Annotated in this window: 106 protein-coding genes and 1 tRNA gene (1 of these 107 running past the window's edge); 64 read left to right on the top strand and 43 right to left on the bottom strand. The window is 49.5% G+C overall.

From position 1 onward, the window contains the following. Positions 1-1,659, top strand: the 3' portion of a protein-coding gene (locus NNX04_RS09800; RefSeq protein ID WP_261948305.1) for an amylosucrase. 297 nt of this gene lie to the left of the window's left edge; the window shows 1,659 of its 1,956 coding nt (coding positions 298-1,956); its start codon lies beyond the left edge, outside the window; it ends in the stop codon at positions 1,657-1,659. Positions 1,660-1,713: 54 nt separating this feature from the next. On the opposite strand, the gene NNX04_RS09795 is transcribed toward NNX04_RS09800, so the two are convergent. Together NNX04_RS09795 and NNX04_RS09790 are read right to left on the bottom strand one after the other, a co-directional pair. Beyond that, positions 1,714-1,977: a hypothetical protein gene (locus tag NNX04_RS09795; protein WP_007646171.1), complete on the bottom strand. Its 264-nt coding sequence runs from the start codon at positions 1,975-1,977 to the stop codon at positions 1,714-1,716. A gap of 224 nt (positions 1,978-2,201) precedes the next feature. Then, a complete protein-coding gene (locus tag NNX04_RS09790) occupies positions 2,202-3,269 on the bottom strand; it encodes an arabinan endo-1,5-alpha-L-arabinosidase (protein ID WP_261948304.1) in 1,068 nt (355 codons plus the stop codon). Between the two features lie 103 nt (positions 3,270-3,372). Here NNX04_RS09790 and NNX04_RS09785 point away from each other — a divergent pair, with 103 nt between their 5' ends. Both NNX04_RS09785 and NNX04_RS09780 read left to right on the top strand, forming a co-directional pair. Further along, positions 3,373-4,524: a glycoside hydrolase family 43 protein gene (locus NNX04_RS09785; protein ID WP_261948303.1), complete on the top strand. Its 1,152-nt coding sequence runs from the start codon at positions 3,373-3,375 to the stop codon at positions 4,522-4,524. 72 nt (positions 4,525-4,596) lie between these two features. Next, complete coding sequence (locus tag NNX04_RS09780; protein WP_261948302.1) at positions 4,597-5,706, top strand: aldose epimerase family protein; 1,110 nt, start codon at positions 4,597-4,599, stop codon at positions 5,704-5,706. A 103-nt stretch (positions 5,707-5,809) separates the two neighbouring features. Here NNX04_RS09780 and NNX04_RS09775 read toward each other — a convergent pair whose 3' ends face one another. The 4 genes from NNX04_RS09775 to NNX04_RS09760 form a co-directional block, all read right to left on the bottom strand. Next, positions 5,810-6,631: a serine protease gene (locus NNX04_RS09775; protein WP_261948301.1), complete on the bottom strand. Its 822-nt coding sequence runs from the start codon at positions 6,629-6,631 to the stop codon at positions 5,810-5,812. Between the two features lie 64 nt (positions 6,632-6,695). After that, entirely contained in the window at positions 6,696-7,037 is a 342-nt protein-coding gene (locus NNX04_RS09770) for a type II toxin-antitoxin system ChpB family toxin (protein WP_261948300.1), read from the bottom strand. Next, positions 7,037-7,291: an AbrB/MazE/SpoVT family DNA-binding domain-containing protein gene (locus NNX04_RS09765; RefSeq protein WP_261948299.1), complete on the bottom strand. Its 255-nt coding sequence runs from the start codon at positions 7,289-7,291 to the stop codon at positions 7,037-7,039. The genes NNX04_RS09770 and NNX04_RS09765 overlap by 1 nt, the downstream gene beginning before the upstream one ends. A 135-nt stretch (positions 7,292-7,426) precedes the next feature. Then, the gene (locus NNX04_RS09760) at positions 7,427-7,618 is read right to left on the bottom strand and encodes a Thivi_2564 family membrane protein (protein WP_007646178.1); all 192 of its coding nucleotides are present in this window, start codon (positions 7,616-7,618) and stop codon (positions 7,427-7,429) included. A 279-nt stretch (positions 7,619-7,897) separates the two neighbouring features. On the opposite strand from NNX04_RS09760, the gene NNX04_RS09755 reads away from it, so the two are divergent. The 6 genes from NNX04_RS09755 to NNX04_RS09730 all read left to right on the top strand — a co-directional run bounded on the left by NNX04_RS09755 (position 7,898) and on the right by NNX04_RS09730 (position 15,852). Then, positions 7,898-9,262 carry a family 43 glycosylhydrolase gene (locus NNX04_RS09755; RefSeq protein WP_007646180.1) on the top strand — a complete coding sequence of 455 codons (1,365 nt, stop codon included), beginning with the start codon at positions 7,898-7,900 and terminating at the stop codon, positions 9,260-9,262. 97 nt (positions 9,263-9,359) lie between these two features. Next, positions 9,360-11,309: a glycoside hydrolase family 97 protein gene (locus tag NNX04_RS09750; RefSeq protein WP_261948298.1), complete on the top strand. Its 1,950-nt coding sequence runs from the start codon at positions 9,360-9,362 to the stop codon at positions 11,307-11,309. A gap of 140 nt (positions 11,310-11,449) precedes the next feature. Next, entirely contained in the window at positions 11,450-13,426 is a 1,977-nt protein-coding gene (locus tag NNX04_RS09745; protein ID WP_261948297.1) for a family 43 glycosylhydrolase, read from the top strand. Positions 13,427-13,697: 271 nt separating this feature from the next. Continuing rightward, positions 13,698-14,036, top strand: a complete 339-nt coding sequence (locus tag NNX04_RS09740; RefSeq protein WP_261948296.1) for a hypothetical protein — start codon at positions 13,698-13,700, stop codon at positions 14,034-14,036. A gap of 292 nt (positions 14,037-14,328) precedes the next feature. Continuing rightward, complete coding sequence (locus NNX04_RS09735) at positions 14,329-14,781, top strand: GNAT family N-acetyltransferase (RefSeq protein ID WP_261948295.1); 453 nt, start codon at positions 14,329-14,331, stop codon at positions 14,779-14,781. A gap of 168 nt (positions 14,782-14,949) precedes the next feature. Then, a complete protein-coding gene (locus NNX04_RS09730) occupies positions 14,950-15,852 on the top strand; it encodes an alpha/beta hydrolase family esterase (protein ID WP_261948294.1) in 903 nt (300 codons plus the stop codon). A gap of 79 nt (positions 15,853-15,931) precedes the next feature. Here the strand turns inward: NNX04_RS09730 and NNX04_RS09725 are convergent, their stop codons facing one another. The 6 genes from NNX04_RS09725 to NNX04_RS09700 all read right to left on the bottom strand — a co-directional run bounded on the left by NNX04_RS09725 (position 15,932) and on the right by NNX04_RS09700 (position 28,250). Next, the gene (locus NNX04_RS09725; RefSeq protein WP_261948293.1) at positions 15,932-16,828 is read right to left on the bottom strand and encodes a poly(ethylene terephthalate) hydrolase family protein; all 897 of its coding nucleotides are present in this window, start codon (positions 16,826-16,828) and stop codon (positions 15,932-15,934) included. Positions 16,829-17,097: 269 nt separating this feature from the next. Next, positions 17,098-17,817 (bottom strand): FadR/GntR family transcriptional regulator, encoded by a 720-nt coding sequence (locus tag NNX04_RS09720; protein WP_007646210.1) that lies wholly within the window; start codon positions 17,815-17,817, stop codon positions 17,098-17,100. A gap of 170 nt (positions 17,818-17,987) precedes the next feature. Beyond that, on the bottom strand, positions 17,988-20,783 hold the full coding sequence (locus NNX04_RS09715) for a sensor domain-containing protein (protein WP_261948292.1): 2,796 nt from the start codon (positions 20,781-20,783) through the stop codon (positions 17,988-17,990). A gap of 102 nt (positions 20,784-20,885) precedes the next feature. Beyond that, positions 20,886-24,008, bottom strand: coding sequence for an efflux RND transporter permease subunit (locus NNX04_RS09710; protein ID WP_261948291.1), 3,123 nt, complete (start codon positions 24,006-24,008; stop codon positions 20,886-20,888). Positions 24,009-24,015: 7 nt separating this feature from the next. Continuing rightward, on the bottom strand, positions 24,016-27,096 hold the full coding sequence (locus NNX04_RS09705; RefSeq protein ID WP_261948290.1) for a multidrug efflux RND transporter permease subunit: 3,081 nt from the start codon (positions 27,094-27,096) through the stop codon (positions 24,016-24,018). Beyond that, positions 27,093-28,250, bottom strand: a complete 1,158-nt coding sequence (locus tag NNX04_RS09700) for an MdtA/MuxA family multidrug efflux RND transporter periplasmic adaptor subunit (protein ID WP_261948289.1) — start codon at positions 28,248-28,250, stop codon at positions 27,093-27,095. The genes NNX04_RS09705 and NNX04_RS09700 overlap by 4 nt, the downstream gene beginning before the upstream one ends. 265 nt (positions 28,251-28,515) lie before the next feature. Between NNX04_RS09700 and NNX04_RS09695 the strand changes: the two genes are divergently transcribed. Next, positions 28,516-30,030 carry a sensor domain-containing diguanylate cyclase gene (locus tag NNX04_RS09695; RefSeq protein ID WP_261948288.1) on the top strand — a complete coding sequence of 505 codons (1,515 nt, stop codon included), beginning with the start codon at positions 28,516-28,518 and terminating at the stop codon, positions 30,028-30,030. Positions 30,031-30,034: 4 nt separating this feature from the next. Here the strand turns inward: NNX04_RS09695 and NNX04_RS09690 are convergent, their stop codons facing one another. After that, positions 30,035-30,190: a hypothetical protein gene (locus tag NNX04_RS09690; RefSeq protein WP_157152680.1), complete on the bottom strand. Its 156-nt coding sequence runs from the start codon at positions 30,188-30,190 to the stop codon at positions 30,035-30,037. 141 nt (positions 30,191-30,331) lie between these two features. Between NNX04_RS09690 and NNX04_RS09685 the strand changes: the two genes are divergently transcribed. Then, complete coding sequence (locus NNX04_RS09685) at positions 30,332-31,126, top strand: Crp/Fnr family transcriptional regulator (protein WP_261948287.1); 795 nt, start codon at positions 30,332-30,334, stop codon at positions 31,124-31,126. Between the two features lie 57 nt (positions 31,127-31,183). Here NNX04_RS09685 and NNX04_RS09680 read toward each other — a convergent pair whose 3' ends face one another. Next, positions 31,184-31,402 (bottom strand): hypothetical protein, encoded by a 219-nt coding sequence (locus tag NNX04_RS09680; protein WP_007646228.1) that lies wholly within the window; start codon positions 31,400-31,402, stop codon positions 31,184-31,186. A 193-nt stretch (positions 31,403-31,595) separates the two neighbouring features. On the opposite strand from NNX04_RS09680, the gene NNX04_RS09675 reads away from it, so the two are divergent. From NNX04_RS09675 to NNX04_RS09595, 17 genes are all read left to right on the top strand, one after another. Then, entirely contained in the window at positions 31,596-31,973 is a 378-nt protein-coding gene (locus tag NNX04_RS09675; RefSeq protein WP_007646230.1) for a BON domain-containing protein, read from the top strand. A 33-nt stretch (positions 31,974-32,006) separates the two neighbouring features. After that, entirely contained in the window at positions 32,007-32,723 is a 717-nt protein-coding gene (locus NNX04_RS09670; protein WP_261948286.1) for an alpha/beta fold hydrolase, read from the top strand. 368 nt (positions 32,724-33,091) lie between these two features. Beyond that, positions 33,092-34,591 carry an OmpA family protein gene (locus tag NNX04_RS09665; RefSeq protein ID WP_261948285.1) on the top strand — a complete coding sequence of 500 codons (1,500 nt, stop codon included), beginning with the start codon at positions 33,092-33,094 and terminating at the stop codon, positions 34,589-34,591. Positions 34,592-34,873: 282 nt separating this feature from the next. Beyond that, positions 34,874-36,520, top strand: coding sequence for a PAS domain-containing hybrid sensor histidine kinase/response regulator (locus NNX04_RS09660; RefSeq protein WP_261948284.1), 1,647 nt, complete (start codon positions 34,874-34,876; stop codon positions 36,518-36,520). Further along, positions 36,517-37,377, top strand: a complete 861-nt coding sequence (locus NNX04_RS09655) for a response regulator (protein WP_040393832.1) — start codon at positions 36,517-36,519, stop codon at positions 37,375-37,377. The genes NNX04_RS09660 and NNX04_RS09655 overlap by 4 nt, the downstream gene beginning before the upstream one ends. Before the next feature lie 31 nt (positions 37,378-37,408). After that, positions 37,409-38,134, top strand: coding sequence for a Crp/Fnr family transcriptional regulator (locus tag NNX04_RS09650; RefSeq protein WP_261948283.1), 726 nt, complete (start codon positions 37,409-37,411; stop codon positions 38,132-38,134). A gap of 366 nt (positions 38,135-38,500) precedes the next feature. After that, positions 38,501-39,388, top strand: a complete 888-nt coding sequence (locus NNX04_RS09645) for a hypothetical protein (protein ID WP_261948282.1) — start codon at positions 38,501-38,503, stop codon at positions 39,386-39,388. Continuing rightward, positions 39,389-39,538, top strand: a complete 150-nt coding sequence (locus tag NNX04_RS09640; RefSeq protein ID WP_261948281.1) for a hypothetical protein — start codon at positions 39,389-39,391, stop codon at positions 39,536-39,538. It abuts the gene before it with no gap. A gap of 516 nt (positions 39,539-40,054) precedes the next feature. Continuing rightward, a complete protein-coding gene (locus tag NNX04_RS09635) occupies positions 40,055-40,573 on the top strand; it encodes a hypothetical protein (protein WP_261948280.1) in 519 nt (172 codons plus the stop codon). 97 nt (positions 40,574-40,670) lie between these two features. Next, positions 40,671-40,916 carry a hypothetical protein gene (locus tag NNX04_RS09630; protein WP_261948279.1) on the top strand — a complete coding sequence of 82 codons (246 nt, stop codon included), beginning with the start codon at positions 40,671-40,673 and terminating at the stop codon, positions 40,914-40,916. A 65-nt stretch (positions 40,917-40,981) separates the two neighbouring features. After that, positions 40,982-41,194 carry a hypothetical protein gene (locus NNX04_RS09625; protein ID WP_410004084.1) on the top strand — a complete coding sequence of 71 codons (213 nt, stop codon included), beginning with the start codon at positions 40,982-40,984 and terminating at the stop codon, positions 41,192-41,194. 230 nt (positions 41,195-41,424) lie between these two features. Then, positions 41,425-41,943 carry a hypothetical protein gene (locus tag NNX04_RS09620; protein WP_261948278.1) on the top strand — a complete coding sequence of 173 codons (519 nt, stop codon included), beginning with the start codon at positions 41,425-41,427 and terminating at the stop codon, positions 41,941-41,943. Between the two features lie 80 nt (positions 41,944-42,023). After that, positions 42,024-42,554: a hypothetical protein gene (locus NNX04_RS09615; RefSeq protein WP_261948277.1), complete on the top strand. Its 531-nt coding sequence runs from the start codon at positions 42,024-42,026 to the stop codon at positions 42,552-42,554. A 1,138-nt stretch (positions 42,555-43,692) separates the two neighbouring features. Beyond that, a complete protein-coding gene (locus NNX04_RS09610) occupies positions 43,693-43,959 on the top strand; it encodes a hypothetical protein (protein WP_261948276.1) in 267 nt (88 codons plus the stop codon). A gap of 155 nt (positions 43,960-44,114) precedes the next feature. Beyond that, the gene (locus NNX04_RS09605; RefSeq protein WP_261948275.1) at positions 44,115-44,363 is read left to right on the top strand and encodes a hypothetical protein; all 249 of its coding nucleotides are present in this window, start codon (positions 44,115-44,117) and stop codon (positions 44,361-44,363) included. Further along, complete coding sequence (locus NNX04_RS09600; RefSeq protein WP_261948274.1) at positions 44,364-44,882, top strand: hypothetical protein; 519 nt, start codon at positions 44,364-44,366, stop codon at positions 44,880-44,882. A 79-nt stretch (positions 44,883-44,961) separates the two neighbouring features. Then, positions 44,962-45,492: a hypothetical protein gene (locus NNX04_RS09595; protein ID WP_261948273.1), complete on the top strand. Its 531-nt coding sequence runs from the start codon at positions 44,962-44,964 to the stop codon at positions 45,490-45,492. 205 nt (positions 45,493-45,697) lie between these two features. On the opposite strand, the gene NNX04_RS09590 is transcribed toward NNX04_RS09595, so the two are convergent. From NNX04_RS09590 to NNX04_RS09575, 4 genes are all read right to left on the bottom strand, one after another. Further along, positions 45,698-45,871 (bottom strand): hypothetical protein, encoded by a 174-nt coding sequence (locus NNX04_RS09590; RefSeq protein WP_261948272.1) that lies wholly within the window; start codon positions 45,869-45,871, stop codon positions 45,698-45,700. A 4-nt stretch (positions 45,872-45,875) separates the two neighbouring features. Further along, complete coding sequence (locus NNX04_RS09585) at positions 45,876-46,031, bottom strand: hypothetical protein (protein ID WP_261948271.1); 156 nt, start codon at positions 46,029-46,031, stop codon at positions 45,876-45,878. A gap of 161 nt (positions 46,032-46,192) precedes the next feature. Then, a complete protein-coding gene (locus tag NNX04_RS09580) occupies positions 46,193-46,726 on the bottom strand; it encodes a hypothetical protein (RefSeq protein ID WP_261948270.1) in 534 nt (177 codons plus the stop codon). 668 nt (positions 46,727-47,394) lie between these two features. Further along, positions 47,395-48,447, bottom strand: a complete 1,053-nt coding sequence (locus tag NNX04_RS09575; protein WP_261948269.1) for a hypothetical protein — start codon at positions 48,445-48,447, stop codon at positions 47,395-47,397. A 312-nt stretch (positions 48,448-48,759) separates the two neighbouring features. On the opposite strand from NNX04_RS09575, the gene NNX04_RS09570 reads away from it, so the two are divergent. From NNX04_RS09570 to NNX04_RS09555, 4 genes are all read left to right on the top strand, one after another. Then, a complete protein-coding gene (locus tag NNX04_RS09570; RefSeq protein WP_261948268.1) occupies positions 48,760-48,999 on the top strand; it encodes a hypothetical protein in 240 nt (79 codons plus the stop codon). Between the two features lie 174 nt (positions 49,000-49,173). After that, positions 49,174-58,083, top strand: coding sequence for a GH36-type glycosyl hydrolase domain-containing protein (locus tag NNX04_RS09565; protein ID WP_261948267.1), 8,910 nt, complete (start codon positions 49,174-49,176; stop codon positions 58,081-58,083). 186 nt (positions 58,084-58,269) lie between these two features. Then, positions 58,270-59,430 (top strand): Fic family protein, encoded by a 1,161-nt coding sequence (locus tag NNX04_RS09560; protein WP_151058946.1) that lies wholly within the window; start codon positions 58,270-58,272, stop codon positions 59,428-59,430. A gap of 156 nt (positions 59,431-59,586) precedes the next feature. Next, positions 59,587-61,350, top strand: coding sequence for a GGDEF domain-containing response regulator (locus NNX04_RS09555; RefSeq protein ID WP_261948266.1), 1,764 nt, complete (start codon positions 59,587-59,589; stop codon positions 61,348-61,350). Here the strand turns inward: NNX04_RS09555 and NNX04_RS09550 are convergent. Further along, positions 61,329-62,057 (bottom strand): Crp/Fnr family transcriptional regulator, encoded by a 729-nt coding sequence (locus tag NNX04_RS09550; RefSeq protein WP_007643538.1) that lies wholly within the window; start codon positions 62,055-62,057, stop codon positions 61,329-61,331. The genes NNX04_RS09555 and NNX04_RS09550 overlap by 22 nt on opposite strands. 282 nt (positions 62,058-62,339) lie before the next feature. On the opposite strand from NNX04_RS09550, the gene NNX04_RS09545 reads away from it, so the two are divergent. Continuing rightward, complete coding sequence (locus tag NNX04_RS09545; protein ID WP_007643536.1) at positions 62,340-62,765, top strand: PRC-barrel domain-containing protein; 426 nt, start codon at positions 62,340-62,342, stop codon at positions 62,763-62,765. Positions 62,766-62,821: 56 nt separating this feature from the next. Continuing rightward, the gene (locus tag NNX04_RS09540; RefSeq protein WP_261948265.1) at positions 62,822-63,187 is read left to right on the top strand and encodes a BON domain-containing protein; all 366 of its coding nucleotides are present in this window, start codon (positions 62,822-62,824) and stop codon (positions 63,185-63,187) included. Between the two features lie 273 nt (positions 63,188-63,460). Here NNX04_RS09540 and NNX04_RS09535 read toward each other — a convergent pair whose 3' ends face one another. The 4 genes from NNX04_RS09535 to NNX04_RS09520 all read right to left on the bottom strand — a co-directional run bounded on the left by NNX04_RS09535 (position 63,461) and on the right by NNX04_RS09520 (position 65,787). Next, positions 63,461-63,580, bottom strand: a complete 120-nt coding sequence (locus tag NNX04_RS09535; RefSeq protein WP_441303068.1) for a DUF3309 family protein — start codon at positions 63,578-63,580, stop codon at positions 63,461-63,463. A 75-nt stretch (positions 63,581-63,655) separates the two neighbouring features. After that, on the bottom strand, positions 63,656-64,522 hold the full coding sequence (locus tag NNX04_RS09530) for an OmpA family protein (protein ID WP_198284794.1): 867 nt from the start codon (positions 64,520-64,522) through the stop codon (positions 63,656-63,658). Beyond that, the gene (locus tag NNX04_RS09525) at positions 64,519-64,932 is read right to left on the bottom strand and encodes a DUF4398 domain-containing protein (RefSeq protein ID WP_261948264.1); all 414 of its coding nucleotides are present in this window, start codon (positions 64,930-64,932) and stop codon (positions 64,519-64,521) included. The genes NNX04_RS09530 and NNX04_RS09525 overlap by 4 nt, the downstream gene beginning before the upstream one ends. Before the next feature lie 30 nt (positions 64,933-64,962). Beyond that, a complete protein-coding gene (locus NNX04_RS09520; protein ID WP_261948263.1) occupies positions 64,963-65,787 on the bottom strand; it encodes a BON domain-containing protein in 825 nt (274 codons plus the stop codon). 257 nt (positions 65,788-66,044) lie between these two features. Here NNX04_RS09520 and NNX04_RS09515 point away from each other — a divergent pair, with 257 nt between their 5' ends. From NNX04_RS09515 to NNX04_RS09475, 9 genes are all read left to right on the top strand, one after another. Next, positions 66,045-66,422 carry a DUF883 family protein gene (locus tag NNX04_RS09515; protein WP_007643524.1) on the top strand — a complete coding sequence of 126 codons (378 nt, stop codon included), beginning with the start codon at positions 66,045-66,047 and terminating at the stop codon, positions 66,420-66,422. Between the two features lie 51 nt (positions 66,423-66,473). After that, on the top strand, positions 66,474-66,842 hold the full coding sequence (locus tag NNX04_RS09510; RefSeq protein WP_151058936.1) for a phage holin family protein: 369 nt from the start codon (positions 66,474-66,476) through the stop codon (positions 66,840-66,842). Continuing rightward, positions 66,839-67,114, top strand: coding sequence for a hypothetical protein (locus NNX04_RS09505; protein WP_151058934.1), 276 nt, complete (start codon positions 66,839-66,841; stop codon positions 67,112-67,114). The genes NNX04_RS09510 and NNX04_RS09505 overlap by 4 nt, the downstream gene beginning before the upstream one ends. A 526-nt stretch (positions 67,115-67,640) precedes the next feature. Next, positions 67,641-70,289, top strand: coding sequence for a TonB-dependent receptor (locus tag NNX04_RS09500; RefSeq protein ID WP_261948262.1), 2,649 nt, complete (start codon positions 67,641-67,643; stop codon positions 70,287-70,289). A gap of 190 nt (positions 70,290-70,479) precedes the next feature. Further along, a complete protein-coding gene (locus NNX04_RS09495; protein WP_261948261.1) occupies positions 70,480-70,944 on the top strand; it encodes a hypothetical protein in 465 nt (154 codons plus the stop codon). 296 nt (positions 70,945-71,240) lie between these two features. Beyond that, complete coding sequence (locus NNX04_RS09490) at positions 71,241-72,002, top strand: hypothetical protein (protein ID WP_261948260.1); 762 nt, start codon at positions 71,241-71,243, stop codon at positions 72,000-72,002. Between the two features lie 259 nt (positions 72,003-72,261). Beyond that, the gene (locus tag NNX04_RS09485; protein WP_261948259.1) at positions 72,262-72,861 is read left to right on the top strand and encodes a hypothetical protein; all 600 of its coding nucleotides are present in this window, start codon (positions 72,262-72,264) and stop codon (positions 72,859-72,861) included. 28 nt (positions 72,862-72,889) lie between these two features. After that, positions 72,890-74,986 (top strand): glycoside hydrolase family 53 protein, encoded by a 2,097-nt coding sequence (locus NNX04_RS09480; RefSeq protein WP_261948258.1) that lies wholly within the window; start codon positions 72,890-72,892, stop codon positions 74,984-74,986. Between the two features lie 168 nt (positions 74,987-75,154). Beyond that, positions 75,155-75,604: a hypothetical protein gene (locus NNX04_RS09475; protein ID WP_261948257.1), complete on the top strand. Its 450-nt coding sequence runs from the start codon at positions 75,155-75,157 to the stop codon at positions 75,602-75,604. Positions 75,605-75,639: 35 nt separating this feature from the next. Here NNX04_RS09475 and yghU read toward each other — a convergent pair whose 3' ends face one another. Next, positions 75,640-76,497, bottom strand: a complete 858-nt coding sequence (gene yghU, locus NNX04_RS09470; protein ID WP_261948256.1) for a glutathione-dependent disulfide-bond oxidoreductase — start codon at positions 76,495-76,497, stop codon at positions 75,640-75,642. A gap of 102 nt (positions 76,498-76,599) precedes the next feature. Between yghU and NNX04_RS09465 the strand changes: the two genes are divergently transcribed. Further along, positions 76,600-76,842, top strand: coding sequence for a hypothetical protein (locus tag NNX04_RS09465; RefSeq protein ID WP_040392375.1), 243 nt, complete (start codon positions 76,600-76,602; stop codon positions 76,840-76,842). A gap of 26 nt (positions 76,843-76,868) precedes the next feature. Here NNX04_RS09465 and NNX04_RS09460 read toward each other — a convergent pair whose 3' ends face one another. The 5 genes from NNX04_RS09460 to NNX04_RS09440 all read right to left on the bottom strand — a co-directional run bounded on the left by NNX04_RS09460 (position 76,869) and on the right by NNX04_RS09440 (position 83,510). Then, positions 76,869-77,798 (bottom strand): alpha/beta hydrolase, encoded by a 930-nt coding sequence (locus NNX04_RS09460; protein WP_261948255.1) that lies wholly within the window; start codon positions 77,796-77,798, stop codon positions 76,869-76,871. A gap of 425 nt (positions 77,799-78,223) precedes the next feature. Then, positions 78,224-78,709 carry a hemerythrin domain-containing protein gene (locus tag NNX04_RS09455; RefSeq protein WP_261948254.1) on the bottom strand — a complete coding sequence of 162 codons (486 nt, stop codon included), beginning with the start codon at positions 78,707-78,709 and terminating at the stop codon, positions 78,224-78,226. A 158-nt stretch (positions 78,710-78,867) separates the two neighbouring features. Next, positions 78,868-80,034: a zinc-dependent alcohol dehydrogenase gene (locus NNX04_RS09450; protein WP_151058906.1), complete on the bottom strand. Its 1,167-nt coding sequence runs from the start codon at positions 80,032-80,034 to the stop codon at positions 78,868-78,870. 63 nt (positions 80,035-80,097) lie between these two features. Continuing rightward, entirely contained in the window at positions 80,098-82,542 is a 2,445-nt protein-coding gene (locus tag NNX04_RS09445) for a catalase (protein ID WP_261948253.1), read from the bottom strand. Positions 82,543-82,601: 59 nt separating this feature from the next. Further along, on the bottom strand, positions 82,602-83,510 hold the full coding sequence (locus tag NNX04_RS09440) for a glucose 1-dehydrogenase (RefSeq protein WP_315973086.1): 909 nt from the start codon (positions 83,508-83,510) through the stop codon (positions 82,602-82,604). 382 nt (positions 83,511-83,892) lie between these two features. On the opposite strand from NNX04_RS09440, the gene NNX04_RS09435 reads away from it, so the two are divergent. Continuing rightward, positions 83,893-84,813: an iron-containing redox enzyme family protein gene (locus NNX04_RS09435; RefSeq protein ID WP_261948252.1), complete on the top strand. Its 921-nt coding sequence runs from the start codon at positions 83,893-83,895 to the stop codon at positions 84,811-84,813. After that, the gene (locus NNX04_RS09430) at positions 84,806-85,831 is read left to right on the top strand and encodes a methyltransferase (RefSeq protein ID WP_261948251.1); all 1,026 of its coding nucleotides are present in this window, start codon (positions 84,806-84,808) and stop codon (positions 85,829-85,831) included. The genes NNX04_RS09435 and NNX04_RS09430 overlap by 8 nt, the downstream gene beginning before the upstream one ends. Before the next feature lie 30 nt (positions 85,832-85,861). Here the strand turns inward: NNX04_RS09430 and djlA are convergent, their stop codons facing one another. Next, complete coding sequence (gene djlA / locus NNX04_RS09425; protein WP_261948250.1) at positions 85,862-86,608, bottom strand: co-chaperone DjlA; 747 nt, start codon at positions 86,606-86,608, stop codon at positions 85,862-85,864. Positions 86,609-86,815: 207 nt separating this feature from the next. Continuing rightward, positions 86,816-86,902 (bottom strand) — tRNA-Leu (locus tag NNX04_RS09420). 161 nt (positions 86,903-87,063) lie between these two features. Between NNX04_RS09420 and rnr the strand changes: the two genes are divergently transcribed. The 4 genes from rnr to NNX04_RS09400 all read left to right on the top strand — a co-directional run bounded on the left by rnr (position 87,064) and on the right by NNX04_RS09400 (position 92,312). After that, on the top strand, positions 87,064-89,943 hold the full coding sequence (rnr, locus tag NNX04_RS09415; protein WP_261948249.1) for a ribonuclease R: 2,880 nt from the start codon (positions 87,064-87,066) through the stop codon (positions 89,941-89,943). Positions 89,944-90,105: 162 nt separating this feature from the next. After that, entirely contained in the window at positions 90,106-90,846 is a 741-nt protein-coding gene (rlmB, locus tag NNX04_RS09410; RefSeq protein ID WP_007643472.1) for a 23S rRNA (guanosine(2251)-2'-O)-methyltransferase RlmB, read from the top strand. Between the two features lie 39 nt (positions 90,847-90,885). Next, complete coding sequence (locus tag NNX04_RS09405) at positions 90,886-91,062, top strand: DUF3012 domain-containing protein (RefSeq protein WP_007643471.1); 177 nt, start codon at positions 90,886-90,888, stop codon at positions 91,060-91,062. Between the two features lie 128 nt (positions 91,063-91,190). Continuing rightward, on the top strand, positions 91,191-92,312 hold the full coding sequence (locus NNX04_RS09400; RefSeq protein ID WP_261948248.1) for a helix-turn-helix domain-containing protein: 1,122 nt from the start codon (positions 91,191-91,193) through the stop codon (positions 92,310-92,312). 24 nt (positions 92,313-92,336) lie between these two features. On the opposite strand, the gene NNX04_RS09395 is transcribed toward NNX04_RS09400, so the two are convergent. Both NNX04_RS09395 and NNX04_RS09390 read right to left on the bottom strand, forming a co-directional pair. Further along, the gene (locus NNX04_RS09395; protein WP_261948247.1) at positions 92,337-92,762 is read right to left on the bottom strand and encodes an META domain-containing protein; all 426 of its coding nucleotides are present in this window, start codon (positions 92,760-92,762) and stop codon (positions 92,337-92,339) included. Between the two features lie 78 nt (positions 92,763-92,840). Beyond that, positions 92,841-93,293, bottom strand: coding sequence for a hypothetical protein (locus NNX04_RS09390; protein ID WP_151058896.1), 453 nt, complete (start codon positions 93,291-93,293; stop codon positions 92,841-92,843). A 120-nt stretch (positions 93,294-93,413) separates the two neighbouring features. Between NNX04_RS09390 and NNX04_RS09385 the strand changes: the two genes are divergently transcribed. Beyond that, on the top strand, positions 93,414-93,608 hold the full coding sequence (locus NNX04_RS09385) for a hypothetical protein (protein ID WP_261948246.1): 195 nt from the start codon (positions 93,414-93,416) through the stop codon (positions 93,606-93,608). A gap of 89 nt (positions 93,609-93,697) precedes the next feature. On the opposite strand, the gene NNX04_RS09380 is transcribed toward NNX04_RS09385, so the two are convergent. The 3 genes from NNX04_RS09380 to NNX04_RS09370 are packed head-to-tail and all read right to left on the bottom strand — an operon-like array spanning position 93,698 to position 95,975. Then, positions 93,698-94,075, bottom strand: a complete 378-nt coding sequence (locus tag NNX04_RS09380) for a GFA family protein (RefSeq protein WP_261948245.1) — start codon at positions 94,073-94,075, stop codon at positions 93,698-93,700. A 2-nt stretch (positions 94,076-94,077) separates the two neighbouring features. Beyond that, entirely contained in the window at positions 94,078-94,773 is a 696-nt protein-coding gene (locus tag NNX04_RS09375; protein WP_261948244.1) for a hypothetical protein, read from the bottom strand. Between the two features lie 53 nt (positions 94,774-94,826). Then, positions 94,827-95,975 carry a DmpA family aminopeptidase gene (locus NNX04_RS09370; RefSeq protein WP_261948243.1) on the bottom strand — a complete coding sequence of 383 codons (1,149 nt, stop codon included), beginning with the start codon at positions 95,973-95,975 and terminating at the stop codon, positions 94,827-94,829. A 290-nt stretch (positions 95,976-96,265) separates the two neighbouring features. Here NNX04_RS09370 and NNX04_RS09365 point away from each other — a divergent pair, with 290 nt between their 5' ends. Next, entirely contained in the window at positions 96,266-96,658 is a 393-nt protein-coding gene (locus NNX04_RS09365; protein ID WP_261948242.1) for a hypothetical protein, read from the top strand. Positions 96,659-96,740: 82 nt separating this feature from the next. On the opposite strand, the gene NNX04_RS09360 is transcribed toward NNX04_RS09365, so the two are convergent. After that, the gene (locus NNX04_RS09360; RefSeq protein WP_261948241.1) at positions 96,741-97,367 is read right to left on the bottom strand and encodes a PEP-CTERM sorting domain-containing protein; all 627 of its coding nucleotides are present in this window, start codon (positions 97,365-97,367) and stop codon (positions 96,741-96,743) included. 80 nt (positions 97,368-97,447) lie between these two features. Further along, on the bottom strand, positions 97,448-100,600 hold the full coding sequence (locus NNX04_RS09355) for a discoidin domain-containing protein (protein WP_261948240.1): 3,153 nt from the start codon (positions 100,598-100,600) through the stop codon (positions 97,448-97,450). A 339-nt stretch (positions 100,601-100,939) separates the two neighbouring features. Between NNX04_RS09355 and NNX04_RS09350 the strand changes: the two genes are divergently transcribed. Beyond that, a complete protein-coding gene (locus NNX04_RS09350) occupies positions 100,940-102,118 on the top strand; it encodes an AraC family transcriptional regulator (protein ID WP_261948239.1) in 1,179 nt (392 codons plus the stop codon). 55 nt (positions 102,119-102,173) lie between these two features. Here the strand turns inward: NNX04_RS09350 and NNX04_RS09345 are convergent, their stop codons facing one another. Beyond that, the gene (locus tag NNX04_RS09345; protein WP_261948238.1) at positions 102,174-104,030 is read right to left on the bottom strand and encodes a carbohydrate-binding protein; all 1,857 of its coding nucleotides are present in this window, start codon (positions 104,028-104,030) and stop codon (positions 102,174-102,176) included. Positions 104,031-104,374: 344 nt separating this feature from the next. Between NNX04_RS09345 and rpsF the strand changes: the two genes are divergently transcribed. The 11 genes from rpsF to NNX04_RS09290 all read left to right on the top strand — a co-directional run bounded on the left by rpsF (position 104,375) and on the right by NNX04_RS09290 (position 113,078). Then, positions 104,375-104,812 carry a 30S ribosomal protein S6 gene (gene rpsF, locus NNX04_RS09340; protein WP_007643441.1) on the top strand — a complete coding sequence of 146 codons (438 nt, stop codon included), beginning with the start codon at positions 104,375-104,377 and terminating at the stop codon, positions 104,810-104,812. Between the two features lie 2 nt (positions 104,813-104,814). Then, positions 104,815-105,042: a 30S ribosomal protein S18 gene (gene rpsR, locus NNX04_RS09335; RefSeq protein WP_007643439.1), complete on the top strand. Its 228-nt coding sequence runs from the start codon at positions 104,815-104,817 to the stop codon at positions 105,040-105,042. Between the two features lie 11 nt (positions 105,043-105,053). Then, positions 105,054-105,500 carry a 50S ribosomal protein L9 gene (gene rplI / locus NNX04_RS09330; RefSeq protein WP_007643438.1) on the top strand — a complete coding sequence of 149 codons (447 nt, stop codon included), beginning with the start codon at positions 105,054-105,056 and terminating at the stop codon, positions 105,498-105,500. 161 nt (positions 105,501-105,661) lie between these two features. Then, positions 105,662-107,068 (top strand): replicative DNA helicase, encoded by a 1,407-nt coding sequence (gene dnaB, locus NNX04_RS09325; protein WP_007643436.1) that lies wholly within the window; start codon positions 105,662-105,664, stop codon positions 107,066-107,068. Positions 107,069-107,103: 35 nt separating this feature from the next. After that, a complete protein-coding gene (locus NNX04_RS09320) occupies positions 107,104-107,628 on the top strand; it encodes an MOSC domain-containing protein (protein WP_261948237.1) in 525 nt (174 codons plus the stop codon). A gap of 127 nt (positions 107,629-107,755) precedes the next feature. Continuing rightward, on the top strand, positions 107,756-108,607 hold the full coding sequence (gene panC, locus NNX04_RS09315; RefSeq protein WP_007643432.1) for a pantoate--beta-alanine ligase: 852 nt from the start codon (positions 107,756-107,758) through the stop codon (positions 108,605-108,607). Positions 108,608-108,644: 37 nt separating this feature from the next. Further along, the gene (gene panD, locus NNX04_RS09310) at positions 108,645-109,025 is read left to right on the top strand and encodes an aspartate 1-decarboxylase (RefSeq protein WP_151058876.1); all 381 of its coding nucleotides are present in this window, start codon (positions 108,645-108,647) and stop codon (positions 109,023-109,025) included. Between the two features lie 111 nt (positions 109,026-109,136). Further along, positions 109,137-109,346, top strand: a complete 210-nt coding sequence (locus NNX04_RS09305; protein WP_151058874.1) for a hypothetical protein — start codon at positions 109,137-109,139, stop codon at positions 109,344-109,346. Positions 109,347-109,537: 191 nt separating this feature from the next. After that, on the top strand, positions 109,538-111,475 hold the full coding sequence (gene acs / locus NNX04_RS09300) for an acetate--CoA ligase (protein ID WP_261948236.1): 1,938 nt from the start codon (positions 109,538-109,540) through the stop codon (positions 111,473-111,475). Between the two features lie 115 nt (positions 111,476-111,590). Further along, positions 111,591-112,172, top strand: a complete 582-nt coding sequence (gene smrA, locus NNX04_RS09295) for a DNA endonuclease SmrA (RefSeq protein ID WP_151058870.1) — start codon at positions 111,591-111,593, stop codon at positions 112,170-112,172. A gap of 30 nt (positions 112,173-112,202) precedes the next feature. Further along, on the top strand, positions 112,203-113,078 hold the full coding sequence (locus NNX04_RS09290) for an alpha/beta hydrolase (RefSeq protein WP_261948235.1): 876 nt from the start codon (positions 112,203-112,205) through the stop codon (positions 113,076-113,078). A gap of 78 nt (positions 113,079-113,156) precedes the next feature. Here the strand turns inward: NNX04_RS09290 and NNX04_RS09285 are convergent, their stop codons facing one another. From NNX04_RS09285 to NNX04_RS09270, 4 genes are all read right to left on the bottom strand, one after another. Further along, positions 113,157-113,570 carry a DUF6524 family protein gene (locus NNX04_RS09285; RefSeq protein WP_007643420.1) on the bottom strand — a complete coding sequence of 138 codons (414 nt, stop codon included), beginning with the start codon at positions 113,568-113,570 and terminating at the stop codon, positions 113,157-113,159. Positions 113,571-113,636: 66 nt separating this feature from the next. After that, positions 113,637-114,170 carry a GNAT family N-acetyltransferase gene (locus tag NNX04_RS09280; protein WP_261948234.1) on the bottom strand — a complete coding sequence of 178 codons (534 nt, stop codon included), beginning with the start codon at positions 114,168-114,170 and terminating at the stop codon, positions 113,637-113,639. Then, on the bottom strand, positions 114,098-114,388 hold the full coding sequence (locus NNX04_RS09275) for a DUF2288 domain-containing protein (protein ID WP_261948233.1): 291 nt from the start codon (positions 114,386-114,388) through the stop codon (positions 114,098-114,100). The genes NNX04_RS09280 and NNX04_RS09275 overlap by 73 nt, the downstream gene beginning before the upstream one ends. A gap of 51 nt (positions 114,389-114,439) precedes the next feature. Then, positions 114,440-115,342 (bottom strand): hydroxymethylglutaryl-CoA lyase, encoded by a 903-nt coding sequence (locus tag NNX04_RS09270; RefSeq protein WP_261948232.1) that lies wholly within the window; start codon positions 115,340-115,342, stop codon positions 114,440-114,442. Position 115,343: the final 1 nt, after the last annotated feature.

Raw genomic sequence — 115,343 nt, 5'->3', positions numbered from 1 at the left:
TCGGAACAGATGCTGGGCATGGCCTGTTACGTGGATTTAATGGCCGGTGATTTAAACGGGCTGCTGGCAAAAATCCCCTATTTCACCGAGTTAGGGCTGACCTATTTGCATTTGATGCCGCTCTATAAATCCCCCGAGGGCGATAGTGACGGGGGTTATGCCGTGTCGGACTATCGCTGCGTGAACCCGGCGCTGGGTACCACCAAAGACTTGCAGGTATTGGCGGAAGCGCTGAACGATGCGGGCATCAGCCTGGTTTTGGATTTTGTGTTTAATCACACGGCGGATGATCATGCCTGGGCCAAAGCGGCGCGCGCTGGTGATGCGGAATTTCAGGATTATTATTTAATGTTTGATGATCGGCGTATTCCCGATCAATACGATGCGACCCTGCGCGAAATTTTCCCCAGTGTGCGCCGTGGCAGTTTCAGTTATTTGCCGGATATTGATAAATGGGTGTGGACGACTTTTAACAATTTCCAGTGGGATTTAAATTACGGCAATCCTGCCGTGTTCCGCGCGATTGTGGATGAAATGTTATTCCTCGCCAACCTCGGCTGCGATTCCCTGCGGCTGGATGCTTTGGCGTTTATTTGGAAAGACATGGGTACAGTGTGTGAGAATCGTCCCAAGGCCCATGCGCTAATCAAAGCCTTTAACTGCTGTTTGCAAATTGTCGCACCGGCGGTGGTATTTAAATCTGAAGCGATTGTGCACCCGGATGAGGTGGTGAAATATATCGCGCCCACGGAATGCCAGCTCTCCTACAACCCGCTGCTAATGGCGCTATTGTGGAATAGTTTAGCCACGCAAAAAACGCGGTTAATCACCCAAAGTTTAAGTCACCGCTTTGAAATAAATCCACACTGCAGTTGGGTCAATTATGTGCGCTGCCACGACGATATCGGCTGGACGTTTGACGATGGCGATGCGGCGCATTTGGGCATTAATGGTTACAATCACCGGCTGTTTTTGAATCAGTTTTACACGGGTCGTTTTGAAAATTCGTTTGCGGTGGGCTTGGGTTTTCAAGAAAATCCGGAAAACGGTGATTGTCGTGTGTGCGGTTCACTGGCATCACTCGCTGGGCTGCAACAGGCATTGGAACGCAATTCCCCGGCATTAATTGAGCTGGCAATTAAACGCATCTTGTTATTGAACAGTGTCATTTTAAGTATCGGCGGCGTACCGCTGCTGTACGCGGGCGATGAATTGGCCATGCTTAATGATTACAGTTTCCAGTCTGACCCTCACAAATTGCACGACGCACGCTGGGTGAATCGTCCGCGTATTGATGAACCAGCGCTTGCACTCGCGCACAAACCCGGCACACCGCAATACACCGTTAATGTGGGTTTGCGCAAAATGATTGCGGCGCGTAAAAAACATGCGGTATTTGGCAACGCCAGTACCCATATTTTGCGTACCGGTAATGACCATTGTTTTGCTTATTTACGGCAAGCGGATAATGGTGAGCGGTTATTAGCGATATGTAATTTCAGTGCGGCTGAGCGCGAGATAAATGCAGACATATTGCACAATTTATTGCCCGCGCGTGAGGTGATTAACCTGATTGATCACAAACCCTTGGTCATGGATTTTAGCAAGCCGCTGGTGCTTAGGGCGTATCAGGTAATGTGGTTGTATTTTCCAGGTTAACTATTTTCAATAGATACCCGCGTTTGCGGGTATCGAAATTTTTTGACCTGAAAATTACTGGCGCGATTGGCGGCGCTGCAATAAATCGGCGATGGGATCGGCAGAGTTTAATTGTGCATCAATTAAATCGGCTTGGGCGCGAGTTTGGTGTAGCAGTGACATTAACAGCCGCACCTCATCGTACATTTCGCCGTGGGTTTCATTGCACAGGCGGCGCCCCATTTCCTGCGCCAGGCGCATCACTTCAGCCAACTCACGTGCAGTTTCACCCTGTTCTTCACGCAGCCACTTGGCGTGGTTGATGTTGTCGTGTTTCATGGCGCTTCTCCTAATTGATCCTGTTCCTTTATCAAGGTTGTGGCGGGTAAACAACTATCTACCCGCCACAGCTATATCCTCGTTAAAGCCTAGACCTTTCAGGAGTGTTAAACAAAGAGTTAAAACTAATAACCCCGCGGAATTCCAATCAAAAAGTTATGAGCTATTTAGTTAAACTCGCACAAAAGGTTTAACGCGCCACACCACACAAGCTTACTTTTTTCTTATTTAACTCGTTTACTTTGGTATGTATCCAACTCTTTCGGGTCAACCATGGGCCAGCCTTCTTTGTCCCAGCTGATGTTCATGATCTTGAGTTTTTGTAAATATTTATCAGCGGTTTCATAGGCGTGTAGCACCAAATAATCTTTACCGTCCCATGAATAGGCGCTGTTGTGGCCGAGGCCGACCCAGTTTTTATTGCCGAGTAGTAACAAGCTGCCGCCGCCTTGGTTCATGTCGCGGCCAGCGCGGTCAAGGTAGGGGCCGGTGACATTTTTGGAGCGGCCTACGGCGAGGTGATAAGTGGATTCACCGCGTTTACAGCAGAGGCCCCAGCTTACGAATAAATAGTAGTAGTCACCTTTGCGCAGAATAAATGGCGCTTCAATTTCACCGGGGCCGGCGTTAACGTCGGTGCCGGTAGGAACCTGATCACGGCGCGCTATGCTGTGCCACTCTTGTGGTTCGGCAGGGCGGGTGAGGTCGCTGTTTAATTTAAAAATTTTTAAACCACTCCAGAAAGAGCCAAAACTCATCCAGGCTTGGCCTTGTTCATCAAAAATTACTGCGGGGTCGATTGCGTTCCAGTTGTCGCGGTTGGGCACCGATTCAATCACTATGCCTTTATCTTCCCAGCGGTAGTCGGGCGATTTGGGATCCAGCGTTTTATTGACTGTCACACCAATTGCTGAGGTATTTTTGCCAAAGGCGGATACCGAGTAATACAAATAAAACTGGTTGTTATGTTCGATCACATCGGGCGCCCAGAGGTGACCATCAAAGCTTGGCGACACCGATTTGGCCCAAGTGGGTTGGTCGGCAAAGGCGCGGTCAGAGAAAGTCCAGTTCACTTTGTCTTTGGAGCTGTAAATAGTGATGCCGGGGCCGGTGCTGAACAGATACCAGGTGTCGCCTTCGCGTGCCATCACGGGGTCGTGCACATCCACTTGTTTGGCTTGGGCAACCGATGCTCCAAATAACAGGGCGACGGCGTTGAGGAGCAGCGCAGCGGTATAACCAACGCGGGCAGCAGCTTGGCGGAAACGGGTGAGGGGGGCTGTATTTACCATAGTTAACTCTCTTATAGGTCGATTTCTCTCAATATGTAATATAATATTATTCCATTAAAAATAACAGTTAACCGGTGTAAAGCCGGGCACAGGAGAATCATCCATGAAGTTTATTGCTATTCAATCGCACACCTTCCACTTGTTATCCCTGAGCAGTTTGCGCATCGCCGCCGTGGCGTTGGGTAGTTTTTTATTGGCGGCTTGTGGGGAATCTCGCGCACCGGTCGGTTCAGCTGAGTCAGCCGCTACCAGTGAATCTGTTGCGGCCAGTGCATCGTCAGTAGTTGGTGATATCAAACCGGAAACCGCGAGTGATGTACCGGTGGCCTTGGTGCCGCAGCGTGCTGACCCGCAAATTTATCGCACCGAATCGGGCCATTACTATTTTATTGCGACAGCGCCCAAGTTTGATCGTATTCAGTTGCGCAGCTCACCTAGCTTGTTGGGTATTGGCAGTGCAGAAGAAGTGACCATTTGGGAAAAGCATGAATCCGGCCCGATGAGTGAAAATATTTGGGCGCCGGAATTACATCGCTTTAACGATACCTGGTACATCTATTTTGCCGCTGGTGAAAAAGGTGTGGGGGGCAGTATTCGCATGTATGTGTTGGCCAATGAATCGGCCGACCCCATGCAGGGTGAATGGAAAGAATTGGGTCTGGTAAAAACCGCGCGCGATTCCTTCTCGCTCGATGCCACCGTGTTTGAGCACAAAGACCAGCGCTATTTGGTGTGGGCGCAACGTGACCCGGAAGGTACCATGAATTCCGCGCTCTATATTGCCACACTGGATTCGCCTACTCAGGTTGGTGCACTGGAAGTGGAAATTACCCGCCCGACATTGGATTGGGAAATTCAAGGTTATAAAGTGAATGAAGGTGCAGCGGTGATTATTCGCAACGGTAAAATTTTTATCAGCTACTCGGCGAGTGCTACTGACCATCGCTATGCGGTAGGGTTGGTCTGGGCCGATGTGGATGCAAATTTGCTCGATAAAAATTCGTGGAATAAATCGCCTGAGCCGATTTTTTTCACCAACGAAAAACTCAAGCGTTTTGGCCCTGGCCACAATAGTTTTACCCTGGCGGATGATGGTAAAACCGATGTGCTGGTATATCATGCGCGCGATTACGCCGAGCTACAGGGCACACCGCTTACTGATCCCAATCGCCACACCTATATTCGTGAACTGGGTTGGACAGCCGAGGGGTTCCCCGACTTCGGACAAGACCAACCCGATGCCCTTGCTCCCTGAGCGCATGGGTTTGAAGCCCGGCGCACCGAGCGCCACGCCTCTACTAATACTTCAACTACTATGACAGCAGCTATGACAACAACTACAGCACCACTATCGGCAACAACATCTACAACAATGATTGCGCAAAAATTATTTGGCACTACTCCTGCGGGCGAAGCGGTAAACGAATTTACCCTCACCAATAAACTGGGTAGCCGGGTAAGTATTATTACCCTCGGCGGTATTATTACCGAGTGGCACATGCGCGATAAAAACGGCGCGCTCGGTGATGTAGTGTTGGGGTTTGACACCCTTGAACCCTACCTTGAGGTAGGCCCTTATTTTGGTGCACTGATTGGCCGCGTGGGCAACCGCATTGCCAATGCGCAATTTACGCTGGATGGCACGACCTATAAATTAACTGCTAACAATGGCAGCAATAATTTACACGGCGGCCCTCAGGGGTTTGATAAAAAAGTCTGGAGCGCTACCACCGCTGAAGATGCAAATGGCCCGATATTAAAATTGCATTTGCTCAGTGAAGATGGCGACCAGGGCTTCCCCGGTAATTTGAGCGTGACTGTCACTTATCAATTCACCCATAGCGATGAATTGATCGTGGGTTATTTCGCTACTACCGATAAAGCCACGCCGGTAAACCTCACCCAGCACAGTTATTTTAATTTGGCTGGTATTGGTACTGACTCAGGTGCGACTATTCTCAATCACAAAGCGCAGATATTTGCCGATCACATTAACGCGGTAAACCAAGCGGCAATTCCGGTAGGTGAACCAATGCCGGTTGCCGGAACACCGTTTGATTTTCGCGAGCCGACGTTAATTGGCAGTCGCATTAATGATGAGCACGAGCAGATAAAAAATGGTTTTGGTTACGATCACAATTTTTTGATCAATCAAAAAACCTACAAAGAATTAACTCTGGCTGCGCGTGTTCAAGAAGAAACTTCTGGCCGAGTACTGGAAGTATTCACTGAAGAACCGGGCGTACAATTTTATTCCGGTAACTTTTTGGATGGCACTCTCACGGGTAAAGGTGTCACCTATAAAAAGCGCAGCGGTTTTTGTTTGGAGCCACAACACGCTCCCGATTCGATTAACCAAGCACAATTTCCATCGATAGTGTTGCGCCCTGGTGATGAATATAAAACCCGCACCATTTTTAAGTTATCAGTTAAGTAATTATTCGGAGTGGGGCGGAGTCGCGCAGCACTCCGCCGCACTTTGCTGTAGACAACAAAAAAAGCCCTGCACTGAAAAGTGCAGGGCGTTTTTATCAATGTTCTTATATTGTAAACGATGATGCACCTTTTTTATTTCCATTAATTATTTCTATAATCGCACTTTCTTTCCACACTATACCTAACTGAGCTTGAAAGTTGTCATCTCCAACCCTGCCCGAATAAATCCCTGCAAATCTTCTTGCCTCACCGATTATTGCATCTTCAGGCCCTGATCCTCCTTCTGGAATTATATAGCCACTTTGTTGCGCATAGACCGGCGAACCAGACATGCCTTGTCTAGTAGCAGTGTCTATGAAAAACTTTGGGAGCTTATCTAAATCAATATCTGGTTCCGAGGCAATACTGCCTCGCTTCCAGATTGGAAGCTTGGCGCCACCAGTCAGACCAAGTGGATAACCTAGAACATATACATCCAAACTCGGTCTTAAAGTTATTTTTTCTAGATCAAGTTCTTTTGCGTTGGCGGGTTTTAACATGCTTGCACTAATGCCTAGTGGAATTGCAACAGCATCAACCTTGTGGCCATGCTCAGGATGCTCATACCATACTGGTTCACTATCTTGATATAAATTCAATTCAAAAGAATGCCATCCAACTTTAGATTCGCCATTAGGAAAGCTTTTATCTTTATTGAAGTCAACTGGATAATGCAAAATAAATTTATTAGGAATTGCCGCAGCAGTATTTATAACCTTCAATGTTTCGGGGTGCCTTCCTGATGCATTGTGCCAATTTGTGATTAGGTAAGTTTTTTCATTATGTAAATATGAGAATGCTGTTCCGATCCCTAACTTTTGATTTTCATACATTATTTCTATTTGAAAAGGAACCCAGCTCATTTTTTCTTTTATTGCAATTGCCACAATGTTTCCTCAAATCTAACTATCGATTAAGTTAAGGGACTACGTTTTTATACGAGGTAAAGCCTTACTCAATAATCGCCATCAAAATCGCCGTAACCTCATCAATAATCATCTGTGGTGCCTTCTCAATTTTTACCGCTTTGCGTGCAACAAGATCGAGTGACTTGACTCCATTAACTAAAACTACACCTTGTGTTTCTGTGCCGCTACCAATTAATGGCACAGCAAAGCCTTCTGTGCGGGCGAAGTTTCCACCTTGGGTTATTGGAGCGATTAGAGTTAAACCGAGTTTGTTGAAGGCTTTGGGGGAAAGAACAAGGCAGGGGCGGAAATCACCTTGTGTTTCTTTGCCTTCTGTCGGGTTTAAACAAACGCGGACGATATCTCCTTTATCAAATATAGCCATCAGATTTCATTCCCTATTGGTTTGATTTTTTCCCAAGCATCCAATTCCTTATTTTTGGGCGCGTTTGGATTGCATTTATTCAATAGCTCGTCGAGTGTGTATTTGGGTTTTGTGCTGGTTGGTTTAATGATAATGCAATTATCCACCACAGAGACATCTACACTATCACCCTCGCGAAGTTTCAATTCTTTGAGTAGGCTGGAAGGAATAATGGTGCCTGCGGAATTGCCGATTTTTCTGACTTGGGTAAGCATAGCTGCCTCCGTTATTACAGTGTTGTAACAGTTTTCCATGGGGAAGTAGGGAGTGTCAACATAGTTGTAACATGGCTAAACGAAAAAGCCCCACATTTCATCTGAAAGGCGGGGCTTTTTGTTACAGCGTCTGAGCTAGATGGTCAGTCGCGGTAAATAGTTGCCCGGGATAATGCCGAAGACTGAAAGCACTATCAGAATCAGCATGATAATGAATAAGACCCGCACCACTTGCGCCACCGGTGACGGCAGCGGCAAGAGTGATACCAGCCACCAGATAAGCCCGAATACAACCAGGTAGACGATAAGGTTAATAATGGAGTCCATGATCTTTTCCTTTGCGATTTGCTAACGATGGTGCGCAGGGCATTACTATTTGCCCTAACGCTTAAGTGATATTGATCATAACGAAGCGGGAGGGTTTTGGCGGTGCGCTGGCGTACACAGGAGTGTGGTGGCGCTGTTACCCATCTACACCACTAGTGTAAAGACCACCTAAATCCCTTGGCCTGAAAGTAGATTTATGAGTAAAATCAATTTGTCTTATAATATTAAGACAATATCAATCACAACCTACCGTCTAACAATAATCTACAGGTAACCATTATGTTTAAATCAATTCTGGCGGGACTTGGCCTTTTGCTGTGCAGCGTTAGCGCATCGGCGATTACGCTTTCGGGTTTGACTAATTCCCATGACCCGGGCGCCCTTATTAAGGATGGTAATACCTACTTTCACTTCACCACTGGTACTGGTATTTGGTACTCCACATCGACCAATTTAACCACCTGGACGGGTGGCCCAGCGCCGGTATTTACCACTTACCCCAGCTGGATTTACAGCAAGATCCCCAATTTCAGCGGCTCTTTCTGGGCGCCTGAAGCGATTCATATGAATGGCTACTACTACCTTTATTACTCCGTATCCACCTTTGGCACCTCGGTGTCGGCAATTGGGGTCGCGCGTTCAGCATCGCTGACCTCACCCAGCTGGCAGGATTTGGGGGTAGTGGTGGAGTCCTGGGGCGGTAGTAGCGAAATTAACGCGATTGACCCGGCGCTGTACCGCGACCATGACGGCAAGGTGTACATGAGCTACGGTTCGTTTTTTGGTGGGATTGGCGTGGCTGAAATTAACCAGAGTACCGGCAAGCTCAATGGCAGTGTGACCAAGGTATATGGTGGCAACCACGCGGATATTGAAGCGCCTTACATTTCACGCAATGGCGATTATTACTACTTATTTATTAATCGCGGCGCCTGCTGCCAAGGTGCTAACAGTACCTATTACGTGCAGGTCGCACGCTCAACTTCCGTCTACGGCCCTTATACCGATGTGCGCACCTTGCTGCCTAATGTGGATGGCAACTACAAAGGCCCAGGTCACATAGGTTTGTTAAAACAAGATGGCTGCAATTACACCTCTATTCATTATTACGACTTGAACGATAACGGCAATGCCAAGTTAGACCTGTTAAAAATGACCTATAGCAATGGCTGGCCGACGCTCACGCGTAATTTTTCTGTCGCCAGTTGTGGTGGTGTGAGTGATGGTTTGTATCGCATTACTGCGCGTCACAGTAATAAAGATCTGCTTCCCGCTGCAAAATCCTCCGCCAATGGCGCGATGATTCAACAGGAAACCTGGAACTCTTATCGCGCCCAACAGTGGTATGTGATTAACCAGGGCACGGGTTATTACAGCCTGATTAACGCGGCGAGTTTGAAAAGTTTGGACGTGTACAACAATTCCACCGCTGCGGGCGCCAATATCGCGCAGTGGGATTATTGGGGTGGTGCAGGGCAGAAGTGGAGCCTGACGAATAGCAGCGGCTATTACACCATTCGTTCGCAACTGAGTAATTTACCGCTCGACGTTTTGAATTTAAGCACGGCAAATGGTGCACAAATCATTCAGTGGAATGCGACTGGCGCCACCAATCAACAATTCAGTTTAACCCGCTTGAAATAAAACCCGGGTTTGACGCGCGGCGCCTTTCGGTGGTTGATAAAAACTGTCGGAAGGCGCTGCGCTTTTCCAACCGACAAAATATAAATGGAGAGTTTTGATGAAAAAAATAGCCAGCGTTTTGCTTGTGATGGGCGTGAGTGTGTTGGGTACTGCCTGCAGTCAAAAAGCGCCAGAACCCCTTACCAGTCCCGACACTAACCTTAGTGTTAAGGTATTTGTTACCGAGCAAAATACACTGGCTTATTCAGTGGATCGCGCGGCGCAGCCGGTGATTCTGCCATCAGATTTAGGTTTGCAATTAAGTACTGCCGATTTTACCCAGGGCGTCACTATTGAATCGCGTTCAGCTATTACTCCTGTGACTGATGATTACACCCTGCGTGTGGGTAAAAAAAATAAGATCGCCTATCGCGCCAATGAACAAACATTTTCTATTTTAAATGCGCAACAACAAAAACTCATACTGATCTTTCGCGTATCAGACGACGGTGTTGCGTTTCGTTATGCCGTGAAAGATTCCGCTATCGCCACCAAAGAATTTGTGAAAGAAACTACCAGCTTCCAATTGCCGGAAACGGCGCGCGCCTGGTTGCAACCTATGGCGGTGTCGCAAACCGGTTGGAGCAATACCAATCCATCCTATGAAGAACATTACCAAATGGATATTCCGGTGGGCACTGCTTCCACCCTCGGTGCGGGCTGGGCTTTTCCGGCGCTGTTTAACACCGGTAATACCTGGGTATTGGTATCGGAAGCGGGCGTGAATCGCGACTGGCATGCCTCGCGTTTGCATCATGAATCACCCAAGGGCGAATACACACTGGCAACACCACAAGCGCCGGAAATTTATATTGCACCTAACGGCGAAAAAGGTGCACTGCTTGCCAATAGCCGCGGCGATTTAATTTCCCCCTGGCGTATTCTCGCAATAGGTGATTTGCCGCGCATTATGGAATCCACCCTGGGCACCGATCTCGCCGAGCCTGCCATTGCGCTGGATAAAAATATTATCCAGCCCGGTCATTCCTCCTGGAGTTGGGCCATTTTAAAAGATGATTTCACTACCTTTGATGTGCAGAAAAAATTCATCGACTACGCCGCTGAAATGCACTGGGATTACACCCTGATTGATGCCGATTGGGATAAAAAAATCGGCATGGAAAAATTGAAAGAATTAGTTGAGTACGCTGCGCAAAAACATATTGGCATCCTTGTCTGGTACAACTCATCGGGCAGCTGGAATGAAACACCCTACAGCCCTAAAAGCGAATTGCTCACCCATGAGCAGCGCCAGGCTGTATTTGCGCAGTTGAAAGCCATTGGTGTAAAGGGTTTAAAAATCGATTTTTTTGCCGGTGATGGTCAATCCATGATGGCCTATTACCACGACATCATGGCCGATGCTGCTGCCCATGGTTTGTTGCTCAACTTTCACGGCGCCACTCTGCCGCGCGGTTGGCAGCGCACTTATCCCAACTTAATGACCATGGAATCCATTAAGGGTTTTGAGTTCACCACCTTTACCCAAGCCGACCAGGACCCGGTAGCGGCGCATGTGGTTATGTCGCTTTTCGCACGCAATGTGTTTGACCCAATGGATTACACGCCCATGGCGTTTGGTGATATCCCGAATATTAAACGTGTGACAGAGAATTCATTTGAGCTAGCCGAAGCGGTGCTCATGATTTCCGGTATTCAACACTTTGCAGAAATTCCCGAAGGTATGGCGACTGCACCGGACTATGTAAAAGCATTTTTGCAAGAATTACCGCGTGCATGGGATGAGGTGAAATTTATTGATGGCTACCCAGGAAAGTACGCCGTAATTGCCCGTCGCGCAGGCGATGTTTGGTATGTCGCGGGTATTAATGCGGAAAAAGAAAATAAAACCCTGAATCTGGATTTAGGTTTTATCGGCGACAAAAAAGGCACGCTGATTGCCAGTGGTGCAGGTGAGCGCGATTTTATACAGCAGGATGTTAATACCAAAACACCACACACTCTTAGCCTGCGCCCCAGTGCCGGTTTTGTGATGGTATTTAAATAAGCTTCAACGTAGGTTGGAAGAGCGTAGCGACTTCCGACAAATGAATGCAGATTGACATTACGTTTTTAAGTCGGAAGTCGCTGCGCTCTGCCAACCTACGATCAAAAAAATTAAAAATGTAAATGTAAGAGAGAGGTACCATGAAAAAATTATTATCCCTATTGTTATTGCCCGCGGTATTAATCGGCTGCGGTAAAGAGGCAGAGGTGCCCGCTGAAAAAAGCGCGGCACCCGGAGCGCAAACGTCGGTTGCAAGTCAACCGGCTAATGGCCCCACCGCCGAGCAAATGGTCAATAGCTTTATTAACCCGATTTTCCCCAACGGTGCCGACCCTTGGTTGGAATATTTTGAAGGCAATTATTATTTAACCACTACCACCTGGACATCGCAGTTGGTGATGCGCAAATCGCCCACACTCGCTGGCCTTGCTACAGCAACGCCGATTAATATCTGGTCAGAGAGTGATTTGGGCCGCTGCTGTAATTTTTGGGCGTTTGAATTTCATCGCCTGAATACACCCAAAGGGCCGCGCTGGTACGTTATGTACACCTCGGGCATTGCTGAAAATTTTGATCGCCAACATTTAAGTGTGATTGAAAGCCACGGCGATGACCCGCTCGGCCCCTATACCTATAAAGGTTCGCCCATGCCGGATATTTGGAATATCGACGGCAATTATTTTGAGCACAAGGGCCAGTTGTATTTGCTCTGGTCGCAGTGGGTGGGCGATGAGCAAACCATTTGGATTTCCAAAATGAGCAACCCCTGGACTGTAGAAGGCGAGCGCGTAAAAATTATTCGCCCCGAATACGACTGGGAATTTTCCGGCATGAAAGTCAATGAAGGCCCGGAAATGTTAAAGCGCAATGGCAAAACTTACATGGTGTATTCCGCGAGTTTTTGTAATACCCCGGATTACAAATTGGGCTTGGTGGAATTAGTGGGCGATGACCCGTTAAAAGTGGAGTCCTGGCATAAATTTGATAAGCCAGTATTTAGCAAAGCCAACGGTGTGTTTGGCCCCGGCCACAATGGTTTCTTCAAATCGCCCGATGGCACCGAGGACTGGATTATTTACCACGGTAACGCCAGCGAATTGGAAGGTTGCACCAGCACTCGCTCAGTGCGCGCACAAAAATTTACCTGGAATGAAGATGGCACCCCAAACTTTGGTGAGCCGGTCGCTGCCGGTGTGCCTGTAGCATCTCCCTCTGGTGAAAACGGCCCGCTCGTCACTAAAGTGCAAGGCACTCAAATATCCTTGGTAAGCAAAGCGGATAACACCTGTGTGGTTGCCGATAACAGCGGAAAAATTTCTGCCGCGAGCTGCGCAGATACCGCGAGCAACAATGCCAGCGCGACTTGGAATTTGGATTACACCACCAACGGCAATTATCGCTTGGTAACACCAAGCGGATTATTCCTCACCGCCGGCGGCGAGCAGTGCGCGATTACCGATGCAGGTTTGAGCAGTGCCCCTTGGCACAACCAACTCTGCCAGCAATGGCAAATTAAACCTTATATTAAAGGTTGGGTCGCACTGGTAAATGCACAAACCCAGCAGGAATTACGTTTCGCAGATTGCAAAGAGCCCGCGCCAAAAGAAGTACAAAAATCAGTGGAAGATATTCCACAATTTATCGAACCAAAATCTGCTTGTGCACAATGGGCATTGCAACCACAAGGTGAAAATGCCATCACCAGTATTCAAAGCGGTAAAGCAATTACCGTCGTGGAAAATACAGCCGTTAAAAATATTGCGCAGCAAGAGTGGCTAAACAAATCGAACCAGCGCTGGAAATTTGCAGCGGCCGATGAAGGTTACTTCTACATTCAGCCGAGTGCCGAGCAATCTAATAGCAATGCACAACAATGTATTGCGGTCGCAAAAAAGTCTATCGTGCCCGGTACTAATATCGAGCTGGCAAATTGCGGAGAGGATTACACCCAATGGCAAGTAGAGTTTTTAGCTGACGGCACCGTAAAACTCGCCAACCGTAAAAGTACGCTAGTAATCGATTTGGCCCACGGTGGCGTGGAAGACTTCACCAACTTCGCCCAAGCCCAATGGCTAAACAGCAACGGACAGCGTTTCCAAATCAAACCAGTGCAATAATATTTTCCGCATAGGGTGGGTGCCGCACAAACGGCATCCACCATTTTCCATCACCCCTGCGAGTGCATGTATCCTGCCCCCCGTTTTAATTAGCTGCACTAATCCTGATAGCCTGCTCGCGCCGGTTTTTTAATAAGTGATATATACAAGCCGATCGCTAAGTGATTGAATCAGCGGTATCTTTGTGAGTAAAAGGTACCCGCCATAAAAAGATATGCGGCTGGGTTATATACGGCTTGAGCCGTCTAATAAACTGTTATGGAAAAAAATTATGCGCACTAAAATTATATTATCGCTAATCGTTAGTTTTCTTTCCGCTCTTTCCTCCGCAGAATCTCAGAATTTGAATTGTGACGTTGGCCCTATAACCAAAAAATTCGGCGGTTCTGACTGGTTGGTTTACAGCTGCGGTGACGCACAAAATGTTATTTTTGTAACTGCTCCAGGCAGTCCTGCTATGCCGTTTGTTTTTATACGTGCAAATGGTAAGTTGCGTGGTGAAGGGAATGGCAAAAAAGCATACACTGATTTAGCATATTCTGAGCTAAAGCAATTATCGTCAACGCAAGTGGAAAAATTGATTGAAGAAACAAAAAGCTTGAAGCAGTAGGTTTTGAGTTATCAGCTTTGGCTTTCATTTGAAATGAACGCGTAGTTTAGAAAAATCCATAACAAGCGACTGTGGTAGAAAATCAACACCTGAAACGCAAATTAATTAGCCTGCTACTCGCAGTTATCACGCACCATAGCGTTTAAAATCGTCATAATTTTTGTATACAGGCCGTAAGTTCAACCTGCTTGTATTTACCCTGTTCGACTCACGCTAATGTGGTTTTCTGCGCAATTGTTACTATATGGGTTATTTAAATACTGCTGGTTAACCTGACATCAGGTACAAAAAAGTGCTCAATTTTATAGATGCCGAAGTAAAAGATACTGGTCTGCTTCGAGACACCTTAATCACATCGAAGGGGTATTGGGGCTATTCCCAAGAGCAACTTGAGGAATGGAGGGCTAATTTAAGGTTTGAAGAAGAGTATATTGCTCGCAATACAGTCAAACTAATTTTAAAAGATAAAGAAGTGATTGGATTCTTCGCCATAGTGAAAGGCGATAATGATGAGCTTGATCACCTTTGGCTATTGCCAAAAGCCATTGGCAAGGGCTATGGCAATCTAGTGTTTGAACAAATTCTTTCAGAGTGTAAAACGCTGAATATAACTGAGTTTCATATAATATCTGACCCAGATGCTGAAGGTTTCTACTTAAAGAAAGGAGCATTTAAAGTTGGGGAGGTATATAGCGAGCCCCAGAAAAGAATGCTGCCTAAACTAAAATTTACGGTGCGCCTTTAAATGGTGCGTCGACAATTCCAATAGAAAAATTATGCAAAAATAATCGAATATTTCTTTGAAAACACAGAAAGTTTTAGTAAACATTACTTCTCTGTTATTCCTGCATGTTGTTGACTTTCACTTGGCCTGATTAAATTCCTGCAAATTACTAATAAGCGGGATTAGTCCATGTTAAGAAAAAATTTCTGCGCTGCGTTGTTTGTCATTGCCCTTGTTTCTTGTGGAGGTGGTAAAAATTCTGGCTCTTCTGCAAGTGTTTCATCCACTCAAACACCCTCGTCTTCGATAGCGTCGTCTACTGCGCTGGCATCTTCGTCCGCCGTTTCATCTAATTCCAATAATGATTATGGTTGTGGTATTGCAGCGCAGTTTTCCACTGGGCTGCAAACAATCACCGTCGATAATTCATCGCGCAGTTATTGGATCGAAATGCCACCCAACTATGATCGTAATACCACCTATCCGGTGATTATTGGATTGCATTGGCGAGATGGCAGCGCTGCAGATATCTATGGGTGGAGTGGCTTTTTTGGGCTTAAAAACAAGTACAACGGCAATGCCATTTTCCTTGCCCCTCAGGGGTTGAATGCAGGCTGGGCGAATAATGGTGATCGTGATATTCGTTTTATGCGCGCCATGATTACCGAAGTACAGCAGGGTGTATGCACGGATACCAAACGCGTTTTTGCTACCGGCTTTAGTTTTGGCGGGATGATGTCTAACGCTATAGGTTGCCAAATGGGTGACCTGGTCAGAGCCATTGCGCCGATGGCCGGTTCGCTGTGGAGTGGTTGTGCTGATTCGCCTCACAACGTGGCGACATTATTTATTCATGCCAAAGACGACAATGTGGTTTCCTATTCAGCGGGAGAGGAGGCGCGCAATGTTTTCCTGGCGCGAAATGGCTGCAGCGCAACAACAAAACTGGTGGGTAATAATGGATGCGTGGAGTACGAGGGGTGCGCCAGTGATAAACCTGTAGTGTGGTGTGGCACTGAAACGGGCGGCCATTGGTATCCGGATTTTTCTGCCCAGGAAACCAAGGATTTTTTTGATCGGTTTAACGAGTAGGAAGCAAATTACATAGTTTTCAATTTAAAAAGGCAGGGGGTGAGTCCTGCCTTTTTTGTGCGTTGTTCTTTTTATTTAGTTATTTCATGTTCTTTTTATCAACAACCCAGCCTTTCCATGTTGATAATTTTGGGGTTTTTCCTTTAAAAAGCTTGCTGGAATTTTTATCGCCTTTTAATTGCCAGTTAAGCCACGCCGTGGCGACCTTGCCATATTCACCGCCAAACGCTTGTGCATAGGTGCCGCTGTGGCCTACATCCAGGTTGGCGACAAATACCGGTACATGATTGATTTTTTCGACATCATCCATGCCATTTTTATAAGCGATGTCCGATGAGCCGCCCAGCAAATAGAGGGTTGGTGTGTGAATTTTTTTCAGTTGGGTTTTGTCCAGTTGCGGCATCATCGGCATGGCATTGCCGCGCAGTGGTTCGATAAAAATACCGCTGTTGGCGACTATCAATGTAGTAATGCGCGGGTCGCCTGCTACTTCCAGTGCTTGTAATCCACCGCAGGACATACCGGCAAGGGCAATTTTGGTGGTGTTCAATTTCTTGAAGTAAACGCTGTTTTTATTGGTGTTTTGTGCAAAGGCCCAGTCTATAGCGGCGGTGAGTTTGGCTGAGGTTGATCTCTCTTTATTTTGTTCACCAGATGCCCTGGGCATTGTTCCTATAGCGATAACCATAAAACCCTGCGAGGCGATTTCATTTAAAAAATTGACGTGTTCAAACGGCGAGTCAAAACAGGCGCCGTTACCCCAGACAACAAGAGGTAAGGTTTTTTTACCGCTAAAATGCTGGATATCCTGCGGGCGGAAAATAGTGTGCGTTTGGAGTGAGTCCTCGCTTTTCATAATGGCAGGAAATTTTCCTGTCCCGCCACCTTCTACAATCCGGCTGTTGGTGTCTTCGGCAAATGCTGGTGTTGCAATACTGAATGTCAGCATCCATAAAAAGGGTAGTATTTTCTGCATGGGAAAGTTCCTTGTTAATTAGGGCTATTGTTTTATCGACTATATCAGTCGCGCCCAATTAACCTGGAATGCCTTAACAAAAAATTTCTGATGGCTTGTAAAAGCGGGTAAATATTTTGGTTTTTTTGCCTGGTTTTTTAGGGGTGAAAAATTTATCCCGATATGAAAAAAGGTGAAAATAAAAAATAAAAATGTAAAAAATAAATAGCGAAATAAAAAAGGCAGAACTCGCGTTCTGCCTTTTTGCGTTTCAGGATTTCGAGTAAAAATTATTTCACGCTTTCCTGTTTCACAATTTCATCTTCAATAAAATTCAGGGCTTCGTCGATAAGCGCGAGCATGGATTGTTTGGCGCGTTCGGGGTTGCGGTTTTTGATGGCGTTGAAGACTTTGGCGTGGTCTTCCACTATGCCGTCGTGGTTACCTTTTATGGGGCTGGTGTGGCTGATACTGACACGCAATGCGGTTGAAATGAAATCGCGCAGGCGGATGTAAAAGCGGTTGTTGCTGGCGTAGAGAATGCTGACGTGAAAGGCGATGTCGGCTTCCAGGTCTTCTTTGCTGTTTTCTTCGGCGTTGCGCATGCGCTCCAGCGCTTGTTCAATGGCGTCGATTTTTTTGTCGTCGGCGTAGCGTGCGGCAAGTGAGGCGGCTTCGGGTTCAATGGCGATGCGCACTTGCAGGAATTCTTTGAGCACTCTGAGGGTGGGGCGGCTTTCCAGGGTCCAGCGCAGTAAGTCCGGGTCAAAAATATTCCATTGGTCTTCCGGCAGAATGCGAATGCCCTGGCGTGGTTTGCTGGAGATTAACCCTTTGGCGGAAAGCATTTTTACCGCTTCACGTACCGCGCTGCGGCTTACGCCAAACTTCTCACACAGTTCGGCCTCGGTGGGCAGACTGTCGTCACTGAATTCGCCACAGATAATTGTGCGTCCCAGCTCTTGTACCATGCGTTGTGAAAGATTGAAGTTGCGGTCGAGAAGCGCCATTATTTTTGTCGTCCAGATAAGCAAAAAAGATCGCTGAAGATTAACGATTTATTATTCATAATACAATCTGAGAATAGCGTGGGTGGCCGCAACGGCGCGGGGCCTATTGTATTTTGTGCGAAGGGTAGGGATATTTTTTAACGCCGGGTCAGTTTTATCCAGCAGTGCAATCAGCCGGTGAATTTGCGCCACGCGGGGTCGGGTTGCCACTGCGCAGCCCAACGTGGCAGGTCACTGGCGGGCATGGGACGGGCAATACCGTAACCTTGCGCCAATTCACAGCCGAGAGGAATCAATAATTCACCGTGGGCGATAGTCTCTACACCTTCGGCAATTACGCGGCGGTGAAATGCGTTTGCCAAACCTATCACACCTTTTACGATGGCTAAATCGTCCGGATCATCGAGCATGTCGCGCACAAAAGTTTGATCGATTTTTAATAAATCGGCGGGCAGGCGTTTTAAATAGGTGAGCGATGAATAGCCGGTACCAAAATCATCCACCGCAAAATGCACCCCCAGGGCACAGCAGGCGCGCATTAAGTCGGCCACTTCGGCGATGTCTTTGAGCGCGCTGGTCTCCACAATTTCCAATTCCAAAAATGCCGGTGGCACTTGCGGGTGAGCGAGCAGTTGCTCGGCGAGGCGCGCGGCAAAATCACTGCGCTGTAATTGCAGCGCCCCCACATTCACACTCACTGGCATTTGCAGCCCCAGTGCTTGCCAGCGTTCAATTTGGCTCAGTGCTTCGTCGATCACCCAGTCGCCCAATTCAATGCTGAGTGGGTGATCTTCAATAACGGGTAAAAATTTGATGGGGGGTATTAACCCTTGTTGTGGATGTTGCCAGCGCACCAGCGCTTCTACGCCGATAATTTCGCCGCTGCGCATGTTTACCTTGGGTTGGTAAAACAATACAAATTCTCGTTTATCCAGTGCGCTACGAATGTGTTCCAGTGATTCGCGCTGGGTTTTTACCGCCATGTCTTTGGCAACATCAAACAGGTGGTAGCCGTTTTTACCCGCCTGTTTGGCGATGTACATGGCTTGGTCGGCGTGGCGCAATAATTGGTCGGCGTCGGCGGCATCCTGCGGGTAAAGGGTGGCGCCGATACTGGCCGAGACTTGCAATAACTGCTCGTTCAGCATCAGCGGGGTAGCGGCTTCGTGCAGCAGGCGCTCCAGTACCAATTCGTGGGTTTTGGGCCCTTCCAGCCCGGTCATAACCACCACAAATTCGTCGCCGCCAATACGAGCGATAGTGTCGCCCTCGCGCAGGGTGGCTTTTAAGCGGTGGGCAATATTGACCAGCAGTTGGTCGCCGGTATCGTGGCCGTATTGATCGTTGATCGCTTTAAAACCATCCAGGTCGATATAGAGCACTGCCAAGGCAGCATTCTGCCGATGGCTGTGGGAAATAGCCTGTTTCAGGCGATCCGCCAGCAGTACCCGGTTGGGTAAACCGGTGAGCGCATCGTAGTGGGCGATATATTCGAGTTGGCGCTGGTGCTCTTTGATGGGCGTGATGTCGGTGAATAGGTTGACGTAACTTTGGGTGTGGCCAAGGCCGTCCTGCACGGCGCTGATGGTCATCATGGTGGCGTATAACTTGCCATTTTTATGGCGATTCCACAGCTCGCCGTGCCAGTAACCTTTTTGTTCCAAATCGTGCCAAAGGGAGGCGTAAAACTCTTGTCCGTGCAGGCCGGATTTGAGCAGGCGCGGGTTTTTGCCAATCACTTCCTCGCGCGTGTAGCCGGTGATATCGCTGAATATCTGGTTGACCTCGATGATATTGCCCAGCAGGTCGGTGATAAAAATCCCCTCCCGTGCATGGGTAAATACACTGGCCGCCAGCTGCAGGCGAGTCTCTACATGAGACTGTTCAATGGCCAGTGCCGAGAGCCGCGCTTCACTTTCGATCAGGCGCAGGTCTTCCACTTGGGGGCTGCTGGGTTCGCGATGGTAGATGGCGAAAGTGCCCAGCACCTTGCCCTGGGCAGAAAATATCGGCTGCGACCAGCAGGCGCGCAGCCCGGCTTGGGCAGCCAGTTCGCGATAGTCGCGCCAGTAGGGGTGGGTGTCTATGTCCTCCACTATGACGCGCTCACCCAAAAAGGCGGCGGTACCACAGGAGCCGGTGGCAGGGCCTATGCTGGCGCCGTTGATTGCCTTTACATAAAACTCGGGCAGATGGGGAGCGGCGCCGTGAGTGAGGTGAGTGCCGCTCTCGTCGGTCAGCAGGATGCTGCAAATGGCGCCGGGTACCAGCTCCTCTACATCGCACACAATACTGCGCAGCACCTCATCCAATGGGATTTTGGTGAGCAGTATTTCCAGTATGTGGTTGTGATGCTGGTAGCGGCGCTCGGCTTGTTTGCGCTCGGTAATGTCCTGGTAAATGCCGGTCAGGCGCACGAGCGTGCCATTTTCATAGTGGGCGGTACAGGTTGTGCGCAGGTCGATTTTGCGCCCTTTGAAGGTGTATTTTTCCACCTCAATATCAAACACTTCGCCGGTTTCTATGGCGTGGCGCATGGCCTGGGCGATACGCTCGCGGGAGCCAGGCAAGTACATGGAAAAGCCCTCGTCGAGTGAGGGGGTGAATTCTTCGGGGGTGGTGTCGTGGATGCGATAGGTTTCGGCAGTCCAGTAGAGGCTGCGGGTGGGTACGTGCATCTCTACGCCGCCGACTTTGGCGATGGACTGGGAAGCTTCGAGGATACGCGCGTTAGTGCGCAGCGCCTCTAACTGTTCGCGCTCGTGGCTGGCAAATTCGGTCAGTTTCTGCTCTAGCTGATCCAGCTCTTGCTGTTGCAATTGCAGGGCTAGGCGGTAGATATCCAGTTCGCGTGCAAGCTGTTCGGATTCGTCCAAGTCAGGTAAGCGGCCAGACCGCAGTGTTTGCTGCAGCTGGCGCGAGGCGCGCTGGTAGAACTCGCTTTGGTTGGCGGAGGATGCACTCATTGGTCTTCCATTCCTTCAGATACGTTCCTCAAAACCTGTGAGGGTGTGCACAAAATATAGCAGTGCTCTGCCAGAGTGTCGAAGTGACACTCTGGCTTTTTTTTAATCGGTTTGTGTCTTGGTTGATCCAGAGGTGGTAGTGGAGGCAAGGGGAGAGACAAGGGTTTTGCGGTGTAAACCCCAGTTGCGCAGCTTTTCCATGTAGAGGTAGACCACCGGGGTCGTAAACAGGGTGAGCAACTGGCTGACCGCAAGACCGCCGATGATGGTAATACCGAGCGGTGTGCGCAGCTCCGAGCCTTCGTTACTGCCCAGAATTAGCGGCAGGGCGCCGAGCAGGCCAGCGAGGTTGGTCATCATAATCGGGCGCAGGCGCATCATCGCCGCTTGGAAGATGGAATCGCGGGAGGACAAGCCCTCTTTGCGCTCCAGCTCCAGCGCAAAGTCGATCATCAAAATCGCGTTTTTCATCACTATGCCAATTAACAAAAACAGCCCGAGCATGGCGATCAGGCTGAAGGGGGTGTCACTCAAGCGCAGCGCCAGCAGGGCACCAATGCCAGCCGAGGGTAGGGTGGAGAGAATGGTGAGCGGGTGGATAGTGCTCTCGTACAAAATGCCCAAAATCAGGTAGACCGCAAGCAATACACAGGCGATCAGCACCGCCGGTTCCTGCGCCATGCCGGGGGTGCTTGGTCCCCAGCCGGGGCGACTGGTGCCAGCGGTGGCCAGGTAGACTTCTTTGGGCACCATTAACTCGCCGATTTTTTGTTCAATGGCAATGCGCGCCTGCTCCTCGGTAAAACCTTCGGCGACACCGTAACCAATGCTCTCCGAGGCGAACTGGTTGGTGTGACGCACCCGATCTTCCGCCAAGCCATAGTCAAAGCTGGAAAAGGTGGAAAGCGGCACCCGCTCGCCGTCGCGGGTAATCACCTGTAACTGCTCCAATACTGCCGGTGTGGCGGTGTAACCCGGCTCCAGCTCCATCACCACCCGGTATTGGTTCATCCGGTCGTACATGGTGGAGACTTGCCGTTGCGAGAAGGAGTTATTGAGCAGGGTCGCTACGGTCGCCATATCCACACCCAGGCGCTGGGCGGTTTCGCGGTCGATGGTGAGTACCACCTGCTGGGTGCCTTCCTCTTTTACGCCGTCCACTTCGGTCACTTCCGGCATGTTTTCCATGGCGGTGGTGATTTTGGCGGCCCATTTGGACATCAGTTTTAAATCGTCGGAGAGCAACAGCAATTCCTGTTCGCTGCGGCTAAAGGGCGAAGAGAGGCGAATGTCCTGGTCCGGGCCGATCATCATCATGGCGCCGGGAATGCTGGGAATCTGGCGCCGGATGCGATCCACCACCTCATGCACACTTACGCCGCGCTCTGCCATGGGTTTGAGGCTGATACGCATCCACGCATTACTCACCCCATTACCGCCACCGCTGGCGCCAAATACATCTTCCACAGCGGGGTCGGTGAGCAGGACTTTGCGGAATTCCTGAATCTTGGGTTGCATCAATTGGAAGGAAAAACCATCGTCGCCGCGCACCCAGGCGGTCATCTGGCCGGTGTCCTGTTCGGGTAGCATGGTTTTGGGGATGGCGACATAGAGGTAGATATTGACTCCAATAACTGCCGCGAGCAGCAGCATCACAATCCGGCTGTGGCGCAGCGCCCAGCTGAGGGCGATGCCATAACCCTGTTTGATTTCATCGAAGGTACCGGGACGTTCGGATTTTTTCGGCGCTTTTTTCAGCAGTTGGGCGCAGAGCGCCGGGGTGAGGCTGAGCGACACCAGCAGTGAAATCAGCATGGCGGCGGCGAGGGTGATGGAGAATTCGCGGAACAATTTTTCCACTACTCCGCCCATCAGCAGGATGGAGACAAAAATCACCACCAGGGTGATGTTCATCGCCAGCAGGGTAAAGCCCACTTCGCGGGCGCCGAGTATCGCGGCTTCCATAGGGGGCAGGCCGCGTTCAATATGGCGTTTGATGTTTTCCAGCACCACAATCGCGTCGTCCACCACCAACCCTGCCGCCACAATCAATGCCATGAGCGAGAGGTTGTTGAGCGAAAATCCGTAAAGGTACATGACCACAAACGCGCCGATAATGGCCACCGGAATCGCAAGGCTCGGAATAAGTGCACTGCGCGCACTGCCCAGAAATACCCATACCACCGCCACCACTAACAGCACCGCCAGCACCAAAGTGACCTCTGCCTCTTTGAGGGTGGCGCGAATACCGGGGGAGCGATCCATCACCACTTTTAATTGGGTGTCGCCGGGCATCAGCGCGCGCAACGCCGGGAGTTGGGCGTTAATGGCGTCGATGGTTTCCACTATATTGGCCCCGGTTTGGCGGCTCACGGTGAGCGTCACCGCCGAACTGCGATTGTGGAAACCATCGGTATAGCGGTTTTCCACCGAGTCGTTCACTGTGGCCACATCCTGCAGCCGCACCGGCCCGGAATCGCCATAGCGGATCACCAGATTTTTGTAGTCGGCGGCACTGCGCAGGCTTTCGTTGGTGCGCACCTGCCAGCGAGTGTCATCCTCCTCCAGCAAACCCAGCGGGCGCAGCACATTGGCAGTGCTGATAGCGTTGCGCACTTCATCCAGCGCTATGCCGTAATTGGCTAGGGCATTGGGGTTGAGTTGGATGCGCACCGCAGGCAGCGAAGCCCCGTCGATACCCACTTGGCCCACGCCTTTAATTTGCGCCAGCTTTTGCGCGAGCACGGTGGAGGCTGCGTCGTAGAGTGCGCTGGGCGCAAGGTTGGGGGAGCTGAGTGCGAGCGCCATAATTGGCGCTTGCGATGGGCTGATTTTGCGATACCCCGGGTTGCCCGGCATACCGGCGGGCAGTTGACCGCGCGCAGCATTGAGCGCGGCTTGCACGTCGCGCGCGGCGGAATCCAGGTTGCGATCCAGGGTGAATTCTACCCAGATGTTAGTGAACCCCTGGGTGGAGTTGGAGTTGATGGCGGTTACGCCCGGAATACTGCCCAGCGCGCGCTCCAGCGGTGTCGCCACGGTAGATGCCATACTCTCCGGGCTGGCGCCGGGCAAGCTGGCGTACACCTGAATGGCGGGGAAATCCACCTGCGGCAAGGGTGCCACCGGCAACAAGCGCCAGGACAATAACCCGAGCAATACAATCGCCACCGCCAGCAAGCTGGCGGCGACGGGTCTTTTAATAAACGGCTCTGCGATATTCATATTTGTTTTACGCCTCCACCTCTTGTGGAACGGGATCGGCCGCGGGTTTTTTGTTTACCCAACGATCAAAAAACAAATACACCACCGGCGTGGTGAACAGGGTTAATACTTGGCTCACCAGCAAGCCGCCCACCATTACCAAGCCCAACGGCTGGCGCAATTCGGCGCCGGAGCCAGAGGCGAGCATCAGCGGCACTGCGCCAAACAGCGCGGCGAGGGTGGTCATGAGAATCGGGCGGAAACGCATCAGGGCGGCGCGATGAATCGCTTCGCGCGGCGACATGCCGAGGGTGCGTTGGGCGTCCAGCGCAAAGTCCACCATCATGATGCCGTTCTTTTTCACCAGCCCGATCAGCAGTACCACCCCGATCACCGCAATCAAATCCAGCGGTTGGCCGGTCAGTAATAGCGCCAAGAGTGCGCCCACCGTCGCCGAGGGCAGGGTGGAGAGAATGGTGACGGGGTGGATAAAGCTCTCGTACAAAATCCCCAGCACTATGTACATGGTGATAATCGCCGCGAGGATCAGCCACAGCGTATTGCTAAGCGAGGCTCGGAAGGCTTCGGCGGCGCCCTGAAAACGCAACTCCAGGGTGGCGGGCATGCCCATTTCCGCTTCCACAGCTTCAATCGCTTCAATCGCAGCGCCTAGCGATGCACCGGCACCGAGGTTGAAAGAGAAGGTGGAGGAGGGGAATTGCTCTTGATTGTTAATCAGCAATGGCGCCGGGCGCTGGGTGATTTTGGCGATAGTGGAAAGCAACACTGGCGTGCCGTTGCTGGTGGCCACATAGGTATTTTGCAGTGCGGCGATACCCTGGGCGTAATCCGGGTCTACTTCCAGTACCACCCGGTATTGGTTGGCCTGGGTAAACAGGGTCGCAATTTGGCGCTGGCCGTAAGCAGTTTGCAGGGCGCCGGCGATGTCGCTAATGCGCACCCCAAGGCGCGCGGCGGCGTCGCGGTCAATTTCCACATAGGCTTGCAGGCCACGGCTTTGCAGGTCGGCGGCGACATCCGCCAAGGCTGGCTCCATGCGCAAACGCTCCAATAAACGCGGCACCCAGGTATCCAATTCGGTGCCATCCGGGGTGGTTAAGCTGAACTGATATTGGGTGCGGCTCACCCGGTCCTCAATACTCAGTTCCTGCACCGGCTGGAACCAGGCGGTAATGCCGGTAACGTTTTTGATCTGCTCCCGCAACCGGTCAATCACCTGGCTGGCATGGGCGTCGCGCTCGTCATGGGATTTGAGGTTGATCAGCAAACGGCCGGAGTTGAGGGTAGTGTTGCTGCCATCTACTCCAATAAAGGACGACAGGCTTTCAACGTCCTCATCCTGCAAAATCTGCTCTGCCAATTGCTGTTGTTTTTCGGCCATGGCGCTGAAGGAAATGTCCTGCGGCGCCTCGGTCACGGCTTGAATTGCGCCGCTGTCCTGTACCGGGAAAAACCCCTTGGGCACGGCGAGGTAAAGCCCGGCGGTGAGCAGCACAGTGCCAATCATCACGGCCATGGCGGCGGTTTGGTGTTGCAGCACCACATCCAGCCCGCGCCCGTAGCGCACAATCACCCGCTCCATAAAATCCGGCTCACTGCCGTGGGTGGGCGCATTTTTGAGCATGCGCGCGCACATCATGGGGGTGAGGGTGAGGGATACCAGTAGCGAGATACCAATCGCCACCGCCAGCGTAATTGCAAACTCCTGAAATAATCGCCCGACAAGATCACCCATAAACAGTAGCGGAATCAGCACCGCAATCAACGACAGAGTGAGCGATACCAGCGTAAACCCGATTTCCCCCGCGCCCTTGAGCGCCGCTTGCATAGGCGATTCCCCCTGCTCGCGGTGGCGGGCGATGTTTTCCAACATGACGATGGCGTCATCCACCACAAAACCGGTGGCGATGGTGAGCGCCATGAGGGTGAGGTTATTGATGGAGAAATCCAGAAAGTACATCACCGCAAAAGTACCCACCAGTGACAGCGGTACGGCGAGGCTGGGAATAATGGTGGCGGGCACTGAGCGCAGGAACACCAGGGTCACGGCGACAACCAGGCAGATGGCAAAAATCAGTTCTTTTTGTACATCGCGAATCGAGGCGCGAATACTTTCGGTGCGGTCAGTCAGCACCGCCACATTCACTGCGGCGGGCAGGGTGGCGGTCAGTTTGGGCAGCAGCTCGGCAATGCTGTCGGCCACTTCAATCACGTTGGCGCCGGGTTGGCGCTGCACATTAATCAGCACGGCGGGTTGTTCATTGGCCCAAGCGGCGAGAAAGCGATCCTCAGCGCCGTTTTCCACGGTGGCGACATCACCCAAACGCAGCGGTGAACCGTCGCGCCAGCTGATCAGCAAATCGCGATATTCCTGCACCGAGCGCATTTGGTCATTGGCGTCGAGCATGGTGGAGCGGTATTCACCGTCGAAGCTGCCCTTGGGCTGGTTGGTATTGGCGGTAACAACCGCGTTGCGCACCTGCTCCAAACTCAACTGGGTACTGGCGAGGGCGTTGGGGTTGACCTTGATGCGAATCGCCGGGCGCTGGCCACCGGCCAAACTCACCATGCCTACCCCGGGCAATTGCGCGAGTTTCTGCGCCATACGCGTATTCACCAGGTCATACACCTCCGGTAGCGGCAAGCTGGCGGAGGTGACGGCGAGGGTGACAATGGGGGTGTCGGCGGGGTTGACCTTGCGGTAAATCGGCGGTGTGGGCAGGTCATTCGGCAGCAGGTTATTGGCGGAATTGAGTGCGGATTGCACTTCCTGCTCAGCCACACCCAAATCAATTTCCAGTGAAAACTGCAGGGTGATAATCGACGCGCCGGTGGAGCTGGTGGACGACATTTGTTTTAAGCCGGGAATCTGCCCTAGGCTGCGTTCCAGTGGGGCGGTGACGGTGCGCGCCATCACATCGGGGCTGGCACCGGGGTTAAAGGTGAATACCTGGATAATCGGGTAATCCACCTGCGGCAGCGCGGCCACCGGCAAGAGGCGATAGCCCAAAATACCCGCCAGCAACATCGCCAGCATCAGCAGCGAGGTCGCGACCGGGCGCAAAATAAACGGTTTGGATAAACTCATTCCATCACCTTGACGTCTTTACCTTCGTGTAACCGATCCAAGCCTTCCAGCACCACTTGCTCCCCCTCGACCAAACCATCCAGCACCGCGACTTTGGTGCCTTCACTCGCACCTAATTTCAGTAGGCGCATGGTCGCTTTGTTGTCCTTGATGGTGTAGACGTAAGTGCCTTTGGAGCCGTATTGCACCGCATCGGCGGGAATGGTGATGGCATCGTTCAGGGTTTGTACCTGCAAGCGCGCATTCACAAATTGATTGGGGAACAGGCTGTCATCGCTGTTATCAAACTGGGCTTTTAGTTTAAGGGTGCCGGTGGCGGTATCGATCTGGTTGTCCAGGGTGGTGAGCTGGCCGGTTGCCAATAAACTCTGCTCGCTGCGATCCCACGCCTCTACCGGCAGGGCGCGGTTATTTTTTTGCGCATCGCCATAGGCGCCACGCACGGCAATTAATTGGTTTTCGGGGATGGTAAACATCACCGCAATCGGCTGGGTTTGGGTGATGGTGACCAACCCTTCGGCATCGCCGGTTTTGATTAAATTGCCCACATCTACTTTGCGCAAACCGGTGCGGCCGGCAATGGGCGCGGTGATGCGGGTGTAAGAGAGTTGCAGGCGCGCATCATCCAATTGTGCGGTGTGATTTTTTAAGGTGCCGCGCAACTGTTCAACCAAGGCTTTTTGTTTATCAAACTGTTGTTTGGCGATGGAGTTTTTGCTCAGCAGGCTTTGATAGAGCGCCAAATCCTCCTCGGCATTTTTTAACTGCGCGCGGGTTTCCTGCAGCGTGCCTTCGGCCTGTGCCAGGCGCACTTGATAAGTGGCCGGGTCAATTTCGGCGAGTAAATCGCCCGCTTTTACCCGTTGCCCCTCTTTAAACAAAATACGCAACAACTGGCCATCCACCCGGCTGCGCACGGTCACGGTATTGAGCGGTGCAACGCTGCCAATCGCTTTTATATAGACGGTTAAATTTTCTTTGGTCGCCGTGACTACATTCACGGGTGTTGGGCCCATCCAGGGGTTAGGTGGCGGCGGGCGTTTTTCTTCTGCGTCGCGAAAGCCAAAAAACCAAACGGCAAGCAGCACAATAGGCAGGGCAATAATGGCCAACCAACGTTGGCCGGGTGATAAACGTGCGAGAAAGTCGGGCATGGAAAAATCCGTATTAGAAGATCAGTCGATTAGGTAGGTCTTTGTTTTTGTTTTAAAAAGTAAACTACAGAATTTGTATTACGAATAGACCTATACGAGAGCCTAAGCATCCGCTATCACACGGGCAACCGCATTTACATTTCTCGACGTTTAGTTACAAGTGTGCAGAAAAGTGTTTTTGTACTGGCACATCAATCTGCGCGATTTGTATTACCTCAGCAGCTGGGCTTTACTTGATCAATCGGGATTGAGCTGGAGCCATTGCATGTTGATTGAACCGCGACAACGAGTGTTGTTATTGGTCAGCGTGCTGGCGATGTTTTGCATCATTACCTGCACCGCCACGTTTGCCCGTCACTTGTGGAAATTAAAAGCGGAAGTGGAGACAACATTTAAAAGCCGCCACGAACTGACACGCCAATTTGTTGCACTGCAGCGCGACCGGGTGCTGGTCATGCACAATTTATTGGTCGGGCGTTATGAAGTGGGGGTAGAGCCAGGCTCCCGCCCCTTAACCCTGAAGCAACACCCTGAACTCGGGGTGTGGGAATTACAGCAACACAATGCTATTGCCGGGAGTTTGACGGGCATGGGTGAGTTGCCCCTGCCGCTGCAAGTAGAGCGGGAAATTCATGCCGCGCTGGCGCTGGATGCCCAAATTACCCCGGCGTTGGAACTCGCAGAGGAAGTCGCCTGGCTTTATTACCAATCGCGCCATAATTTTATTTACATCGCCCCCAAAATTTCCCCCGCCGAATTTCACTTTACGCCCGAACTTTACAACAGTGGTTATTGGCTGGAGGGGGGCGAACAAACTAACCCTTCGCGCCGTTTAGTTCTTAAAGGCCCCTACAAAGACATGGCCGGCAAAGGCTGGGTGATTACTTTTGCCCGGCCGGTCTACAGTGGCGATGAATTTCTGGGCATGGTGGCGCTGGATCTGAGCGTAAATACGCTGGAGCATTTGACCAATGTGGGAACGGCGACGGGCGAATCCATGTTGATCAGCGAGAATGATCGCCTTATCGCCCGCCAGAGTGGTTTTGCGCCGGGCGTATTGTTGCACCCGCCGTTGAGCACCAGCCTCACGGAGTGGGACAAGGGTAAAGACGGTGACCTGTGGCTCAGCAGTTGGGTGATTGATGACGAACTCTGGCTGGTGCATCGCTTGACCCGCGCGCAATTGTGGCGTGCGGCCGCGCGCGACAGTGTGGGTGTTTGGTTTGTGGTGGTGCTGATTACTATTCTCGCCATTATGTCGCTGCGCCTGCAGCGCACACTGGCAGAAGTCACGCGCTTAACGCGGGTTGATCCGCTCACCCAGGCATTTAACCGGCGCGGTTTTTTTGAATCGGCAGAAGTTGCCATGGCCGTTGCCAAGCGCCAACAGCTCAGCCTGGCGGTGTTGATGATGGATATAGATCACTTCAAAAAAATTAACGACACCTATGGTCACGCGGTGGGTGATGCGGTGCTGAAACAATTGGGCGCTAATTTGTTAAACGCCTGTCGCCCCTCGGATGTGTTTTGTCGCTGGGGCGGTGAAGAATTTATTATGTTGATTGCGCTGGATAAAGTGGAAAATGCGCGGGATGTGGCCGAGCGCATGCGCAGCGCCGCCCAGCGCACGCGAATTATTACCGACAACAGCCCCATCACCTTGAGTGGCGGTTTGGTTATCTTGGGCAGTGATGAACCGCTGGAAGAAGCCATTAACCGCGCCGATGCCTTGCTCTATCAATCCAAACAAGAGGGGCGCAATCGCATCACCTATGGTTAATGCATTACCTGCGCCGCAAGACAAAAGCGCGTTCGCCAATAACTACTGCTCCCAGCATCAACAAAAATAACAACAGCGCAACCCCGCCAAAAAGCGACGTAGTCGCGATTGCACTCATAAAAATAATTGCAAAAAAAACCGGCGTTATTCGATTGCTCATGATTTTCCCTCCAATAGCAAAATAATAAATTCTTCGGTGATGTTTAGGCGTAGTCTGTACGCTAACGTACATAGCTACCGCGATTGCTCGGCTAAGATGCTGACACCTGGATGTTCGATAGCACTTATTGGAGTAACGCCTATGCCACAAACAGCTAAATCCCCGTCATTAAAACCGCAACAAAATTATCTAATTGCCGCCTTGCCGGCCGAGGTACAAGCGCGCTTGCTCCCCAACCTTGAATTGATTGCACTGCCGTTAGGCAAAGTTTTGTATGAATCCGGCGACACCCTGTGCCATGTGTATTTCCCTATCGATTGCATAGTGTCGCTCCTATACGTGATGGAAAACGGTTCATCGGCAGAAATTTCAGTGGTGGGTAAAGAGGGCATTATCGGTATCGCGCTGTTTATGGGGGGCGAAAGTACACCGAGTCGCGCCATCATCCAAAGCGGTGGTTATGCCTACCGCTTGCTGGGGCAAAAATTCAAAGAAGAATTTAATCGCCACACTGAAATGCTGATGTTGCTCCTGCGCTACACCCAATCGCTCATTACCCAAATGGCACAAACCGCCGTGTGCAATCGCCATCACTCTATCGATCAACAACTGTGTCGCTGGCTGCTGTTGTCGTTGGATCGCTTGCCGAGTAATTGTTTAACCATGACGCAAGAATTAATTGCCAACATGCTTGGCGTAAGACGCGAAGGTGTCACCGAAGCGGCGGGTAAATTACAAAAACTGGGCGTGATTGAATATTCGCGCGGAAAAATTACTGTGCTGGATCGCCCGCAGTTGGAGCAATTAACCTGTGAATGTTATGCCGTTGTAAAAAAAGAAACTGATCGGCTTATGCCTTGTCCATTAACTATTGCGTCGGTTATTCGCCCTTGCGAATTGCCGCGTGTCTTACGTATGCCTCCATGCGCGCAGTAACACAATTCCTTGTCTTACTGCACAATTTCTCCTTCCTAACTAAACCCCAGTTCATGACTAGGGTTTAATGCGCACAGCGAGCAATACCCCGCCCAGAATAATAAAACCAATACCGAGCGATAAGGGAATGTTCACTCGCTGCTCTTCTTTTACGCTCAACTTCAGCGGGCCAATATTGGTTTCGTGTGTCTCCTTGGTGTAACTGAAACCGCCGTAAGCAAGACCGGCAATACCAATAATGATAAATGCCAGGGCGATAATTTTTTTCAGATCCATAAAGTTTGCTCTGTTATTAATAAAAGAAGCACATTCTGGAATTTGCGAGTGGCGGCTGTCGGTGCGCTAGCGTACATGCCGTGCGAACAAAAAAATTATCGATTTAGGTGGTTCTGTGCCCTGCCGTACGGAGTTGGTGTAGTTAAACCGGCATGCTCTTATGGTCGTTTATTCATTCCTAAAGAGGCTTCCTATGAATACTTTTCATTTACCTGTTTTTACTAACACCGCCACAGCGACTACTGCGCAACTTGGCGCACGTGCTGCCCATGTTTTTAGCATTGCGTTATTAATGGCATTTTTATTCGCCGTACTGGTGGGTTGCAGTTCTACCTCCACCCGCTCAAGCACCGGCGAATATATTGATGACAGTGTCATAACCACGAAAGTAAAAGCCGCCATCCTTGAGGACAAAGAACTCAAAGTGACAGAAATTAATGTTGAGACGTTTAAAGGTGTGGTGCAGCTCAGTGGTTTTGTAACTTCACAAAGCGATATCAACCGCGCGGTGAGTGTTGCTCGTGGTGTCGGTGGTGTTAAATCGGTAAAAAATGATATGCGCATTAAATAGTGTTTTAGTTGCTTCTTATTATTGGAGAGTCACATGTTAGCTGCTCAATATCCGCATCTCGTTTTATTGCCTGGTTTGGTGAATGATTCACGCTTGTGGCAACACCAGGTATCCGGGCTTGCGGAAATTGCGCAGGTGACTGTTGGCGATTTAACCAAAGGCCACACCATCGCCGAAATGGCGTCGGACATTTTAGCCAGCGCGCCAGCCGGGCCATTTGCCTTGGCTGGTTTGTCGATGGGTGGTTATGTTGCACTGGAAATTATGCGCGAGGCGCCGGAACGGATTGTGGCGCTTGCATTACTGGATACCAGTGCGCGGCCCGATTCGCTTATTGCGCGCGACATGCGCAACGAAGCAATTGAACAGGCAGAATCCAATTACCAAGCGGTTATTGCAGCACTAATGCCTAAACAGCTGCACCCCATGCATATGGAGGATGCAGATCTCATCAGTTTAATTACCGATATGGCAATGAGCCTGGGCAATAAAATTTTTATTCGCCAGCAGCGCGCCATCGCCGGTCGTATCGATAGTATTCCCTCGTTATCATTAATTAAATGTCCAACCTTGGTGTTGTGCGGTCGCGAGGATGCACTGACCCCTATAGGTCTGCATCAGGAAATGGTGGCGGCAATAGAAGGCGCAGGTTTGATGATGGTGAGTGACTGCGGGCACCTCTCTGCGCTTGAACAACCACAGCGTGTTAATGAAGCGCTAATCCAATGGCTTGCAAAAATTATTCATTAATAAAACTCGTTGATTGCTGAATAATTTGATTCAGCAATTATTCATCGGGTAAAGCGACACTCTGAAATATTCACCTTTTGTTAAACCTGCGCACGCGGGTATGCCTAACACCAACAGGTTAAATTAACGGCACTGGTCTTTAATTGCGGCTACAAAAAAATATTGCTGAAAAACTGAACAATAAAATTGAAAAACCAGCATAAAAATTGAAACTCTTTAAAAATAACACTGTCTCCGTTTGCCAGCGCACCGATCTCACTGCTAGAAAACCAGATACTGGCCACCGAAGAAGCCGCTCAGCTTATTGAGCCTAAGGTCTGGCTGCGCACTCCGCGCAATCACGGACGGCACATCTCCCGGAGCTACACATGAAACACACACCAACTAATTTACACACCCAAAATATTTCACGCACCCAATCACTCAAGCCTACCCGTCTTGCATTGGCAATCAGCCTTGCAGCCATGGTGAGCAGCCCGGTATTGTTTGCGCAAGCTGACAACAAATACGACCTTACTTCAAATTGGTACGGTGGTTTAAATATTGGCCAGACCCACGAAAGTATTAACGACGGCGCAATCGCCCAAAGCGAAATCGGTGGTGGTTTAACGTCACTGACTGATGATGATCGCGACAACGGCTACAAAGTATTTGCCGGTTACCAATTGAATGACAACTTCGCCATTGAAGGTGGTTATTTTGATTTGGGACAGTTTGGTTCGCGTGCCGTTAAAGGAAATGAAGGCGCACTAAAAACCCGCACCAAAACCCGCGGTTTTAATCTGGATTTGGTTGGCTCATTGCCAATGACTGAAAAATTATCGGCCTTTGCCCGTGCCGGTGCACATTACAGTGAATCGAAAGACCGCTTTCAAGGTAGCGATAACGTGATTGTTACCGATCGCCATCGCCGCGATCGCGATGTGAATTTTAAATGGGGTGGTGGTCTGCAATATGATTTCACTCAAAAATTCGGTATGCGCCTTGAAGCAGAGCGCTATGCCATTAATGATGTAATGGGCAATAACGGCAACATCAACATGTACTCACTCGGCGCGCTGTATCGCTTTGGTGAGCCAAATGCAGCACCGGCTGCAGCCTACGTAGAGCCAGTGACTCGCCGCGATCAAATGCGCGATGAATACTGCACCACGCTCGATGTGCAATTTGAAATTAACAATGCCGAAATCCAGCGCGAAGACTTAGAGCGCCTGGCGGTAGTTGGCACCTTCCTGAAAAAATACCCGGACACCAAAGCCGTTGTTGAAGGCCACACGGATAACGTCGGCACGCCTGAATCCAATATGGAATTGTCGCGTGATCGCGCTGAAAGTGTCATGAGTTATTTGGTGCGCGAACAACGTGTTGCCAGCTCGCGTGTTAGCGCCGTAGGTTATGGCGATACCCGCCCAATCGCCAGCAATGCAACGGAAGATGGTAAACGCGCTAACCGTCGCATCAACACCATGATCTCTTGCGCCAGTGATATTGAAGGCTTAACGCCTGCTGCAGCGCGGGTAACTATGGGCATGTTGGTTGAGTTTGATAACAACAGCGCTGCCGTTAAACCGCAGTACCACAATGAGTTGGGCAAGGTTGCCAAATTCTTGAAAGAAAACAAAACCGTGACCGCCACTATTGAAGGCCACACCGCTGATTTGCAAACCACGCCGGCACTTGCGCAGGAGATCTCACTCAAGCGCGCACAAAACGTAGTGGATTATCTAGTAACCAAGGAAGGTATTGAGCGCTCGCGCTTGACTGCAGAAGGCTTTGGTAAAACCCGTCGCTACTCCTACAACACCAGTGCTGCTGGTCAACAGGATAATCGCCGCGTAAACGTAATTTTTGCTTACCCGCAAAAATAATTGCACCGCAATAGCCGGATTGTGATCAAAAGGCCAGCAATTGCTGGCTTTTTGCATTTTTACCCATCATCTCTAGTTTGTATTTATGTTTCTGTATGTTCGGTAGCGTACAGACAACACCCTAAAACATCATGATTATTCTCGGTTGCCTCAGGGGGTGCGAAATTCGCACTGCTGTAGGCAGGTTGCACTTGAATAAGTGTTTATTTTTTAGGGTATTGGTACATGATTAATACAAAAGAGAATGCTGTTCCTCCAACCAATACATGCAGTGCAGAAAGTATGAGTGAAATAAGGCGGCAGCAGGCACTGTTAAAAACCGGCGCTTTGCAAAATGCAATTTTGAATAGCGCAAACTTCTCCATTATTGCGACTGACGAAAAAGGTATTATCCAATTATTTAATATCGGCGCAGAGCGTTCACTGGGCTACGCTGCCGCTGATGTAGTCAATAAAATTACCCCCAGCGATATTTATGATCCACACGAGGAGTTGGAGCGTGCGCAAGCCTTGAGTCTGGAATTGGGTACGCAGATTAATCCCGGTTTTGAAGCGCTCGCGTTCAAGGCATCGCGCGGTATTGAAGACATTTACGAGCTCACTTACATCTGCAAAGACGGCAGTCGTTTTCCGGCAATAGTCTCGATCACGCCACTGCGTGATGATGAAGATGGTTTGATTGGTTATTTATTAATTGGTACCGATAATTCCCAGCGCAAACAAGCCGAGTTGAAATTAACTCAGGCCATGGCGATTGCGGAAAAAGCCAACCTCGCCAAATCCGATTTTCTCTCCAGCATGAGCCATGAATTGCGCACACCCTTGAGTGCGATTCTAGGTTTTGCACAATTAATTGAATCGGGTAATCCACCACCAACCGACACACAAAAACGCAGCATCGATCAGATACTGCAAGCGGGATGGTATCTGCTGGAATTGATTAATGAAATTCTCGATTTGGCGTTAATTGAATCGGGCAAATTATCGCTCTCGCTTGAGCCTATGGGCTTGGCGGATGTGATGCTGGAATGCGCGGCGATGATTGAACCGCAAGCGCATAAACGCGGTATTCGTGTGACATTTCCGCCACTGGGCATGCGCTATTTTGTGAAGGCAGATCGCACCCGCGTTAAACAAGTGCTGATTAATTTGTTATCCAACGCCATTAAATACAACAGTGTGGGCGGCAGTGTCACTGTGACCTGTGAGGAGCGTGTGCCGGGGCGCATTCGTATTTCCGTGGAGGATACAGGCTCAGGTTTGGCGCCCGAACAAATCGAACAATTATTCCAGCCGTTTAATCGCCTTGGGCAGGAAGCCAATGCGGAAGAGGGCACTGGCATAGGTTTGGTTATGACCAAACGGCTGGTGGAATTAATGGGTGGCGCCATTGGTTTGGACAGTGTGGTAGGGCAGGGCTGCGTATTTTGGGTGGAAATGGATTTAACCAATACCCGTGTGCAGGATGTCGGTGAAGTCAGTGATGAGCCGACAAAAACCTATCGCCAAACGAATGCTGCACAACATTTGTTGTTGTATGTAGAGGACAATCCCGCCAATTTGATGTTGGTGGAAGACCTGATTGCGCGTCGCCCGGACATTAAATTAATTACCGCGCGCGACGGCCTGGAAGGTGTTGCACTGGCGCGCAGTGCACTGCCCGACATGATTTTGATGGATATTAATTTACCCGGCATCAGCGGTATTACGGCGCTGCTTATTCTCGCCAAAGACCCAAGCACCAAACATATTCCGATTGTGGCACTGAGCGCAAATGCAATGCCGCGCGATATTGCCAAGGGCTTGGAGGCCGGTTTTTTCCGCTACCTCACCAAGCCCATTAAAGTGAATGAATTTATGGATACGCTCGATCTCACACTCAAACATGCTGATGCGCACCCGGCGCCACACGCGGGGCAACCCCTATGACGCTGACGACGATGGATTTGCTAAACGCAAAAATTTTAATCGTGGATGATCAGCTCTCCAATGTGCAATTGCTGGAGCAATTACTCAGCGAGGCGGGCTATAAAAATCTCAGCGCTACCCTCAACCCCTTGGAGGTCTGCGCCCTGCATCGCCAGCACCAATACGATTTAATTTTGCTCGATTTACAAATGCCGGGCATGGATGGTTTTGAAGTGATGGCGGGTTTGCGTACCAATATTACCGACGCCTATTTGCCGGTTATTGTATTGACCGCCCAGCCCGCACATAAACTGCGTGCATTGCAGGCTGGCGCTAAAGATTTTATCAGCAAGCCGTTTGATTTAATTGAAGTGAAAACACGGATCAGCAATATGCTGGAAGTGCGTTTGCTGTATAAAAAATTGGAAGACTACAGCAAAGAACTGGAAGAAAAAGTGGCCGAGCGCACTGCAGAATTGCGCGAAAGTGAAGCGCGTTTTCGCAGCCTGACCGAGCTGGCCTCCGATTGGTATTGGGAACAGGATGAACGCGGTTATTTCACCAAAGTGTCTGGCCCGGTACTGGATATGCTCGGCATTCGCGTCGATACACTGGATGGCAGCACCAAGGGTGATGACCCGGACGGATGGGACGCCGCCGAGCGCGCGCAATTACACGCGGCTATTGAAGCGCGCCAACCTTTTATTGATTTTGCGTTCAGCCGCACTTATCCCGACGGTTCACAGCAGCATTATCGTGTGAGTGGTGAACCCATGTTTGATCAAGCCTGTCGCTTTATCGGCTATCGCGGCATAGGCGTGCAGTGTAAACAAATGGTGTACAGCAATGCCCTTATCAACAATACCGCCAGTAGTTAATTCTGCACTCACAAAACCAAAGGGCGCATCGATGATTTCCGCTGAAAAAATGCAGACCCCCCAACTGAATTTTTTACTGGGCGCACTACCTGCCGCCAATCTTGCGCCGCTTGAGGCGAATTTGGAATTAGTGCAATTGCGCCTGGGCGATATGCTTTACGAACCCAACACACAATTACAGCACGCTTATTTTCCCACGAGCGCCATAGTGTCATTGCACTATGTCACTACCTCGGGCGCCTCGGTGGAAATTTCCGGCGTGGGCAATGAAGGTATGGTGGGTATTTCGCTGTTTATGGGCGGCAATACCACACCCAGTTCGGCCATGGTGCATACCAGCGGTTACGCTTATCGCCTGGAACGGACGCTGTTAAATACAGAGTTTGCAAACAATATTGCCCTACAAAAAATGCTGCTGCGCTACACCCAGGCACTTATCACTCAAGTCTCCCAAACCGCCGCGTGCAATCGCCACCACTCAGTGGAACAACAACTCAGCCGCTGGTTACTACTCACCTTGGATCGCATCACCTCGGGTGAATTTGTACTCACGCAAGAATTAGTTGCCAACATGCTCGGCGTGCGCCGCGAAAGTGTTACGGCTGCTGCAGCGAGTTTGCAGGGAAATGGATGCATTAGTTACCGGCGCGGGCACATATCCGTACTCAATCGCAAAAGCCTTGAGGGTTATGCTTGCGAATGCTACGCCGTAGTGCGGAAGGAAATGCAGCGGTTGTTGGGAGCAGCCCAAACCTGAACCAATTTACATCCCCAGTGCAGTCAATGTTAAGTACAACATTCTGCACTGGGGTAGTTATTCTCTGCTTCACTTGGCACACATAGTGCGCCCGCTCTTACCCGACTGGCATCACAGTTTTAACTCACTGATTCCTTAACTCTGGACATACAGCGTTGAATCCTTACACTGCGCGTTTAAGTTTCTACGCGATCATCAACACAAGGATGCAATTTTGGTCAATCTCATTATTAAAAGCTTTACTGGTCAGTCCTATGAGCTGACCAGTCGCTCAAATCCATCCCGTTCATCTTCAGCAAAACGCTACTCCAGCGATTCCTATTCAACCTTTCGCTTCGTTGCAACGCTGCCGCTGGCACCAGCGCAATGGGTGCAAATTCTAAAAAGCACTCATCAACTAGACCGGTGCCTTTGGCGCCGGAGGCTAATAATTCTTCAGCGAGCAGTAATACTGAAAAGCCGCCAGCCAAAAAAGCACCGCCGCAAACCTTGGATGATTGTGCGCACTGCCTGAAAGATGCACGTGAACGATTGATAACAGCGGGCTACCAAGCTAAATACACAGATGAGCAGCAGTTGGCCAAAGTAAAAAATAACGAGGTGAGTCAGGAGCGGTTTCTGGTTAGTTTCCAAACTAAAAACATTGATCCAGATGCGAAGCTCGCTTATCAGCGCGATAGCAAGCTTGTACCAATATGGGCCACGAGTTTTGATCAGTTGGAAAATGCTGATACCGACCCAAAACTGATTGCCGATATCCTGGGTACTCCTTACGATCCTTCCAAGGACTATGTACTGCACATTATTGATCGAGGTGAAAAGGGTGATTTGTTTGGCCAAAATACGCTGATCCCTACATGGGATAATATGCAAGAGCCGACACAAAAATATTTAGGCGGTAAGCATGATTCTGCGGTTTTGTCTGAAGTTATGACACCCGAGTATCAGAAACAGTACGCAAAGCACATAGATACGTTTAAGGACGCTGGACTCAACGAGTTTAATGCAGATCATCAAAAGTTCTATGCAGAATCATTGTCTTCCGGCGAAGAAAAAAATTTTTTGGCTCGCCATAATGTTAGAACGGAAATTGGAGCTAACAGCGAATTCACTGGTAATGGACTGACGCAATTTCGTCAAGGTAGTACTCATTACGGGGTGGTGGAGACTTTGACACTTGAAAATAATCCGAAGTCTATTTCTGAAATGGAAAATGTTAAAACAATAATTTTAAAGCCGAGAGGAGGTGTTTAAATGAGGCAAGAAATTATTTTACAGCCATTAGGGTTGATTGATCCTGATAGGGTTGGAGTAAATGAGTATTTTTTATTTGAAATAAAATATGAAATGTTTTCTGATCGGAAAGTTTTTATTTATAAAAAAATGACTACCTGGTTATATTAAGCATCTCTTGGAATCCGTTAAGAAAAATATGGGCTGCTGATCAGGTTGAGCTTCCTTTATGCTCTTTACCCTGGTTTATTGATCGTTTTGAAAACGGTTTTCTTCGGTCACAAGATCAGGGAGGTGTTTCTGATTTTGAACGCAGTCTGAGAAAGGATTTTGATGGGGAACTCATCGGTATTAACTCAATGGCTCATTGTTGTTCAGAAAATTTACCAGGTTTTAATATCTGGAATGGGAATCGTAAAAGTTATATTGCACGAACCGCAACTCAGCAATGGGATATTCCCCGGAGTATGCTGCTTGAGGGAGGTTTGTTGGAAAAATTAAAAGATCTGGCGCTAAGGTATGAGGCAGGCGAACTGTAAATGTAGTGCTGCCTCAAACGCAGAAAAATTCTGGCAGCCTTGCAAGCAAGGTTGCTTAGTACTTGGTGAGTATCCGTAAAATTTTCTGCCCCATCTGAAATGAAAAATGTAAAAACAATACCGCTAAGGTCAAGAGGGGGGAGGTTAAATGAATCAAAAAACAGTTTTGTTCCCTCTGGGGTTGATTGATCCGGATAATCTTAAGAAAGATGAGAAATTTTTGTTTTCAATTAAATATGAAATGTTCCCTGATGAAACAGTAAGGTTGTTCATAAAAGGTAACTGTCTGGTTGTTCATTTTGTTTTCTGGCGGAAGCTAAAGAAACATTGGGATATGGAGCAGAAGGAATTTCCTCTGGAAGTGCTTTCTTGGTTGGTGGATCGTTTTGAAAATGGTTGTTTTAAACCACAGGATCAAGGTGGGGTTTCTGATTTTGAGCGTAGCCTGCGAAAAGAGTTTAATGGTGAGTCCATTGGTATTAATGCAATGGCTCATTGCTGCGCAGAAAATTTACCGGGTTTTAATATCTGGAATGCTAGTCGTGCGAGTTACATTTCTGAAATTCCTCCGCAGCAATGGGATATTCCTAGGAATATGTTGCTTGAAGGCGGTTTGTTGGAAAAATTAAAAGATCTGGCGCTAAGGTATGAGGCAGGTGAACTGTAAATGTAGTGCTGCCTCAAACGCAGAACAATTCTGGCAGCCTTGCAACCAAGGTTGCCTAGCACCTGGTGAGTATCCATAAAATTTTCTGCCCGCCCCTATGCATTCAGCTTGGGGGGCGTTTGATCCACCGATAAAAACACGTGTATACCAAACTGTTGTCCGTGTGTTCTTCATGCTCGGCGATTTGATGCTTTATCAAATTCCATTGCTCGGTAGCAACTATGTACTGGCAGGCAAGAAAGGTCTGGGTATCTTCAAAGGCCTAAAATTCCACTGCACAGCTTATCTCAATCTGGAAATTTTATTAAAAATAAGTGTGAGTATTAAAAAATTAGTTTATTAAAAACTCATATCGACAAAGCTCAGTCGATTGTAGATGCTCTTTTACAAAAAAATCCCGATTTTCCGTTGTGGCGTTCAATTAAAAATCAGCTTGACTTTATTGAAAGCGATTTTGAAGTGAGTGGTTCTTTTAAAAGTAATTCTAATATAGAAATGGTAAGAAATATAATTTTAGGTGTTCAATCTATAAGAGAGGTTGAGCAAGGTAATCCTGAGTTATCAGATCTTTTATGCGAAATTGACTATCAGTACAAAAAGCTATACGGGCTTGTAAAATAAATTTTTCAATGGTTGCTCAACGAAATAATCAGAAGGCAAGATTATTTGATTGTTTTTTGCCGCAGTCGTTTTTTAGCATGTGATTAAGAAATTTTATTTTTAGCCTTCATTGTGTAATAGATACGAGTATCGTGTTGTAGAAACATTGACGTTTGAAAAAAATCCGTCACCTATTTCTGACATGACTAATGTCAAAACAATTGAACTAAAGCCGAAAAGGGGGGGGTTAAATGAAGCAAAAAGTAATTTCTCAGCCATTAGGTCTAATTGATCCAGATAAATTAAAAGTCAACGAGAAATTTCTATTTTCTATTAATTATGAGATGTTTCCGGAAAAAAAGGTAAGGTTATATAAAAAAGATAATTACTTGGTAATACATGCCGTATTTTGGAACAAGCTTAATAAATCTTGGAATATGACACAAAAAGAATTTCCATTGTCTGCTTTGCCATGGCTTGTGGATCGTTTTGAAAATGGTTTTTTTAAACCACAGGATCAAGGTGGAGTCTCTGATTTTGAGCGTAGCCTGCGAAAAGAGTTTAATGGTGAGTTCATTGGCATTAATGCAATGGCACATTGCTGTGCAGAAAATTTACCGGGTTTTAATATCTGGAATGCTAGTCGTGCGAGTTACATTTCTGAAATTCCTCCGCAGCAATGGGATATTCCTAGGAATATGTTGCTTGAAGGAGGTTTGTTGGAAAAATTAAAAGATCTGGCGCTAAAGTATGAGGCAGGTGAACTGTAATTGTTGTGCTGCCTCAAAGACAGAATAATTCTTGCAGCCTTGCAAGCAAGGTTGTCAGAGTCTGGGAGTGACGTTATCACATGACACCTGAATTAAAAGAAAAATTATTACTCAGACTTTTTTCTTCAATTGAGTATATGGAGGAGTTTACAGCGCATTATGTCGCTGGCCTTCATGCTGCAGAAGGCGCTTTTGCTATTTTTGAAGAGAAATACAGCATTAATGCAAATTTAGCTCATCGTTATGTAATTGAGTTTCGACAATGGAAAGAGCGTGTAATTCCTAATTTTAGAGGAATGAAGGAAGATGCGATATTAGCTTTAAGTAATGCCAAAAAAGGTAAAAAATCTACTATTCGTTCGACAGCAGGTAATCTTCGCGGTTTATCAAAAGATATGGATGGTATAGGTGACAATTGGTGGCTTGAGGTCGATGATTTAATAAGACGTAAATACGTAGACAATATGAATAAAGCCAAACTGATGGGTAATAATATTTATTACACTTTAAGTGACTTTTGGAATCCAGGTGAACTGTTGGTAGAAAATATTACTGGCTCAATTGACGAACAGGTTTTACTAAAATATCTGCAGTCCGGCGAACACCCATAATGAAATAAAAAGGCCCGGAAAATTATTTTCGGGATTTTTTTATCTTCTTAACTATTTCTGCGCCTTACTTTTTGGGTAGGGCGCGATTCGCGAAGTAAGCCGTCATAGAGTGTGCGGCGGTAATAATCGGAAGTAAGAGCTTACCGAAATAATCAGAAGGTCAGATGATTTGATAGTTTTTTTGACGCAGACGGTTGTTAGTATAAGATTAAGGAATTTTATTTTTAGCCTTCATTATGTAATAGATAAGAGTATCGTTTTGTGGAAATACTGACTTTGGGGGATAATCCGCTACTTGTTTATGGAATGACTAATGTCAAAGCATTTCAACTGAAGTCAATAAGGATTTTTTAAATGAGTGAAGAAATTATTTTATAGCTATTAGAGTTGATTGATCCTGATAGTATTTGAGTAAATGAGTGTTTTCTATTTTAAATAAAATATTAAATTTTTTCCGACAGAAAAGTTTTTCTTTATAAAAATATTGCTGCCTGGTTATGTTAAGCATCTCTTGGGATTAGTTAAGAAAAATATGGACTGCTGATCAGGTTGAGCTTCCTTTGTGCTCTTTACCTTGGCTTATTGATCGTTTTGAAAACGGTTTTCTTCGGTCGTAAGATCAGGGAGGTTTTTCTGATTTTGAACGTAGTCTGAGAAAGTATTTTAATGTGGAGCTAATCGGTATTAATTCAATGGCTCATTGTTGTTCAGAAAATTTACCAGGTTTTAATATCTGGAATGGGAATCGTAAAGGTTAGATTGCGCGAACCACAGTTCAACAATGGGATATTTCCAGGAGTATGTTGCTTGAAGGAGGTTTGTTGGAAAAATTAAAAGAGCTTGCGCTGATGGTCACGATGTTCCCCCAAAGTATCTCAGTGGGATAATTATTAATAAAAATTTGTCCAATTTTCAGAAAGAATATAATGGCATTAGACTTGGTTCCCCTAATCTTAATGAGGATGAAATTACTGTAGAGGCAGTGAAAAATGTTTCATTTTGACCAGAGCGCATAAAGCTGGGATATTCTGATATCAATGTGAATGCAACTGGAAAAAAGAAGCTTTAGTGGCGGGTAAATTTTGGTTGATGCACTAACTAAGGTTCAGATTAAGGCGAAGAGAATTGGAGAAAACAAATGATTTCAAAAATAAAATTATTAGATTTTCTATGGGGCGTCGCTAATGAGCAACCAGAGGCATTAGTAACTAGAAGTGTCGCTGCCAAGGAGAAAAACACGTATTGGAAGGAAGATGAATGGATTTACATTAAGGACACTGAGGTTGCATTAAAGATGCTATTCAAAGATTTAAAAAAATCTAAATTAACTTTTGAGGGGAGCATTGCCAGTGTGATTTTGGATGGAACAGATGAAGAATTTTTTCCAAAAGTGAGTGGGCACTAGAAAAAATAAGAGAATGCAGATCGAATATGGAGCTGATATCTAACCCTGATTAGAGTCAATTATGGCGCGGTTCTTGTCGCACCCCGCAAATACTATCACCGCTAAAGTTTGGTTAAATTCGATACCCAGTCCGCCGTCGGAGGAAAGATATTCAAATGGTAATTAAAAAATTCACGGAAGCGTTCTGCTTCTGGGGCTTTTTTGTATTCTTAACTATTTCTGCACCTCGCTTGTTAAGTAGGGCGCGTTTCGCGAAGCAAGCCGCCATAGAGTTTACAGCGGTAATATGTAATAGAGATGGCTATCGTTTTGTAGAAGCATTGACGTTTGAAAAAAATCTGCCACCTATTTCTGGCATGACTAATGTCAAAACAATTGAACTAAAGCCGATAAGGATGGTTTAAATGAATCAAAAATTAATTGCGCAACCTTTGGGGTTGATTGACCCCTTGCGCTTAAAGGCAGACGAGCGTTACCTATTATCAGTGACTTACGAAATGTTTACTGATAAAAATGTCAATTTTTATAAAAAAGGAAATTATCTTGTAATACATACTGTGTATTGGAGCAAAATTAAGAAGGCATGGAGGTCTGATCAAGAGGAGTTTCCGTTAGATGCTTTAGTTTGGATAGTTGACCGTTTTGAAAATAGTTTTTTTAAACCACAGGATCAAGGTGGAGTCTCTGATTTAGAGCGTAGCCTGCGAAAAGAGTTTAATGGTGAGTCCATCGGCATTAATGCAATGGCACATTGCTGCGCAGAAAATTCACCGGGTTTTAATATCTGGAATGCTAGTCGTGCGAGTTACATTTCTGAAATTCCTCCGCAGCAATGGGATATTCCTAGGAATATGTTGCTTGAAGGAGGTTTGTTGGAAAAATTAAAAGATCTGGCGCTAAGGTATGAGGCAGGTGAACTGTAATTGTTGTGCTGCCTAAAAACAGAATAATTCTTGCAGCCTTGCAAGTAAGGTTGTCAGAGTCTGGGAGTGACGTTATCGCATGATACCTGAATTAAAAGAAAAATTATTACTCAGACTTTTTTCTTCAATTGAGTATATGGAGGAGTTTACAGCGCATTATGTCGCTGGGCTTCAGACTGCGGAAGACGCTTTTGCTATTTTTGAAAAGAAATACAGCATGAATGCAAATTTAGCTAATCGTTATGCAATGGAGTTTCGACAATGGAAAGAGCGTGTAATTCCTAATTTTAGTCGGATGAAAAAAAATGCTTTGCTTAGTCTCGATAAAGCAAAGGTGGGCGATTTTGATTATATGGACGGTGCCACGGGAAATCTTCGCGGTTTATCCAAAGATATGGATGGTATAGGCGACAACTGGTGGCTTGAAGTTGATGATTTAATAAGACGTAAATATGCAGACAATATGAATAAAGCCAAGCTGATGGGTAATAATATTTATTACACGTTAAGTGACTTTTGGAATCCAGGTGAACTGTTGATAGAAAATATTACCGGCCCAATCGACGAGCAAGTTTTACTAAAATATCTACAGCCCGGCGAACACCCATAATGAAATAAAAAGGCCCGAAAAATTATTTTCGGGTCTTTTTCATCTTCTTAACTATTTCTGCGCCTTACTTGTTAGGTAGGGCGCGCTTCGCGAAGCAAGCCGCCGTAGAGTTTACGGCGGTTAGAAATGGTAGTGGTGGGTCACTGAAATAATCAGCAGGCCAGATGATTTGGTTGGGTTTTTTACTGCAGTCGCTTGTATGTGATTAGTTTGTGCTTGGACACGTTTCGCCAAAACTAATTTTTATTACCTCACCGTCACTATATTTGCAAAACCTACTGGTTCCCTCTGTCCATTGGGACATTAATACACCTGCTAATACCGCAGATGAAAGCAATGAAATTGCGATAGCAACGATAAATTTAAATTTTTTTCTCATAATGTTATTCCGCTGATTTTTGACTTGATTGTTCTTTTTTACATAGCTCTTCATCTATACAAACCATTCCGACTATATCAGGGTCAGGATTTTGCTTTAACTTAGATACATGTTGCACTTTTTGACAGTTTTTACATTTACTGTGATCTACACTATTCATAGAGCATCCTTTGAGGTTTGTTTTTGATTTTTCTTACAAACTGTCCAGAGCACGAAGTGCGCGGGTTGAAGCACTTTGTTATGTAAAGTTTGGCGTAATAAATGGCACGAAAAAACCAGCCAAATTTAATAAATAACTAATTTAAGCTAGTGATTAAGAAATTATTTACCTGAGTGAAGTATTGCGAACTCTTTTTCTAGTATGTCAAAAGGCCAACCATTAAATCTTTCGGTGAATTTATATTTCCCAAAATCTTCCGACCAAGGCAAATAGGGTCTATCAGTATCCGGCCAGTTGACACTAAAATAATAAAGTAGCCCATTAGGTAGACAGGTTAATTGTTTCGGTTTTCCGTCACTGAATGTTTGCTTGGTTTCAATTATTGCGCCCGGTTCGCATTTGGCAGGAAAGGCGACTCCAGTTGTAGTTGAGAAATCATCGTTTTTATATATGTAGATGATGTGATTCGAGGAAACATAGACCCTTCTAAGCACTGATCTTCCAAGGTCTTTATCGAAAGTAATTTGATTGAGAGTTGTTTTACTATCTGTCCATCTCCATTTTTCTGTGGTGTAAAGACCTAACTTATAGTCATCTTTAATTGACTCCTTGTAGCTAAGATAGCCATATATAGCGCTAGCCAAAAGTGCAATCAGTACTAATGAATAGATTACTTTTTTAACAAACTTAACCATTGAACAATTCCCTAAATTGAGCATACATAACAGTTTATTCAACGACCAAAGCCGTATATTTGCGGGAAGATTAACCCCGGCCTTTAAAAATTGCTAGATCCGACAGTATCTTAGTCATCAATACAGATAAAGCTGAAAATACACGGCTTAATAACTTCGTAGATATACGGCCTCTATTTTTATCCTTCCGTGCTGACGCATAGGTGGGCTAGGGCGGCTCTGCAGTAGTCACTTTCCGTCATACTCGCGAACGCGGGTATCCATAAAAACCAATAACTTGGATTAGCTGCGCTGGTCTACGGCTCCTGCTTTCGCAGGAATGACGAATAATTTAGAGTTTCCGTTGATAACAAATTTCTCCCGCCAATGTAATTACCGCCCATTACGCTTTCCCCACAGTGCGGAATCTTAGGGGATTGCCAGAGCGTTGGCTTATGTGGGTTGGGTATGCGAGGGGGGGGAATCAATCGTTGAGGTTGTTAGGGGGCGGATCGTTCCTGATAAAAATGTTTTGTTTAGCAATAAAAAATGGCCCGAAAGTGAATCACTTCCGGGCCTTTTTTTTGGAACTTACAACAGTATAGCGATAAGAATAATAATGGGAATTGGAATGCCCAGCATGAATAAAAGTATAGAGCGCATATTTTTCTCCTTAATAAAAAATAATGTTAGTTAAAGTCGCGTTGGCGTCCGCCGAATACGGCCATCAAGCTGGCGATAAACGCGCCGCTTAATAATGAAATAAACAACCATAACGAGGTGTAGGCCGATGCTTCGCGGGCTTTATCGGCTGCGGCGCGTGTTGCTGTTTCAGCGTCTTCCAGTTTTTGGCGTAAGGTTGTGAAAGCATCAGTTACTCGTTGTTCAGCGGCGCGTTGATCTATGCCTGTTGCTTGCGCAACCAGTTGACCGGCGTATTGCACGTCGTCTTGGGGGAGGGAATCTGTTGCAATGCCGTGAACAAAAATGCGCATAAGTTCGCCTTTGTTTGCATCGTTTTGTGTTGTGGATGCTGCGTCATTTTTTTCTGCTGCAGGTGCATGTGCAGGTGCAGGTGCAGGTGCTAAGGCGGGTTGCCCTTCAGCAGGTGTTTCCTGATTAATGATTGGCTGTTGGGAAACGGCTGCAGAACTTGCGGTGGCATCTTTACGCAGTAGTGAGTCCAACAAATAAGGGAGTGTGGTATCGCCTTCGCTATTGTTTTCAATCAGTGCTGCAGCGGCACCGCTTGCCGCTACTCCGGTTGCAACAGTGGCTGCACCTTCCGCAACGCTTGCGCCCGCTTTAACGCCGCCACCCACAATGCTGCCAATCACACCGGTGAGTAATGCGGCGGTGCCTAGTGTTGCCACTGCCCAGGATAAAAACCCGTGGGCGGTATCGCGGAAATACACTTCGTCGTTGGGTGTGTTAAACCAGCGGGTTCTCAACCGGCCTGCGAGGTACCCGCCCAGCGCTGAGGCCGCTAAGGATATTAAAGTGATGCCGATAATACTGGTCACACCAAACGTGGTGGCGCTAATGCCCTCGCTGGCCCAGGGGGAAACCAGAGTTAGGCCGAAGCCGGTGCCTAACAATAATAAAATTAACGACAGCGCGGCAGACGCGACTGCACCGGCAAACACAGCACACCATGCAACGGCGCTGTCATTTACTGGCTGAGTACTTAATGTCCCATCGCGATAATTATTTTCAGGGCGTTGTGCAAATTGAGTTTCCATTTCAAGCTCCAGTCAGTTTGTGAACCCTCACCATATGAATTGAAGCCGATCAAGTCTGTACGAAAACACACACAGATTGTTTTATCTATGCGGTTTAGCGCACTGATCTTCGTAAATGCCCGCTTTATTGTTCGATTGTGTGTTGCGTATGAATTTTTTATTTTCGGTAAATAAAGTTTTCATGGCAGTGCACCTTTAACGCTGCGCCCATTATTAATTATCGTTGCATCACCAGTCGTCACAAGATGTTAATAATAAGTGGTCAGATTAGTCGTCGGCAGCCAGGCAATAAATTTACGGACGGGTTTATCGATGAAAAGAGAAATGAAAAAAGATATTAATGGCGATAAAAATATTTTTTCTAATAGTGAAAAAAATTCTTATGAATTAGGTGCCCAGCCACGAAAGTCTGGTTTTCGTGCGCACAAATCTGCGAATCTGGTGGAGAATTATCTTGATGAAGATGATAAAAAAACACATCACCGGCATCGCCATGAACCCAATAAGAATGCAGTGCGTGTACAACTGCGGCGTATAGAACGACTGTTTTAACGGGCGGATTTTCTACGGCGTGTTATATCCAGCGTGACGCGGCGGTTCGCCCCGCGTGTGGGGGATTTTTGCGCAGGGTTTTCGTTGATGATTCGCTAAAGCTAGCTAACGAACAGACAGATCGGCGCGGATTGGTCAGGCTCTATAGAACCATGTTTTTTTCAAGGCTCTATTATGCTGAATACGCGCTTGGGTAAAACCCTGTCCCTTTCTGATCGCTCTACTTTTGGCGCTAAATCTGGCCTTGCTGGCCTTAATGTTAAAGCGGGTTTTCGTTCCTGGCGCGGGCGAATACACGACCGGCGTGCGCCGCGACCGGAGGATCTGAATCCCCTGCGTGCAGAATTATTCAGCGCCGACCAGATGGAACATTTTGGTCGCGTGTTGGCGAGTGAGCACAGTTTGAGTAAAGCGCGCACGCGCGACCGCTTGCTGACGCGGTTGGATGAAAATGAACAAGTATTGATTAGCGGTTGCGAGTTACTGGCGGAGGCGGTAAAAGCGCGTTCGCGCGTCGCGCCTGCGGGTGAGTGGTTGCTCGACAACTTTTACATGATTGAAGAGCAAATCCGCACTGCCAAACGCCATTTCCCCAAAAATTACAGCCGCGAATTGCCACGTTTAAGCGCGGGGCGCTCCGCCGGGTTGCCGCGCGTTTATGATCTGGCGCTCGCCGCCATCGCCCACGGTGATGGCCGTATCGATGCCGACATTCTCAGCCGTTTTGTCGCGGCTTATCAAACCGTCACCCCGCTAACGCTCGGCGAACTCTGGGCGATTCCGATTATGTTGCGCCTGGCACTGATTGAGAATTTGCGCCGCGTGAGTTTGCGCATTACCAATGCGCGCACCTATCTCAATTTGGCGCGCGAATGGGCGAGTCAAATGGTGGAGGTGGCCGAGAGCGACCCGAAAAATTTAATTGTCGTCATCGCCGATATGGCGCGCTCCAACCCGCCGATGGTAAGTGCCTTTGTCGCTGAATTAGTGCGCCGTTTGCAGGGGCACGGCCCCGCATTGGCCTTGCCGTTGACTTGGATTGAGCAGCGATTGGCAGAAGAAAGTTTGACCATTGAACAGATGGTGCAGGCGGAAACCCAGCAGCAGGCGGTTGATCAAGTCTCCATTAGCAATAGCATTGGCAGTTTGCGTTTTTTAGGCGCTTACGACTGGCGGGTGTTTGTGGAGACCATGAGCATCGTCGAGCAGATTTTGCTGGAGGACAGGGATGATGTGTATCGCCGTATGGATTTTGCGACGCGCGATGAATACCGCCATGTGATAGATCGCCTTGCCAAGCGCAGCAAAATTTCCGAGGCGGGCATTGCCCGTGTCGCGATTGAATTGGCGCAACACGCCAGTGATTCTGCCGCTCATGCCCGCCATGTTGGTTACTACCTGGTAGATCGCGGTTTGGCGCAATTGGAACACGCTGTGGCGGCGCGTTTGCCGCTGTGGGAGCGATTGCGGCGTGGCTGCGCACGGGTGCGCTTGCCCTTGTATCTCGGCGCAATATTGGCGCTGGTAGTGCTGGTCTCGGCCGGTTTTGCTGGCTTGGCGCAGCAGGCGGGAATGGCCGGTTGGTCGCTGGGTTTGATGGTGGTGTTGGCGGTGTTTGCATCCACGGCGCTTGCGACCGCGCTGGTGAATTGGCTGGTCACGCTGCTGGTGATTCCCAAACGTTTGCCGCGCCTGGATTTTGAGCAGGGCATACCGGAAAGCCTGGCCACGCTGGTGGTAGTGCCCACGTTGCTGACCAGCCAACAGGGAGTTGATGACTTGCTGGAAGCGCTGGAAGTGCGCTTTTTGGGCAATCGCGACGAGCAATTGTATTTTGGGCTGCTCACTGATTTTGGCGATGCCCACAATGAATCCCTACCGGGTGATGACGCCTTGTTAAGCCGGGCGCGTGAGGGTATCGAACAGCTCAACAGGGCATATCCACCAACAGCTACCCGCACCGGCAATAGCTGCAATCGCTTCTTTCTATTTCATCGCCCGCGCCAATGGAACCCCGTGTGCGAACGCTGGATGGGATATGAACGCAAGCGCGGCAAACTTGCGGATTTAAACCAACTATTGCGCGAGGGCAGTGCGGGGTCTGAGGCTTTTTCATTAATTGTGGGTGATGTGACCGCCTTACCCAAAGTGCGCTACGTGATCACGCTGGACACAGATACCCAGCTGCCGCGCGACGCCGCTCGCCAGTTTGTCGGCACCATGGCTCACCCACTCAATCAGCCGGTTTACGACCCGGAAAAACACATTATCAGCCGGGGTTACGGCATTTTGCAGCCGCGTATGGCAGCCACTTTGTCGGCCGCTAATTGCTCGCGTTATGTGCAGCTTTACGGCGGCGAACCGGGTATCGACCCTTACACCCGCTCGGTGTCGGATGTGTATCAGGACCTGTTCGGCGAAGGCTCGTTTATCGGCAAGGGCATTTATGATCTGGATGCCTTCGAGCAAGTGCTCGGCGGGCGTTTTCCCGACAATCGCATCCTCAGTCACGATTTGCTGGAAGGCTGTTATGCGCGCGCGGGCTTGTTGAGCGATGTCCATCTTTACGAGGATTCTCCCGCCCGTTACGAGTTGGATGTGGCGCGGCGCGAGCGCTGGCTGCGTGGGGATTGGCAAATCGCCCGCTGGCTCTGGCCGCGAGTGCCGGGTGCCAATGGGGAAACATTGACGAACCCGCTGTCGGCCTTATCGCGCTGGAAAATTGCCGACAACCTGTTGCGCAGCATGGCGCCGGTCGCGCTGTTGTTACTGCTGTTAACCGGTTGGACGCTGCTGCCGGCGCCAGCGCTCTGGACGCTTGCCGTGTTAGGCATAGTGCTGCTACCGCCGGTATTAGCCCTGCTGGTGGATGCACTGCGCAAACCCAAAGAAGTATTTTGGGCGCAGCATTTGGCGGCGGTGGCGAGCACTGCCCGGCGCCATTTTTTGCAGGCGCTGTTCCGCATTAGCGGTTTGCCCCATGAGGCCTGTTTTAGTTTGACCGCCATTTTGCGCAGCTTGTGGCGCCTGTGGTTTGCGCCGGGGCGCTTGCTGGAATGGTGTACCTCGGCGGAGCAGGAACGCAAAATCAAAGGTGGTTTGGCGGCGAGCTGGAACTTGCTCTGGTCGGCACCGGTAATCGCGCTGGCGACCGCCGCTACTCTGGCAATTGTGCAGCCTGCTGCCTTGCTCGTCGCGGCACCGCTGCTGCTGTTATGGTTTGTCGCGCCGCTCAGTGTGTGGTGGTTAGGCCGCCCCCTGGTGCGCAGGCAGCCGAGTTTATCGGAGCAGCAGACCCAGTTTTTGCGCAAAATCGCGCGTAAAACCTGGGCCTATTTTGAGCGTTTTGTGGTGGCGGAAGACAACTGGCTGCCGCCGGATAATTTTCAGGAAAATCCCGGCCCGGTGATTGCCCACCGCACATCGCCCACCAATATCGGGTTGGCGCTGCTGGGTAACTTATCCGCCTACGATTTCGGTTTTATCTCCGCCGATGTGATGCTCGAGCGCACCGCCAATACCTTCGGCAGCATGAGCAAGCTGGAGCGTTATCGCGGCCATTTCTTTAATTGGTATGACACAGTCACCCTGCAGCCGCTGCCGCCGCGCTACATTTCCGCGGTGGACAGCGGCAACCTCGCAGGCCATTTGCTCACCCTGCGCGCCGGGCTGGTAGCGCTGCCGGATCACCAAATTCCCCATGAGCGGGTCTTTCAGGGCTTGGCGGATACGCTCGCTGTACTCACCGACAGCTTGCAAGTTGCCCACATGCAGGACGACCTGCCCCATGCCGTTCAGGCGTGCATTATCCGCATGCGCAGCCTGCTCAGTGCCGCCTGCGCGCACAACCAGGGCGAGCGCACTACCAACTTGTTATCACTCATGCATTGCTTAAAAGCGGTGAATGATGCGGCCATTACCATCAATGCCTATTTAACCTCCCAACCCCAGGTAAAACTGGCGGTGAGCGGCGCGCTGCTGAACGATATGTTGGGAGCAGAGACTCTGGGATATGAAGCCCGAAGCTGGGGCGAGGCACTGGCACAGCAGAGCCGCGCGGCGCTGGACGAGTTATTGTTTTTTGCGCCCTGGTTGTCATTTCGCCCGACACCCCCGGCCTTGACTGGGTTTATGGCTGGCCTGGTGCAAAGCGAGCCTGCCGCCAACCTGAATGCCATTCCCAGCCTGCGCAGTTTGGCGGGTTACAGTCAGCGGTTGATGCCGCTGCTGGATGAACAATTGCTGCGCCCCGGCACCCCGGCCGACCGGGAGTGGCTGCTGGAATTGCGCGGTTTGATCAACACCGCCAGCCAGCGCGCCAGCGAACGTATCGCCACCTGTATGGAGTTGGTGGCTCAGGCTCACGAGTTTGCGGCGATGGAATACGGCTTCCTTTATGACCGTACCCGCCACCTGATCGCGGTGGGTTACAACCTCGACGATTATCGCCGCGATAACAGCTTTTACGACCTGCTCGCCTCCGAGGCGCGCCTGTGTAACTTTGTCGCCATCGCCCAGGGCCAGGTGCCGCAGGAGAGTTGGTTTGCCCTGGGACGTTTGCGCACCATGACCGAGGGCGAGCCGGTATTGGTTTCCTGGAGTGGCTCGATGTTTGAGTATTTGATGCCGATGCTGGTGATGCCCAGCTATGAGGGCACCTTGCTCGATCAAACCTGTCGCGCCGCCGTCAACCGCCAGATCGCTTACGGCAAACAGCGTGGCCTGCCTTGGGGAGTGTCGGAGTCCGGCTATCACACCTTTGATGCCAGCCTGAATTACCAATATCACGCCTTTGGGGTGCCCGGTTTAGGGTTCAAGCGCGGCTTGGCGGAGGACATGGTCATCTCCCCCTATGCGACAGTGATGGCGCTGATGGTTGCACCCGAGGCAGCCTGCGAGAATCTGGAACAGCTGGCCAGCAATGGGGTTGAAGGCCGCTTCGGGTTTTATGAAGCGGTGGATTACACCCCGTCGCGTTTGGCGCGCGGCCAGGCCAGCGCCTGCGTGCGTTCGTTTATGGTCCACCACCAGGGCATGAGTTTGCTGGCGCTTGCCTATCTGTTATTGGATCGCCCCATGCAGCGCCGGTTTGAGGCGGACCCGCTATTGCAGGCGACCTTGCTGTTATTGCAGGAGCGCATTCCCAAAGCATCGGTACTGCATACCCATGTCGCCGAACATGCCGAAGGTGCTGCGATATTCGATCAAGTCGAAACCGCTAGCTACGCACCGTTGGAGGCGGATACACCAACACCAGAAGTGCAACTCTTATCCAACGGTCGCTATCAGGTGATGGTCACCAACGCCGGTGGCGGTTACAGCCGCTGGAAAGACCTTGCCGTGACCCGCTGGCGGGAGGATGCAACGCGCGACAACTGGGGCATGTTTGTCTATCTGCGAGATGCCACTACTAGTGACTTTTGGTCGGCGAGCCATCAACCCACACTCAAACGCGCCGACAATTACGAGGCGATGTTCTCCGAAGGCCGCGCGGAATTCCGCCGCCGTGACCATGACATCGAAACCTACACCGAGTTGGTGGTCTCCCCCGAGGACGATATAGAGCTGCGCCGGCTGCGCATCACCAACCGCTCGTCGCGCACCCGCACCCTGGAACTCACCAGCTACGCCGAAGTGGTGCTGGCGTTACCAGCGGCGGATGCCACCCAAACCGCGTTTGGCAATTTGTTTGTGCAGACCGAAATTTTGCCCGAACGACGCGCGCTACTCTGCACCCGTCGCCCGCGCTCGGTGGGTGAGCACACGCCCTGGATGTTCCATTTGTTGTCGCCCAACGGCAGCCCGGTGGATCGGTTCTCTTACGAAACTGACCGGCTGCGGTTTACCGGCCGTGGCCGCACTCTGGTTGAACCCCAAGCGGTTACCAGCGGCGGGGAACTCTCCGGCAGCCAGGGCTCGGTACTCGATCCGATTGTTGCCATCCGCTGTCGCATTACGCTGGAAGCAGGGCAGGTGGCCACACTCGATTTGGTCAGTGGCACCGCCGATAACCGCGACGCCTGCATGACGTTGGTAAGTCGCTATCAGGATCGCCACTTGGCCGACCGCGTCTTTGATCTGGCTGCGACTCACAGCGGTGTGACCCTGCGCCAGATCAATGCCAGCGAGGCGGATGCGCAGATTTATCGCCGCCTGGCCAGCAGTGTGCTCTATGCTCACGCCGCCCTGCGCGCCGAGGGGAGTGTTCTGATCCAGAACCGGCGCGGCCAGTCCGGTTTATGGGGTTACGCCATCTCCGGCGACCTGCCGATTGTGCTGCTTAAAATCGCCAGCGGTGACCATATCGAACTGGCGCGCCAGCTAATCCAATGTCATGCCTATTGGCGCTTGAAAGGGTTATCGGTCGATCTGGTGATTTGGAATGAAGATCACATTGGCTATCGTCAACGCCTGCAAGACCAGATTATGGGGCTGATTGCCACGGGCAGCGAAAGCCATGCGATTGATCGCCCCGGCGGGATTTTTGTGCGTTCGGCGGAGCAGATCTCCCACGAGGATCGCATTCTGCTGCAATCCGTAGCGCGGGCGATTATCGACGGCACTAAAGGCAGCTTGGCGGAGCAGATCAATTGGAAGGGCCTGGCCGAGAAGAAAGTCGCGCGCTTGGTTCATCAGCGCAAATATGTTGAAGATACGACCCAGCCCCACACTATCGCCCCGCGCGCTGACTTGATTCTCACCAATCCGCTCGGCGGTTTTACCCCGGACGGCCGCGAATACATCATCACCACTACCCAAGCGCAGGTAACGCCACTGCCTTGGGTCAACGTTATCGCCAACCCTAACTTCGGCACAGTGATTTCAGAGAGCGGTTTGGCCTATACCTGGAGCGAAAACGCGCACGAATTCCGCTTGACGCCTTGGTGCGATGATCCGGTCGGCAGCGCCGGCGGTGAAGCGTTTTACCTGCGCGATGAAGAGACCGGCCATTTCTGGTCGCCCACGCCTTTGCCCAAACGCGGCCACGCGCCTTATGTCACGCGCCACGGCTTTGGTTACAGCGTATTTGAGCACACGGAAGATGGCGTCTGTTCGCAGCTGTGGGTCTATGTGGATTTGGAGGAGTCGGTCAAATTCTCGGTACTCAAAGTCACTAACTTATCCAGCCGTAGACGGCGCTTATCGGCCACTGGTTATGTGGAGTGGGTGCTGGGTGATCTGCGTACCAAATCCGCCTTGCACATGGTGACGGAAATCGATGCCGCCAGCGGTGCGCTCTTTGCGCGCAACGCCTACAACAGCGAATTTGGTGGGCGCGTGTGTTTCTTTGATGTGGACGACAATGCACGCAGTCTGACCGGCGACCGCACCGAATTCCTCGGTCGCAACGGTTCGCTTGGCAATCCGGACGCACTGACCCGCACGCGACTCTCCGGCCGTTTAGGCGCGGGGCTAGACCCTTGCGGTGCCATTCAGGTGCCGTTTGAGCTGGATGAAGGTGAGTCGCACGAGATTATTTTCCGCCTCGGTGCAGGGCAGGATCTGGAACAGGCCCGCGCTCTGGCGCAGCGTATGCGCAACATGGGTTCCGCCCGCTCTGCACTGGCCAAAGTGCATGACTACTGGACGCGCACCCTCGGCGCGGTGCAGGTCACAACGCCTGATCCCGCCTTCAACGTGCTCGCCAACGGCTGGCTGCTTTATCAAACCCTCGCCTGTCGTCTTTGGGCGCGCAGCGGCTACTACCAATCCGGCGGCGCCTACGGTTATCGCGATCAACTGCAAGACACCATGGCACTCGCTCACAGCCAGCCGGGCATGATGCGCGCACAAGTGCTGCGCGCCGCCCAGCGTCAATATCACGAGGGCGATGTGCAACATTGGTGGCATCCACCGCAAGGGCGCGGCGTGCGCACCCGCTGTTCAGACGACTACCTCTGGCTGCCGCTGGTCACTTGCCACTATGTGCAAAATACCGGCGATACCGGCGTGCTCGACGAGCAGTTGCACTACCTGACCGGTCGCGCGCTCAATGACGATGAGGAATCCTATTACGATCTGCCGGGGCAGAGCAGCGACACCGGCAGCCTCTATCAACATTGTCAGCGCGCCATCGAACACGGCCTGCGTTTTGGCGAGCGCGGCCTGCCGCTCATGGGCTCGGGCGATTGGAATGACGGCATGAATCTGGTCGGCATTCACGGCAAAGGCGAGAGCGTCTGGCTCGGTTTTATGCTCTACAAAGTGCTGCTCGCCTTCGCCAACATTGCGTACCTGAAGCAGGATCAAGCCTTTGCTGACCGCTGCCTGAGTGAGGCTCAAAAACTGCAACACAATATCGACCAACATGCTTGGGACGGCGCCTGGTTCCGCCGCGCATGGTTCGACGACGGTGTCGCCTTGGGTTCTGCAGTTAACGACGAGTGCCGTATCGATTCCATCGCCCAAAGTTGGTCAGTGCTGTCAGGCGCAGGCGATCCCATGCGCGCCCGTCAGGCCATGAGTTCACTCGATAAACATTTGGTGCGTCGCGACCAGGGCATTATCCAACTGCTCGATCCACCTTTCGATAAATCCGCCATGAACCCCGGCTACATCAAAGGTTATGTACCTGGCGTGCGCGAAAACGGCGGTCAGTACACCCATGCCGCCATCTGGGCCACCATGGCCTTCGCCGAATTGGGTGATAGCCAACGCGCATGGGAACTCTTCAACATCATCAACCCGGTCAACCATGGCAACAGCGCCGCTGCGGTCGCCCTCTACAAAGCCGAACCCTATGTGGTCGCTGCCGACGTATACGCCATCGCCCCCCACACCGGACGCGGTGGCTGGAGCTGGTACACCGGCTCGGCGGGTTGGTTGTATCGCCTGATGATTGAATCCCTGCTCGGCATCACCCGTCACGGCACCGAACTGCATATCAAACCGTGCCTGCCGAAAGATTGGCCGGGTTATTCGGTGGATTATCGCTTTGGCAATATGCTTTATCGCATTGAAGTGATTCAAGGTGATGGGGGTGAAAGCAAAATCCTGATTGATGGCGTAGCAGTGGAAGGCGTGGGGATTCTGTTGGTGGATGATGCGAGGGAGCGAAGGGTGGAGGTTCGTGTTATCGCATAGGCGGTGTGGTTGGGTTTCTATTTTATGTAGATACTTTTTGAAGATGGGTGAAGAGTGTATTCAACTTGCTGACAGGGTTTTTTACAGATAAAAGTTTATCTTCTTTCTTCTAATTGTTTGACTCTATTGATCTTTTTTGAGTAGATTACAGATGTCGCGGTAACACCATTACAGATAATTAATGCTATGCCTGGATTTAATCACCATAACTTGATGTTGCCCAACCCAGCGTTTGACTCCCCCTTGGTTGATGTATTGACCGAGCTTGAGCATTTGCGCCGTTTACAGTTGCGCGGCTCTACACCCGCCCTCCTGTTTTTACAGCTTAAGCGCATTTTTCACATGCTGGAAAGTTTGGGGTCTGCTCGCATTGAAGGCAATCACACCACACTAGCCGATTATGTCGAAAGTAAGTTGGATGGCGCCAGTGACCACTCGGATCATTTGCGTGAAATGGAAAACATTGAGCTGGCGATGGCATTTGTAGAGGAATCCATAGAAAAAGGCACCAATTTAACTGAACACTTTATTCGCGAGTTGCATGCCATGACGGTAGATAACTTGGAGCGGGAAGGTGATCGCACTCCTGGTGCTTACCGCGCGGGGTCGGTCCGCATATCGCAGTCAGAGCATCTACCTCCAGACGCAATACAAGTACCATCCTATATGCAGGAGTTAGTGGCATTTATTAATGAGCCACATGCACCTAAATATGATCTGATTAAAGTGGCTCTGGCTCATCATCGTTTCGGTTGGATTCACCCCTTCGGTAATGGTAATGGCCGCGTGGTGCGACTGCTTACTTATGCCTTGCTGATTAAGTATGGTTTTAATGTGCAAGCTGGTGGGCGTGTGCTGAATCCGACTGCAGTATTTTGCAATGATAGGGATAAGTATTATTCCATGCTTGCTCTTGCTGATTCAGGTTTACCGGAGGGGCAAGAAGCTTGGTGTACCTATGTACTAACGGGTATTTTAGATGAGCTGAGAAAAGTTGATCAGCTAACTGATTTTGCTTATTTGCGTAACAAAATTCTCACACCGGCATTGGCTTATGCAAAACAACGCGAGCTTATTACCGCGCAAGAGGAAAGCATATTGCACATAGCGGCCAAAATGGGCATTGCAAAAGCGGCTGATTTGGCAGAAGCAATGCCACATTTGACTGCGCATCAGCGTACTTATCAAATTAAAAAGTTAGTTGAGCGAAAAATGCTACAACCCGTAAGCGATGGTGCGCGCCAATATACCTTCGGCTTTAGTAATAACTACTTGATGCGCGGTGTCATTAGAGCCTTATCTGCTGAAGGTTTTATCCCTGCAACCTTAAATGAAGAAAAAAAATAATGCATATCTAACGTAATACGAGAACATCTGTATCGCGTTAGATAACCGCACGGCACTCAAACCCCTGAAACCCCTCTCTGTACGACACCGCACCGAAGCGGGTGAATCGGTGCGTTAACCTTGGTGCATCTTTTTCACTTCGGGTGATGTTTTCTCATGAAGAGTTCTGTGACCCATTTATTGTTAATAGAAAGCGATCCTGCCGATGCCAAGGTGATAAAGGATGCGCTGCATGACGACAGTGCTGCATTTGTCGTGGAGTGGGTAAAGTCACTGGCGGAAGCGTTGGAATACCTTGTTAACAATCCAATTGAAGTGGTGCTGCTGGATCTTGCCTTGCCCGACGGAAAAGGGTTGGGCGCATTCGATAAAGTAATTGCCGCCGCACCCGATGCGTTGATTTTGGTATTGAGCTCAGCGAGTGATGACGAATTGAGGCGTGCCGCTATGGAGCGCGGCGCCCATGATTATTTTGCCAAGGGGCATATAGATGCGCACTGGTTGCCGCGCGCGCTGAATTATATTTTAGAGCGCAAAGAATCGCGCAGCGCACTGAACGACAGCGAAGAGCGTTTTCAGGTAATGAGTGATGCATCGCCACTGGGCATTTTTCTATCCGATGCGCAAGGCGATTGCATTTACACCAACGCGGCCTATCACACAATTTCCGGGCAGACACTCGACGAAACCCTTGGCACTAATTGGACAGAAGCTATTCACCCGGATGACCGTCAACAAGCGGTGAAGGAGTGGCACGCCGCCGTGAATAAGCGTGAGCCATTTTTGGCAGAAGTACGGTTTGTGCGCAGCGACAATACCATGGTGTGGACCCGCTTAAATGCCGCAGCAATTAATAGCAAAGCAAATAAAAAAGCGCAGGGCTATGTGCAAATTGTTGAAGATATCAGTGATCGCAAAGCCATAGAAACTATTTTGCGCGTATCGGAAGATGCGTTGTTTGATCAGCAAGAGCGCGCGCAAGTAACGTTGAATTCGATTGGCGATGCGGTGCTCACCACTAACCTTGCCGGTAAAATCAGTTACCTCAATCGCACTGCAGAAACCATGACCGGCTGGTCGTTGAAAGAGGCATTGGGTTTGCCACTGGAAGACGTGTTTAAAGTGATAGATGCCGACTCCCGCCAACCACCGCCCAACCCGGTGCGGCGCGCATTAAAAGCGAATAAAACCATCAAACTGCCGAGCAATTGTTTATTGGTGCGGCGCGATGGTGCGGAAATTCCCATTGAAGACTCCATCGCGCCCATTCGCAATCGCCTCGGTGCTATTAGCGGTGCGGTCATTGTATTTCACGATGTCAGTGATGCACGGGCCATGGCTAAAAAAATTCTGCACATGGCGCAGCACGATGTGCTCACCGGTTTGGCCAATCGCACCCTGCTTACCGAGCGCCTCACGCGCGCACTTGGGTTGGCAAAACGCAAACAGAAAAAAATCGGTTTGTTATTTATTGATATTGATAATTTTAAAAATATTAACGATTCGCGCGGCCACGCCGTGGGTGACAGGTTGTTACAAATTATTGCGCGGCGATTGGAATCCGTTGTGCGTGTTACCGATACGGTATGCCGCCAGGGTGGTGATGAGTTTGTAGTCTTGCTAACTGAAATTGAACACAGTGAAGATGCCGCGCATGTCGCCGATAAAATGATTGCAGCCTTTGCTGCACCACAACAGATTCACGAGCAGCCTATTGCGGTCACCCTGAGTATTGGTATTAGCCTCTACCCTAATGACGGCAGTAATGTAGATGCGCTATTCCAGCGCGCCGATAGCGCTATGTATCGCGCAAAAATGTGCGGGCGCAATAATTACCAGTTTTATAGCAGTGGTGTAAATACACCACTTATTGCCGCCACGGATTCAGCGCCGCGGCCTCAGGCAAATACCAGTTCATAATCGCGTTTCAGTGTTTGGTAACATTCACAGGCAACTTTTTCCAATCCCTTTCGATCCACAATAATAATTTCGCCGCGATTGTAATTAATCAATTGGTCATTTTGCAGTATGCCTGCGGCAACAGTAATACTGCTGCGCCTTACGCCTAACATATCGGCCAGAAATTCCTGGGTTAAATGCAGCTGGTCGCTGTGAGTGCGGTCGTGAGTCATTAAGAGCCAGCGTGCCAATCGCTGCGCCACTTCATGAAAATGAATACACGCGGCGGTTTTTGCCAATTGCTCCAGTACTACATACACATAGCGATGTAATTGCGCCATTAATTCCGGTGAATTATTGAGCTCCCTGCGCAACTGTGCGGCGGTGATGCGCAAAGCGTGGCCAGTGCCTTGCACTAATGCGCGCATAGGTGCGGCACTCACGCTCAGGGAGAGGGTTGCGCCCATCATGCCTTCATTGCCGATTAAGCAAATTTCCAATGGCTGGTGATCTTCCACCAGAGTCAACAGTGAAATGAATCCAGTCAGCGGAAAAAAAGCATAGCGCAGCAGCTCCTGCGGTTCGCAGAGAATATCGCCAAAGGTGAGCTCTACGGTTTTGCAGTGTTGTAGCAAACGGGTGCGTACCGCCAGTGATAAACCATCGATTAAACGATTCCCACTCATCTGCAGATCAATAGGGTTTAGCTTGTTAGAAAGGTGATTCATCGATTAATCCTGCAACATAAAAATAAATAGTTGCACTCGCACGGGGCAGTGTCTCGCCAGTGTGTTCGTCAGCCAGACCGGCGTCCGTGCGCTACGGCACAAAGGGCGATTAACGGTTGCAGTAGCGCGTATTAATCAAATCTATAAGGGGGGTTGCGTACAGACGCTAAAAAAAATTAAGCCGATTATCAGTGCTCATCACACAGTATGGCGCGATTTTTTTTAAGTTTTGCTGTGTGTCTGCTACTGGGAATTTAATCCCTTTTTTACAAGGAACTTATTATGAATTACGAAAGTCGCGATACCTATGGCATGTATAAAACCGGTAACGGCAATGGCCCTGGACCCAGTTTGATGGGCGCGGAAACATTGGTCGGCAATGATGTCTATAACTGCCAGGATGAAGACATCGGCGATATTAAGGAAATTATGTTGGATATGAGTAGCGGCAAGGTATGTTATGCCGTTTTATCATTTGGTTCTTTCCTGGGCATGGGTGAAAAATTATTTGCTGTGCCTTGGACGGCGTTAAAACTCGATACCGAACATAAACGTTTTATTTTGGATGTCACTAAAGATCGGCTGAAAGATGCGCCGGGTTTTGATAAATCCGATTGGCCGGATATGGCAGATAATAGTTGGTCGAACGACATTCACACCTATTATCGCACCAAGCCATTTGATAAGGCGCAACGCAGCTACGAATAACCGTCTTTGTTAAAGGGCACCTTCAATTCTGGAGGTGTTAACGCGAGGTTTATATTATGAAAGAATCCTATCAATCCTATGTGTTTATGGGCCTGCTAAGTTCTCTGCTCATTATTAGTTTTAGCGGCTGTGAAAAATCGGAAGGCGTTGTTGATTCGCAACAGTCAGTTGCTGATGCCAATCAATCCAGTCTGGATGAGGGGCAAAAAGCGTTTGATATGCAGCTGGCAAAAAAAGTGGAGCAGGCAATTGCGGATGAAGAAGCGTTGAGCGAATTTGTGATTGCAGTTATGGCGACCAATGGTGTAGTTCAATTGTCCGGTGAAGTAGAAACCCGTGCGGAGCACGATTTAGTCGTGAAAGTTACGCGGGATGTGGACGGTGTGGATCGCATTAGTGATTTGCTGCGCATTAAGCAATAAGGGAATTAAACAATAAGGGAATTAAACAATAAGGAAATTAAGCGCGGTCGATAATTTGTCGGCCGCGTTACAAGGAATAACCCTTATCCAGTGCAAGCAAACCGATAGTGATAACCGCCATCAGCACAATAATGGTTATTACCAGAATGCTGCGAGGGTAGCGGTTAAATAAACTTTGACGAAACATGTTTGGCTCCAGTGAATACGCTTGGGTTAAATGAAGAGCGACACAGTAAAACAGCGCCGTGGTTGTCACACCACGGCGCTGTTTTTTTATATCCGGCCCATGAGGACCAGAATTAGTAGAATAATTAATACCAGCCCCAAGCCGCCACTGGGGCCATAACCCCAGGAGCGGCTGTGCGGCCAACTCGGTATGGCGCCAATAAGCATTAACACCACAATAATTAATATAATTGTTCCTAAGGTCATGACGGTTACTCAACAAAAAAGTGATGGAGTGTTGGTTTACGGGTTGGCAATAATCACTTCCACGCGGCGATTCAGTGCGCGCCCGGATGTTGAATCATTGCTGGCTACCGGAGAATTTTCTCCCTGGCCAACCGCTGTCAGACGGTTAGAGGCAACGCCCTGTTGCAACAAATACTGTTGTACGGAATCGGCGCGGCGCTGTGACAGCGACTGGTTGCTGGATTCGCTGCCCACGCTATCGGTGTGGCCTTCAATAATCAGCGTGCGCTCAGGGTATTTATTGAGAAAACTGGACAGCTTGCTCAGGTTTGCAAAAGCATTGCCTTTTAATTGCGAATTGCCGGTTTCAAATAACATATCGCCCAAGGTAACCACCAAACCACGCTCGGTTTCTTTTGCATTTAGCTCGGCAATTTCGCGGCGCAGTGCGTCGCTATCATCGCGTGCGGCTTCTGCATCGGCGCGCGCTTGTTCTGCTGCATCAAGAGCGCGATCTGCTTCGCGGGTGCGCGATTCCAAACGTTCACTGTCGCGGCGTTCGCTCAGGCCGGCACGCTGGTCTTCCAGTTGACGGGTCTTGGCTTGCGCCCAGGCGACATCCACTTCACGTGTGGCAACAAATACCAGGTGATCGGATTTCACTTTGTCTTTCATCGGTACTTCGGCGGCAGTCACTGCATCATCTGCTTCACGAATCGCAACCGACACCCGGCTCGCCAGAGCGGGATCATTTTGTAATTGCACCAAACGCTCGCGTGCAGCAACTGCACCGCTCGGGCTTTTAGGAGAATTTGCACAGGCGGCCAGAATAAGTGCACTGCCCAGCGCCATGATCAGTGGTTTGGATAAATGCAGACCGCGTTTGGTTTGCGCTTTTAAGTTCATCGACGTTGATAATTTCATTGTTGTTCTCCACTGGTGCGTTGCATTTCTTCTTTAAGAACACGAATATTTTTTTGCATGTCAGCATTAACGGCTTCTGCCTTGGCTAACTCTGCTTTGGCTGTTGCGAATTTAATGCCGGCACTGGCTTCCACCGCCAAACGTTTTGCCTCTTCCATCTCTTCATTTAAAACGGCAGTGCGTGCAGCCGCTAATTTGCTGCGCGCTTCTTGCAGCTCTGGCAGTGCATATTGTGCAACCCGCGCTTGTTCAGCATCGATCATGGATTGTTCAGCAGCGCTGATTTCTTTGGTGGGGGGTGGGGTGGAGGCGCAGGCAGTTAAGAATAAAAAACCTGCGAGCAATGCGATAAATGAGGTGCCTGGTTTTAACCAGCTCGCCATTTTTTGGGTGACTGTTGAAGTTGTCATAAGCTTACCTTTGGGTGAATAAAATGGGGTTTAATTGGTTAATGTTTTTGCTTGTACACTTTTAACGCCACGCACGTTTTCGGCTAATTCAACTGCCAGAGCGCGCTCCACACCGGTATCCAATTTTCCGCTCAGCGTTACTACGCCAGCATTAGTAGTGACTTCAATATCCGAGCCTTTTACATTGCTTGAATAGAGCAGGGTGGATTTCACTTTGGTGGTGATCCAGCTGTCAGAAATAACATCGCCTACTTCTTTAGTGGATGCTTTTGCCATGCCGGTTATGCCGGGTGTTTTATTGATAACTAATTTGTTTTCTACCGCGCGCACACCGCGTGTATCTTTGGCTAAACGGCCAGCGAGTTTTTTCGCTTCTTCAGTTTCGGCATTGCCTTCCAGCGTCACCTTACCGTCCAGCGTATTCACCTTAATGGATTGACTGTTGGTGTATTTGCTCCACAACAGTTTGGATTTAATAGTGCTGGAAATTGCCAGGTCATCCATTTGATCGCCATAGCGGCGTTCACTTTTGGTGGGCTGGTAATCCGCGCGCACATCAATTTTATTGTCTACATCTTTTATGCCGTTGACACCCATGGCGATGGCGGTTGCCAAATCTTTATTTACATCTTCTTCCACTGTGCCTGTGAGCGTTGCTTTGCCATCCACTACCGATACTTTTATATCGTTAGCGCGTAAATAAGGGCTGAGTGCATAGGTTGTCCAAATTTGACTTTCTTGTCGTGCGTTAGTGATTTCCTGCTCCGGGGTCGCCGCCATGATAAAACTGCTGATAGTCATAGACGCCAACAGTGCGATAGAGGGAATAAATAATTTTTGTAGTGGCTTGTTCATGGTGTTGCTCCAAAATCCCTAGCGGGAAAAATTACGGGTTTACTGCGTTGATGTTTTTTTGTAATTCGCGATAACTGCTGTGATGAGCAAGTTAGCATTGAGGTAACAAAGTATCAGTGCGTTAGCGAACAGACTTGGGGAGGGGGGCTGGATACTATGAATACAGGTTATAGCGCCTACTGGATTGAAATCGGTACACGGGAACAGCCTTTAAACTTACCTTTCTCTTTATACTCTTTATGTAGCAGGAATTATTTATGCAAAATCCATCTGGTATTGGATCTTCGTCAGGAAACAGTAAAGCAGTTGATACACATGCGGCTCCAGCACAAAAAGCAGAAGGCTCTAGTGGTATTGCGCACGAATTTCAAAGTTTTGTTGCAGATATAGAAGACTTGATCAAAGCAACCACCAATCTCACCGGTGAAGATTTACAGCGCGCCAAAGACAAAGTGAATCAACGCATCACTGCCGCGAAAGATGCAGCGACAGAAATGGGCGAAACGGTGATGAATCGCGCTCGTAAAACAGCGGAAACTACTAATACCTATGTTCATGAGCAGCCATGGAATGCCATTGGTGCCAGTGCAGCGGTTGGTTTGTTGTTGGGTTATTTGTTGGCGCGTCGCAATTAATTAGTGGTTGTTACTTGTTAATTCTTGAGCGTCAAACCCGGGAGTAGAATTTTGGAAATTATCCAGCGTTTGCGCGCTTCAGCGGCAATAGTGCTTGTGCAGATGGAACTGCATGGGCGGCTCGCGGGTATTGAATGGCAGCAGGAAAAAAATCGCTTACAGCAAATGCTGGTCTTCAGTGTGCTGGGGCTGGTTTTTTTTACTTGCTGCCTTTTTTGTATCGGGCTTTTGGTCATTACATTAGGTTGGCCCACCGCCTACCGTTTGCAAACCATCGCTGGTGTGATTGTGTTTTATGCAGCAGGAGCCACCATGTGTTATCTGCGCTGCAAACATTTTTCTGCCCAGGGCGCCAATGCTTTTGCAGGAACTCGCGCTGAAATAGCAGCGGATGTCGCGTTGATCCGGAGTCAGCTATGAATGAGCCAGATAGCGTCACCACCAGCAAACGGCAGCGGCAAATGCAGCAGTGTATTGTGTTGCGGCGACAATTGGAGCAACAGCGCCAATTGCTCAAGCAGCAGTGGTCTCCCGTGGATGCACAAGGCGAGCCGCTGAATAAAGCGCAGTTCCCGCGCAGTGCCACCATGCGGTTTTTAACCCGCAGTAAACATTCCTCGTTGCTAATACTATTTGCCAAGTGGCAACTGGCGCGTCATTTTCCAAGTTTGGTGTTTTGGAACATCAAATAATCCCCGCCGCTTTTTTGCGCCCTGATTTATTGATTTCTGGTGTATTACTTTCTGGTGTATTACTTTCTGGTGTATTACTTCTTGGCTTATTGTTTCCTAGCTTACTGCTTCCTAAAAACAAAAAGGGCGCATGCTATTCCTGAGTGAATAGACCGCGCCCCTACCTCTTTTATGACTTCGTTCAGCCCTAGGGCTTTTATTGCCGGGTGTTAAAACTCGCGATGCGCCTGTTCAGCCTGCTTCAACTTTTTGGCCTGATGTTTCTCTTTGGCGGTTTTGGTCGCGGGCTTTTTGCTTTCTTTACGTTTATCCTGACTTTTACTCATGATGCTTCTCTCCGGTTGGTGGATCTGAGTACCGCTCTTTAAGCCTAGGCCTTTTCTGGCCAATAGCGAGCATTGTTTTTAATTCCCTTCCCGGCTTCACTCTTGACACATGGCGGCGATTACATCATATTGACGTATAAATATGATATATGCGTCATATTTAATAATAAAACAATCGAGACGAACGCGAGGCTTTAGCAATGAAATACAAAACTCCCGAAACCCAAATATCCAAAGCCAGCTTGCTGTTTGCGCTGGGGCTGCTCGGCAGCATTAGCTGCGTTCAGGCACAAGAAGCCGGCGCTGTTGAAGAAGTTGTTGTAACCGGCATGCGTGCATCCTTGGAAAAAGCGATCGCGGTAAAGCAACAAAGCACCAAGGTGATGGAAGCCCTGGCAATGGACGATATTAATGCGACGCCAGCGGTCACTATCGCCGAAGCATTGGTACGCCTGCCCGGTATTAACGGTTCACGCGACCGCGGCAATGAAAGTCAGGCCGCGATTCGTGGCCTTGGCCCACGCATGGTATTAGGCACCGTAAATGGTCGCGAAGTGGCCAGCCCCGAGCCGGGCCGTGCTATTCGCTACGAGCAATACCCCTCCGAGTTGGTATCTGCTGCGGAAGTTTACAAAACCCAGTCAGCAGATCTGGTGGAAGGCGGCATCGCCGGCACCATCAACCTGAAAACTATTTCGCCTTTGTCGCACACCGGCCCTACAGCCACCGTGCGCGTAGGTTTGCAGCACAATGAAAGCGGCGAAGACGTTCCGGATTACGATCCGCTGGGCAATCGCATGAGCGCCGCTTTTGTACACCAATTCAGCGACACCTTTGCTGTTGCGATTGGCGCTTCCACCCAAACCCAAAAGAATGCCTATGGCTCAATGCAAGGCTGGGGTTATAGCGATAGCGCGCTGGACCTGGATGGCAACGGCACCATTGGTACTACCCCCTGGGGTGTTGCCGGTGAGGTGAAAAAACTCGACACCGACCGCGAAGGCATCATGAGTACCTTTGAGTGGCAGGCCACCGACGCGCTCAACGTGAAATACGATGTGCTCTACACCGAATTTGCGATGGATGAGCAGCAAAACCAAACCTGGGCGCAAGACATTGGCACACCACCTTCCGGTGAAGGTTGGGGCCTGGGCGATGCAAACGGCGATGGCGCGGTAGATAACCCGATGAGCAACGTAGTAATGCAGGGTAATCGCGCGGTAGCCGGTACGTTTAATGGTTGGGAAGGCACTATGCGTCACGTGATTGCCGCCTACCAACAGGAAAACAGTGGTGTCACCCAAGGCTTGAAGTTCAGCCACACTGGTTTTGACAACTGGCAGATCGATGTGGATTTCTCCCACTCTACCGCTGAGCGTAAAAACTACTGGAATGCGATTTATCTGGATCAATACGCCGAAACCTGGAGCTTTGATACTCGCGGTACACCGTCAATTTCAGCACCTGCTGGCTCGCCGTTGTTAACCCCAGAAAATGCTTCCTACAACTGGATTGGCAATGTCAACGAAGGTTCAACCCTGGAAGACGAATTGCAAAGTGCGCAGTTTGATATCAAACGCGATTTGGATGCCGGTCACCTGCGTTCAATCAGTTTTGGTGCGCGCACAGCAGACCGCGAGAAAGAAGTTATCTGGACTGATTTTGAAATGGGGCGTGACACCAACAACGATGGTGTATCCAATGACAGTGACGATAACGGTATACCAGTGGTATTCCCTGAAGGTTTCCTCAGCTCTTACACCCTTGGCGCTTTCGACACTATTCCCTTCCTGAATGCACCGTCTTACGCCAAAACCGCAGACGTGATTTTTGGTGGCGTTGATTATGATTCGGCGGACGTTAATGCAGATCGCTACTGGAAAGTAGACGAGCGCAACGATGCGGCCTACGTGAAGTTGGATTTTGAAGGCCAACTGGGCGGCTTGGACTACAACGCCAACATCGGTGTGCGTCAAGTTGAAATCAATACCAAGAGTTACGCATTGAACGGCGAATACATTGAAAATGATTATTCCAAAGCATTGCCAAGCGCCAACTTGAACCTGGATCTGGACGATACCCGCAAACTGCGTATTGGTGTCGCCCAAGCGATTTCCCGTCCACCACTGGATGAGTTGCGCGCAGGCCAGTACATCAGCGCTATTGAAAATGGTTCATCCGGTGGTGCAGGTAATCCAACGTTGGATCCCTTTACCTCTGATCAGGTTGACGTATCTTACGAGTGGTACTTTGCTCCCGAATCATTGGCGGCATTGAGTCTGTACTACAAAGACATCGACAACTACATCGGCAACGCGGTAGTGGGTACTTTCCAAAATGAAAACGGTGTGGACTTTGACATCTATGGCCCAGTAAATGGCAACGGCGGTTACGTGCGCGGTGCGGAAGTGACCTTCCAAATGCCGTTTGAATTCCTGCCGGTAGAAGGTTTTGGTGTTTACTCCAACTACGCGTTTGCGGAATCCAACATTGAAGAGTTCGCACCGTCCAACAACCCACTGCCCATGGCAGGTTTGGCAAGAGACACGGCAACCTTGGACTTGTGGTACAGCAACTACGGTATCGACGCACGCTTGGGCTGGAAATATCACTCCGCCTACACCAGCGCCTTTACTTGGGACAGTTACGACCTGACCACACTTGATGCGGAATTAGGTGTTGGCTTCAGCCTCGCTTACGAAATTAACGAGAACTACAACGTACGCTTCCAGGTTTTCAACCTGACCAACGAGCCGCTGCGTTTAACCCAAAACAACGAGTCTGCCAACCTGAAACGTTACGACGACTACGGCCGCAGCTACCTGATCGATTTCACTTGGAAGCTCTAAGCCCCGCTTGAAACAATTGCAATGCCCTTTCCCTTGCGGCTACTTCGGTAGCCGCTTTTTTTTGCCTGCGATTTACGTTTGTGGATTTTGCTGGAGTGGTCTTTAATTCAGTGCTTGTAGTAAGTCGCCGCAAACTGCATTAGAAAGAATATCCGGTGGTAGCTGTTTAATAGATTGTGAGAGCAAAATCATGAATCGAATTATTTTTATTATTGTTCTACTTTACTCTTTCGCAGCTAGCGCTGAAGAAATCATTGCCGTAGTTGATCTCAAGTTTGTAAGGGACACAGGTGAGGTCGCATCCACTCTTTGTTTTGATAATGGGAGTGAGGAACAAAACTGCGGAACCTGGGCGACATTTTATCTCTTTGACGCTCGCGTAAAAAAAGTTGTATCCGGTGAACTCAAAGCACGCAGATTTCATGTATGGCTTGGTATTCACGCGTTAAAGAAAGGCAATATTAAAAACATGGTGGCAAAGTTAAGGCCGTTACCACCGGAGCATGAAGCTGCCTATCAAATTATAGGGTGGGGAGATAAGAGGGAGTTGTATTGTTTCGAGGCTAAAGAGAATGAAACCTACAACACCAATATAAAATCGGAAGGTGCAAATATGCAGTGCTATGGCGATGAAGCGAATAATTCTAATAGGTAGCACGTAGTACGTAGGTTAGGCAGCCATGCCCAATAATAATATTCAATATCAAAAAATGTTGGGCATTACCGCCCAACCTACATCAAGAACTATCTTTAGAATTTGACCGTTACACAAAGCTCAGCTGCTTCTATTTCCATATCCATGCAACTGTACTTCACAAAACCCACCCCACAAAAACCTGAGCCTTGCTCGGGTTTTTGTTTGTAATCTGCACGCATTTGTTTTTACGGCTTTGTTATAGAGTCAAAATGTGTCTGGTGATAGTGTTTGTGTTCAAATAAAGGGAAATAATTATGGATCACACAAATATATCGACGCCAGCTAATCAGATTTCATCTGTCAAAACGGTAAGGTTTTCGAATCGGCCTATTTATGGAAAATTTTCCATTGTGTTGCTGGGCGTGATTTTTATTTCGATCCTTCCTTACTATGTGAAGGTTTATAACACTCCTGAAATTGTTTCGGCCACATTTATAGTGCATTCCATTTTGTATTTGGGCTGGTACATTCTATTTGCTGCTCAATCTAATCTTGTTTCGTTGGGCAATTTTTCTGCGCACAAAAAACTTGGCTACATGAGTGTGGCTCTGTTTGTTTTTTTAATTATCAGTGGCGTTGAAATGCTAATAGGGGTTATGGCTGCCTATGATCCCAACTGGACGGGTGGGCATGTATACTCAAGGGCGAGTTTTGTGTGGGGTATTTTGCACACGCTATTCAGCTTTTTTATTTTTTATATCCTGGGTATTTTTTTTAGGAAGCAACTACAACTTCATAAGCGTTTTATGCTGATGGCCTCGTTGAGTATGGTGTCCGCTTCTGTAACTCGCGTTGCTTTTTTGCCATTTATTCCCGTTGAGGGCACGATTTTAACGCTAGTGGCGACCTATGCTTTTTTGCTTACGCCGATGGTTATAGATCGCCTTGCGTTCAACGCTATCCACCCTGTATTTAAATGGTGCGTTCCCATTTATGTTGTTACGCAAATAATCTGTATTGGAATATTGCCCGCCACTGAAATCGGCCGAGCTATTGCTTTTCCTTTGCAGTTTTAAAACACCCGAGGTTGGCTCGGGTATTTTATTTATGCGGTTTTACTGATCCCCCCCAAAAAAAGAGAAGTGGCCTTGCGCCCCTTCTCTTTTTTTTGCCCTGCACCGGGTGATTAGACCTCTCCTGGCTGATCAAAAAATCTACAAAAGCCTATTAATAATATAATTATGATATTGTATGATGCAGCGTCTGCTGGTACTTCAGCTTTTGATGCTGGCAGTTCGTTCATGCAGTTCAACCATAAATATAAATAAGGAATAGATGATGAAAAAAAGATCCCCCCTAATCTTGTCGCTGCTGTTGAGTTCCGGTTTTGCTACCGCTGGCCCGGTGATGTACAGCGAAGATTTCAATGCAGATTTACCGGCCTGGGAGAGCAACTGGCTCGGGCTTAATTCCAACCTCAGCAATTACTTTATCAATGACACCAGCTATCGCGGTATGCCGTTGGATGGCTTGTGGATCTCCGATGGCGACAATACTGGCAATGCGGACATTGTGTTTGACGCTGGTTTTGGCAGTGGCATTTCTCACTTCTCCATCGACCTCGCGACCTGGACTGAGGGTTATTGGTTTGTAGCGTTTGATATGGCTGACCACTTGATTTTCTCCTCGCTTATTACCGCGTTTGACGATGCATTTTTTAATCCCGCTAGCTATCAAACCCTCAGTTTTAGCAGCAGTAATGGTCTGAAAGGTTTTTCTATTGTGGGTGATTACGTGGAGGGCGATGTGGCCATTGACAATGTGTTGGCAACCATCGGTGGTAGTACCAGCAAGGTGCCGGAATCCTCCTCATTGATGCTCTTGGTCCTAGGTCTACTGGGCTTAGTTTTCGGCCGTACCCACCATCAACAGTGATATCAACTAACAATAATGAAGGTGAATCATGCGCTTACCAACACAACTCAACCCAACATCCGTCGGCTGGCTATGTATGTTATTGACCCTGCTGTTTAGTCAGGCAGCGCTCAGTAATACGTTTTACAAGGGGGTGGATCTCTCTTACGTCAATCAAGTGGAAGACAACGGCGCCGTTTTTAAAGTAAACGGGGTGACGCAAGATCCCTACGCGATTATGTATGACTACGGCGCGAACCTAGTGCGCATTCGCTTGTGGCATAACCCCAACTGGCTGGATTTTGCCGGCAACGTAAACACTTACTCCAACTATGCCGATGCCAAGCGCTCCATCGCCCGTGCTAAAGCTAATGGCATGCAAGTGCTATTGGATTTCCATTACTCCGACAATTGGGCCGACCCCAGTCACCAGCGCCGGCCGTTTGCGTGGGATTCAGCAACCACTCTCGATCAGCTCAAAGCGCTGCTCTACAACTACACCTTCCAAACCCTGCGCGATCTGGATGCCGAGGGCCTGATGCCGGAGCTGGTGCAAATCGGTAATGAGACCAATAACAACATGGCAATTGGCCCGGGTGAACCCTTATCGCCCGTGAACTATGCGCGGCAGGCGGCGCTGATGAACGAAGGCATTCGTGCGGTAAAAGATGCTGGCGCGCTGGGTTCCTTAACACCGAAAACCATTATCCATATTGCCAATCCCGCTCATGTTTATGGTTTTTTTGCTGGCGTGCGCAACGCCGGGCTGACTGGTTACGACATTATCGGTATGTCTTATTACTACCACTGGCACGGTTACTCCATCAATCAAACGGCAGCATTGATCGCGCAGTTGAAACAGGATTTCCAAAAAGATGTGATGATCGTGGAAGTGAGTCACCCCTGGACTACCGAGGGAATAGATCCGGCAGGCAACATTATTAATGACTCGGCTCCCGGCTACCCGGCGCCCAGCCCGCAAGTGCAAAAGGATTACCTGATCGACCTGACCACCGCCGTGGCGCAAAACGGCGGGCTAGGGGTGATCTACTGGGAGCCGCTGTGGATTAGCAGCAATGCCTATACCCAATGGGGTCATGGGTCGCACTGGGAAAACCAAACCTTTTTCGACTTTAACGGCGAGTTGATGATCCCCGGCGGGGTGGAATTTTTGGCGCAGGACTACCCGACAGTAGCGCCGGAGCCAACTGCCAAACTTACGTTAAAAGTGGATATGACCGGCGTGGATGTGAGCCAAGGTGTGTACGTGACCGGCAGCTTTAGCGGTGCGGGCAACTGGGCGCTGGTGCCCATGACGTTGGAAGGCAACAACATTTACACCCACACCGCCGAAGTAGCGCCGGGTGCCGAGGGTGCTTACTACTTCCTCAACGCCAACAGCTGGAGTGCGCGCGAAACCGTGCCCGCCGAATGTGCGCCCTGGTGGGGAGTGGATCGCGGTTTTATCGCCAATGGCGATGTGACCTACGCGGCAAAGTGGGGCAGTTGTGCGGCTATCGCCAACCCCGAGGTCATGTTTGTAGTGGATATGACCGGCGTCAACACTGCTAATGGTGTGTACATCACCGGCTCCTTTACCGGCACACCCAATTGGAAAGTAGTGCCCATGAGCACCACCGACGGGCGTATTTATTATCACTACGCCACGCTGCCCGCTGGCTCAACTGGCGCGTACTACTTTCTAAATGGCAACAACTGGGCTGCACGTGAACAAGTCCCCACTGAATGTGCGCTCATGTGGAATACCGACCGCGCCTACAGCATTAGTCACGGCACGCCATTAATTCGCGCGCGCTGGAATAGCTGCAGCCAACCGGAAGTCGGTGTATTTGAAGTGGATATGACCAATGCCACACCAAATACAGCGGCCTATATTTCTGGCGCACTGCCCAATGTTGCAACGGGCAGCAATGTGCCGATGAAATTGAAAAAAGAAAAAACCTTCGTCTACGCCACCGGCATCACTCTTCCTACCAGCGGCAGCTACTATTACCTCACGGGTAGCAGCGCCAACACCCGCGAAAAATTACCCGCCGCGTGCACCCTGTTATACGGCGGTAAAGATCGTAAATACAGCTTCACTAATTCGCGCATCCAAAAAGATGCATGGAGAGCGTGTTATTAACGTATCTGTGTAATCATTTTTTTGTAGTAACAAAAACCAGCATCGTGAAAGCGGCGCTGGTTTTTTTTATGAGTTGGGATTTTTTTTGTCTTATCTGAATCCAGAGGCGCAAGTGCTGTGTCTAAGCTAGGTGGGATTTAACTGCTCTTCAAATATTTGAGGTGAAATATGGATGGTTTTGTTAAGAATAAAGAGTTGGGTTTACCTTGGCATGCATTCCTGTTGGGAGGGGTTTTCCTTTTGTACAGTTTAGCTGCTGGTTTCGACTACATCATGAGTGTAAGTCAAGGTGAAACATACTATAAAGCCTCTGGTATGACGGAATCTCAAATTAACTATTTCTTAACTGTTCCAATCTGGGCGGTTATTGGGTGGTCGCTTTCAGTGTGGGGTGGATTATTGGGTTCCGTTGGATTACTGCTTCGCTATGGTTTAGCGGGCAACTTATTTTTGGTCTCGTTAGTTGGCACCCTGATTTATATATTGTACGTCCTTGTCCTTTCTGAAGGTCGTGAAGCAATGGGGCAGTTATGGTTTATGCCAATTGTCATGGCGCTATTTACTGCGGTGATGTGTTTGTATTGTTTGCGCTTTAAACAGTTAGGTGTTTTAGGCTAGCGCACCATTAATTGGTGCGCTTACTCCCCAAAAAATTACGGACGCAGCTTTAACACTTTATCAATATCTTCTGCTGAATGACGTTCGGGAACTTGCTCCCATGTTTCACCCCAAGAGCGATTCACGATACGTCCACGTTGTACCGCGTCGCGGCGTTCAATCATTTTGGCCCAGCGTGCGACATTGGTGTAGGTTTCTACTTGGAGAAACTCAGCGGCATCATACAAATGACCTAAGACTAAATTGCCGTACCAAGGCCAAATTGCCATATCCGCTATGGTGTATTCGTCTCCAGCAACAAAAGTATTTTGCGCAAGTTGTTTGTCCAGTACATCTAACTGGCGTTTCACTTCCATCGCAAAACGGTTGATGGGATATTCTTGTTTTTCATCGGCATAAGTATAGAAATGACCAAACCCGCCGCCTAACAGTGGGGCTGCGCCTTGCACCCAAAATAGCCAATTAAATGTCTGGGTTCGTGCTGCTCCCGCTGGAGGAAGAAACTGTCCAAATTTTTCGGCGAGGTGAACAAGAATGGATGCCGACTCAAATACATTTATTGCTTTCTCGCCAGACTTATCAAGCAGTGCGGGGATTTTGGAGTTTGGGTTGACGCGAACAAAACCGGACGAAAATTGATCTGACTCACCAATATCTATCAGAAAAGCATCGTATTCCGCTTCGCTAATTCCCAGGGCAAGTAGCTCCTCAAACAGAATGGTAACTTTTTGGCCGTTAGGCGTGGCGAGCGAGTAAAGTTGAAAAGGATGCTTGCCTACGGGTAATTCTCGGTCGAATCTTGCTCCGGCGTCAGGGCGGTTGATACTGGCCCACTGATTATTGCCGTTGGTATTGTTAACCCAAACTTTGGGTGGTAAATATGAATCACTCATAGCGTCCCCTTGAGCTGAGGTTTAATGACTTTTAGTTGTTGGATGCATAGTATCTCAAAATGTTATTGTGGGCACGTTTAGCGGTTGGTCATGGAGGTTGCGGTGAAAAGAAATACAACTTTATTTATAAAATTTTTTAGTGCGTTTTTGTTGGGCATGTCGGGGTTAGTATTGTTATTTAGAAATACTTGGGGTGGGATTTTTATTCAGCCGTTAATTGATCGCGACTGGGGAGCTATTGCGATAATAATCATCGCTTTGGTTGCCGTTGCAGCAGGTATTAAATATTGCATCGATAGTGGAGAGTTAATTCCCAAGAAAACCATAAAAAGTCCACCAAAATAACGGCGGACTTTACTCGTAGTCGTTAATTAAGGTTTAACAAAACCATTCACTTCCAGCCAATACATAAAGGATTCAAACCATTTGTTACTGGTGCGATCCGGGTTGCCTAAACCGAAGCCGTGACCGCCGTTTTGATACAAGTGAAATTCCACGGGAATTTTTGCGTCGTACCAGGATTTAATTAATCCGGTCTCACCGTGAAATAAAAAGTCATCCACCGCGATAGCAACAAACATAGGTGGTGCATTTTTAGGTACCTCAACCGCATTCATGCCGCCATAAATCGGTACGATAAATGCCAGCTTAACTTTTTTGGATTGCAAGGTGGTTGCCATGGTTAAACCGGCGCCGGCAGAAAAACCCATCATGCCGATTTTTTTCATATCCACATTCCATTCTTTCGCGCGGCTGTTAATTAAGGCGTAAGCGGCTTCCACATCGGCTAATTGATTACTTAAATCCCACTGCGGCCGTGCGGGGGCTTTTTTATCATCCGCCGGTTTTGCGGCGTCGGCAAAACGTTGGTTCATTTGATTTTCAAATGCTTCCAGTGAATCTGCGGTGGGCTGCAGGCGATATTTAAGTACAAACGCATTAATGCCGCGCGCTGCCAAAGCCTCAGCCACTTCCCAGCCTTCATTTTTCATGGAAAGCCACATAAAACCACCACCGGGCGCCACAATTACACTGGTGCCATTGGCTTTTTTCGGGTCAGCCAAAAACGGTGTGAGTGTTGCTTTGGTAATGTTTCGCGCCATAGGGTCACCCCACTGGCGAAACCAGGATTCCTGCGCGGGCTGATTCTCCACCCCACCGGTATTCAGTGGAATTGCGCCCGGTTCATTGGGTACATCGATGGGGTACATTTTTCCATCTTGCGCAAAAATTGCTGCGCTGTTCAGGCAAATGAATCCAAAAACCATTGACCGTAAAAATACCTTTAATTGCCGTTGCATTGTGTTATCTCCATACAGCATTTCATTATGTAAAACTTCACGGCGGCTGCAATTATTCAGTCGTCAGCAAAGTTCATCGCGGAGTTCTGCGCATAATCTGGTGATTATTTATTAGCTCTTGAGCTTCGTCGGTTGTTGTTGCACAGAACAATGGGCGTGTTTGGTTTTTATGAATCAGCAAAAAATATTTATTAGTAAAATCCTTGGCATATATAAATGCGCAACCTCATATTTCTACGGGGGCGATTTAATAGCAAAATAAACTATATTATATGACAAGTGTTGCGCAAGGCGTTTGGGGTTAATTTCTGTAATGGAGTGGGTCTGTAGTAGGGATCTACAGTAATTGCATGTGAGCAATAATATGGAGGGGGCAACCGGGTTTTAAATGCCGGGCACCAGTGTACGGCGCCCGGCAATAACATCTATGGCTTTGCCATTAACTCTTCTTTGCGTTGCGCCAATTGCTCGCCAAGTGCGTACAAATCTAGTTTGCTGGCTTTTACTTTGGGAAATAGTTCGTTCTGTTCTTCTTTGACGTGGTGTTTTACGTATTCAGAAAGTACTTTGACTTTTGCATCGTATAGCGCATCTTCCGGGTTGCTGTCTTCAATTTGCGCGATCAGATCTTTCAGTGTTGCATGTTCAACAATGGCTTCTGGAATTAATTCTTTATCTTTGAGTTCAGCCTGCACTGGAGGGTAAAAAATTTCTTCTTCAATTTGTGCATGTACAGTTAATTCGGTACAGATTTGTGAAACCAGTGCTTTCTTTTTGGTGGATGAACGAGCCGTTTCATATTGCTGAAACAACAAATCCACTGCTTTGTGATCCGCTTTTAACAGTGCAGTAGCTTCTTGGGCCTTGGGTGATTTATCGGTGCTAACGGGTTTCTTTTGTGCGGTTGCCATATCAATCTCCGGATCTTGGTTTGGGGGATGGCTCCAGTGCGAGCCTTGAGTATTTATAGGTGATTGGTGACGCTATCTCGGTGCTGCAACTAACATACAGTGATAAAAATCAGGGAGTTATTTATTACCAATAAAAATTTCCTGATTAAAAAATTGTTTTAAGGTCGTAAAATTATTTTCCTGCATGCATCTTCTTTTTTATCAAATATTCGATATCCCTCGGCGGCTTGCTCAAGGCTTAGCCGGTGGGAAATAATAATTTCCGGGCGCAAATCACCTTGCAGAATATATTCAATCAGCGTCGGCAAATAAGATTGCACATGAGTCTGCCCCGTTTTAAAACTTAGCCCTTTTTCAAATACGTCGCCAAACATAAAGCCGTGAATAAAACCGGCGTATACACCCGGTACGCTAATGGTGCCGCCGCGCCTTACGGCGGCTATACATTGGCGCAGGGCGGCACCACTACTGCCTTCCATTTTTAATGCGGTGAGTGCTGTTTCCAGCGTGCTGCCTTTCGCTTCAAAACCCACAGCGTCAATGGCGGCGTCGACTCCGCGATAACCGGCGGTCTGTTCAATAATCGCCGCGGCCGGGTCATCTATCTCATCAAAATTAATGGGGATAACACCATAATGTTGCACCGCAAAATCCAAGCGGTATTGATGATGGTCCACCATAAATATTTGTTGCGCGCCGAGCAGGCGAGCACAGGCGGCGGACATAAGCCCTACTGGCCCTGCACCATGAATGACCAGACTACTGCCGTGGCCAATGCCGGCATTGAGCACGGCTTGATACCCGGTGGGGAGAATATCCGAGAGGAAAAGGACACGTTCATCGTCAATGCTGTCGGGAATTTTGAAGGGCCCGACGTTGGCTTTTGGCACGCGAACAAATTCCGCCTGACCGCCGGGAATTCCACCGTATAAATGACTAAAACCAAACAGCGCGGCACCGGCAGGAATTTGTTTTTTGTTGAGAATTGCACCGCGCCCTGTGTTAGTAGTTTCGCACGCAGCTTGCAAATTCATTGCACAAAAAAAGCAACTGCCACAGGCAATCACAAACGGCACCACTACACGATCGCCCTTGGCAACCGCCGTCACCCCGCTGCCCACTTCCTCCACAACGCCCATAAATTCGTGACCAAAAATATCGCCATCTTTAGTCTCGGGAATTTTTCCGCGATAAAGGTGTAAGTCAGAACCGCAAATGGCCGTGGCAGTGACTCTCAAAATAATATCGTCGCTTTCTTGAATAATTGGATCGGGCATATTGTCTACCCGGACATCATTGCTGCCGTGATACGTGAGCGCGCGCATAGTGAACTCCCATCCAGTGAAATGACTTACTTGGTTTTTGCTCCCTGCTTATAGGCTCCGGTGTTACATTGCTGATGGATCTGTTTCGCGCTCAAATGATCGGTGCCCGGCTAAGACGGTTTTAAATTTGGCGAGTGAATCGGTTTGCATTTTTTCCTCATCAATAATAATGGCGGGATCGGCATCGCCATCGGCAAAAACCGTGGGAATGCCTGCTGCGGCTATTAACATTCCGCCACCGATGGCATAAATCGGTTTGCAGTGACGATGTTGTTGCCGCACAAATTCGAGGGGATCAGCACTGCGGGGGAGCGATGCATCACCTTGCATAATAATTACGCCGTCATAGAGCACTGCAGGGCCTGCTTCCAAAGTGATCTCTATATCCAGCGTCGTACCTTCAGCGGTTTTTATTTTGCCCAGGCGTGCCCCCACTAATCTTGGTACGGCACCTTCTTGCAGCAAGTCGTTATAAACTGCGAACACACTTTTTTGCGCAACGCCCTCGCACACCAAAATCGCTACCCGGCGTGTGGCTATACCGGTTACGCCGGGGCGCGTTAATAACGAGAGCGCCGGAGAGGGAGGGTAGGATGGAATAGGTAAGTCGGATGCAAGTGGCATTGCCGGCGGCAGTTCGATACCCAAACCATCGGCAACACACTTTGCCAATAGCGCATCAACATTCACCAGCAGTGACACCACCCGCGCGCGAACAGCCGGTGTTTGCACCCGTGTCAGTTCAAAACGAAACGCGTTAATAATGTGTGTTTGTTCGTCCGGTGATTGGCTCTGCCAAAAAAGTCTTGCTTGCGAATAGTGATCCGAAAATAGTTCGGGATTGCCGCGTACTTTATCTTCCGCAATGGGTTCAGGAAAACTTTTGTAGCCCGACATTCCCGCTTGAAATGGACATCCGCCTGCCAGTGAATTGGGTTCGTAATTCACCCGGCCGCGATTAATTGCCTGGCGATGCATGCCATCGCGTTGATTGTTATGAACTTGCGCTAGGGGTGAATTGATGGAGATTTCATGAAAGTTTGCGCCGCCCAAACGACTAATTTGGGTATCCACATAAGAGTGAATCCGGCCTTGCAATAGCGGGTCATTGGTGAAATCGATACCCGGAATGACATGCGCCGTACAAAATGCAACTTGTTCAGTTTCGGCAAAAAAATTATCCGGGTTTCGATTCAATACCATCTTGCCCACCGTGATCACTGGCACCAATTCTTCCGGTACTAATTTGGTGGGGTCGAGCACATCAAAGGGGAAACCATTAGCGGTCTCCTCTGAAAATATTTGTAGGCCCAATTCATATTCCGGAAACGCGCCTGCTTCAATTGCCTCCCATAAATCGCGGCGATGAAAATCCGGATCGGCGCCGATAATTTTTGCGGCCTCATCCCACACCAAGGAGTGCGTACCGGCAAGCGGTGTCCAGTGGAATTTACAAAATACCGATGCGCCGTCTGCATTTACCAACCGAAAGGTGTGCACACCAAAACCTTGCATGGTGCGATAGCTGCGTGGAATAGCCCGGTCGGACATTTGCCACAGCAACATATGTGTGGATTCCGGCATCAGCGACACAAAATCCCAAAAGGTATCGTGGGCACTGGATGCCTGCGGCATGGCGTGATGTGGCTCGGGTTTAACGGCGTGAACCAAGTCGGGAAACTTCATTGCATCCTGAATAAAAAACACCGGAATATTATTGCCCACCAAATCCCAGTTGCCTTCATCGGTATAAAATTTCACTGCAAAACCGCGCACATCGCGCACCGTATCGGCAGATCCACGTTCACCGGCGACTGTAGAAAAACGCGTGAATACCGGCGTGCGTTTTCCTTTTTCACTAAACGGCGCGGCGGTAGTGAATTCGGTTAAGGCGCGATAGCACTCAAAATAACCATGGGCGGCCGAGCCACGCGCGTGCACCACACGTTCTGGAATACGTTCATGATCAAAATGGGTAATTTTTTCGCGCAGAATAAAATCTTCCAGCGCTGTTGGGCCGCGCAAACCAATTTTTAACGAGTGTTGGTTATCGGCAATCGGTACGCCTTGGTTGGTGGTTAGCTGTTGGTTGCTGCTATCCACTCTTACGCGATCCAAGGAACTAACCGTGGGGTTTAATCCAGGCATTGTTGTTCCATCACCTGTTTTGGGCGACTCAATAATTTCTGTTGAGGTGCTGCCGCCGGCAGCGGGCGAATCAGGTTCCACTGTCGCTCCCGTAACCGGTGTGCGTGAAGCCTCACCGTATTCGTGCGGTTTATTGAGGTTTGAAGGGATTTTTTCTGCCAGCTTTTGACCGCCTACTGTTTTGTCCAACAGTCGCTGTTGAATCTGGTCATCTGCCCCCAGCGTTTGTGGCGGCTGATCAGAGGAGGGCCCGGCAACGGTGCTCAGCACTGAACCGGCACCCGCTGTCTCTGGCTTGCCAGCGCCGCGTTTATCATGGCTACCGGATTTATGTTGGGTTGTTTTGGATGAATCGTTCATAAAAATATCCTTACTAAAATCGCACATTAATCGGAGGAATTGTTTTGAAATATTTCAGCTCAAGGTAAATGTGCACCGCCGGTGACACCAATCACTTCAGCGGTGATGTAACTGGATTCTTGCGAAGCGAGAAAAACAAATGCGGGTGCAACTTCTGCTGGTTGTCCTGCGCGCCCCAGTGGGACTTTGTCGCCAAACCGACGCAGTTTTTCTTCGGGCTGACCGCCACTTTGTTGTAGTGGTGTCCACACCGGGCCGGGTGCAACGGCATTTACACGAATGCCTTTTTTAATCAGCATTTTCGCCAAACTTTTGGTGAATGCAGTGATGGCACCTTTGGTGGATGCGTAGTCCAATAAACCGGGGGAGGGCTGATAGGATTGAATGGACGTGGTATTGATAATGCTGGCGCCGGGCGGCATGTGCGGTACGGCGGCTTTGGTAATCCAAAACATACCAAATACATTGGTCGCGTAGGTTTCAACAAATTGTTTGGTAGTGAGATCTTCCAGCTCTTCCACAAATTGCTGTTTGCCTGCATTGTTGACCAAAATATCAATCGACCCTAATGCTTCAACGGTTTGTTTTACCAGGATTTTGCAAAAATTTTCGTCGGTAATGTCACCCGGAATTGCAATTGCTTTTTGTCCCGCCTGGCGAATCATATTCAGTGTTTTCTGACCATCAATTTCTTCACTGGGCAAGAAGTTAATCACTACATCTGCCCCTTCACGGGCAAACGCGATTGCCACCGCGCGGCCGATACCGGAATCGCCACCGGTAATAAGTGCCTTGCGCCCATCGAGCCGGCCTGCGCCGCGATAACTCCGTTCACCGTGATCTGCCTGTGGTGCTAAAACTGCATCCAATCCCGGGTCTGGTTGTTGCTCATCGGCCTCGCCTTGACCTTGGCTTTTTGGGTATTGCGTTCGTGGATCTTGCATGGCGTGCTGATCAGAATTTTTCATCACATCCTCCTTAGGTTGATCGGTGAATGTGAAAGAGGGTGTTCTTATCTTTCCGCTGCATCTGTGCGGTAGCTAACGTGAGGGCAATTAAAATTCGCTGTGCGCTTTGATAGTTGTGCGTGAAGCAGAATAAATTGTTGCGTCTAATTCAACTTGCTGAAAATGCGCATGGGCCAACAGGCATAAATATTTTCATTATATTTATGAGTAATTAAAATTATTTTTAAGTGTGTGTTTTAAAAACTATTTCAATAAATACCCCATAAACCATTCTCTTATGGAGGTTGTGTGCAGCAGCGTACAGAGACGGTGCATGTGATCCACTAAGGTCGCCGGATGATAGTAAATTCATATCGGAAAATATTGGTGATGCGGAGGTTTTATGTATCTCTCTGGAATAGACCCGCAAACATTTCACGTTACGCTTGCTAACTTTAATCGTTCACGAACGGCGGTTGCTATTCCGTGTGACGATTGGGAAGCGGATGAAAGTGCAAGTCTTAAAATGCGTTTACTCGAAGGTCGATTTTTGGAGGAGATGCGCTCATCTGTTTGCTCGCTGGTCGATGGTGTAACAACAAATCCTGATGAATTTGTTGGCTGGTTTGAGTCCCTTATTGAGTGGGGGCCTGGTCAAAATCATCCCTTATTTGATTGGTTGGCAGATCACGCGTCTGCCGAAGAAATGAAATGGTTTCTCACGCAGGAGGCAGCGGGTGAGGCGGGCTTTGATGATCTGGTGGCCTACACGCAAGTTAAGTTACCAACACAAGCCAAACTCGAATGTGCCCGTAATTACTGGGATGAAATGGGGCGCGGCAAAACCAAAGCAATGCACGGCCCATTGTTGGAAGCGATGGTGCAGGAATTACAATTAACTCCATCCATTGAAACTACAGAGTGGGAATCTCTGGCTTTGGCAAATACTATGTTGGGGTTAGCGACATCGCGCCGGTATACATATCAATCCCTGGGCGCGCTGGGCGCTATCGAATTAACTGCACCCCGGCGCGCCGCAAAAGTATCGCGCGCAATGCAGCGGCTGAAATTTCCACGTAGATCACGCCGCTATTTTGATTTGCATGCAGCGATTGATGTTATTCATTCGCGCGCGTGGATTCAGGAAATTGTACGGCCGCTGGTGAGTTCGCATCCTGAAAGCGCGCGATTCATCGCTGAAGGTGCACTCATGCGGTTGAGTTGTGGTCAGCTCTGCTACGACAAATATAGTCAACATATGAAACTCAGGCTTCCGGCGATTTCACGCAAAAAATCTGTTGTGGTGGAACCGGTCTATGCCTAATCGTCGATATGAGGTTGTGCGTTATGGTGATCAATATCTTATGCGTACATCCAATGCTAAACGCATTATGTTGTTAGAGGAATTGCTGCGTTCCATTGCCTTACAGGGCTACAGTTTTACCACGGTGACACCGCGCACCCATGAACGGTTTTTACTGGGTTTTGACGGCCTTGCAAAGAATGCCCGCGATGTGTTTGGCTGGAACCTGCCATTTAATGCCGCAGTTCTACCGCCGCTTATATTTACATTAATGACCGAGGCCGATTTGTTGTTTAATGGCGGTGATTGTTTCCGCAGTAAAATCCGTATTTCCTCCTTGGGTGAGGATTTATTTTTGCATTCCTATTTCCCGACCAATGATGCGGATGCTGTTTTTTTTGGGCCAGATACTTACCGCTTTGCTCGCTTCGTGCAACATTCGTTGCGCCTGTTTCAATCGCGCTCCGGCTTTGCACATCGCAGCATTCCCGTTAGGGTATTGGATGTTGGTTGTGGCAGCGGGGCCGGAGGAATCGCGGCAATCCGCGCCTTACCAACTCATCAGCTCTATGAATTAAATTTAAATGATTTAAATTCCACGGCGCTGGATTATGCGCGTGTCTGCGCCAATGTGGCCGGCATACCAATAAATGCACTGCCGGGTGATTTTTTTAATATCAGAGGGTTGGAATTTGATCTGATTGTATCCAACCCGCCTTACCTCAGTGATCCGGCGGGGCGCTTGTATCGAGATGGCGGCTCGCACCTCGGGTTAGCGTTAAGTTTACGTATTGCAAAGCATGCGCTGGGTTTACTCGCACCGGGCGGCCACTTTCTTTTGTATACGGGCATGGCCATCACCAGCGACGACAATAATCCACTGCTGTCGGAATTATTACCCTCGTTGGCGAGCAATAAATTTCAATGGTCGTATGAAGAAATTGATCCGGACATATTTGGAGAGGAGCTTGAGCAACCCTATTATAAAAAAGCGAATCGTATTGCCGCTGTGGGGCTGACTGTGACGCGAATAAAGTAAATTCACTTTGCCACGACATAATACCTAGGCTTAACCTGCCGAGTAGATTGACCGATATTTTTTAATAAAAGCATAGGCTGCTTGAATCTGTTTAAAGCGTTCATTGCTGGCAGCGAGTTGTTCTGGCGCCAGGCCTTGGCTCATTAATTTATCGGGATGAAGTTGGCTGGCCAATTTTTTATAAGTTCGCCGCATTTCATCTTCGGTCATCCCGGCATTTACACCTAAAATTTTGTAAGCTTTTTGTAAATCCTGATTGTGATTGGCTGTCGGGCGATGCGCGTTGTGGTTTGCCTTCGTCTGTTCTTTTGCGGAGGCGCTGTAAGTATTCGGTTGCGCAGGTTTTTGCGTGTTGATGCTCAGCGCAAGTTGGTCTTGCTCGTAAATCATTTTTAATAAGTGATTGAACACAACGCTGTCATAACCAACTTCCCGCGCGATCCACTGCAATGCATGCAGCTCCTTCTCCACCAGGCATCCATCGGCGCGCGCCATGGCGAGTAGATGCACCAATAAAATCTGTATCAGTTTAGGCGTTGTGGCAGTGCGAAATTCTTGCAGCGCTTGGCTCGCGTTAAACTCAGCTGCCGTACCCGCTTTAAACAAATGCAAAGCACTGCGCTGCTCATCCTCCGACAAGTGCATTTTTTTCATGTGAATCTTAAGGCGATTCACCTCATCGCGATTGATCGCCCCATCGCAACCGGCGATATACCCTAAGAAGCTAAACGCCGCCTTCAAAAAAGCCTCACGAATACTCTGGCGTTTGTCTGGCATGATTGGCGTTCCTGTTGGGGATATTCAATAAGAACAGGGTTGTTCGTTGAAAAGCAATTAAAGATTAATAACACCGTATTCCATTGGGCTCTATACGGGTTAGAGGGTAATTTAAATCAATCCTGTAATTGTTGTTGAGCATGGCGATGTTTAAATCGCCCAAAAGCAAAAACCCCCGCTATTTTCATAGCGGGGGTTTTCATTGTGTGGTGCCCAGGAAAGGACTTGAACCTTCACGGCCGTTAAGCCACCAACACCTGAAGCTGGCGTGTCTACCAATTTCACCACCTGGGCAATCTCAGCTAGCTGAGGCCGCGCACTATAATTATCCGGATTTGCCTTGTCAACGGCCTTATCCATTTTATTTGTAGGTTTGTCATGATTGCTGCCCTATAATTCAAATCAACTGCCAGGATAGTTAGAAATCCGCCAATTATTGAACACAGGATGCCCAATTGAGCAAACGTAAATCCCCCTTCAAAGACCCTTTTGCCGCACGCGAAGCTGAGAAGTATGAAAACCCCATTCCCAGCCGCGAATACATTCTTGAGCTTCTGGATACCGCTGCCGAGCCAGTGACCCATGAGCAGATGTGCGCGATGCTTAAGCTGACCGGCGAAGACCAGATTGAAGCCTTGCGCCGTCGGTTGATTGCGATGGCGCGCGATGGTCAGCTGATCAGCAACCGCCGCGATGCCTATGTGCGGCTGGATAAAATTGATGTGGTGCGTGGACGGGTGCAGGGGCATCGCGATGGTTATGGCTTTGTGATCCCCTCTGAGGGCGGCGAAGACATTTATTTACACAATCGCCAGATGCGCAAAGTGTTTGATGGCGATGAGGTGCTGGTGCGCCTTTCGGGTGAGCAGTATCGCGGTAAAGAAGAGGGCGCGATTATTGAAGTGCTGATCCGCAATACCACTCAATTGGCGGGGCGCTTCTTTAATGAAGAGGGGGTGCAGTTTGTGCGCCCGGAAAACCCACGTATTACCCATGACATCATGATCCCGTTTGGCGCCTATGGCGGTGCTAAACACGGTCAGATTGTGGTGGCCGAAATTACCCAGCAGCCGGATAAAAACCGCCTGCCTACCGGCCGCGTAGTGCAAGTGCTGGGCGATCATATGGCGCCGGGCATGGAAATCGAGCTGGCGATTCAGGCCCATGGTATTCCCAGCGTTTGGCCTGAGGCGGTGATTGCCGAAGCGGCGCGTCTGTCCCATGAAGTGGAAGAAAAAGACAAGCTGCACCGGGTGGATGTCCGCCATTTACCCTTTGTGACTATCGATGGTGAAGATGCCCGCGATTTTGACGATGCCGTGTTGTGCGAGCGGCGCAAAGGTGGTTGGCGGTTATATGTGGCGATTGCCGATGTATCCCACTATGTGCAAGTGGAGAGTGCGCTGGATGTAGAGGCGCGTGCACGCGGCAACTCGGTGTATTTCCCCGATTACGTAGTACCCATGTTGCCCGAGGCATTATCCAATGGCCTGTGTTCGCTCAACCCGAATGTGGATCGCTTGTGCATGATCTGCGAGATGAATATCAGCACGGCGGGGCGCATTACCGGTTATCAATTTTATGAGGGGGTGATGCACTCCCATGCGCGCCTCACTTACACCAAAGTGGGCGAGATTCTCACCGGCGAAGGTGAAACCCGCGCGGCGCTGCGCGAAGAATATAAAGCGGTTATTCCGCAGCTCGAATTGTTGCATAAACTGTATGAGTGTTTGCGTGCAGCGCGCGATGAACGTGGTGCTATCGATTTTGAGACCACTGAAACACGCATCCAATTTAATGATGAGCGTAAAATTGAACGTATTGTTCCCGTCAAACGCAACGACGCCCACAAGTTAATTGAAGAATGTATGTTGTGCGCCAATGTGTGTGCAGCCACCTTTATTGAAAAACATAATTTGGTGGGTTTGTTCCGCGTGCATGAAGGCCCGACCGAAACCAAGCTCGCCAACCTGCGCGCCTATTTATCGGAGTTGGGTTTAGGTTTGGCCGGTGGCGATAAGCCCACACCGGGGGATTACCAACAATTGCTGCAAATGATTCAGGATCGCAGCGACGGCCATTTAATCCAAACAGTAATGCTGCGCAGTTTGCGTCAGGCGATGTATCAGGTAGAAAACCACGGCCACTTTGGTTTGGGTTACGAAGCCTATACCCACTTCACCTCGCCTATTCGTCGCTACCCGGATTTGTTAGTGCATCGCGCGATTCGCTCGGTAATTCGCAGCACCGAACCCACCACCCATGTACGCCGGGTGGACACCGCCAAGGCAATACCGAAGAAATTTATTTACCCCTACACGGCTGCAGAAATGTTGGTATTCGGCGAGCAGTGTTCACGCACTGAACGCCGCGCCGATGAAGCGACCCGCGATGTGGTGAGCTGGCTCAAATGTGAATACCTGCGCGATCAAGTTGGCGCCATTTATGATGGCCATGTAAGTGCAGTAACCAGCTTTGGTTTATTTGTTGAACTCAATGAATTGTATGTGGAAGGTTTGATTCATATCACCTCATTGCCACACGATTATTATCGTTTTGAACCGGCGCAACATCGCTTGATGGGTGAGCGCACGCGTAAAGTATTTGGTTTGGGTGATAGTTTGGTGGTGCGCGTAGTGCGCGTGGATTTGGACAACCGCAAAATTGATTTTGAGTTGGAGTCGGAGGCTGCCATTCGTCGCCCTAAATCCCAAGTCAAACCCAAAGTCGCTAAACGCGATGCAAAAAATGCGGCTAAAAAATCCGCTGCCAATAAGCAAGATGTTAAACCGGTTGTGGCCAAACCGGCTATCGCAACAGCTGTGCCTGAAAAAGCCGCGACGAAAAAACCAGCTACAAAAAACACTGCCACAAAAAAGACCACCGCAAAAAAACCAGCAGTTAAAAAGCCGGCGTCAGTTAAGCCTGCAAGCACCAGGCCTGAGGGCAGCAAATCTGGTGGCGCTAAGGCGGCAGTGGCTAAAGTGACCGGCAAAAAATTAGCTGCAACTGATGTTGCAGCAGCGAAACCCGCGGTAAAAAAATCCAATAGTAAGGTCTCTGTGGCTAAAGCGGAGAGTTCCGGTGCTGCCAAGAAAACCGCAGCACCGAAAACCGCAGCTGTTAAAAAGGTAGCTGCTGCAGTGCCCGCCAAAAAAACCACTAAGGCTGCAAGTGAGGTGAGTCATGGCCGTAAAAATGCGAAAGCTACAAGCAAGGCAGCGCCAGCAACAGTTCAACCGTCGCCGTCAGGAGCGACAAAAGGCAAGGCTGTCGCTCGGGCTGCGGCGCCAACTGCTAAAAAGCCGGTGGCTAAGGCTAAGACAACGAAGTGATTGCTGGCTGCAAAGCGAGCATTTTGTTTCCGATGAAAGCCTGACGCGCGAAATCTATGTGGTTAAAGACCGCATTTGGCGCGAGCGCGAAACCCGGATCTCTGAACGCTAGTTCGCGCGAATACCGGTGCGGTAATTAACGATTTTTTTAAGGTAAGTGTTTTGAAACGTGAATTTATATTTGGCTTGCACGCAGTGCAGGCGCTGCTGAAAAGCGCACCCCAGCGTGTGATTGAAATTTACATGGTGCAGGGGCGCAACGATCAGAAACTGCAAAAAATTGTGAATGCGGCGCAGAGTAATGGTATTCACTGCCAGGTGGTTAATCGCAATAAACTGGATGAGTTGGTGAGCGATGAAAATCATCAGGGGGTGGTGGCGGTATGCACACCCGGCGAAACCTACGACGAAACCTGGTTGTTTAATTTGCTTGATAATCTCAATGAGCCTGCGTTTTTATTAATTCTGGATGGTGTCACTGACCCGCATAATTTGGGCGCCTGCATGCGTTCAGCGGAAGCGGCGGGTGTGCATGCGGTCATTGCGCCAAAAGATAAATCCGCTGGCCTCACGCCGATTGCGCGCAAAGTGGCATGCGGTGCCGCCGAGGTTTTACCTTTTGTGCCCGTGACTAATTTGGCGCGTACCCTGAAAAAATTGCAGGAAAAAGGCATCTGGTTATTTGGTGCGGCGGGCGACGCGGAGCATTCTATTTACCAATCCAACCTCAAGGGGCCAATTGGTATTTTAATGGGGGCTGAAGGAGATGGTTTGCGCCGGCTTACACAAGACACCTGCGATCATTTGATGAATATTCCGATGGCCGGCACAGTGAGCAGTTTGAATGTTTCGGTCGCTACCGGTATTTGTTTGTTTGAAGCGGTGCGCCAGCGTCGCAGTTAAAAACATTGATCTCTTATAATAAAACCCGGGGATGTTGTTATGAAAATTCTACCAGTCGTTAAATCATTGCCTCTGCTCGCTGCTGCGAGTTTGCTCTCTGCTTGTGCGCCCGAAGTGGGCAGCCCTGATTGGTGTAAATCCATCGAAACCAAACCCAAGGGTGAGATGACGATGAATGAAGCCAAGGATTACGCCAAACATTGTGTATTTAAATAATAACGTGAAGTAAATCGTTTACTAAAATCACGCCATTTGTCATTCGCTCTAATTCAATTCCTGATGATACCGCCACCTGTTTTGTCACCGGAACAGGTGGCGGTATTTCTGTGTGCGAGAAAGGTCTAATGAAAACCAACTTTCTAAATATTCACGACGTGGTGTTGCTGCTTACCGCCCTTGAGTGTTGTGTATTGGCTGCGCTACTGAATTTGTTACCCGCCAAGCACCTGCAGCCGCGTCGAATTCTCTCTGCTTTTTTCGTGTTAATCGCACTGGTGCTAACTACTACGCTCATTGTCTGGAATGGCGATTTAAAAGGTGCGGCTATCAATCAGTCGCCATTGGTTGTTACGATTCTTGCGGTGTGTTTATTATTACAGGGGCCGGTGCTGTATTTTTATTTGCGCTCTTTATCACAAAAAATGCAGTTGTTGCGATGGTGGAATTTTCTGCATTTAGTACCGGCACTGGTGGCGGCGCTGTTATTGGTTTTATTTGATATTAATAGCCTTGAATGGTGGCCAACAACAGAATTGGTTGGGGCGGAAAATACGGCGGTTGCTTTTATTTGGGCGTTGGTAAAAATATCCCCGCTGGGTTACATCGTTGCCTGTGTTATCGCCGAATATAAATTGCGTGAGAACTTGAAAGCACTTTATTCAGCTATTTCCATGTCTGAATTGAAATTGGCAGATGCAGTGCTTGCAGGTTTCTGTATTCACTGGCTGTGGTCGCTGCTGGCTTATGTGCTTGAGGGGCAGGTGAGTGCCGGGGTAAGTGATAGTCTGGGAATTATCGACAATTATCTAACGGTCATATTGGTAAACGCGTTATTTGTATTTGGTTTGATTAATACCCGTCAATTGCTCAGCGTGAACGCCATGCCGGTTGCCAAGCCGATACAGCCGACCAAAATGGATCACAAAGTGGCAGTTATTGAAAAAGCCATGAATGAAGACAAGTTGTACCTGGAGAGCAATATTAACCTGGAGCGTTTTGCAGAGCAGACGGGATTAAGGCCGCGCGACATTTCCGCGATTTTAAAAATGCATTACCAATCAAATTTTTTTGAATTTATTAATCGCTACCGTGTGGAAGAAGCTAAACGGTTGTTGTCGCCCGACTATAAAAATGAAACGGTGTTGGAAATTATTTATAAATCCGGTTTTAACAGTCCCTCCGCTTTTCACCGTTTTTTCAAACGCATGGTGGGCGTAACGCCCACCGAGTTTCGTCAGCAGGGCTAGCCCTTAAACGCTAGCCGTAAAAAATCAGGGAAGTGCAACCGCTTTAAAGCGTGCAATAACTACGCCCCCGGCATCGCGCAATTCCAGTTGATCGCCAGCTATGTCATAACTGGCAACCTGCGGCAGGGTGGCGCCAATCAGCTGCGCTTGTTCTGCACCTTGCATGCACGCCATGCGCGTACCGGCCATTTGGGTGAATTGTAATTTATCGCCCGACACCTGATAGCCACCCATCATGCGATTGCAACCATCGGAGCCTGCTACACGCCGCTCCGTGTTCAGCACAATATGCGGTTCGCGCTGATTGTCGCTGACAGCCACGGCGGTACCTTTGATTTCAACCAGTTTCCAATAGGTATTGATCAAGCTGGCAGTGCCGGTGTTGTTGTGCGCGCAGCCAGTTAAGCTGATAAAACCTATAGTCAACACCAAGAGCAGAGTTGTTTTCATTGCAGTCTCCTTGAGTAGATAACACCTATTGATACGAACAAGCCTAACCAGTATAGCGTTGCCATTAGGTCGAATTTGTTAATTGTTTTTCTGGGGTAGCAGTGCTTTGAATCCCTGCGCCGGGCGCGTTTCTTCATAGTCGCCGTGGTACATATCCAAATAAACTGTGTGCTCAACCGCACCCTGATAGGTGTCGCAAATGACGGTGTAGGAATCTATCATCGAGCCATAGGGGCCAATACCTGCGCTACCCTCGCGCGCAAATGCCGAAACTTGCTCGCCGTTGCTGCACACCAACCGCGATAAATAATCCCGCTGACCAATCGGCATAGCCACCCTTACAGGATTTTCCGCCGTGCCCAAGGGGTATTTTTCTACCATTTTCATATCCGGTTTTTTGCGCTCACCAAAAACAGCCGCCAACGCATCTGTCAGTTCATCCTCTGAGCTTTTTTCTTGCGGCTGTGGTTGGCTGCTACAGGCAATCAGGCTTAGGGCAAAAACAAACACAGGAAGGTGAATGGGTTTCATAGGAGGGCTCTGGCGTTAGGAGAGGGTTGTCGAAGGTTTACCATTATAAAGGATTGAGCTGAATCTAATCTGTTGTAATCTGCATCTAATCCCAAAACAGTGTTTACAACGGGGGGGCGTATGCTCACATTTATCTGCTGGTTATTGTTATGGGCAATCTGTTGGCCCTTGGCGCTGCTCGCCTTGGTACTTTGGCCAATTGTCTGGTTGATCTCTATTCCGTTTCGCATCCTTGGTATCGCCTTTGATGCGGTGTTTGCATTTTTGCGTGCGTTGTTATTTCTGCCGTCACGGATTTTGGGTGGTAGGACGTAATAAATCCAGGTTGCAATAAACCCAGGGCGCAATAAATTGCGCCCCTACAGTGTGCGCGGCGTAGGGATTCAATTTATTAAATCCAATATTTATAGGCTTTTATGCGCAACGATATGTGCAAGTTGCTCCCAATTCTGCCCGTCAAAATCCACAATTTTTACTGCTTTTGGTTGCGGTGTTAAGCAGCGCAAATTGACATCCATTCCATCCGGGTTTGAGCGGGGAATGTAAAAGGGTTTAATGCCCCAGGTTTTGCAGAAAGTGTGCTTTGCTACGCCCGTGTTAAATGTGTAAGTGGTGATATTGTCTGCGCCGCTGATAAGGCGAAAATGGTGCTGCGGCACAATCAAATGTAAAAAACCGCTCATATTGCAGATCGAACAATTACAGTTTTCGACTTCCACTTCGTCGGGGGCTTCCACTTCAAATGTTATTGCGCCGCAATGGCAGCTGCCTTGGTAGATCATTATTAATCCCTGATATTTTTTACGTGCACGACAGTGTCAAAGTTGCTGCGGAATTGGCAGCCGTAAGGTTCGGGATACTGTTGAGTCGGTGTTATGATTTTCTTTTCTTCTGAAATGTCGTAAACGTAGCGGTTAAATAATTTAGTCAGCACTAATTGTTTATCTTGTATTTTCCAGTTGAGTGAGGTTATTTCTTTACCATCTTCGAGTGTACTTATGTAAATTTTACCATCGCCCATGATGTCCAGAATGTAATTTTGGGTGCAGCTGATCGAACCAAGCTCCCAATCCAAGATACTGCTTTCTTCCAGTATTTTTTTTAAGCTATCTGTTGGTTGGTTTGTATTTGCGATCACATAGAGGCCAATATTTCCTTTGGTATATCGGTGTGCGCTAATTCCTTCGCCCAAACTAAACAGGCGTGATTCAGGTGCCGGTAAATTTAATGATTTTAAAATCTGTTCAATCTCTCGGTTGATCTGCGTTGAACGAGAGTTGGGTGTGTAAATGATATAAGCCCCTTCTTTGAGGGGCTGCATTGGGGTTGTCTGTTGATGAGCCTTCAAACCGGCATTGTTTAACGATTGAAGCAGTTGCTGTTGGGTAGGCTGATCAATTCCCGATGTGTAAACATGGATTTTTGTGGTGCTACAGGCAGCAATGAATAGCACTGATGTAATTATTAATACTTTCCACATTGTTTATTGTCCTTTGATTTTCGGTGTTGCAGATGTAGGAGCATCTGCGCTGCCTATCGCGCAGGTACTTCTATACCGTGAGCCTTCAGCACTTTCCGCACCTGATCCAGCGGAATAGCCTCCACTGTTTGACCATTGCCACTTTCCGTGGTCGCCATAAACAAGGCGTTGTAGACCGACTCTTCCACTGCATCCACGCTGGCCTGGAATACAGCGCTCATTTGCTCGTTCGCCAATTCGGTAGTTTGCAACCGCGCCGCATCAAATTGGCGTCGCACCGATTCGGCAGTCGAAAATGCCAATATGTAATCGCCGCTACCGTTGGATGCGGAACTGCCGGTGCGCCCCAATCCCATCATGCCGCGTGAGGCGAGGCGCTGCAGATTACGATCCGATAAGGGCGCATCGGTGGCGATCACAATAATGATTGAGCCATCGCCGCGATCATCGGCTAATCCACGGGTGTTCTCTCGCGCAGCGACTGCGTTTTGGAACGCATAGCGATCCAGCTCACGCCCCACGGGCGCACCTGCTACCTGCAGTACTCCCCCGAAGTTGGCCTGTACCAGCACACCCACCGTAAATCCACCCAGACTCTCGGGCAGTTTGCGCGATGACGTTCCTATACCTGCTTTCCAGCCAAACGCCGTAGTGCCGGTGCCTGCACCAACGCTACCTTCCTGCACCGGCCCACTCTTCGCGCTTTCCAATGCGGTGCGTACCGCAGCAGCGGTGATCGGGCGTGCGCGGATGTCATTGAGTCTGCCGTCATTAGTCTCGCCCACGACCACATTCAGCGAGCGTACTTCCTGCATATCCGGTTGCGCCAGCATCCACTCAACCATGGCATCGGCCGCCTTCCACACGCATAAGGTGCAGGTCAACAAAATCGGGCTTTCCAGCTCGCCCAACTCATTGATCTGGGTGGTGCCGATGAATTTGCCGAAGCCATTGCCTACATGCAGTGCAGCGGGTACCCGTGAGCGGTAGGCATTGCCGGGGTGCGGTAGGATCGCCGTGACACCGGTGCGAACCTTGTCGCCCTTTCGTAGCGTCACCTGGCCGACACGGACACCGGCGACATCGGTGATCGCATTGTGGGTGCCAGGGCTGAAGATACCCGGTGCGACACCTAAATCACGCGCTCGTACTCGCGGTTCCTCCTGCGCAGCAGCGTTCAGGATGAAGAGCCCCGTTAACATCACAATCAATCGGAGGAATAGGCGATGCAGTCGGATCGAATGTAAAAAACCGCTTATATTGCAGATCGAGCCGTTGCAGTTTTTTACTTCACATTTTATTGCGCTGCAATGACAGGCACTTTGATAGATCATTTCAAGCTCTCTTATTTATCGTTATCAAACTTTGTTTGGTACTGCTTATCTTTCAGGTTGGCATAGGGTGATTATAACCATGCTCGGTGTGTTTACGCACAGAGGCTTGTTGCAATGCCGTGTAAGTTAAAAACCTTAACTAAAAAGTGAGGCACAATATGAGCAATCAACAAACGGTAAAGCAAGAGGTGGGTGTTTGGATCGACCACAAAGAAGCATTTGTGTTGTTCAACAGTGATGATAAGTCCGATGCGCAATCGTCAAATGACAAACATATTCGTTATTCAGAGCATGCTACTGAAGGGGCAAGTCCCTCAGAAGATCAGCGCGAAAGGCGCCATACCAATCGGCTTAATCAATATTACGATGAAGTTATCCCACACCTGAAAGATGCTACGGCAATCTTAATATTTGGACCTGGCGAAGCAAAAGGTGAATTTAAAAAACGTCTTGAAATCAAGGGTTTTGCTAACCGTATTGTTGGATGTGAGACGGTTGATAACTTAACCAGTAATCAAATGGTTGCAAAAGTTAAAACTTATTTTGCGTAAATAATGAATGTGTTTTTCGCTAAAAAAACGCCGCTACCAATCACTTGGTAGCGGCAAAGCAGGGTTGTTTTACTGCTGGAGATCAGGTTTTTTTGGTTTTGCGGCCTAATAAAATACCGGCGGCGCCGAGTAGCAATAAGGCGAGTGATGATGATTCGGGTACTTGAGTGTTGGCGGATTCGTTGTAGGTGAAATTATCCATCACAAAATGTTCGCCGCCTTCGTCGGGGGTGCTAGCTGTTCCGCCCCAGGAGCGGAAGCTGAGTTGGTTGATGCCGATAAAATTAAAATCGAACCATTGCGCCTTTTGTGTACTGACCGTGACGGTTGTGGTGAAGAGGGCAAGGTTGTCTAAAAAACCAGTGACTTCAACGAATAAACCTTCATTCCACGCGGCAGTTAAATAGGCGCCGTTAAAATCAAACAGATTGCTACTAATAGTGCTGGTGGTTGCGAAATTATTAAACGCGGCGTAATCACCTGACACAACCCCCGAAGCAAAGCCGGTGCCGGGCAGAGTATTTTTGTTGATGTAGGCTACGCTGGTCATAAAGTCTGCACCCCAATTGAAACCGTGATAACCATTGTGAATCGCATCGGCTTCGGTTGCGGGTAAATCATCAAAGGTAATGACAGCGGCGTGGGCGGCGCTGCTGAAAATGGCGATAGAAAAAATTGCAGATAATAAAAGTGAGTGAATTTTTTTCATGGTATGTCGTCCATTTATTTTTAAAAAACCACCCGCAAAAAAATGCGGGTGGCGGTTAATAACCATTGCTTAAATTTTTATTAATTACCCGTTATTTTCAGTTCCCAAATTGAATAACCCCATTGGTTTCCTGCGCTGCGTGCCGTGGCATAAATGCGCACATAGCGGTAGTTGCCTGCAACGCTGTGGGTGTCGGTGCGATCACCAAAGGCGCCGGTGGTGATGGTTTTCAAGGTGGTCCAGCTCATGCCGTTGTTGGATGCCTGCACCAGATAGTTGGCGGCGTTGGCCGCTTCCCAATCAATAATCACCTGACTCAGGTTTTTGCTGCTGCCCAAATCCACCATGATCCAACTAGGGCTGACACCGTGGGTGGATTCCCAGCGCGTACCGCCGTTGCCATCCACTGCATTGGCTGCGGGTTGAAAGTTGCTGCTGGCAGTAACCGGACGGCCTTGGGACAACAACACCGGCGCCACGCTCGAACTGCTGGACGAGGCAGAGGAGGGGGCACTGGAGCTGGCCGCCGATGAGCTGGCGCCAGTGGTGTTGTAAGCCACGGCGATGGTGTGGCTGGCAGCAATATTATTGAAGGTGTAGCTGTTCATAGCGCCGAGCGATACGCCGTCCACAATCACATTGGCGACCGATCCTCCCGGTGGCGGTGTGAAGCTGTAGGTCGCGGAATCGGCGTTGTTTTTGCTGTAGCGCAAGGTGCCCGCCGGGCTGATGCTACCGCCGTTGTCCAAATTAATGGTGTAGATGCGGTGGGGCTTCAGGTCGACGGCCATCAACTGCACATCGGCCACTTCCACCAATTGACCTGCCGGTGGGCGGAACCAGAAGCGGAAGCGACGTTCGTTGGCGGGTGGATAGGCGACGAAGTTGCTGAAGCTTTCATAGACGCCATCGGTATTGCTGTTGGTCCAGTCGATCAGGGTGTTGTTGGCGGTGCCGTATTCCACTTTGAACTGGGCGAGGCTGCGCGGTGCGGATTTATCGCCCGCTACCAGTACCTCTTTCACTTCATAGTTGGCATCGATGTTCACGCTCACCCACAAGTCCTGACCTTCGGCGACACCATCGTTACCGCTGGCTTTGTTGCCGGTTGCACCATCCACTGCACGTTGCGCTACGCCCCACCAGTCAGTTTCCCAGCCACTGCTGGCGCCGCTGAAATCGGTGGCGGTAATTGCCGGAACCAGCGGGTCACCGGAGCCTATGTAGGCGATTTCTTTGATCACCACATCATCAATATAAGTTGTTGCATTACCCATGGCGCCAAGCAGAAAGGCGAGGCGGCCGGGGTTATCGCCACCGGTAAAGTCGATGTTGAAGCTGTAGCTGGTCATGCTGGTGCCAAGGGCGATGGTCTGCAGCAAATAGGTTCCGGCTGGTGATGGATTCAATTGGTTTTCCGCCAGACGCAGCTGGATATTGCGCGGCGTTTCAGCGCGGGCGCGGAAGCTGACCTGGTAGCGATAGTTGCGTTTCAGGCCAAACCCCTGGGTGTGCAACTGGTAGGAGCCAGACCCGGTGCCTTGCGTGGCGGCGGTAATGCGCGCTTCACCATTGATAACGCTATAGGCCGCGCCTGCGCCGTCGTAGTTCTCGCTACCCCAACCGGTCAGGCCGTCGGCAAAGTTGCCGTTGCCAAGCATATTGACGGTGCGATCCACCACCGGTGTACCCGCTGGTTTGGGGTATACATTGGGCACATCCTCAAAGGCTTTGAATTCCAACAACCAAATTGGCTCGGCTTTATCTATGCGACCTTTGGTGACCAGTTTGATGTAGCGATAGGTCTTGTTTACATCAAAAGTATGTGTCGCCCAACCCACACTTTGCTGCTCTGAATTGAGGATAAATTCCCAGTTGCCGGACGCGGTTTTACCGAAGATGTCGTAAGACTTGGGCAGGTTCCAGCTCCATTCAATCCAGAAGTATTTGATGGGTTTGTCCACGCCGTAGTCGATGGTGACTGAATGCATATTGTCGTCGCGCGGGGTTGCCCACTTGGAACCGACATAGCCGTCAGCGGCATTTTTGGCGCTGTTATCGCGGTAGGCGTTATCACCTTCTTGTAAGTAAGCATCTGCGGTGACGGACACCGGCGCCATCCAGCCTTTCAGCGAATAGAAACCTTTGGTGTTATTGGTGGGGCGGAAGAAGCTGTATTTGCTTTCGTCGATGTACTTGTGCCACGTGTCGGTGGTCGGCAGTGGCCAGTGGGCAACGTAATCGACCAGGAAATCCGTACCCGCACGACCGATATTGGCGTTCATCGCGGCGGTATCCAAATATTCATACTCGGTCACACCGTTATTGACGCGGGTGTAGCCGGTTTTATTGGCCACATTGGCGTTGGTGCTGAACTTGTTGTAATTGCCTACGTCCGGCCATTCCACATGGGTGATGGCGTGGTTGAGGATCATGCGCATGGGGGTGAGGTAAGGCCAGGGCTGATCGCCGCGCTCGGCTTTGGTCCAGCTGTAGGTTTTAACGCCGTTGATGTAGTAATCGACCGATTCCGGGGTTTTGATCACGCCGTAAGTGACATATTCATCGCTTGGGCTAATGCCCAGTTGCGCGTAAGTGGTGCCATAAGGGTTGCCGCCATAGGCCGGGTAGGGCGCCGACCAATGGGTTTGCGGCGCTTTACTGACATTGGCGCCAGTGAACTCAATAATGTCCAGCTCCTGGCAAGCAGTCCAACCCACATCGGGAAAGTTGCCCAACAACCACCAGGCCGGGAATTCGGCGTTGCGCGCCGGCGGCATTTTGATGCGCGCTTCAAATTTGCCATACACAAAGGTGGAGTCATCGGTAATTTGCGATTCAATCCGGCCCGCGCGAATAAACAGCGGCTTGCCCTGACCGGCAACGCCGCCGTAATAGTCCTGGATCTGGCCATCCATATAGCGGGCTTTCAGGTTGAGTACCTTGCCATCTGTGGCACCGGCATCGGGTTGGCCGACACGAAAAGTCCAGTCAGCGGCGGGGTATTCCACATCCTGATAATCAATATCCTCGCCATTCACAAAAATGTTTTGCTCCACCAACCATTTGTTGCGGTTGATGCTCACGCCATCGAACTGGTCGACAAAACTGGTATTGGTATTGGGGCTTGCCCACCAGGGGTCGTTGTAGTCTGTCGCAAGGGTATTGGCCGCGCCGAGGCTGAACATGGCCAGCGCCAGCGAATGGATACTCGCCGAATGTTTGAGTTTCATAGTTCCTCCGGGGGAATTATTGTTTTTTATAACAGGAGATTTTGGAGTAGCGCCGTAAAGGGCTTGCCCAATGTATGCGAGCAGCTGGACGGAGGCTTCCTTCGTGCGGGTTTATCGAGAAAGTGGGAGTTCCCACTTGTGATACATAAATGGGATTGGTATCGAAAGCCTATTGTGCGTATTACCCGGTGGCTAAAGCCGGCCAACGTCATGTGCTGAAAATGCAAAGTGGGGTCAGTGATGGCGCTACAGGCTGTGATAATTTAGCGGCGCGGGCATATGAAATGCTGACAGGCTATTCCACAAAAACTATCGCCGAATTACCGACACATAAAAATAATGAAACATCTCTTACTTAATTTGCATGAAGTGGTCATCGCCCTGACTATTTTGGAAACCCTGATCCTGTGTATTGCTCTGGGCATTTTGCCCGGCGGCAGGAAACCGTCACGTCGGTTGCTGCAACTCTTTTTCATACTGGTGATAGGAACGCTTACCACTACTCTCATCACCTGGAATACCAGCTTCCAGTCGATATCGATTGCTCATTACCCTTGGATACCTGCGCTGTTATCGGCTTGCCTCTTGTTGCAAGGGCCGGTGTTGTTCTTTTATTTGCGCTCACTGTCCTGTGAGCGCGACGTCTATCAGTGGCGCCATGGTGTGCATCTGTTGCCTGCCCTATTGGCGGTGGGGGTTATTTTTGCTTATGACTTGAGTCTCCATGACTGGCTGCCCTGGCACTGGGCGGCCCTGACAGAGGCAGATCGTGCGGCCTTGGCTTTTGTGTGGTTCCTGGTCAAATGCTCGCCGCTCATTTATGTGCTCGCGTGTTTCTACACCGAGTTCCATTTGCGTCAGCAGTTAAAACAAATGTACTCCAGCATCGCTGAGCGGGAGTTGCGGCTGGCGGATTGGGTGTTGGGTGGGTTTTTTATCCACTGGCTTTGGTCATTTATCGCCTATTTCCTGGGCGGTTATGTGAGCGGCGAGACCAATGACCTGCTGGGCATAATCAATAACTACCTCACGGTGCTGTTGGTGAATGGCCTGTTCCTGTTTGGCTGGCGCAATACCCGCGAGCTGCTGCAGCATGAATTGGTGGTGGCCGTAGCGCCGGAAAAAGACCGGTTACAGGATATTCCGCAGGTGGACGAAAAGCGCGAAGCGGTCGCGCGCGGTATTCGCGAACAGCGATTGCATTTGGAAAGCCAGATCAATCTGGAGCGATTCGCTGAACAGATTGGCATCAAGCCGCGCGAGCTATCGACCATTATCAATGACCATCACCAGCAGAATTTCTTTGAGTTCATCAATACCCAGCGGGTTGAAGAGGCCAAGCGGTTATTGGCTGCGCCTGAGTGCGCGGGCGATACGGTGCTGGACATTCTGTATAAATCCGGTTTTAACAGCCAATCGGCGTTTCATCGATTTTTTAAACGCATAACGGGAATGACGCCCTCGGAGTATCGCAAGCAAGCATTGCCGCCGGTTGACTCCGCGCCGGTTCAGACATAACGAAAACAGCCGCCCGAAGGCGGCAAAAAACCGCACTTATCATATCTTGTCGGGATTAATGTGCCTTGCTGATGCGAATCCAATTGAGGTTCCAACCACCGGCATTGGCTTTAATTCCAAATTGATGGTTGCCCGCACTCAGGTTGACTGTGTGTTGGATGGTCGTCCAGGTTTGCCAGCCACCCGTGGCCGGGATAGCGATTGTGCCATGCACCGGTGCGCCGCCCGCTTCTTCAAATGCCAGGTTGCCACCACCGTTTTGGCTGGCCACGCGATACTCGATCACATAGTTGCCAGTGCTGGGGATATTCACCGGCGTACCGGCGTAAGACAGCCAATCACCGGCATCAATATAACCCACATTTTTGCCACCGCCCGCATCAGTAGTGGTTTCTTGTTGTGTGCCGCTCTGTTGGCTGTGGTCTTCCGCCTGAATAGTCGCGATTACCGTACCGGAGTTGTCACCGCCAGTGCTTTCTACTTTCAGCCAGTTGATATTGAAGCCGCCGGTAATCGCCGAGAGCGCGATCAGTTGCTCGCCTGCGGGCAAAACTACATTGTGGGAAATGGTCTGCCAGTTTTGCCAGCCGCCCGTCGCGGGAACGTTGATATTGCTATACACAGGGCTGCCACCGGCTTTTTCCAATTGGAGCTGTCCGCCACCTGCCTGAGCTGCAACGCGGTAGCTGACTTTGTAGGTACCGGTGGTAGGTATATTGACTGAGTAAGTCATCCAGTCGCCGCCATCGATATAGCCGACATTCAAACCATCACCTGCATCGCTGGTCGTTTCGGTCTTCACGCCAGACATCTGGCACCAGCTTTCGGCCTGGATGGCATCGCCCGGATTGGCTTTGGTGCAGGTACCACCAGAGCCGTCGCCACCACCGCCATCGATAGATTTACGGCCAGCGAGAATTTCTTTCACAAATCTGCCGGATTCTTTCAATGAGCCATCGGCCCAGAAAAAGGATGAGGTTTCCACTTCGCCCGTCGCCTGGTCGCGCTCTTTGTCGTGGAACGCCCAGCCCGCATGGCTGATGCCGTTAACGCGCAGGAAGTCGATCCAGGCCCAGGTTTCGGCGTAGTTCACCGCACCGCGGCCATTGGCATGGCCCACGCCCCATTCAGTGGCAAACAGCGCAGCACCGTTATTGAGTGCCGTTTGCGCCTTGGCGCGATAGGACCCCTGGTGGCTATCAGCATAAAAATGAACGGTATAGGCCAGGTTGGAGACGTTGGCTTTGTTGGTTGATGCGACATCAACATCTTGCGACCAGTTAGGCGTGCCCATAATGATCAGGTTGTCCGGGTCAATCGCGCGGATTTTGCCACCCACATGCTCTGCATAGGGTTTGAGTACCGAGTGCCAATCCACACCCAATGGCTCGTTGTAGAGTTCGTAAATAACGTTGTTATGTTGGCCCCACTTTTGCGCCACTTGTTTGAAGAAGGCTTCTGCTGAACCCCAGTTCTCGTGTGCTTTGTGGCTGTGATAGTCAACGATTACATACATATCGTTGTCGATAGCTGCCTGGATAACGGTATCGAGGCGCGCCATGTTGCCGTTCCAGTCATCCTGGATACCACCACCTTCCCCGTGGCCGATGGCGGCGCGGATCAGGTTGGCGTTGAATTCGGTTTTAGCGCGTTTGACCGCAGCGGCGGTATAAAACTTTTCTGCGCCCCAGCCGGTGTTACTCCAAAACAGGGAGACACCTTCAAGGCTAACGGATTTACCGCCGACGAGAACTTTATTGCCCTGCACCTGTAACGCGGGTAGGGCAGCTAGCGCTGTACTGCAGAAAGCAATACTGGCAAGGCCTGTAACCAGGCTTGCGAATAGCATGTTGCGTGGATTTGCGGAGCGCGCAGCAGTTGGCGCTGCGCAACCGGGATGATTATTCTTCATGACTTTGCTCCTACTAGGTTGTGTAGTGATGTCTTCGCTCTGGATACTTACCAGAGCCCACCTAATGTCATGCCAGGGTAGGTGGCATGACCACCTGCTTCAGGTTTCGGCATAAAGTGGCAGTGCCATTTTTTTCGGGAAAGGGGCGATAGTGCAGTGAAGTGGGGAAAAGGTGATGCGGGTCGTGGTTCTACTTGCCTGTAGGGGGGGTTATGCGTACAATTCCGCACCCCAAACTGGCCGGGGGTAAAGTCACACTGTGACTGTAAAATCGGCTACTCCTTGTCTCACTGCTTCGTTATTTATCAGCAAAGTAGGAGGCTTTAACCCGTAAGGAGCTAAACATGCGTCATTACGAAATCGTTTTCCTGGTTCATCCTGACCAGAGCGAACAAGTTCCAGCCATGGTTGAGCGTTACAGCTCAGCTATCAAAAACGACGGTGGTCAAGTTCACCGTTTGGAAGATTGGGGCCGTCGTCAACTGGCTTACTCCATCAATAAAGTGCACAAAGCTCACTACATTCTGATGAACGTAGAGTGCTCTGACGCTGTATTGGAAGAGTTGACTACCAACTTCCGTTACAACGATGCCATTTTGCGTAGCCTTGTTCTGCGTGAAGATGCCGCCATCACTGAAGAATCATTCATCATGAAAGCCGAAAAAGAAGGCCGTGAACGCAAAGCTCGCCCAGCGCGCGCTGAACGTCGTGATGACGCAGAAGACCTGTCTGATGAAGACGGTGTTGATGCAGATGATTTTGAAGAAGAGCAGGAGGTATAACCATGGCCCGTTTTTTCCGTCGTCGCAAATTCTGCCGTTTTACCGCTGAAGGCACCAAGCGCATCGATTACAAAGATGTTGAAACGCTGAAAGCTTACATCACCGAAACTGGCAAGATCGTTCCAAGCCGTATCACTGGCACCAAAGCTAAATACCAACGTCAGTTGGCTACTGCTATCAAGCGTGCTCGTTACCTGGCTTTGATTCCATACACTGACAGCCACGAGTAAGGGGTATAGAGATGGAAGTTATTCTGCTCGATAAAGTAGGCCGTTTAGGCGCTATTGGTGACAAAGTTACCGTTAAGTCTGGCTATGGCCGCAATTTCTTGTTGCCGCAAGGCAAAGCAATTGCTGCTACTGCAAAAAACATCGCTGACTTCGAAGCGCGTCGCGCTGGTTTGGAAGCGGCAGCTGCTGCAAAAATTGCTGAAGCAACTGCACGCGCTGAGAAACTGGCTGCATTGCAAGTGACTATCGCGGCTAATGCTGGTGACGAAGGCCGTTTGTTCGGTTCTATCGGCACTCGCGACATCGCTGATGCAATCACTGCAGCTGGCGTTGAAGTTGCCAAGTCAGAAATTCGCTTGCCACAAGGCGTACTGCGTGAAATCGGTCAATACGAGATCGACGTTCAGTTGCACGCTGAAGTGATTCAAGCGGTTAAATTGGCTGTTGTTCCAGAGTAATACTTTGGCGCACAGTTCTGCTGGTCAGCTTCTGCTGACAAGCTAGAGGAAATCGGGCACTATCGACAACCCTTTCGGGGTTTAGATGTGCCCGATTTTTTTTGCACCCAATTCGATCAATATCGATTAGACAAATAACTACGCCAGTGTTTTAACGACTTATGCCTGAATCCAGCTTCGAATCTGCCAGTTTTGAGGATCGCCTCGCGAGCCAACTCACCGCCCAGTCTGCACTGCCGCATTCGGTAGAGGCCGAACAATCGGTGCTGGGTGGTTTGATGTTGGATAACAACCGCCTGGATGCAGTGCTCGAAGTGGTCACTGAATCGGATTTTTTCCGCGAGGATCACAAACTCATTTTCCGCATGATGCTGGCGTTACAGGAAGCCGGTCAACCGCTGGACGTTATCACCCTCTCGGAAGAGTTGCATAAACACGACGAATTGGAGCGTGTGGGCGGTTTAGGCTACTTGGTCGAAATGGCCAACAATACGCCAAGCGCCGCTAACATTGCTGCTTACGCCAAAATCGTACGCGAGCGTTCAACCCTGCGCCAACTGATTGCCGCCGCACAGGATATTAGTAAATCCAGTATGAACCCCGCAGGTCTGGATTCCGATGACCTGTTGCAGCTGGCCGAAAAACGCGTGGCCGAGATCGCTGAGGATCGCCCCAAAGAAGGTGGTTTGGTCGGTGTGAATGAGCTGCTGAAACAAACGGTGCAGCGCATTGATGAACTGTTCCGCTCCGGTAGTGACATCACCGGGGTGCCCACGGGTATTACTGACCTGGATCAGCGCACCTCCGGCTGGCAGCCGGGCGAATTGATTATCCTCGCCGCGCGTCCGTCCATGGGTAAAACCGCGCTGGCGCTCAACTTCGTGGAGGGCGCGCTGTTTAACCAGCCTAAGCCGGTGGTGGTGTTTAGTATGGAAATGCCATCTTCCGCGCTGGTGATGCGGATGATGTCCTCCATTGGTCGTATCGACCAAGGCAAAATGCGTAACGGTAAACTCACCGAAGAGGATTGGCCGAAACTTTCTTCTGCCGTTGCCAAACTCAAAGACAAATTGCTCTTTATCGACGATACCGGCGGTTTGAACCCCCAGGAAATGCGCGCCCGTATCCGGCGTATCGCACGTGAACACGGCAACCCCGGCATGATCATGGTCGACTACCTGCAGTTGATGACGGTTGCTGGCAGTGGTGAAGGCCGTACCCAGGAAATTTCCGAAATCTCGCGCTCGCTCAAAGGCATGGCCAAAGAATTTGAATGCCCGATGATCGCTCTCTCACAGCTAAACCGCGGCGTGGAACAGCGCCCCAACAAGCGCCCCATGAACTCTGACTTGCGTGAATCGGGCGCCATCGAGCAGGACGCGGACGTTATCCTGTTTATCTATCGCGACGAATATTACAACGAAGACAGTCCTGACAAAGGCATGGCCGAATTGATTATCGGCAAGCAACGTAACGGCGAAATCGGCACCTGCCGCGCTGCGTTCGTGGGCAAATACACCCGCTTTGATAATCTCGCGCCTGAGTATTTCCAGCAGGACCAGTATTAATCGCTATCAATAGTAATCCCCAGTGAGTTTTCCCGATGAACAGCCAAGCCCGTCTGCTCGACAAACTCTGTGCCAGCATCGCTCCCGGAAAATTGGAGTGGATTGGTTTGCGCAGTGAACGGCGCGGCGAGGTAGTGGTAGTTGATCAAGTCGAGGCGGTGGTGGGTTTGGGGTTGGTGGGCGATCACCGCATGAAAAAAACACCGGGATCAGCGCGCCAAGTGACGCTGATCAGCAGTGAATACATTGAGGCAATTTGCCGTCACACCGGACACTCCACGATAGACCCCCGCCTGTTGCGCCGCAATCTGGTCATCTCTGGCATGAATCTGAATTTGCTGCGCTACCAGCGCTTGCAAATCGGCGAAGTGATCCTCGAAACCAACGCCCTTTGTCACCCCTGCTCGCGTATGGATGAAGCGCTGGGGGCGGGCGGTACAGCGGCAATGTTTGGTTACGGCGGCTTGTGTGCCAAGGTGATTCAGGGCGGCACTTTTACCCTTGGCGATGCGGTTGTTCGTTTACCAGTAATCGATAATCAGGCTCGGCTTTTCCCTTGATCAGGTAAGCCGGCGCACCCGGAAGATCTGGTTGTTTTTTGATCTAAAAATGTACTTCTCAATCCTGACCGTGTATTATCGCGCGCCCGAATCCAAGCTCGGTTGATGGGCAGTTTGAGGCAGTAATATGCAGGTTTTTCATCACATTCAATCCCTTCGTGAAGCCTTGGCGGCCGAGCGCAAAGCCGGTAAACGTATTGGTTTTGTGCCGACTATGGGCAACTTGCACAGCGCCCATATCGAGCTGGTGAAAATCGCCCAGCGCAATTGCGATGTGGTAGTGACCAGTATTTTTGTCAACCCGCTGCAATTTGGCTTGAATGAAGATTGGGATAAATACCCACGCACCTTGGCAGCTGATTCGGCCAAATTGGAGGCGGTAGGTTGCAACTACCTGTTTTGCCCCGATGAAAAAGAAATCTACCCCAATGGTATGGCCGAGCAGACGCGTGTGATAGTGCCAACCATGACCGATGTACTCTGCGGTGCGAGTCGCCCCGGTCACTTTGAGGGCGTGACAACCGTAGTCACCAAGTTGTTTAATATTGTGCAGCCGGACGAAGCGGTGTTCGGCATCAAGGATTTTCAACAGCTGGCGGTTATTCGTCGCATGGTGGAAGACCTGTGTATTCCGATTAAAATCACTGCCGGTGAGATTTTTCGCGAGGAAGACGGCCTGGCGATGAGCTCGCGCAATGGCTTTATCACTGCCGACGAGCGCCCAAAGGTCGCGGTGCTCAACCGCAGTTTAAATGCAATCAAACAGGCGATCACTGATGGTCGCCGCGATTTTTCAGTGCTGGTGGACGAGGCGCGCGCGCAGATTGAAGCGGCGGGTTTTCGGGTGGATTACATCAGCATTTGCAATAGCCGCACGCTGGAAATGGCGGCACACGATGATCGGGAGATCACTATACTCGGCGCCATGTATACCCAGGGCGCACGACTAATTGACAATGTTTCTGTGGTGCTCGTCTAAACGCCGCCACTGCACCAGTGATTCCCCGGAGGATTCCATGCTGACTCATATGCTTAAAGCAAAATTACACATGGCCAAAGTGACCCAGGCCGAGCTGTGGTACGACGGCTCCTGCGCGATTGACGCCGATTTGGTAGCCCTGGCTGGTATGCGTGAATTCGAGCAAATCGATATTTATAACGTCAATAATGGCGAGCGTTTTCACACTTACATCATTTTGGCTGAGCCGGGTTCAGGCACCTTTTCTATGAATGGTGCGGCAGCACGTAAGGTAGCGGTGGGTGATCGCGTAATTATCGCGACCTATGGCTATTTCAACAATGAAGAGCTGGTGGCGCACAAACCCAAGCTGGTCTATTTAAATGAAGACAACAGCGTCAATCGCACCAGCAACACCATTCCTATGCAGATGGAATAAGTCTTATCCATGTGATGACTGTAATCTGAGTTACGTATAAAAGGGCGGATCAACCGCCCTTTTTTATGTCTGCGATTTAATCAATAAGAGTGTCTTTCCGGAGATATCACTATGTCCAAAAAAACCGATGAACTTCTCAAGCAGTTTGGCGCTGATGACGAGCCGCAAAAAGAACATAGCTTGCAGGAAAACGCCAAGGAGCGCGCTCTGCATCCCGATCATTTGAATGCGGGAACCGCGTTTGACTGGGAAGAAGTGGAGGCCTACAAGCAGGAGTTGGAGCGCATGGATCGGGAGGGGCCGGGCACACCTAAGCGCTAATAGCTGCGCTTGGGCAAATAAACATTTTTTAACCTTGATGGACAACGTTGTCATTGAGATTTAAGCTCCAGAACTGCTAAGCTTGAAGCGATTTTTTGAGGGGCAGCTTTTGAGTTAGGTGGCGTGTGACATCAGAATCATTCCTGCAGCCTTTCCCGCGAATAACAAGATAACGTCGAAGAGAGATCAACATGTCTGAAGTCCATCTGTATCCGGTTCCCGAATCCTTTAAACGCAGCGCAGCGATCAATCTGGCGCGCTACAAGGAAATGTACGACCAATCAATCAATGCGCCCGATACCTTTTGGGCGGAGCAGGCAAAAACCTTCCTGACCTGGCAGCAGCCTTGGTCGCAAGTGACCAAAAGTGATTTGCGCAAAGGCGAAGTGAGTTGGTTTATCGGTGGCAAATTGAATGTCAGTGTTAACTGCATCGACCGCCATTTACCGGCCCGCGCCAAACAAACGGCGATTATCTGGGAAGGCGATGATCCTTCCGAAGACCAATTTATTACCTACCAAGAATTGCACGACCAAGTTTGTCGTCTCGCCAACGCTTTGCGCGAACGCGGGGTGAAAAAGGGTGATCGTGTGTGCATCTATATGCCGATGATTCCAGAAGCAGCTTATGCCATGCTCGCTTGTACCCGTATCGGCGCGATCCACTCAATCGTATTCGGCGGTTTCTCACCCGAGGCGTTGAAAGACCGTATTCAGGATGCGGAATGTCAGGTAGTGATTACCTCGGACGAAGGTCTGCGCGGTGGCAAACGTGTGCCACTCAAAAAGAATGCCGATATCGCCCTGGCACAATGCCCCGGTGTACACACTTGTATCGTGGTTAAACGCACTGGCGGTGATATCGCTTGGGATGAAAAGCGCGATTTCTGGTACGAAGATCTGGTTGAGCGTCAGGCCAATGATTGTGAACCGGAGATCATGGATTCCGAAGATCCGCTGTTTATCCTCTATACATCCGGCTCCACCGGCAAACCCAAAGGGGTATTGCACACCACCGGCGGCTATTTGCTGCAAGCGGCCATGACCCACAAATACGTATTCGATTATCAGGAAGGCGACGTTTACTGGTGTACTGCCGACGTAGGTTGGGTGACCGGCCATAGCTATATCGTTTACGGCCCGCTTACCAATGGCGCGACCACGCTAATGTTTGAAGGCGTGCCCACTTACCCGGATGCTTCGCGCTGCTGGCAGGTGATCGACAAACACGGCGTCAACAGCTTTTATACCGCACCCACCGCAATTCGCGCCCTGATGGGCGCAGGTGACGACTATGTCACCAAAACCTCGCGCGCCAGTTTAAAAATCCTCGGCAGCGTAGGCGAACCGATTAACCCCGAAGCTTGGGAGTGGTACTACCGTGTGGTGGGCGATAGCCGCTGCCCGATTATGGATACCTGGTGGCAAACCGAAACCGGTGCTCACATGCTCACCCCATTGCCCGGTGCTATTGACCTCAAACCCGGTTCCGCAACAGTGCCTTTCTTTGGTGTGCAGCCAGTGCTGCTTGATCCGGAAGGTAAAGAGGTTATCGGCGCAGGCGAGGGTAATCTCTGCATCAAGGCAGCATGGCCAAGCCAGATCCGCACTGTGTACGGCGACCACCAGCGCTGCATCGACACCTACTACAGCACCTATCCTGGCTACTACTTCACCGGTGACGGCGCGCGCCGCGATGCCGATGGTTACTACTGGATTACCGGCCGTGTGGACGATGTATTAAACGTCTCCGGTCACCGTATGGGCACTGCCGAAGTGGAAAGTGCATTGGTGTTGCACGACAAGGTTGCGGAAGCGGCGGTAGTTGGCTACCCGCACGACATCAAAGGCCAAGGCATTTACGCCTATGTTACCTTGATGGCTGGGGAGCAACCGAGTGACGAATTGAAGAAAGAATTGTTGGCCTTGGTGGTGAAAGAGATTGGTGCTATCGCCCGCCCCGACATTATCCAGTGGGCACCGGGTTTGCCCAAAACCCGCTCCGGCAAAATTATGCGCCGCATCTTGCGCAAAATTGCCGCTAACGAATTGGATTCATTGGGTGATACTTCAACGCTTGCTGATCCAGCGGTGGTGAATGAGTTGATTGCCAATCGCGCCAATCAATAGTTGTGCGGTAAATAATCGCGCGTTCCGCGCTCTACGTAAAACAAAAGGCCGCCTCACAAGGGTGGCCTTTTGTTTTACAATTCCACATCCTCTACTGCTGTTTAGATTCCCGCTTATGTCTACTAACAATTCTGATAGCGATTTCTTTCTCTCCCAGATGAAAGATGTAAAACCCATCAAGGTAGAAGAGAAAGTGGTGCTGGCATCGCCGCATAAGGACAAAACCAGTATCGCAACCCGCCGTAAGGCCGCTACTGCTGAGCTCGCGAAAGACCAAAACTTTCTCTCCGGCGAATATATAGAGCCGCTTGATCCGCTCGCCGTAATTGAATTCAAGCGCGATGGTGTGCAGCACGGTGTTTACCGCAGTTTGCGTATGGGTAAATACCAAATTGATGCACGGCTCGATTTGCACAATATGACCATCGATCAAGCGCGCACCGCTGTATTTCAATTTATTAAAGACTGCATGGCGCACGATATTCGCTGCGCACTCATTACCCATGGCAAAGGTGAAGGGCGCGAACAACCGGCGCAATTAAAAAGCTGTGTTGCCCACTGGCTGCCGCAATTGGATGAGGTGATGGCATTTCATTCGGCACAGAAACGCCACGGTTGGCTTGGCGCCACTTATGTACTGCTGCGCAAAAGTGAAAAGAAAAAACAGGAAACCTGGGAGCTGCACAATAAACGCTAGTGGTGTTGTTAATTATCAATGGAGGTATTTATGCGTTATATCTGTGGCGCTTTTCTAATTGTATTCTTCGCAACGGCCAACATGGCTTTTGCACAGCAAAGCACCAAGCAGTTTGTATTGAGTAATACCGAAATTATTCCCATCCAATCAGCAATCACTGGCAGAGATCATGAATTAGTCCTGGTCTATCCATCCAGTTACAAAACCAATCCTGAAAAGAAATATCCGGTCCTTTACTATCTCGATGCTTATTGGGATACGCCACTACTGGTATCAACCTACGGCAATTTAATTTATGACAATCAAGTGCCCGAATTTATTATGGTTGGCTTGTCTTATCCCTCAGTTGCAGATTACGGCAAAGAAAGACGCATTGATTACACCTTTACCGCTATAGATGAGGGTTCAGGCAAAGCTAATTTGTTTTTACAATTCATCCAACAAGAAGTCGCTCCGCTCATAGAAAAACAATATCGCGGTGAAAAAGCCGACAGGGTGATTGCCGGTAATTCATTGGGTGGATTATTTACTATTACCGCCGCTTATCAGGCGCCTGATTTTTTCAATGGTTTTATCGCATTAAGCCCGGCAGTGGAGTGGGATAAACAAGCACTCGCCAAGTTGGATAACAGCTACGCAAAAACACACAAAGCACTCAATGGCCGTATGTTTATTTCTTATGGCACCACAGAGTATCCCGCTTTTCGCGACCCTATAATTAAATTCCAGCAGCAGTTAGTTGCACGTAACTACCAAGGGCTTAAGTTGCAAAATTATGCAATGGAAGGGCTTGATCACACCACCGTAAAAGGTGACGGCTATGTGCGTGGGTTAATGTGGGTGTGGAAAAATAAAAAGCCCGCAGGGCCAAGTGGGTTAGAGCGGGATATGACCGCAGCGCAGTAATTTTTCAATTAAAAGGTTTGACGCAAAAAATAATCGGAAAGAGGATTAGCCAAAACCTTGGCTAATCCTCCTAAAGTGCTACTTATCTTCTATCTCATCCACATCCACTTGCCCACTCATGCGGCGAGTAAAGTGCGACCAGCACATACCAACGGCGAGCAATGCGGCTAGCAATATCTCAATGACCCAAGCCATTGCCGAGATGTCGGTAACGCTTAAAAATCCCCAGTAAACAAACAGCCATACTAGGCATGCAAAAAGCGCTGCGAGGGCAATTATGCCAATTAACCCGAGCGAGTTAAGCGTGGCTTTAATGTAGATTCCCCAGCCAATGAGCAAAATAACTCCCGCAATTACTACATAGGGCGTAATGTCACTGAAGCTGCTATGAACCCAGTGAAAATAAGAGTAGCCACTTGGGTTATAACTGAGTAGTACCAATAAGAGCGCGAACAAAAAGCGCAATGCAACGCCGCTGGCAGTAAGATTCATAATGTGTATCCTGATGATTGAGTAAAGAAATTATTAGCCGAACTATCTATAGTAAAAAGTAGCAACCTATCGTGAGAAGTAGCGGCGATATTTTATAAAACCGATTTTGGCGTTCGGGTCGTAACCCATCGCCGTATAAAAATCCTGTGCGTCGCGGTTTTCACTGCTGGTCTGCAACATAATTTTGGAGCAATCCTGCGCCAAGCAAAACGCTTCAATATAATCCATCATACTTTTGCCGATGCCTTCGCGTTTATAGTTGGCACTGACCACTACATTTTCAATCACTGCAAAAGGTTGGTTGTCGAACATCACATCCTGGCATAGACAGAGGAGTGCGGTGGCGATAATTTCGCCGCTATCATCGCACACTAGCAAGAATGTATTGCTGCTATTTGCTACTGCGTCAATTCGCTCTGGCAATACTGAGACGGGTGAGAGTGTATTGAGTTCGCGGTATAAATTAGTTATGGCTTCTGCATCTTCTTTTGTGGCGCGGCGAATCTGGCGCATGCTTAGTTTGCCTTTTAAATTATCGGCTGCACCAACACCCAAGGTTTTATCACCACAGCCCATACCAATGCATTCTGCTCGTACCATTCTTGCGCTTGCGTATCTTTGACTGCATCAACCAAGCCCGCATCCATCCAGGTTTTAATTTGCGCGGCATTGTCAGCGACAATTTGGGCGGCGACGTGAGTTAGATCCAATGTTGGATCTACCGCGATGGCATTGCCGCTCGCGAAAAAACGCTGCAGTTCGTGCCAGTGAATTTGCGCGGTTTCCAAATTGATTTGTTGTTCGATTTCGTTTGTCATTTTTTCCTCGATATTTTAATCCCTCCCCGACGCTCGCTTTTTCAGATGGGGTTAGAGGGATTTGCTTTTTGCCTTCGCAACCTTTGAGTTGCTTGGTTTATTTAATGCTGCGCTGATGGTATTGCCGGCATAAATTAATTTATCCAGATCAACACCGTGTTGAATACCCAAGCCATTTAATAAATAGACTACATCTTCAGTGGCGACATTGCCGGTTGCACCGGCGGCGAAGGGGCAGCCGCCTAAGCCGGCGACGGATGAATCCACTACGCTTACTCCCATTTCCAATGCGGCATAAATGTTAGCGAGTGCCTGTCCGTAAGTGTCGTGCATGTGCGCAGCGATTTTTTCGATGGAAATGTCGCGTGCGAGTGTTTCAATCAAGTGTTTGATTTGCCCTGCTGTACCTACGCCGATGGTGTCGCCCAGCGAAATTTCGTAGCAGCCCATTGCTAATAATTCTTTGGCGATACTGGCAACGGTTTGTGCATTTACTGCGCCGGAATAGGGACAGCCCGCAACGCAGGAGATATAACCGCGCACCGGGATCTGTTGCGCTTTGGCGGCGCTAATTAAGGTTTCAAAACGTTGGATACTTTCGCTAATGGAGCAATTAATATTCTTTTGACTAAAGGCTTCCGATGCCGCCGCAAAAATGGCCACTTCATTGGCGTTAACGGCAATCGCACGTTCATAACCTTGCAGGTTGGGGGTGAGTGCAGCGTAAGTTACGCCGGGTTTGCGTGCGATACCAGAAAATACATCGCCACTGTCAGCCATTTGCGGCACCCATTTCGGGTTCACAAAACTACCGGCTTCAATATAGGTTAAACCAGCAGCGACTAAATTTTCGATTAATTGAATTTTGATGGCGGTGGTGATGGTTTGCTTTTCGTTTTGCAAACCATCGCGCGGGCCTACTTCAACAATGCGTACCTGGTTGGGGAGAGTCATA

This window comes from Cellvibrio sp. QJXJ, assembly GCF_024452345.1.
Taxonomy (GTDB): domain Bacteria; phylum Pseudomonadota; class Gammaproteobacteria; order Pseudomonadales; family Cellvibrionaceae; genus Cellvibrio.
This window is presented reverse-complemented; position numbering and strand designations above follow the sequence as displayed.

Coding starts and splice junctions, on each gene's coding strand:
- NNX04_RS09795 (WP_007646171.1), bottom strand. CDS start 1,977: ATGAAACACGACAACATCAACCACGCCAAGTGGCTGCGTGAAGAACAG.
- NNX04_RS09790 (WP_261948304.1), bottom strand. CDS start 3,269: ATGGTAAATACAGCCCCCCTCACCCGTTTCCGCCAAGCTGCTGCCCGC.
- NNX04_RS09785 (WP_261948303.1), top strand. CDS start 3,373: ATGAAGTTTATTGCTATTCAATCGCACACCTTCCACTTGTTATCCCTG.
- NNX04_RS09780 (WP_261948302.1), top strand. CDS start 4,597: ATGACAACAACTACAGCACCACTATCGGCAACAACATCTACAACAATG.
- NNX04_RS09770 (WP_261948300.1), bottom strand. CDS start 7,037: ATGGCTATATTTGATAAAGGAGATATCGTCCGCGTTTGTTTAAACCCG.
- NNX04_RS09765 (WP_261948299.1), bottom strand. CDS start 7,291: ATGCTTACCCAAGTCAGAAAAATCGGCAATTCCGCAGGCACCATTATT.
- NNX04_RS09760 (WP_007646178.1), bottom strand. CDS start 7,618: ATGGACTCCATTATTAACCTTATCGTCTACCTGGTTGTATTCGGGCTT.
- NNX04_RS09755 (WP_007646180.1), top strand. CDS start 7,898: ATGTTTAAATCAATTCTGGCGGGACTTGGCCTTTTGCTGTGCAGCGTT.
- NNX04_RS09750 (WP_261948298.1), top strand. CDS start 9,360: ATGAAAAAAATAGCCAGCGTTTTGCTTGTGATGGGCGTGAGTGTGTTG.
- NNX04_RS09745 (WP_261948297.1), top strand. CDS start 11,450: ATGAAAAAATTATTATCCCTATTGTTATTGCCCGCGGTATTAATCGGC.
- NNX04_RS09740 (WP_261948296.1), top strand. CDS start 13,698: ATGCGCACTAAAATTATATTATCGCTAATCGTTAGTTTTCTTTCCGCT.
- NNX04_RS09730 (WP_261948294.1), top strand. CDS start 14,950: ATGTTAAGAAAAAATTTCTGCGCTGCGTTGTTTGTCATTGCCCTTGTT.
- NNX04_RS09725 (WP_261948293.1), bottom strand. CDS start 16,828: ATGCAGAAAATACTACCCTTTTTATGGATGCTGACATTCAGTATTGCA.
- NNX04_RS09720 (WP_007646210.1), bottom strand. CDS start 17,817: ATGGCGCTTCTCGACCGCAACTTCAATCTTTCACAACGCATGGTACAA.
- NNX04_RS09715 (WP_261948292.1), bottom strand. CDS start 20,783: ATGAGTGCATCCTCCGCCAACCAAAGCGAGTTCTACCAGCGCGCCTCG.
- NNX04_RS09710 (WP_261948291.1), bottom strand. CDS start 24,008: ATGAATATCGCAGAGCCGTTTATTAAAAGACCCGTCGCCGCCAGCTTG.
- NNX04_RS09705 (WP_261948290.1), bottom strand. CDS start 27,096: ATGAGTTTATCCAAACCGTTTATTTTGCGCCCGGTCGCGACCTCGCTG.
- NNX04_RS09700 (WP_261948289.1), bottom strand. CDS start 28,250: ATGCCCGACTTTCTCGCACGTTTATCACCCGGCCAACGTTGGTTGGCC.
- NNX04_RS09695 (WP_261948288.1), top strand. CDS start 28,516: ATGTTGATTGAACCGCGACAACGAGTGTTGTTATTGGTCAGCGTGCTG.
- NNX04_RS09690 (WP_157152680.1), bottom strand. CDS start 30,190: ATGAGCAATCGAATAACGCCGGTTTTTTTTGCAATTATTTTTATGAGT.
- NNX04_RS09685 (WP_261948287.1), top strand. CDS start 30,332: ATGCCACAAACAGCTAAATCCCCGTCATTAAAACCGCAACAAAATTAT.
- NNX04_RS09680 (WP_007646228.1), bottom strand. CDS start 31,402: ATGGATCTGAAAAAAATTATCGCCCTGGCATTTATCATTATTGGTATT.
- NNX04_RS09675 (WP_007646230.1), top strand. CDS start 31,596: ATGAATACTTTTCATTTACCTGTTTTTACTAACACCGCCACAGCGACT.
- NNX04_RS09670 (WP_261948286.1), top strand. CDS start 32,007: ATGTTAGCTGCTCAATATCCGCATCTCGTTTTATTGCCTGGTTTGGTG.
- NNX04_RS09665 (WP_261948285.1), top strand. CDS start 33,092: ATGAAACACACACCAACTAATTTACACACCCAAAATATTTCACGCACC.
- NNX04_RS09660 (WP_261948284.1), top strand. CDS start 34,874: ATGAGTGAAATAAGGCGGCAGCAGGCACTGTTAAAAACCGGCGCTTTG.
- NNX04_RS09655 (WP_040393832.1), top strand. CDS start 36,517: ATGACGCTGACGACGATGGATTTGCTAAACGCAAAAATTTTAATCGTG.
- NNX04_RS09650 (WP_261948283.1), top strand. CDS start 37,409: ATGATTTCCGCTGAAAAAATGCAGACCCCCCAACTGAATTTTTTACTG.
- NNX04_RS09645 (WP_261948282.1), top strand. CDS start 38,501: ATGGGTGCAAATTCTAAAAAGCACTCATCAACTAGACCGGTGCCTTTG.
- NNX04_RS09640 (WP_261948281.1), top strand. CDS start 39,389: ATGAGGCAAGAAATTATTTTACAGCCATTAGGGTTGATTGATCCTGAT.
- NNX04_RS09635 (WP_261948280.1), top strand. CDS start 40,055: ATGAATCAAAAAACAGTTTTGTTCCCTCTGGGGTTGATTGATCCGGAT.
- NNX04_RS09630 (WP_261948279.1), top strand. CDS start 40,671: ATGCATTCAGCTTGGGGGGCGTTTGATCCACCGATAAAAACACGTGTA.
- NNX04_RS09620 (WP_261948278.1), top strand. CDS start 41,425: ATGAAGCAAAAAGTAATTTCTCAGCCATTAGGTCTAATTGATCCAGAT.
- NNX04_RS09615 (WP_261948277.1), top strand. CDS start 42,024: ATGACACCTGAATTAAAAGAAAAATTATTACTCAGACTTTTTTCTTCA.
- NNX04_RS09610 (WP_261948276.1), top strand. CDS start 43,693: ATGATTTCAAAAATAAAATTATTAGATTTTCTATGGGGCGTCGCTAAT.
- NNX04_RS09605 (WP_261948275.1), top strand. CDS start 44,115: ATGGTAATTAAAAAATTCACGGAAGCGTTCTGCTTCTGGGGCTTTTTT.
- NNX04_RS09600 (WP_261948274.1), top strand. CDS start 44,364: ATGAATCAAAAATTAATTGCGCAACCTTTGGGGTTGATTGACCCCTTG.
- NNX04_RS09595 (WP_261948273.1), top strand. CDS start 44,962: ATGATACCTGAATTAAAAGAAAAATTATTACTCAGACTTTTTTCTTCA.
- NNX04_RS09590 (WP_261948272.1), bottom strand. CDS start 45,871: ATGAGAAAAAAATTTAAATTTATCGTTGCTATCGCAATTTCATTGCTT.
- NNX04_RS09585 (WP_261948271.1), bottom strand. CDS start 46,031: ATGAATAGTGTAGATCACAGTAAATGTAAAAACTGTCAAAAAGTGCAA.
- NNX04_RS09580 (WP_261948270.1), bottom strand. CDS start 46,726: ATGGTTAAGTTTGTTAAAAAAGTAATCTATTCATTAGTACTGATTGCA.
- NNX04_RS09575 (WP_261948269.1), bottom strand. CDS start 48,447: ATGGAAACTCAATTTGCACAACGCCCTGAAAATAATTATCGCGATGGG.
- NNX04_RS09570 (WP_261948268.1), top strand. CDS start 48,760: ATGAAAAGAGAAATGAAAAAAGATATTAATGGCGATAAAAATATTTTT.
- NNX04_RS09565 (WP_261948267.1), top strand. CDS start 49,174: ATGCTGAATACGCGCTTGGGTAAAACCCTGTCCCTTTCTGATCGCTCT.
- NNX04_RS09560 (WP_151058946.1), top strand. CDS start 58,270: ATGCCTGGATTTAATCACCATAACTTGATGTTGCCCAACCCAGCGTTT.
- NNX04_RS09555 (WP_261948266.1), top strand. CDS start 59,587: ATGAAGAGTTCTGTGACCCATTTATTGTTAATAGAAAGCGATCCTGCC.
- NNX04_RS09550 (WP_007643538.1), bottom strand. CDS start 62,057: ATGAATCACCTTTCTAACAAGCTAAACCCTATTGATCTGCAGATGAGT.
- NNX04_RS09545 (WP_007643536.1), top strand. CDS start 62,340: ATGAATTACGAAAGTCGCGATACCTATGGCATGTATAAAACCGGTAAC.
- NNX04_RS09540 (WP_261948265.1), top strand. CDS start 62,822: ATGAAAGAATCCTATCAATCCTATGTGTTTATGGGCCTGCTAAGTTCT.
- NNX04_RS09535 (WP_441303068.1), bottom strand. CDS start 63,580: ATGCTTATTGGCGCCATACCGAGTTGGCCGCACAGCCGCTCCTGGGGT.
- NNX04_RS09530 (WP_198284794.1), bottom strand. CDS start 64,522: ATGAAATTATCAACGTCGATGAACTTAAAAGCGCAAACCAAACGCGGT.
- NNX04_RS09525 (WP_261948264.1), bottom strand. CDS start 64,932: ATGACAACTTCAACAGTCACCCAAAAAATGGCGAGCTGGTTAAAACCA.
- NNX04_RS09520 (WP_261948263.1), bottom strand. CDS start 65,787: ATGAACAAGCCACTACAAAAATTATTTATTCCCTCTATCGCACTGTTG.
- NNX04_RS09515 (WP_007643524.1), top strand. CDS start 66,045: ATGCAAAATCCATCTGGTATTGGATCTTCGTCAGGAAACAGTAAAGCA.
- NNX04_RS09505 (WP_151058934.1), top strand. CDS start 66,839: ATGAATGAGCCAGATAGCGTCACCACCAGCAAACGGCAGCGGCAAATG.
- NNX04_RS09500 (WP_261948262.1), top strand. CDS start 67,641: ATGAAATACAAAACTCCCGAAACCCAAATATCCAAAGCCAGCTTGCTG.
- NNX04_RS09495 (WP_261948261.1), top strand. CDS start 70,480: ATGAATCGAATTATTTTTATTATTGTTCTACTTTACTCTTTCGCAGCT.
- NNX04_RS09490 (WP_261948260.1), top strand. CDS start 71,241: ATGGATCACACAAATATATCGACGCCAGCTAATCAGATTTCATCTGTC.
- NNX04_RS09485 (WP_261948259.1), top strand. CDS start 72,262: ATGATGAAAAAAAGATCCCCCCTAATCTTGTCGCTGCTGTTGAGTTCC.
- NNX04_RS09480 (WP_261948258.1), top strand. CDS start 72,890: ATGCGCTTACCAACACAACTCAACCCAACATCCGTCGGCTGGCTATGT.
- NNX04_RS09475 (WP_261948257.1), top strand. CDS start 75,155: ATGGATGGTTTTGTTAAGAATAAAGAGTTGGGTTTACCTTGGCATGCA.
- yghU (WP_261948256.1), bottom strand. CDS start 76,497: ATGAGTGATTCATATTTACCACCCAAAGTTTGGGTTAACAATACCAAC.
- NNX04_RS09460 (WP_261948255.1), bottom strand. CDS start 77,798: ATGCAACGGCAATTAAAGGTATTTTTACGGTCAATGGTTTTTGGATTC.
- NNX04_RS09455 (WP_261948254.1), bottom strand. CDS start 78,709: ATGGCAACCGCACAAAAGAAACCCGTTAGCACCGATAAATCACCCAAG.
- NNX04_RS09450 (WP_151058906.1), bottom strand. CDS start 80,034: ATGCGCGCGCTCACGTATCACGGCAGCAATGATGTCCGGGTAGACAAT.
- NNX04_RS09445 (WP_261948253.1), bottom strand. CDS start 82,542: ATGAACGATTCATCCAAAACAACCCAACATAAATCCGGTAGCCATGAT.
- NNX04_RS09440 (WP_315973086.1), bottom strand. CDS start 83,510: ATGAAAAATTCTGATCAGCACGCCATGCAAGATCCACGAACGCAATAC.
- NNX04_RS09435 (WP_261948252.1), top strand. CDS start 83,893: ATGTATCTCTCTGGAATAGACCCGCAAACATTTCACGTTACGCTTGCT.
- NNX04_RS09430 (WP_261948251.1), top strand. CDS start 84,806: ATGCCTAATCGTCGATATGAGGTTGTGCGTTATGGTGATCAATATCTT.
- djlA (WP_261948250.1), bottom strand. CDS start 86,608: ATGCCAGACAAACGCCAGAGTATTCGTGAGGCTTTTTTGAAGGCGGCG.
- NNX04_RS09405 (WP_007643471.1), top strand. CDS start 90,886: ATGAAAATTCTACCAGTCGTTAAATCATTGCCTCTGCTCGCTGCTGCG.
- NNX04_RS09400 (WP_261948248.1), top strand. CDS start 91,191: ATGAAAACCAACTTTCTAAATATTCACGACGTGGTGTTGCTGCTTACC.
- NNX04_RS09395 (WP_261948247.1), bottom strand. CDS start 92,762: ATGAAAACAACTCTGCTCTTGGTGTTGACTATAGGTTTTATCAGCTTA.
- NNX04_RS09390 (WP_151058896.1), bottom strand. CDS start 93,293: ATGAAACCCATTCACCTTCCTGTGTTTGTTTTTGCCCTAAGCCTGATT.
- NNX04_RS09385 (WP_261948246.1), top strand. CDS start 93,414: ATGCTCACATTTATCTGCTGGTTATTGTTATGGGCAATCTGTTGGCCC.
- NNX04_RS09380 (WP_261948245.1), bottom strand. CDS start 94,075: ATGATCTACCAAGGCAGCTGCCATTGCGGCGCAATAACATTTGAAGTG.
- NNX04_RS09375 (WP_261948244.1), bottom strand. CDS start 94,773: ATGTGGAAAGTATTAATAATTACATCAGTGCTATTCATTGCTGCCTGT.
- NNX04_RS09370 (WP_261948243.1), bottom strand. CDS start 95,975: ATGTTAACGGGGCTCTTCATCCTGAACGCTGCTGCGCAGGAGGAACCG.
- NNX04_RS09365 (WP_261948242.1), top strand. CDS start 96,266: ATGAGCAATCAACAAACGGTAAAGCAAGAGGTGGGTGTTTGGATCGAC.
- NNX04_RS09360 (WP_261948241.1), bottom strand. CDS start 97,367: ATGAAAAAAATTCACTCACTTTTATTATCTGCAATTTTTTCTATCGCC.
- NNX04_RS09355 (WP_261948240.1), bottom strand. CDS start 100,600: ATGAAACTCAAACATTCGGCGAGTATCCATTCGCTGGCGCTGGCCATG.
- NNX04_RS09350 (WP_261948239.1), top strand. CDS start 100,940: ATGAAACATCTCTTACTTAATTTGCATGAAGTGGTCATCGCCCTGACT.
- NNX04_RS09345 (WP_261948238.1), bottom strand. CDS start 104,030: ATGAAGAATAATCATCCCGGTTGCGCAGCGCCAACTGCTGCGCGCTCC.
- rpsF (WP_007643441.1), top strand. CDS start 104,375: ATGCGTCATTACGAAATCGTTTTCCTGGTTCATCCTGACCAGAGCGAA.
- rpsR (WP_007643439.1), top strand. CDS start 104,815: ATGGCCCGTTTTTTCCGTCGTCGCAAATTCTGCCGTTTTACCGCTGAA.
- rplI (WP_007643438.1), top strand. CDS start 105,054: ATGGAAGTTATTCTGCTCGATAAAGTAGGCCGTTTAGGCGCTATTGGT.
- dnaB (WP_007643436.1), top strand. CDS start 105,662: ATGCCTGAATCCAGCTTCGAATCTGCCAGTTTTGAGGATCGCCTCGCG.
- NNX04_RS09320 (WP_261948237.1), top strand. CDS start 107,104: ATGAACAGCCAAGCCCGTCTGCTCGACAAACTCTGTGCCAGCATCGCT.
- panC (WP_007643432.1), top strand. CDS start 107,756: ATGCAGGTTTTTCATCACATTCAATCCCTTCGTGAAGCCTTGGCGGCC.
- panD (WP_151058876.1), top strand. CDS start 108,645: ATGCTGACTCATATGCTTAAAGCAAAATTACACATGGCCAAAGTGACC.
- NNX04_RS09305 (WP_151058874.1), top strand. CDS start 109,137: ATGTCCAAAAAAACCGATGAACTTCTCAAGCAGTTTGGCGCTGATGAC.
- acs (WP_261948236.1), top strand. CDS start 109,538: ATGTCTGAAGTCCATCTGTATCCGGTTCCCGAATCCTTTAAACGCAGC.
- smrA (WP_151058870.1), top strand. CDS start 111,591: ATGTCTACTAACAATTCTGATAGCGATTTCTTTCTCTCCCAGATGAAA.
- NNX04_RS09290 (WP_261948235.1), top strand. CDS start 112,203: ATGCGTTATATCTGTGGCGCTTTTCTAATTGTATTCTTCGCAACGGCC.
- NNX04_RS09285 (WP_007643420.1), bottom strand. CDS start 113,570: ATGAATCTTACTGCCAGCGGCGTTGCATTGCGCTTTTTGTTCGCGCTC.
- NNX04_RS09280 (WP_261948234.1), bottom strand. CDS start 114,170: ATGGTACGAGCAGAATGCATTGGTATGGGCTGTGGTGATAAAACCTTG.
- NNX04_RS09275 (WP_261948233.1), bottom strand. CDS start 114,388: ATGACAAACGAAATCGAACAACAAATCAATTTGGAAACCGCGCAAATT.
- NNX04_RS09270 (WP_261948232.1), bottom strand. CDS start 115,342: ATGACTCTCCCCAACCAGGTACGCATTGTTGAAGTAGGCCCGCGCGAT.